The organism is Chryseobacterium amylolyticum, from assembly GCF_051011775.1.
Lineage (GTDB): Bacteria > Bacteroidota > Bacteroidia > Flavobacteriales > Weeksellaceae > Chryseobacterium.
This window is the reverse complement of record NZ_JBPCHX010000001.1, coordinates 288,358-403,700: the sequence shown is the minus strand read 5'-3', so window position 1 is coordinate 403,700 and position 115,343 is coordinate 288,358. Positions and strand designations below refer to the sequence as shown.

Here is a 115,343-nt window from a genome sequence, read left to right as displayed (position 1 = left end):
ATCCGTGCAGGAAATGCCAACATGTTTTTAAGTTCAATTTTTCGCCAGTCGCTATCCAGTGTGAGCAATGCGGTCATTGAACTTTATGATACCGATGGAGCGGTAGGAGCAGCAAGAGCTGCCGGAATGGGAATAGGATTTTATTCAGATTCCAGAGAAGCATTTTCTTCACTTGAACAGATAGCGGTGATAGAGCCTGAACACGAAAAACGGGAACAATATTTAGAAGCTTATGGCAGATGGAAACATCATCTTAACGAAATAATCTAGGACCATTACAACAGTATTTTTCATCCTCTTACTGACTCTTAAGAACCAGTGAGAAGGGGATCTCTACGCAAAAAATTAAAAATAAATAAAAAATAATCAAATAAATATGAACACTTTAACAGGTACAAAAGAGTTTTTTACGGGTATTGAAAAAATTAAGTTTGAAGGGAAGGAGAGTAAGAACCCGTTGGCATTCCGCTATTATGATGCGGAAAAGATCGTGATGGGAAAACCTATGAAAGACTGGACCAGATTTGCGATGGCATGGTGGCACACCCTGTGTGCAAACGGAAGTGATCCGTTCGGGGGACCTACCATCCACCACCCATGGGATATCGGAAATGATCCGGTAACAAGAGCAATGCACAAAATGGATGCAGGTTTTGAATTCATGTCTAAAATGGGCTTCAGCTATTACTGCTTCCATGATATTGATCTGGTAGACCCAGCGAATAACTGGAAAGACTACGAGAAGAATATGCAGACTATTGTGGAATACGCCAAACAAAAGCAGCAGGAAACAGGAATTAAGCTTTTATGGGGAACAGCGAATGTTTTCACCCATGAAAGATACATGAACGGAGCCTCTACAAACCCGAATTTTGATGTAGTGGCATGCGCAGGAACGCAGGTTAAAAATTCAATAGATGCAACGATAGCGCTTGGTGGTGAAAATTATGTTTTCTGGGGCGGAAGAGAAGGATATATGAGTCTTTTGAATACTGATATGAAGCGTGAAAAAGATCATCTTGCACGTTTCCTTTCCATGTCGAGAGACTATGCACGTCAGCAGGGCTTTAAAGGGACTTTCCTGATTGAACCAAAACCAATGGAGCCTACCAAACATCAGTACGATTATGATTCTGAAACCGTAATCGGATTCCTGAGACATTACGGATTAGACAAAGACTTTAAGCTGAATATCGAAGTGAATCATGCTACATTGGCAGGACATACATTCGAGCATGAGCTTCAGGTAGCTGTTGATGCAGGACTTTTAGGAAGTATTGATGCCAACAGAGGAGACTACCAGAACGGCTGGGATACGGATCAGTTCCCGATCGATTATTATGATATGGTTCAGGCATGGCTGGTACTGCTTCCGGCAGGAGGTCTGGGAACTGGAGGAGTAAACTTCGACGCTAAAATCAGAAGAAATTCTATTGATGCTGAAGACCTATTCATTTCTCACATTTCAGGAATGGATGTATTTGCAAAAGGTCTTCTTGCAGCAGCTGATATTCTTGAAAATTCGGATTACAAAAAACTGAGAACAGACCGCTATGCTTCTTTTGATAACGGAAACGGAAAAGCATTTGAAGAAGGCTCGCTTACCTTGGAAGATCTGCAGAGAATCGCTCACGAAATCGGCGAACCACAGCCAAAAAGCGGAAAACAGGAATTGTTTGAGGCTATCGTGAATATGTATATATAATAAAAAAATAAAAGGCTTATAAACACTAAGGATTTTTATACACTATAATTATTAAACAGCCTTTTATTCAACAACTAATACTAAAATAATAATTATGAACCGATTTTATTTCAATAAAAGCAATAGAGCCGCATTATTCTTTGCAATGACTTTATTGCCTTCCGGCATAGCATATTCACAGGTTAAGAAAGATACAGTAGCTAAAGAAAATAAAATAGATGAAGTTGTTGTGATAGGATATGGAACCCAGAGAAAAGAAGCTGTAACAGGTTCTGTAGCCACTGTAAAAGGAGATGCCCTGCGTGAAGTACCCTCTGCCAACATTACCCAGGCATTACAGGGAAGAACGGCAGGGGTAGATATCTCGCAAAGTTCCACTAAGCCGGGTGCTGCCATGCAGATCCGTATCAGGGGAACAAGATCCCTGACAGGGGATAATAACCCGTTGATCGTACTGGATGGTATTCCTTTTGTGGGATCGCTGGGAGACATAAGCTCAAGTGATATCAAAAGTATTGACATCCTGAAAGATGCCTCCGCTACAGCCATTTACGGGTCAAGAGGAGCAAACGGTGTTATTCTCGTTACCACCAACAGAGGAGCAAAAGGGCAGAGACCTAAATTCACCTATAACACCTTTACAGGAGTTCAGACTTTGTTTTCAAAATATCCGATGATGGATGGCCCTCAGTTTGCAAAGCTGCGTGCTTATGCCATTCCTGCAGGAAATACAACACCGTTGTATTCAAACGGGGCTGATGAAAACAACAGCGTCAATACGGACTGGCAAAGCCTGTTTTATAAGCCGGCGATGATGACCAGCCACGACATCGGGGTTTCAGGAGGAACAGAAGGCGGAAATTATAATGTGGGATTATCCTATTTTAAACAAAATGCGTTAATTCCTGTTCAGAGTTACGAAAGATTTGCCCTGAGAATGGCGATTGACCAGCAGGTAGGATCTGTCTTTAAGTTTGGTTTTACAACCAATACAAACTATTCCGTTTCGGAAGGAAACGGAGTAAATCCGGGGGCGGTTCTGGGATATTCTCCTATTGCCGATCCTTACAATGCGGACGGAAGCCCGAAAAGAGTAATGAGCACCGCAGGAGGTATCGATCAGACATGGATTTATACCAGAAGAAGCCTGGAGAGCCTGGCAGACAAATATATTGATGAAACCAAAGCTTTTGCATCCTATAATAACCTTTACGGAGAAGCCAGCCTTCCCATCAAAGGATTGAAATACAGGTTAAATGTAGGGTTGGATTTCCGTACCTCAAACAGCGGAAACTACAGTGGTGTGGGAGTATTCAATACAAACCCTCTGGGGCCGTCAGCGGCAGGAAAAGGGAATAACCAGACTTATCACTGGGTATTGGAAAACCTCCTGACGTACGACCGTACATTCGGAAAACATAAGATCAACGCTGTAGCATTATACTCTGCGGAACAGAATAAATATACAAGCTCATACATGAGTGCAAAAAATGTCCCTGCAGACTTTTTCCAGTATTATAACCTGGGACAGTCGCCTCAGGCAGACATTACGGTAAGACCTGACGACCAGGTGTATTCGAAAACCGGTTTGCTTTCTGCCATGGGAAGAATCATGTATACCTATGATAACAAGTATATGCTTACAGCAACACTCCGTGCCGACGGATCTTCCAGGCTGGCACCGGGTAACAAATGGCATACATATCCCGCATTATCATTAGGATGGAATGTTACCAACGAATCTTTCATGCAGAATATCAAAGCAATTAATCTCCTTAAATTCAGAGCAGGATGGGGGCAGACTTCCAATCAGGCAGTAGATCCATACACTACGATGGGAAGATTTAATGTTGCTCCTTATAATTATGGGCTTGCAGGAAGTACAGGGATTTACGGAAGCCAGCCGCCAAACCCGAATTTAGGATGGGAATATTCAAAAACACAAAACTACGGGGTAGATTTCGGAATACTGAACAACCGCCTTACGGGAAGTGTGGAATATTACAAAACCCATACCTATGACCTGCTGACACAGAAAAGTCTTCCGGCATCAAGCGGTTGGTCATCCATTGTTTCCAATGTGGCAGAAACAGAAAATAAAGGATTGGAAGTTTCCTTAAACGGGGTAATTTTTGATAATCCTGATGGATTTACGTGGGAAGCAGGAGTTAATTTTTATACCAATAAAAATAAAATTTTATCACTTGCTTCCGGAACACAACGTGATATCAATAACTTATGGTTTGTAGGACATAATATTAATTCATTGTATGACTATCAATACATCGGTCTTTGGCAGGCTGGTGACCCGTATCAGAGCATTCTGGAGCCGGGAACTGCTGCTGATGTGGTAGGATCTATCAAGGTTCTTTACACCGGAGGCTATAATGCCGACGGAACTCCGGTAAGGGCAATAGGACCTGATGACAGACAGATTTTTGATACCGCTCCGAAATTCCAGGGAGGATTTAATATGCGCTTTGCCTACAAGAATTTTGAGCTAAGTACAGTAGGAGCTTTCCAGCACGGAGGAATCCTGGTGAGTACTATTTACGGATCTGCAGGCTATCTTAACAGATTAACGGGAAGAGGAAATAACGTGGATGTGGATTACTGGACAGAAGATAATACCGGTGCCTATTTTCCGCGTCCGGGACGTCATTTGAGTGGTGACAATCCGAAGTATTCTTCTACTTTAGCAATGTTTGATGCTTCTTACCTTAAACTTCGTACCATTACATTAGGCTATAATGTCAATAAAGACTTTTTAAAAGATTTGAAAATCAACAGCTTAAGAATTTACTTCACCGTAACCAATCCTGTAGTATTATTCTCTCCTTATCATAAGTTCTCAGGAATGGATCCGGAACCAAACTCTTTTGGAAATGAAAACCAGGCAGTAAGCGGATATCCAAACCGCCAGCTTGTTATAGGAGCCAACAACCCTTCCACAAGAAATTACTTAATGGGACTTAACTTAACCTTTTAAAACTGTACTGTCATGATAAATTTTAACAAAAAACTGCTATTAGGAGCAATCTTTTTATCCTTAACATTTACAGGTTGTAATGAAATTCTTGATGAACAGCCAAGAGCAATCTATACAGCTGACTATTTTAATACACCGGACGGGGTTAATCAGGGATTTACAGCTTTATACAGACAGATGAGATTACTGTATGGCAATGGCTACTTTATGAGCAATTGTCAGAACGGAACTGACGAATCTACCTGGGCACAAAGTGCGGATGGTAACTTTAAAGAATTGGATATGTCCGGAAACGGGATTATCAATTCCAATACTTTTCCTACAAGTATGGTCTGGAACTCTGTGTTCCCGTATATCAATACTGCCAACGGAATTATTGAAAAAGGACCAGGATTCGGAATTGCAGAATCTATGATCTCTGAAGCCCGTTTCTTCCGTGGATTTTACTACTTCATGCTCGTACAGACCTATGGAGGAGTTCCTCTGGATTTAGGGGCAGGAGAATTGAAATATAACACTTTACCTTCCACCTCTTCCGCAAGAAATACCGTGCCGGAAGTATATACAAAAACTGTTTTTGCGGATCTTAAAAAAGCAATAGAAAACCTGCCTGCCTCACCAAGAGTAACCGGAGGGGTAACCAAAAATGTAGCAAGATTGATGCTTGCCAAAGCTTACCTTACTTATGGATGGTGGCTGCAGAATCCAAACGGCATTCCAACTTACCCTGAAGTGGCAAGAACTGATCCTGACGGGCACAATGCCCAGTGGTATTTTCAGCAGGCTTATGATATCGCCTTGGAAGGAATCAACAATCCCGGACCTTACGCGCTTCAGCCTACCTTCTATGATGTCAATGTAGGTTCAAATGACAGGAATACCGAATCGATGCTTTATGCAGACCATACACAATCAAGTACTTATTATAACGAAAGCGACCCTGTAGGATTTGGATCAGGCTGGGCTCCGGACAATTTTGCAGCATGGATGCAGACCTGGAACTATACTGCCATCAAAAGTAGTAAAACAACAGCATGGGCTGGCGCAGACGTTGTAAGTTCAGTACAGAGAGAAGCGGCACAGTCACTGGGACGTCCTTGGGTTCGTATGTGTCCTACGTTGGGAGTTATTAAAAATACTTTTGCAGATAAAACCAACGATTCCCGTTATGATGGAACTTTTGTAACCACCTACAGAGGAAACTGGAACAAAAATGGAACAGGCCTTACAACGGTTCCTGTACTTTATAACGCGAATAATTTACCTGTACAGCCGGGAGGAGCTATCTTAAGCTTCCTGAATGATGACAGCCAGATGCCTTTTTATCCTACAGGATCCGGACAAAGCGGTGTAGGAGCAGGAACCCTTCCGGGGAGAGCAGACTGGGTCATTGCACCGAACGGAATCAGCAGAATTGTATACCCTGGTTTATGGAAAATAGGAACTTACCGTACCGATGATCCGAACGGTTTAGGATATCCGAATGCAGGATTAACCCGCCCTTTCAGTGTCGCTAAGTTTTCAGAATTCTATTTTATCGCAGCGGAAGCAGCCGTAAAAGGAGCTGCAGGATCTATGACAGCCAGAGACCTTATCAACGTAATCCGTGCCCGTGCCGGAAAATGGAAGTTCAATAATGCCCAGAATACCGCTTATGTAGCAGATAACAGCGCTGCAATGACAGCGGCCACACCAGCCGTAATTACCATTGATTATATCCTTGCAGAAAGATCCCGTGAATATTACGGAGAATTCTACAGATGGTATGACTTGGTACGTACACAGAAATGGGGAGATTATGCGGCAAGTTATCAGATCGGAGGTGCTTCTTATGGAGACCACAGCCCGCAGACGGTTACAAGAACCATCAAACCTTTTCACTATCTGAGACCTATTCCTCAGAGTCAGATTGATGCGATGGAAGTATCAGCAGATATTAAGGCAAAATACCAGAACCCCGGATACAACTAATTTCATTCTACATTCATATCAGCAACAGAGTAGGTGTGAAAACACCTGCTTTGTTTATCTGAATTAAAACTTTACATTATGGAAAAAACCTGGCGTTGGTTTGGAAAAAAAGACAAAATACAGCTGAACACGCTTCGTCAAATAGGAGTAGAAGGAATTGTTTCTGCGCTGCATGATATCCCAAACGGAGAAATCTGGAATTTAGAGGCCGTCAATGATTATAAAAACTATATAGAAAGCCACGGACTTCGCTGGTCTGTTGTGGAGAGTCTTCCCGTAAGTGAAGCTATCAAATACGGAGGTGAAGACCGTGACTCTTTAATAGAAAATTATATTACAAGCCTTGAAAATCTGGGTAAAGCAGGAGTTACAACAGTTTGCTACAACTTTATGCCCGTTCTCGACTGGGCACGCACCGACCTCTTTCATGAATGGGAAGACGGTTCGTCATCACTTTATTTTGACAAAGCCAAGTTTGCCTACTTTGAAATTCATATCCTTCAAAGAGAAGGAGCCGAAAACGATTATACTTCAGAAATCCTTCAAAAAGTAGAAGAATTAAAAAATAGCTTAACGGAAAAAGATAACAATGACCTGATAGATTCAGTCATTGTAAAAACACAGGGATTCGTGAACGGAAATATCAGAGAAGGTGAATTGAATCCTGTAGAAAAGTTCAAAAGTTTACTGGCATTGTATGAGGGTATAGATAAACATCAGCTTCGCCGGAATATGAAATATTTCCTTGAAAAAATAATGCCTGTCTGTGAAAAGTGGAATATCCAGATGTGTGTACATCCTGATGATCCGCCGTTTTCACTATTAGGCTTACCAAGAATAGTGACCAATGAAGAAGATATTGACTGGTTTCTGAAAGCTGTTGATAACCCTCACAACGGGTTAACATTCTGTGCCGGATCTCTAAGCGCTAACCTTCAGAATGATGTTCCCAAGCTGGCGCAGAAGTTTGCCCACAGGACCAGATTCGTTCACCTGAGAAGCACGAATGTCTTTGAGAACGGTGATTTTATCGAGGCTCATCATCTGGGAGGAAGAGGAAAGCTCATTGAAGTGATCCGTGTATTCGAAAAAGAGAATCCTGATCTTCCGATGAGAATTGACCACGGAAGACTTTTAACAGAAGATTTTGACAAAGGATATAATCCCGGCTATTCATTTTTAGGAAGAATGCTGGCATTGGGCCAGATCGAAGGAGTAATGGCTGCCGTTCAGTCAGAATTACAGAAAAATTAATCTGCGTTTGTAATAAAATAGTAAAAAGTAAAATGAAAGACCTGTTTAGTATTAAAAACAAAGTAGCAGTCATCACAGGGGCTTCAGGCGTTTTGGGAGGCAGCCTTGCCAAAAGTTTTATAGAGGCCGGAGCAAAAGTTGTTGCATTGGGAAGAAACCAGGAAACATTGGATGCCCGGGTAAAAGAGCTTACAGATCTGGGAGGGGAAGCACTTGCTGTAGAAGCCAATGTGATGGATATTGAAAGCCTTGAAGCTGCTTCTGTGAAAATAAAAGAAAAGTATGGACGTATTGACATTCTGCTCAATATAGCTGGTGGAAATATTCCGGCAGCCACTTTAACTCCCGAACAGTCATTTTTTGATATGAATATGAAGGGATGGGCAGAGGTTACCGATCTTAATATCAATGGAACCGTTTACCCGAGTTATGTTTTCGGAAAAGTAATGGCGGAGCAGGGGAGCGGCAACATTATTAATATTTCTTCAATGGCTGCTTACTCAGCGATTACAAGGGTAGCCGGATATTCTGCCGCCAAATCGGCAATCACCAATTTTACCCAATGGCTGGCCTCTGATCTGGCATTGAAATTCGGAGATAAGATACGGGTAAATGCTGTGGCTCCAGGTTTTTTCATTGGAGATCAGAACCGTGCTATTCTGTTGAATCCGGACGGAAGCTTAACCGAGAGAAGTAAAAAAGTGATGGCGAAAACCCCCATGCAGCGATTTGGGGAAGTAGAAGAACTGAACGGGGTTGTGCAGTTTCTGTGTTCCGATGCCGCAAGTTTTATCACAGGAGCACTGATTCCTGTTGACGGAGGTTTCAGCGCATTCAGTGGAGTATAAAAAATTAATTTCTTCATATATAAATTGGAACAGGACCTTAATGGTTTCATTCAAGGTCTTGTTTTTAAGATCCAGACTCACCTAAAGTCTGACTATGTAAAGAGAAAATCCTTGATTTTCATCTTATGTGAACTATGCTGCAGAATCATTTTAAACTTTCTTAAGTGAGCTAAAGTGTTTTAAAAATAAAGCTTTTGTGACTTTTGTGGTTTTGCAAAGGTTAAACAAATTTAGAATTAAAATTCAGGATTATAACAATAAATCATGAGTCATTCCATTAAAAATAAAGAAGTTTTCGGAGAATTGTTTTTGCTTGAATCGGCAAAGGCAGAGAATCTGTATTTCGGTTATGCTAAAGATATGCCGGTTATAGATTACCACAATCATTTGGAGCCGGACGTTATTGCGGCCAATCAGAATTTCCTTTCTCCAACCGCTATCTGGCTGGATGGTGACCATTACAAATGGAGAGCCATGAGAAATTTTGGCATTGATGAACAGTTTATTTCCGGAAATGCTTCAGATCACGAAAAATTTATGAAATGGGCAGAAGTGGTGCCGTATACCCTTCGGAACCCACTGTTTCACTGGAGCCATCTGGAACTCAAAAATCCTTTTGGGATCAGTGAATATTTATCATCCGATAATGCAGATACTGTCTATCATCAGATGAATGAAAGCCTGCAGACATCCGTTTTTTTGCCACAATCCATTATTGAAAATTTTAAGGTAGAAGCGTTGTGTACTACGGATGATCCTGCTGATGATCTGGCTCATCACAAAGCATTAAAAAACAGTGGATTTAAAACAGCTGTTCTTCCGGCTTTCCGCCCCGATAGCTATATTAATATCATTAATCCTGAACAATATCTTTCAGGAATCAAAAAGCTTGAAAAAGTCTGTGGGTTTTCAATCACATCAGCTTCTGATCTGTTGGATGCACTTCAGGGCAGAATCAATTATTTTGCGGAAGCAGGAGCAAAAGTAGCCGACCACGGCTTTGAATATTTTCCGGATACCACAAAATGGAACCATAACCTTGAAAAAGAGCTTTCCGGATTTCTGAAGGGTAATCTGCCAACATTTTCCGATCCGGATGCATTATGCGGCTATTTGCTGAAAGAGCTTTGCAAAATGTACGCAGAAAAAGGCTGGGTACAGCAGTTTCATGTAGGGGCAACCCGAAACAACAATTCAGAAATGTTCAGAAAAATGGGGGCCAATGCAGGATATGATGCCATTGGCGAACTGTATTATGCCCAGAGGCTGAGTGTTTTGCTGGACAAGTTGAATACAGAAGGAAAACTTGCCAAAACCATTATATACAATCTGAACCCGGCATTTAACGAAGTTCTGGCATCCCTTGCCGGAAACTTCAATGAAGGAGGCATCAAATCCAAAGTACAGTTTGGAGCAGCATGGTGGTTTCTCGATCAGCTGGACGGGATGACGAAACAGATGAATACGCTTTCCAATATCGGTCTGATCAGCACTTTTGTCGGCATGTTGACCGATTCCCGAAGCTTACTGTCATTCTCAAGACACGATTATTTCAGAAGGCTTTTATGCAACCTGTTCGGAAGTGAAATGGAAAGAGGGCTTCTTCCCGATGACGAAAAATGGGTAGGAAAAATCATTCAGGATATCTGTTATCACAATACAAAAAATTATTTTGAAATATAAAACCATGCAGGATTCAGCAAAAATACTATGTTTCGGGGAACTGCTTCTTCACTTTGCCCCGGATTCCGAAGGGAACTGGCTCAATGAGCAGTCTCTGAAGATCTACGTGGGCGGTGCTGAATACAATGTAGCGTCAGCGCTTTCCCAGTGGAAGAATCCTGTGAAATTATTATCAGCTTTACCGGAGAATTTCGTAGGGAACCAATTGGAATATCAGCTTAAAAATAAAGGAATAGAAGTCCTTGCAGAAAAGACCAAGGGAAGAATAGGAACATTTTATCTTTCTTCCGATGGCGATATGCAGAATGCTTCAGTGGTTTACGACCGCTTTCCGTCTGTTTTTACCCAATCGGATTTTGAAACTTTCAGTGATGAAGAAATATTTTCAGGAGTAAAATGGCTGCATATCAGTACCATCACACCTGCTTTGAGTGACCATGCATTCCGCACATGTCTGCATATCATGAAAGAAGCCGGAACAAGAAATATTACGGTTTCCCTGGACCTGAATTACAGAGCGTTGCTTTGGCAAAACCAGCATCCTTATAAAATTAAGGAACTGATGCCTTTTGTCAACGTTCTCATGGGAAATATCTGGTCTGTAGAGCAGTTTCTGGAAATTCCTGTTGGGTACGAGCTTAACGGGAAATTTGATGATGAAAACCTTCTGAAACAGGCTGAAAAAACAGCGTTGGAAATCCGGAAACAATTCCCGGCTGTGGAAAAAATTGCGAATACTTTCCGTTTTACAAACGGCGAACAGGTCAATTATTTTGCCACCTTATTTACTGATGGGAAACTTTTGATTTCAGAAAAGTATAATGCAGAAAAAATTGAAGAAAGGGTAGGAAGCGGTGATTCCTTTATGGCCGCCTTAATTCATGGAATTTTAAGAGGAAATCCTGATCAGCAGATCCTTGAGGATGCGACAAAAGTTGCTTTTAAAAAGCTTTTTGTAAAGGGAGATACCATTGATGAAAGCATTAATATCGAAACATTATGAGTGAAATAGTACAAAAAATAAAAGACCAGAAAATAGTTCCGCTTTTCTATAACGAATCGTTTGAAGTCTCAAAAAATATTATAAAAGCTTTATACGAAGCGGGAATCCGTGTGATAGAATATACCAGCCGCGGGCATCAGGCATTGGAAAATTTCACCAGACTGAAAGAAATTTCCCATACAGAATTTCCAGGCCTTCTGTTAGGAATAGGGACGGTAAAAAACGTACAGGAAATGGATGATTATATTCATGCAAAAGCAGATTTCATCATTACACCGGTCATCAGTGAAGCATTGGTGAAACATGCGCTTGAAAGAAATATCCTTTTGATTCCGGGCTGTTTTACCCCTTCCGATATCAATATTGCCTATCAGAATGGCTTAACACTCGTTAAAATATTCCCGGCTGATGCTTTAGGGAAGAACTATATCAGATCGGTACAGCCTGTTTTCCCGGGAATGAATTTTATGCCCACCGGAGGGATCCATGCTGAATTTGAAGATATTATGGAATGGCTCAATGGCGGAGCTGCAGCAGCAGGCTTGGGAAGCTCTCTTATCGGAAAAGATGTTAATGAAGAAGAACTGACTCATAAAACAAAGAATTTATTACAACAACTTAATCCATAATTAAATGCAGGCTCCTCAAAACCGCAATATAAGATGGTGGATGCTGTCCCTTGTCTTTCTCGCCACTACGATCAATTACCTTGACCGTCAGGTAATGGGTTTGCTGAAACCTGTACTGGAAAAAGAATTCAGCTGGGACGAAAAAGATTACAGCTATATCGTTATGGCCTTTACCACGACTTATGCCATCGGCTATATGGCGATGGGAAGGTTTATAGACAAGGTGGGAACCAAAATCGGGTATGCCGTTTCCCTTATTGTATGGAGCCTGGCCTCTATAGGACATGGTTTTGTGAAAAGTACCATCGGGTTTATCATTGCGAGAAGTACTTTGGGAATCAGTGAGGCAGGAAACTTTCCTGCTGCCATCAAATCTGTAGCTGAATGGTTTCCGAAAAAAGAAAGAGCACTGGCAACGGGAATTTTTAACTCAGGAGCAACGGTGGGAGCTATTTTAGCACCGCTGCTGGTTCCGTTCATTCTCGGACATTACGGCTGGAGGCAGACTTTTGTATGGATCGGAGCTTTGGGTATGGTTTGGATTATCCTTTGGTGGAAATTCTATGCCGTTCCGGAAAAAGCCAAAAATCTCAGTAAGGAAGAACTGCAGTACATAAAAAGCGATCAGGCCGAAAAAACAGAGGAAAAAACCAAAATTCCTTTATCGGAATTACTCAAATATAAAGTAACATGGTCATTTGCCATCGGTAAAATGTTAACCGATCCTATCTGGTATTTCTTTATGTTCTGGCTGCCGGCCTATTTCTCGGATGTCTTCAAAATGGATTTAACAAAACCATCCCTTCCGTTGATTATTATTTACAGCGGAACTACGATCGGAAGTATCGGCGGAGGATATCTCTCATCGTTTCTGATCAAAAAAGGCTGGGCCATTGGAAGAGCCAGAAGCATTACGATGTTACTGTTTGCATTGATGGTAGTTCCGGTCATGTTCTCAAAATATGTAGATAATATGTGGATGATCACGATCATCATTGCCTTTGCAACAGCCGCGCATCAAGGTTGGGGAGCCAATCTTATGACAACGGTTGGAGATCAGTTGCCTAACAGCTACGTCAGTTCTGTCATTGGTTTTGGAGGAATGCTCGGTTCAGCGGCAGGAATTATTTTTCCTTTGTTCATCGGAATCGTTTTAGACACCTTCAAAAAGGCAGGAAACGTCAATGGCGGTTACAATATTATTTTCTTTATTGCAGGAATTTCATATGTTGCCGCGTGGGGACTCATTTCGGTGATTAACAGAAAGAAAACAGTGTAACAATAATACAGTTTGAAATTTAAAAAGTAAAAATGAAATCCGGGCTTTACATGACCATAGGTCTTCTGATCAGTATATTTTCCTTTGCCCAGAAAGGAGGAAAGTATAAGCTGTGGTATGACAAGCCCGCAAAACAATGGGTGGAAGCTTTGCCGGTAGGAAACGGAAACATTGCAGCGATGGTGTATGGAGATCCTTACCAGGAAAAACTTCAGCTGAATGAAGGGACATTCTGGTCCGGGGGGCCTTCCCGCAACGATAATCCGGATGCACCAAAAGTCCTGGATTCCATCCGCTATTATTTATTTAACGGAAACTATAAAAGAGCCCGGATCCTGGCGGATAAAGGACTAACAGCAAAAACAGTTCACGGTTCGGCATTTCAGAATATGGGTGATTTTACGCTGGATCTGAATCATCTTAAAGATATCAGTAATTATTACAGAGAACTGGATATTGAAAAAGCGATCGCAACCACTACATTTACTTCTGGTGGCATTAATTTTAAAAGAGAAGTTTTCGCCTCGGTTCCTGATCATGTGATTGTCATTAAATTGAGCTCAGACCACAAAAATGCATTGAATTTTACAGCGAAATTCAATAGCGAGCTTAAAAAGAACGTTAAGGCTATTGATGCCAATACCTTACAGATGGATGGAATTTCTTCCACATTGGACGGCATCCAGGGTCAGGTGAAATTCAATGCGCTGGCGAAATTCATTACCAAAGGCGGGAAAACTCAGACCTCAGAGGCCGGAATTTCAGTAAGCAATGCTCATGAGGTCATGATTCTTATTTCCATGGCCACTAATTTTACAGACTACAAAAATTTAAATACAGACGAAGCTGCAAAAGCCGGAAAGTATATTGAAACAGCAGCAAATAAAAGTTTCAAAACTTTAGTTCAAAACCACCTGAATGCTTACCAGAACTATTTTAAAAGAGTAAATCTGGATTTAGGAACTTCTGAAGCTTCGAAAAATCCAACGGATATCAGAATTAAAAATTTTGCCAATGGTTATGATCCTGAACTCATTTCATTGTATTATCAGTTCGGACGCTATCTCCTGATTTCCTCCTCTCAGCCGGGTGGCCAGCCTGCCAATCTGCAGGGGATCTGGAATAATTCCAACAAACCGGCCTGGGACAGCAAATATACCATCAACATCAATACGGAAATGAATTACTGGCCGGCAGAGAAGACCAACCTTCCTGAAATGCATGAACCATTGATCCAGATGATAAAAGATTTGAGCGAAACAGGAAAGGAAACAGCAAAAACAATGTACAGCAGCCGTGGCTGGGTAGCACATCATAACACCGATATCTGGAGAATAACAGGGGTAGTGGATTTTGCCAATGCCGGAATGTGGCCCATGGGCGGAGCCTGGCTTTCACAGCATTTATGGGAAAAATATTTATACAGCGGAGACAAAAATTACCTGAGAACAATTTATCCTGTTCTGAAATCTGCAGCACAGTTCTATGAAGATTTCCTGATGGAAGAACCTGCACATCACTGGCTGGTAGTAAGCCCGTCAATGTCTCCCGAAAATATTCCGCAGGGACACCAGGGAAGTGCTCTGGCAGCAGGAAATACAATGGACAATCAATTGATGTTCGACCTTTTCACCAAGACTAAAAAGGCGGCACAGATTCTCAATACAGATGCAGATAAAATTCAGGTCTGGAACACGATTATTTCAAAATTACCGCCGATGAAAATTGGAAGCTACGGACAATTGCAGGAATGGATGGAAGACCTGGACGATCCTAAAGACAACCACAGACATGTTTCCCATTTGTACGGATTATTTCCTTCCAACCAGATCAGTCCGTTTACCACACCGGAATTGCTGGAGGCTTCCAGAACCGTACTCATTCATCGCGGAGACGTATCCACAGGCTGGTCAATGGGCTGGAAAGTCAATCTCTGGGCTAAATTGCTGGATGGAAACCATGCCGGCAAATTAATCAGAGACCAGCTGACGCTCGTAGAAAAAGACGGTTGGGGCAGCAAAGGCGGAACATATCCGAATCTTTTCGATGCACATCCTCCATTCCAGATTGATGGAAATTTCGGCTGCACTTCCGGGATTACCGAAATGCTTCTGCAGACTCAGAATGGATTTATAGACATCCTTCCCGCACTTCCGGAAACGTGGAAAAGCGGCAGCATTTCCGGGCTGAAAACGTATGGAGGATTCGAAGTCAAAGTGATCTGGGAAAATAATAAAGCTAAAGAAATTACCATAAAATCCGGATTGGGAGGAAACTGCAGAGTCAGGCTTCCAAACGAAATGCAGCTTTCCGCAAACACAAAACTGAAAAAAGCAGAAGGTAAAAACCCGAACTCCTTTTTTGAAATTCCGGAAATTCCTAAGCCGTTGATATCCGGCAAAGCAACATTGAATCCTGTTGAAGTTAAAACTGATCTTATCTATGATTTCCCTACTGAAGCAGGAAAGGTGTATACATTAACATGGAGTGATAAAAGCTCTGAAGGACAATCTGAAACTAAATCTATCTACAATAAAAACTAAAAAATCTATATATGAAAAAGAGTCTAATGAATCCTGTTTTTTTAAGAAATAAAACCCATGTTATTGCAGTGGCTGCCTTACTTTCCATCAGTAATCTCTCTGCACAGACTTTTTCCGACTTCAGCTACCGTGGAAACGATAAAATATATAATGACAACCCTCTTAAACCGGACGAGTTTTATTCTCCGATTTTACAGGGCTGTTACCCCGATCCCAGCATTACCAGAAAAGGCGAAGATTATTATCTTGTGAATTCCTCATTTTCAATGTTTCCGGGAGTCCCGATTTTTACCTCTAAAGATCTGGTAAACTGGAAGCAGGTGGGACACGTTTTGGACAGGCCTTCACAGCTTAAAGTTGAAAAATCAGGCGTTTCCCATGGAATTTATGCACCGGATATCAAATACAATAAGCACAACGATACTTTTTATATGATCACTACCCAGTTTGCAGGTGGTATCGGAAATATGGTCGTAAAAACAAAAGATCCGGCAAAAGGATGGAGCGAAGTTCAGAAACTGAATTTTGAAGGTATTGATCCTTCTATTTTCTTTGATGATGACGGAAAAGCATATATTGTTCATAACGATGCCCCGCCACAAGGTACCGAACAGTACAGCGGGCATCGTGTTATCAAGATGTGGGACTATGATCTCGAAAAAGATCAGGTAGTTGCGGGCTCGGACAAGATTATTGTAAACGGCGGCGTGGATCTTTCCCAAAAGCCCATCTGGATTGAAGGTCCCCATATTTACAAAAAGAACGGTAAATATTATCTGATGTGTGCAGAAGGAGGAACCGGCGGTAATCACAGTGAAGTTATTTTTATGTCCGATTCTCCGAAAGGACCTTACGTTCCGGCTGGAAACAACCCGATTCTGACACAGCGCTATTTCCCGAAAGACAGAAAAGAAAAAGTAGACTGGGCAGGCCATGCAGACCTGGTAGAAACGCCGGACGGCCAATATTACGGAGTATTTCTGGCGATACGCCCGAATGAGAAAAACAGAGTCAACAAAGGCCGTGAAACATTCATCCTTCCGGTTGACTGGAGCGGAAAATACCCGGTTTTCCAAAATGGACTGGTTCCGATGAAACCCAAACTGAAATTACCTGCAGGTGTTCAGAATCAAACCGGGCAAAACGGATTTTTACCCAACGGAAACTTTACCTATACTGATAAACTGACCGATAAAAACCTTGACTTCCGATGGATTGCCATGCGTGGACCTCGTGAAAGCTTTATTACGGTTACAAAAAACGGTGTAAAAGTAAACCCTTTTGCAACCAATATCAAGGCATTGGCTCCGGTTTCGGCCCTGTTCCACAGATTGCAGCATGAATCATTTGAAACTTCTGTAACCCTGGATTTTAAACCTAAATCAGAAAAAGAACTGGCAGGAATTACCTGTTATCAAAGTGAAACATTCAATTATGTTTTCGGAATCACGAAAAAAGATAAAGATTTCTACATCGTATTGGAAAGAACAGAAAAAGGACAATCAAAGCTGATTGCCAGCGAGAAGATTTCATTATCCAAACCGGTTAAACTGCAGGTGGTTGCCGATAAAGATGAGCATAGCTTTAATTATTCTCTGGATGGCAAGAGCTATAAAAATCTTGGCGGGCCGGTTTCAGGAGATATACTTTCTACGGATGTTGCGGGAGGTTTTACAGGAAGTCTTATCGGGCTGTACAGTACTTCTTCCAACGATATTGTACTGCAATAGTATGAAAGATCTGTCATTCCGAATGAAACGAAGTGAATGAATAATCTCGTCTTTTACTGACAGCAGAGAAAAAATACTTAGTGACAGCAATTAAGTATTTTAAATTGAAAAACTAAGCGTAAAACCAAACACAGTAGTATATTTTGAAAATCAAAAAATCTTATATAGTTTCTTTATTGGGATTTATCGGGCTGAATCTTCTTTCAGCCCAGGTAAATCCTTCCGGAAAACAGGGGACAGCATTTACCAATCCCATCATCTGGGCAGATGCACCGGATTTATCCATTACCAGAAACGGAAATGATTTTTACCTGATCAGTACCACCATGCATCTGATGCCGGGAGCTCCGGTAATGCATTCCAGGGATCTGGTACATTGGGAAATGTCCGGGTATGTTTTCGATACTTTGAATGATAATTCAAAATATGATTTATTGAACGGAACCGTTTACGGCAGAGGCCAATGGGCTTCTTCAATCCGTTATCATAAAGGGAAATATTACGTTTTATTCTCTCCGAATGATGAACCTTTCAAATCTTATTTCTATGTGACTGATCATCCCGAAAAAGGAAAATGGAAACTCATCACCAGAACACGGCATTTTCATGATGCTTCACTGTTTTTCGATGATGATGACAAAGTATATGTTTTCACTTCCAACAAAGTTTTTGAACTGAGTCCTGATTTTAAAGAGGTTATCGGAAATCCGGATGGAACTGAGGTATTTCAGAAAGATGCTTCGGAGACCGGACTTCTGGAAGGAAACCAGATCATCAAAAGAAACGGGAAATATTATATGATGATGATATCCTGGCCCAAAAACGGAAAACGCCGTCAGGTAGTCTACAGAGCAGATAAAGTGACAGGTCCTTACGAGAAAAAAGTAATTCTGGAAGACGATTTTTTAGGATTTTTCTATGCAGGGCAGGGCGCTTTGATTGATGATAAAAACGGAAACTGGTATTCTCTTATTTTCCAGGACAGAAACGGAGTGGGACGCGTTCCGCTGCTGCTTCCCGTACAATGGGAAAATGACTGGCCGGTATTGGGAGATAAAGGAAAAGTTCCTTTGAAAGGAGAAGTTCCGCTTCCGCCATTCAAACCCAAAAATCATCTGGTGGAAAGCGATGAATTCTCTGAAAAAAAAATGAAAATTCAATGGCAATGGAATCATAACCCTGTGAATGAAGCATGGTCTTTATCCGAAAGAAAAGGCTTTCTGAGATTGAAAACCAGCAGGGTAGTAGATAATCTGTACGCTGCACCCAATACTTTGACCCAGAGAATGGAAGGCCCTACTTCTTCAGCAGTTGTTGCCATGGATCTCAAAGAAATGAAAGATGGGGACGTTGCAGGTTTCAGTGCTTTCAACGGGGATTCCGGGATTTTATCAATAATAAAGGAAGGTAAAGAAAAATTCATTGTTTTTTCAACCAGCGAAGTGAGCCTGGACAATAAAACGAAAGCCATTACTGGAGTTAAAAAAGAAGAAAAAAAACGGATTCCCCTCAATTCGGATAAGGTTTTCCTCCGTATTGATGCCGATTTTAACCTCGGGAAAGATCTTGCAGACTTTTATTACAGTACGGATCAGAAGAACTGGACGGAAATGGCAAAAGACTACAAAATGATCTTTGATTACCGGAGATTTTTTATGGGATCAAAATTCGCAGTTTTTAATTATGCGACTAAAAATACCGGAGGTTTCGTAGACGTGGATTTTTTCAGAGTCAATAAAGCCGGGAATGAAAAATAATAAAATTAACAGTGAAAAGTCTGCTGTAAACAGATAAATAAAATAAGTATTCAGATGTTTAAACTTTATTAACCACAAAAGTCAAAGGGTTTCATTCTAAAACACTTGAGTTCACTTAAGTAAGTTTAAAGTGATATCGCAGAAAAGTTCACATAAGATGAAAATCAAAGATTTTCCCAAAACCTAGGTGTACTTATTACACATGAAGTTTGGCTCTGAAAAGATTAAAGTGTTTAAAACTTTTGTGTCTTTTGCGGTTAAAAAATAATCAATTATAAAACTTTAAAACAGCGTTGCTATTATTTTTTTATCTGAAATAATAAGTGTAAAAAATACAAATAAAAATCATGAATAAATCCGTTGTATGGGCTTTAGGACTTGTTTTGTCGGGAATGTTTGTTTCCGCACAAACTCTTGATAAACAGGCGCCGCAGGGTTTCGATGTGGAAAATACTGCTATTTCCCACGGGAAAATTGACACGATTCAATACCAGTCAAAAACTGTTGGAACAACAAGGAAAGCTTTGGTTTACACACCGCCGGGATTCAAAAAAGGGGTAAAATATCCCGTTCTTTATCTTCTTCACGGCATTGGCGGAGATGAAAAAGAATGGTTCAGCCAGGGAAAGCCCAATATTATTCTGGACAATCTGTATGCACAGGGAAAACTGCAGCCGATGATTGTTGTGCTGCCTAACGGTCGTGCAATGAAGGATGACAGGGCGACGGGAAATATCATGGCTCCGGATAAAGTTGAAGCTTTTGCCACCTTTGAAAAAGATCTGCTGAATGATCTGATTCCGTTTGTAGAAAAAAAATATCCGGTTAAAAAAGACCGTGAAAACCGTGCATTGGCAGGACTGTCAATGGGAGGGGGGCAGACACAGAATTTTGCGTTTGGAAACATCGGTAAGTTTGCCTGGCTGGGTGCATTTTCTTCCGCACCCAATACGAAAGAACCCAATAAGCTTTTACCCAATCCGCAAGATGCGTTAAAGCTGAAGCTGATTTTTATTTCCTGCGGTGATGCGGATGGGCTGATGCCTTTCAGTAAAAGAACCAGCGATTATCTGAGAAAAAATAAAATCCCCCATATTTTTTATATAGAGCCGGGTGGCCACGATTTCAAAGTCTGGAAAAATGATTTGTACATTTTTTCACAGCTGTTGTTCAAGCCGGTTGATACAAATAAATTTGATGGATTTACCGTTTTGGGAACTCCTGCAGCAACCAATATCAGAAATGCCCAGTATCCTCAGATCTTTCCCGACGGAAGGGTGATGTTTAAAGTGAAAGCTCCGGAAGCGCAGAAAGTTCAGATCGATTTAGGAAAAAAATATGACCTGAAAAAAGATGCTGACGGCTTCTGGACAGGCATAACCGATCCTCAAAGCGGAAGTTTCCATTATTATTCTTTGCTGATTGACGGTGTTGCGGTTGCAGATCCGTCCAGCGAAACATTTTACGGAATGGGAAGGTATGCCAGCGGAATTGATATTCCTTTTGAAGGAGATGATTTTTATGCCTTAAAAGACGTTCCGCATGGTGATATCCGTATTAAAAATTTCTATTCTAAAATCACCAATTCCTGGAGAAGGGTTTTTATTTACACCCCGCCGGGTTACGACCAGAATCCTGCTGAATCTTATCCTGCACTGTATATTTTACATGGCGGAGGGGAAGATGAAAGCGGCTGGGCCAGCCAGGGTAAAACCAACCTGATCCTGGATAATCTGATCGCAGAAGGAAAAGCAGAAAAAATGGTCATCATTATGCCGGACGCCAATATCGGACAAGGAGGGATCCGGAATTTTGGTGAGCGCAATCTTCAGATGTTTGAAAAAGAACTGAAGGAATCCATCATTCCGTTTGCCGAATCTGATTACAGAATAAAAAAAGGTAAAGAAAACCGTGCATTGGCAGGACTTTCCTTGGGTGGAATTTATTCGCTGTATGCCGGAATTCAGAACTCTGATATGTTTTCCGGCCTGGGAGTTTTCAGTTCAGGATATATGCTGCCGATGCTCCAGGATGTTGCCGATAAACAGTATAAATTTTTAAATCAAAATAAATCTGCTTTTTCATCCAATGTCAGAAATTTCTGGATTTCAATGGGTGGAAAAGATGATATTGCTTATGAAAACGGTCAGAAAATGCTGAAAGAACTGGATAAAATAGGAATTACATATTCTTACACCGATTATCCGGGAGGTCATACATGGCCGGTTTGGAGAAACAGCCTGCATCAGTTTGCCCAGGTACTTTTTAAATAGTAAAGCTAGAATCACAAAAGTTACAAAAGCTTTCATTTAAAGCCACTTGAGTTCGCTTAAGTAAGTTTAAAATGAAACTGCAGAAAAGTTCATATAAGAAGGCATCAAAAAACTTAAGTGTTTAAAACTTTTGTGCCTTTTGTGGTTAAAAATAATAAATATAAAAGTTAAGACAACTTCAATATTTTAAGTTAATGGTATAAATAGAAATAATTCAAATCTGAAATGAAATGCGCTTTACAAAGATGAACATCAAAACTTCCATTATTACGGTCATCATGTTTTCCGGAATAGTAATAATCAATGCACAGTCTTATCAAAAAACAGATTCAGGATTGAAGTTTTCTGCTGATCACATGAATGTTGAAGTGAAATTGTATGGAGAAAATACGATTAGGATTATTAAATATCCTGCAGGCAGATCATTTGTCAAAAATAGTTTGTCAGTCATAAAGCAGGAGCAGAAAATTAAATTCTCAGTTTCAGAAAAAAATAATATTATTTCATTAAAAACAAATGCTCTGCTGCTTTTCATTAATAGTAAAAATGGAGTGATCACCTATACATTACCATCCGGAAAAGAGCTTTTGAAAGAAACCGCAAATGATTTTAAACCATTTAATGATGCCGGAACGCAGACTTATTCCGTAAGACAGGATTTTCAGCTTGAAAAGGATGAACCTATCTACGGTCTGGGAATCCTGCAAAATGAAAAAATGTCCCAGCGGAATACCGATGTAAAAATGATTCAGAATAATACCTGGGATTTTGTGCCTTTTTTTCAGTCTGTAAAGGGATACGGTATCTTTTGGGATAACTATTCGCCGACACAATTTACGGATACGCCTCAGAAAACATCCTTTTCATCAGAAGTGGGAGATGGTATAGATTATTATTTCATCTACGGAAAAAATGCCGATGGAGTCGTTTCCGGAATGCGTGATCTTACGGGAAAGGTACCTATGCTTCCTTTATGGACATATGGCTACTGGCAAAGCAAAGAACGTTACAAAAGTCAGGATGAACTGGTGGACGTTGTTAAAAAATACCGTGATCTGAAAGTTCCTCTGGACGGGATTATACAGGATTGGCAATACTGGGGAAATAATTACCAGTGGAACGCGATGGATTTCATAAGCCCCGATTTTCCGGATGCTAAAAAAATGGTACAGGATATCCATGGCATGAATGCCCGTCTTTCGGTTTCCATCTGGTCATCATTCGGGCCAATGACCAAACAGTACCGTGAAATGGATTCAAAGGACATGCTTTTCAATTTCAGCACGTGGCCGGAATCAGGCAGGGAAGTCTGGCCTCCGGACATGAATTATCCTTCCGGTGTACGCGTTTACGACGCTTATAATCCGGAAGCCAGAAATATATACTGGAAATATCTCAACAAAGGCGTGTTCAGTCTAGGTGTAGATTCCTGGTGGATGGATTCAACAGAACCCGATCATCTCAGCCAGAAAGCGGAAGATCTGGATACTAAAACTTACCTTGGCTCTTTCAGAAAAGTAAGAAATGCGTATCCGCTGATGACGGTAGGCGGTGTTTACGACCATCAGCGTGAAACCACCAGTGATAAAAGGGTTTTTATTTTAACAAGATCAGCGTTTGCAGGCCAGCAGAGATACGCCGCCAACACCTGGTCCGGTGATGTCAATTCCTCCTGGGAAACATTACGTAAACAGGTACCGGCAGGATTGAACTTCAGTCTTACCGGAAACCCGAATTTCAACTCCGATATCGGAGGTTTCTTCGCCGGTACTTACAAAAGAAATGGAGGTTCAAAAAATCCAATGTTCCAGGAACTGTATGTCCGGTGGCTGCAGTATGGAACCTTTACGCCGATGATGCGCTCGCACGGAACTGATGTTGCGAGAGAAATTTACCAGTTTGGGAATAAAGGAAACGTTGTTTATGATGCGATAGAAAAATTCATCAGACTGCGTTACAGTATGTTACCGTATATCTATTCTGTTTCCCATGATGTTTCAAAAAACGGGTCAAGCTTTATGAGAGCCCTTTCCATGGATTTTCCTTCAGACAGAAAAACATGGGATATGAATAATGAATATCTTTTTGGAAAATCATTGTTGGTAGCACCGGTTCTCAATGCCCAATATACCCCTGAAAAGGCCGTTAAAACTGATGAAAATGAAGGGTGGAATAAAACCGATGGCAACAAGGAAAATTCAGTTTCCAACATAGATTTTACCCAAAATAAAACCGTTAAAGTTTATCTCCCGGAAGGAACAGATTGGTTCGACTTCTGGACCAATGAAAAACACAGCGGAGGGAAGGAAATTCAGAAATCTGTCAATCTTCAAAGCATTCCTTTGTATGTAAAAGCAGGAAGCATTATTCCCTTTGGTCCTGATGTTCAATATGCCACTGAGAAAAAATGGGATCATCTTACGGTAAAAGTTTATCCGGGAGCAGATTCAGATTTTATTTTGTATGAAGATGAATTTGATAATTACAATTACGAAAAAGGCGATTATACTGAAATCCCTTTTCATTGGAACGAAAAATCAAAAACACTGACAATAGCTGCCCGAAAAGGAAAGTACAAAGGAATGATTGAGGCAAGAACTTTTATTGTAGTTCTTTCGAATGGTCAACAAAAACCAGTGAATTATTCCGGGAAAAAAGTGAGTATAGATTTTAAATGATAAACCTTATTCATGAAAAAGCGTCACAAAAATAATAAATTGTTAATCCTGTTTCTGTTTTTTGCAGCAAGATTTTTTGCCCAGCAAACCTCAGGAATTCCGGAAAATATCATTTCAGATGATAGAGGTTTTCCTATTGTTTCAAAAGAAGGAAAAGTTACCGGTTTATTTTATGACCAATCAGAAAATATTGCCGTCATTCGTGCTGCAAAAGACTTACAGACCGACATTCAGAAAGTGACAGGGAAACTGCCCAATTTGGGAACAACAGACACTTCCAACGAATTTGAAATCATCATCGGAACTGTTGGAACCAATAAACAGATTGATCAACTGATTTCCTCAAAAAAGATCAATACTAAAGATTTGAAAGGAAAATGGGAAAGTTTTGTAATAACGACCATAGAAAATTCAAAATTTCAAAAACAGCTCATCATCGCAGGAAGTGACAGACGGGGAACGATTTATGGAATTTATGAAATATCAAAACAGCTTGGTGTTTCGCCATGGCATTGGTGGAATGATGTTCCCATTCAGAAACGTCCTTCAGCATATGTTATTCCGGGATATTTTGCTTCGGGCGAGCCAAAAGTAAAGTACCGTGGAATTTTCATTAATGATGAAGAACCTGCTTTCGGAACCTGGGCTAGAACGAAATTCGGTGGCATCAATAACAAAATGTATGCGAATATGTTTGAGCTTCTGCTTCGTCTGAGAGCCAATTATCTGTGGCCTGCCATGTGGGGAAAAGCCTTCAACGAAGATGATCCGCTTAATCCGAAAGTAGCCGATGAATATGGAATCATAATGGGAACTTCACACCACGAACCGATGATGAGAGCCCAGAAAGAATGGGGAAATCACCGTAAAGAATACGGAAACGGAGAATGGAATTACCACACCAATAAAGAAGCACTCCTGAAGTTTTGGGAAGACGGATTCCGTCGTAACAAAAATTATGATAATCTCGTAACAATGGGAATGCGCGGTGACGGCGACGAACCGATGAGCGATTTGGGAAGTGCTGCAGCCAATTTCAAACAGTTGGAACAGATCATGAATGACCAGCGAAAAGTTATTGAAAAAGTAACAGGAAAGCCTGCGAAAAAGACCCCGCAGCTTTGGGCTTTGTACAGTGAAGTTTTGGAATATTACGACCAGGGAATGAAAGTTCCGGACGATGTCATTATTTTGCTTTGCGATGACAATTGGGGAAATGTGCGGCGCCTTCCGGAATTAAACGGTAAAAAACATCCAGGTGGTTATGGAATATATTACCACGTCGATTTGCACGGTGCTCCGAGAGCCTATCAATGGTTGAATATGACGCAGATTCCGCATATGTGGGAACAGTTGCAGTTAACGTACAGTTATGGCGTTGATAAAATCTGGATTTTGAATGTCGGGGATTTAAAACCCAATGAATATCCAATGGATTTCTTCCTGAATATGGCGTGGAATCCAACTTCCTTTACACAGGATAATCTCGAAAATTATTCGGTGAAATTTGCAGAAGAAAATTTTGGAAAGACCAATGCAAAGGAAATTGCAGAAATTATTAATCTTTACTGTAAATACAATTCAAGAGTTTCAGCAGAAATGCTGAATGATAAAACCTATAATCTTCAAAGCGGTGAATTTTTGCAGGTAAAAGATTCATATTTAGCTTTGGAAACAAGGGCTTTGAGACAATTCATCAATTTGGATGAGGCTTATAAAGATACCTACAAACAGATTGTTTTGCATCCTGTTCGTGCAATGGCAAATCTTTACGATATGTATTATGCTGTTGCAATGAATCATAAACTGGCAGCAGAAAAAGATTTAAAAGCCAATGGGTGGGCAGATTATGCCGATGAATGCTTTACCAGAGATGCCGATTATACAAAAGATTACAGCCTGAATATTTCCAACGGAAAATGGAATCATATGATGGATCAGACCCATATAGGCTACAAATCCTGGGACGAACCTAAAGAAGGAAATATTAAGCCAACTGTCTACAGAATAACAAAAGAAGAAGCCAAAACCGGCGGTTATATTTTTGAAGAAAAGAATGGTGTCATTGCAATGGATGCCGAACATTTCTTTGAGATTAAAGCTTCAAAAAATACAAAATGGACGATCATTCCTGATTTGGGAAGAACGCTTTCCGGAATTGCATTGATGCCTTACACGGAAAAAGCTACCGGTTCAGCAATAGCTTATCAATTTAATCTTAAAAATAAGCCTACCGAGATAAAAATTCATTTCATTTTTGATTCCACGCTTCCGTTTAAAAAAGGTGGACACAGTGTAAAGGCTTATCTCGATAAAAATAATTCAAAAATCATCCGCATCAATCAGGATTTAACTTGGGCAAATAATTACATCAAAATGTATCCTGCCGCAGCAGCAAGAATCGTGGAAAAACTTGAAACATTTGTTGTTCCACAAAATCAAAACGGTAATTATTCTTTAACAATAGAACCGCTGGATCCCGGGATTGTATTGCACAAAATTATTATAGACAATGGGGGCTATGAAGAAACGTATTTAAAAATGAATGAAAGTCCATATAAAAGGTAAATTATGAAAACAATTAAAAATAATCTTATAGTATTGTTTTTTATTTTTGCTGCAAATCTGAATTTTGCGCAGGCTGACAAGCAAAAAAATACTACTACAAAAGAATTTCGCTATACCAACCCGATTACCAGAGATTCTGCCATTTCTATGCGTGACCATTTCATCATTAAGGTCGATGATTTGTGGTATTGTGTGGGAACTTCCAATCCTGTTTGGGAAGGCAAAAATCCCGGAGTCCGGATGCTGGTCTCAAAAGATATGGTGAATTGGAAACAGCATTCCTTTTTAATAGATGCTAAAAAACTTCCCAAAGACTGCCCTTATGACGGTCGTTTCTGGGCTCCGGAAATTCATTTTATCAAGGGAAAATATTATCTAATTGTAAACAGCGGAAAGGTAACCAAAGAAGATCCGAAAGGAATGGCGACGCACAGCATTTGGCTGTTCTCTGCTGATAAAGTAACAGGCCCTTACAAACTGCTGAATGGTCCGCTTACTCAGCAATATAATAATGATGCCACTCTGTTTGAAGATGAAGATGGTCAGGTTTATTTGTATTGCAGCGGAAATGGACTGTTTCAGGCTAAAATTGATTTAAAAACAGGAAAATTAACTATACCTATTCAGAAATTCTTAGATAAAAGACAGTCAGGATGGCCGGAATGGATGGTTGGCGGAATTGAAGGCCCCTTCGTAACCAAGAAAGAAGGAATGTATTTTATGTTTTTTTCTACTTGGACAAGAGGCTATGAAGTGGGTTTGCTGAAATCAAAATCACCTCTGGGACCTTGGACACTCGCTTCGCAAGAACCGATTTTTGGAACCCGTAAAAAAGGTTACAGACAGCAAATGGCAAAAGATGGAGGCTATGAAAACCTGCAGTTTACAGATACTCAGGACCCTTATCAGGAAACGGGACACAACGCGTTATTCATCGGCCCGGACGGAAATCTCTGGAATTCCTGTCATTATTTTATGTATGAAAAACGACCATATCCATACAGTCAGACTTTTGAACCTTGGGAACTTGGTCCACAGATGGGAATTGAGCCGGTGCATTACAAAGACGGAACTTTTTATATCAATCCTCCGACCTGGACAGAACAAGTCATTAAATATTAATGAGAAAATAATAAGTAATGATAAAGAAATATATTTTGAATTTTGGTCTGTTGTTATTAGGAATATCTGTTCATTCCCAAAATCCGATCATCCAGACCAAATTCACAGCCGATCCGGCGCCAATGGTTTATAAAGACACCGTTTTTCTTTACACCAGCCATGATGAAGATGATGCGTTTGGTTTTAAAATGAAAAACTGGCTGCTTTATACTTCCGTTGATATGGTCAACTGGACTGATCATGGAATAGTAGCTTCTTTAAAAGATTTCAAATGGACCGATCCTGAAAACGGAGCCTGGGCCCCGCAGGTGACCGAAAGAAACGGTAAGTTTTATATGTATTGCCCGATGCCGGGACAAAGAGGAATAGGGGTTCTTGTGGCGGACAGTCCGTATGGTCCGTTCAAAGACCCGATTGGGAAACCCTTGGTAAAAAATTCCAGCGATGATATCGACCCGACCGTTTTCATTGACGATGACGGACAAGCCTATCTCTACTGGGGAAATCCAAATCTTTGGTATGTAAAGCTGAATAAAGATATGATTTCTGTCAATGGAGATATCGTAAAAGATCCTTCAATCGCTAAAGTGAAAGGTTCACCGGACCCTTTTCATTATCAGGAAGGACCTTGGGTTTGGAAAAGAAACAGCCATTATTATCTGGCTTATGCCTCTACTTGCTGCCCGGAAGGGATGGGCTATGCGATGAGCAAATCCGCCACCGGTCCCTGGGAATTTAAGGGAATGATTATGGACAGTGACAAACGTTCCAACGGAAACCATCCGGGAATTATTGATTATAAAGGGAAAACGTATGTTTTCGGATTCAATTATAATATCGGGAAACAGACAATGAGTAAACATTACGAACGCCGTTCGGTTTGTGTAAGCGAAATGAAATACAATGCTGACGGGACTATCCGGAAATTACCTTTCTGGAATCCTGAAGGCGTAAAAAGAATTGCGACACTTAACCCGTACACCAGAGTAGAAGCAGAAACCATCGCATTCAGTGAGGGTCTGAAAACAGAGAAAATGACCGAGTGGGAAAGAAATAATCCTTATGATACGGGTAAAAAAATCACCGATAGAATGGTCGTTTCATCCATCAATAATGGAGATTATCTAAAAGTTCAGGGTGTGGATTTTTCTAAAGGAGCTCAATCGATAGAAGTTTCAGTAGCAGCGTTGTACGGGGGAAATATAGAAATTCGTGCTGATGCGGTTGACGGGGAGGTTTTAGGAATTGTAAAAGTAACAGGAAAAGCCGAAGGTGATATTTTCAAAACCATTAAAACACCGGTGAAAACAGTTACAGGTATTCATGATCTGTACTTCGTATTTAAAGGAGATAGAGATCTTTTCTATTTCGATTGGTGGAAGTGTAATGAAAATTAAAGCTGAATTCAGGAATATCAATAGAAATGGGCTTTAGCCCATTTTATACAGAAGTAGGTGATTGGTTTTAACCAAAACGTATTATTATGAGTTACATTAATTATTAAAATTTTAAAAATGTTCAGATTTAAACTTTTTGTTCTCAGCTTTCTCATTGCCGGATGCTATTTAAATGCACAATCGACCGTTTGGTTAGATCAGTTGGATTTGAGTGTTGTAACACAGGGACACGGAAAACCCGGCATCAATACTTCGGTGGATGGAAAACCTATAACCATTGCCGGCGAAGTTTTCAAAAGAGGCTTCGGAACCCACGCTGAAAGTTCTTTACTGATTACATTAAACGGGAATGTCAAAAAATTATCAGCCTTAGTAGGAATAGATGATGAGATCAAAGGACAGAACCCTGCTGTGGAATTTGAAATTTACGGTGACAACAAAAAACTTTGGTCTAGCGGAGTAATGAAATTAGGCGATAAAGCAAAGCCTGTTTCCGTTTCGCTGCAAGGTGTAAAACAATTAGAATTAGTCGTAACAGACGGCGGAAACGGACCTTATTATGACCACGCCGATTGGGCAGATGCTAAGTTTGAAACAGCGGATGGTACAAAACTGATAACATTTAACCCGGTTTCGTCAGTACCTTATATTTTGACGCCAAAAGCTGCGGCAATTCCAAAAATTAATTCAGCAGGCATTTACGGAGTTCGTCCTGGCTCACCTTTTTTGTTCAGGGTTGCAGCAACGGGCGACAGACCGATGGCTTTTACGGCAAAAAATCTTCCCGAAGGTTTAAAAATCGATGCTCAAACCGGAATTATTACCGGGAAAATAGAAACAAAAGGAAATTACGAAGTTGTATTGACTGCTGAAAATGCAAAAGGTTCAGCTTCAAAAAAATTGAAGATAGAATGTGGAGACAGAATCGCCCTCACCCCTACAATGGGCTGGAATAGCTGGAACTGCTTCGGGCATGAAGTTTCTGCCGAGAAAGTGAAACGTGCAGCAGATGCCCTTATAAAGTCAGGACTGATCAATCACGGATGGAATTATATCAATATCGATGATTCCTGGCAGTTTAACAGGGAGGGGAAAGACCCTTCATTCCAGGGAAAAATGCGTGATGAAAACGGTTATATCCTGACCAATTCCAAATTTCCGGATATGAAAGGCCTTGCAGAGTACTTGCATAACAATGGACTGAAAATGGGAATTTATTCTTCCCCCGGTCCATGGACCTGTGGCGGATGTGCAGGAAGCTACGGTTACGAAAAACAGGATGCTGAAAGCTACACTAAATGGGGCGTTGATTACCTGAAATACGACTGGTGCAGCTATGGCGGTGTGATTGACGGGCTGCCGGATAATGATCCCAATAAAGTTCCTTCTCTTGCTTTTCAGGGCGGCGGGGATCCGGATAAAGGCGTGAAACCGTTCCAACTGATGGGAAGCCTTTTGAAACAGCAGCCCAGAGACATAGTCTACAACCTCTGCCAATATGGAATGGGCGATGTGTGGAAGTGGGGTGATGAGGTCGGTGCGCAATCCTGGCGTACCACCAATGATATTACAGACACCTGGTCAAGCGTAAAGAATATTGCCCTTGCTCAGGACAAAGCTGCTCCTTTTGCGAAACCCGGAAACCGGAACGATCCGGATATGCTGGTTGTTGGCGTTGTCGGTTGGGGAAATCCACATCAGAGCCGTTTGAAGCCGGATGAACAGTATCTCCATATGAGCTTATGGAGCATTTTTTCAGCCCCGTTGCTCATTGGCTGTGACCTTGAGAAACTGGATGATTTCACCCTAAACCTTCTGACCAATGATGAGGTTATCGCCGTCAATCAGGATGCTTTGGGAAAGCAGGGCGTTTGCTTGCAGACCATCGGCGAACTCAGGATGTATGTCAAAGAACTGCAGGACGGAAGCAAAGCAGTAGCTTTTGCCAATTTCGGAAGGAAAAAAGTAAAGCTGCCGTATAAAGATTTTAAAAAAATAGGAATTTACGGTGTTCAGACGGTTCGTGACCTTTGGAGGCAGAAGAATATTGCAGAAATCAATACGGACAAAAAAAGTCTTTCACTGGACATTCCGGCACATGGCGTTGCTTATTATCAATTCATTTCACTCAAATAATTAAAATATGAATCAGCGAAACCTAAAATATAGTATACTTTCTTTTCTGTTGGCAGGGATCGGTATTTCTGCGCAGAATCCGGTTATTCAGACCCACTTTACGCCAGATCCGGCTCCCATGGTCTATAAAGGAAAAATGTATGTTTATACAGGGAATGATCAGCCGGGATTTGATTTTTATACAATGACCAGATGGCGGGTGTATTCCACAGCAGATATGGTCAATTATACAGACCATGGTTCGCCTATTTCTTTAGAGTCTTTCAGCTGGGCACGGGACAGGGCCTGGGCAGCACAGTGTATTGAAAGAAACGGAAAATTCTACTGGTATATCTGTGCACAGACCGTTGACAACAATATGGCTATTGGGGTAGCGGTGTCTGACAGTCCTGCCGGGCCGTTTAAAGATGCTTTGGGAAAACCTCTGATTTCAACCGGAACCTGGGATAATATTGATCCTACGGTTTTTATAGACGATGACGGACAGGCTTATCTGTACTGGGGAAACAGTAAATTATTTTATGTGAAACTTAATAAAGACATGACTTCTTATCAGGGACAAATCACAGAAATTCCACAGTCTGCAGAAGCCTTCGGCGGGCTGAGACGTCCCGGGAAAAGTGATGAAGTTCTGCAAAAGCAGGAAAAATTTGATGATGTTTATGTAGAAGGGCCATGGCTTTACAAGCGTAACAATCAATATTATATGATGTATGCCGGAATGACCGGAATGACAGAATGTTTATCCTACTCAACCAGCCCTTCACCAACCGGGCCGTGGAAGTATCAGGGAAAAATAATGACCGACCAGCCGACCAACAGCTTTACCAATCACGGTGGAATTATTGATTTCAAAGGAAAGTCCTACCTGTTTTACCATACCGGATTATTGCCGGCTGGCGGAAGCTACGGACGTTCAACGGCTGTAGAAGAATTCAGATATAATGCTGACGGAACTATTCCGAAGATCACAATAACCAAAGAAGGCGTATCTCCGGCAGGAACCTTAAATCCATACCGGAGAACAGAAGCAGAGACCATGGCATGGTCGGAAAAATGCAGCACTTCCGAAAACAAAAAAACCGGAGTGTATGTCTCTGATGCCAGAACTGGAGGGTATATAAAAGTCCGTTCGGTGGATTTTGAAAAAGGAGCTTCCGGATTTTCAGCTTCCGTGGCCGCAGGAATTGATGGCGGTATTCTGGAAGTACATCTGGATGATGTTAAAGGACCGAAAATAGCTCAGATGGAGGTTCCAAGAACCGGTGGCTGGGAAGAATTTAAAACGCAGACAACAAAAATTTCAGAATCCGTTTCCGGTGTTCACGATCTGTATTTTGTGTTCCAGGGAAAAAATATTACGGCAGGAAGAAAGCTGTTTAATTTCGATTACTGGAGTTTTCAGAAAAAATAAGATAAAAATTCCCCTTCTTTGGAGGGGTGGCAAAAAACCGGAGATTTTTTGACGGATGGTTAAAATGGCTTGTGTAACAATCTGAGAAACCAGATTTCGAAAACCTTAACGCCCCTTAGTGTTCAAATAAAAGTTAAATATGAAAAAAACAATAAAAGCAATACTTTATCTCTGTTTAACAGGATATTCGGGAATATTATTTTCCCAGAACCCTATTATTCAGACTAATTACACTGCAGATCCTGCACCAATGGTCTACAATGACAGGCTGTATGTGTACACCACACACGATGAAGACGATTCTACCTGGTTTACCATGAACGACTGGAAAGTATATTCCACGAATGATATGGTGAACTGGACAGATCACGGGACAATCCTCTCATATAAAGATTTCGACTGGGCGAAACGCGATGCCTGGGCCGCACAATGCGTAGAAAGAAACGGAAAGTTTTTTTTATACGTTCCGATGTGGTCCAAAACCAATAACAAAGGCGCTATAGGGGTTGCCGTTGGCGATAGTCCGTTTGGACCTTTTCATGATCCGCTGGGAAAACCTCTTGTTCAGAGCGAATGGGGGGATATTGATCCCACGGTTTTTGTGGATGATGACGGACAGGCACACATGTACTGGGGAAATCCCAAGCTTAAATACGTAAAACTGAATGAAGATATGATCTCTTATTCCGGAAATATTACAGAAGTTCCGATGACTGAAGAATCATTTGGAAAAAGGGACGGAAAACCTAACCCGGAAAGACCCACAAAATACGAAGAAGGCCCGTGGCTGTACAAAAGGAAAAATCTGTATTATCTTTTCTGGCCGGGTGGCCCGCTTCCTGAATTCATAGGCTATTCTACAGGAAAAACAGCACAGGGACCCTGGAAATATGGAGGCATTGTGATGCCTACGGAAGGAAAATCATTCACCAATCATCCCGGTGTTATTGATTTCCGGGGGAAAACCTATTTCTTTTATCACAATGGTGCATTGCCGGGTGGCAGCGGGTTTACAAGATCGGTAAGCCTGGAAGAGCTTACATTCAATAAAGACGGTTCTGTTTCACCGTTTAAAATGACCAACGGAATTACAAAAGCTATCGCTGCAGTTAATCCTTATTCATTCAATCAGGCGGAAATGATTGCCTGGTCGGAAAATGTAAAATCCTATCAGAATAAAGAGGCTGGTGTTTTCATCAAAGCAAAGAAAAATGGGGCGTATACCAGTGTAAAGAATGTGAATTTCCGGAAAAAAGGAGCTGCTGCTTTCTCCGCAAGGGTAGGAACTACCCATAACAGTGATGTAACAATGAGTGTTCATCTGGATGCTGTGAACGGCCCGGTTGCTGCAACGGTAAAGATTCCGCTGACAGGTGGGGATGACCGCTGGGAAACCGTAAAAGTTCAGCTTACTGAAAAAATCACCGGTGTTCATGATCTCTATTTTGTATTCAATGGAAAAGCCTCAACAGATATTATGTATTTCGATTACTGGACCTTTCTTGAAAATAATGAGTTATGAGAAAAAAAGTTTTATATATCGTATTCAGCCTGTTTCTGATCTGCAAAAGCTTTGCGCAGGTAGCAGAAATTTCAAGTCCTGACGGACATCTGAAGATTCATGTTTTTTCAGAAGACGGAAAAGCCTTATATGATGTTATCCTTCAGGGAAAAACAATGCTTGAAAAATCCCCGCTGGGTTTGGTAACCAATGAGTCCGATTTTTCAAAGAATCTGAAATTTATCGGCAGTAAAAAAGATATCGTTTCTAAGAAATATACGAACGGAAAAATCAAAAAATCTGAGGTCAATTATAATGCGAATACTTTGACCGTTAATTTCACCAACGCAGACCAGCATCAGATAGGCATTGAATTTCAGGTCAGCAACAACAATATTGCTTTCCGCTACCATATTCCACCGGTGAAAGAACGGCTGAGTGTTGTGGTACAGTCAGAAACCACAGGGTACAGATTCCCGTCACAGTCCACTACTTTTCTTTCCCCTATGATGAAGCCGATGACGGGATTTGCCCGTACAGCGCCAAGTTATGAAAGTGGTTATAAAGCCGATGCTGAGCTGGGAATACCATCTGATTATGGGTACATTTTCCCTGGGCTGTTCCATATCGGAAATGAGGGCTGGGTATTACTTTCCGAGACAGGAGTGAACAGTACGTATTGTGCTTCACACCTTGAAACTACAGCAGAAAAAAGTCTTTATAAAGTAGCTTATCCGAATATTGCTGAAAATAACGGTTTCGGAAGTACCGGAGCAGCTGTTTCTCTTCCCGGAAAAACACCGTGGAGAACAATTACAGTGGGGAATTCTTTGAAACCCATCGTAGAGACTACGATTCCTTTTGATGTCGTGGATCCGATGTATGAGCCTTCACAGGATTATCAGTTCGGGAAATCTACCTGGAGCTGGATTCTGTGGCAGGATAACAGTATGAACTATGATGACCAGGTGAAATTCATCGATCTCGCTGCTGCGCTGAAATATCAGTTTATTCTTATTGATGCGCTTTGGGATAAAAATATTGGAAAAGAACGAATGAAAAGCCTCGTTCAATATGCAAAATCGAAGAATGTCGGGGTATTGCTTTGGTATAATTCCAACGGAGCAGCCAATGACGCACCGATGGGACCGAGAAACAAAATGAGTTCATCCGTTGAACGTAAAAAGGAAATGAAATGGCTGAAAGAAGCAGGGGTAAAAGGACTGAAAGTGGATTTCTTCGGAGGAGACAAACAGGAAACCATGCGTCTTTATGAAGATATTTTATCAGATGCCAATGATTATGGACTAACCATTATTTTTCACGGAGCCACTTTGCCGAGAGGCTGGGAAGTGATGTACCCGAATTATGCAGGAAGTGAAGCTGTTCTAGCCTCAGAAATGCTCTATTTCTCAGAAGATGTACGGAAACAGGAAGCTTTTTTTGCCACGCTTCATCCTTTTATCAGGAATACGGTGGGAAGTATGGAGTTTGGCGGGACTTTCCTCAACAAATATTTAACAAAATCCAACAGGGATAAAAATAAAAGACATACCACAGACGGCTTTCAGCTGGCTACGGCAGTGCTGTTTCAGAATCCCGTTCAGATGTTTGGTATCATGCCGAATAACCTGACCGATGCTCCGGAGTTTCAGCTCAGCTTTATGAAAGAAGTTCCGACCCTTTGGGATGAGACAGTTTTCATCGACGGTTATCCCGGAAAATATGCTGTGGTGGCGAGAAGACATCAGAATCAATGGTATGTGGCTGGTGTAAATGCTGAAAAACAATCCCGGAAACTGAAAATAAAACTTCCGATGTTTGCCGGGAAAACCGTAAAGCTTATCAATGATGATGCAAAAGGAAGCTCATCAGAGAAAGAAATAAAAGTAAATGTAAAAGGAGATTTCAGCATTGAAATTCAGTCGCAGGGTGGTTTTGTACTGAAAAATTAACAGAAGTAAACCTTATAGGTTTTTAAAACCTATAAGGTTTGAAGAGATTGGGCTTTGCCTGCAGATCTATGCTGCAGAACCGTTTATCAGTACTGAGAAAATCCCCCGACGGAGGATTTGTAGTAAGAAATTAAAGGCTTGATAAAACAAAAAACAGAAAAAATGCGCTTCAAAAACTTATACATCTTTATCATCTCGGGATTTTTGGTTTCCTGCTCTTCCTCACAAAGTCTGGAAAAGCAGTCATCCAAAGACCGCTGGCTTACCACCTGGGCAACAGCTCCCCAATTGGTGGAACCCAAAAATCTTCCACCGGAACCGGGGCTTTCGGGGAACACCCTGCGTCAGATTGTGCGTGTATCTGTAGGTGGAAAAAAACTGCGGTTACGTTTTTCCAACAAATATTCCATGGATAGCCTGGCGGTAAAAGCCGTTTCTATTGCCGTGCCATCCGATAGCAGCAATGTGGATGCAGCCACTATCAGATCATTAACGTTTGAGAAGAAAAACAATTTTAAAATTGCTCCCGGATCTGATATTTATTCTGATGAGGTGAACTTTAATCTGAAGCCTAATTCGCTGCTGGCCATTACCATTTCTTACACAAAAGTAACCCAATCCATTACCGGACATCCGGGTTCAAGAACAACTTCTTTTATTGTTAAAGGTGAGCAGACCAATGCTGCGGTATTTAAAAATCCTGTAAAAACAGATCATTGGTATTCGCTTTTTAACATTGATGTGAAGACCGTTGAACCTTCATATGCTGTGGCAGTCATGGGAAATTCTATTACCGACGGAAGAGGGTCGGGAACCAACAGACAGAATCGCTGGCCGGATATTTTTTCTCAGCGGTTACTGGCGAATCCTTCTACCCGGAATATAAGTGTCCTTAATTTCGGGATTGGGGGGAATTGTGTGGTCCGTGGCGGACTGGGCCCTACAGCATTAGACCGTTTTGATTATAACATTCTCAATCAGCAGGGCGTAAAATGGCTGATCATTCTGGAAGGAGTGAATGATCTGGGAGGAACAAGAGATCCTGATGATGCTTCCAAAAGAACAGAAGAGCTGATTGCCGCTTATCAGGTAATGATTGATAAGGCACATGCTAACGGAATTAAAGTATACGGAGCCACGATTCTTCCTTTCGCGAAGTCGTTTTATGACAAACCTTTCCGTATTGAGGCCTGGAAAAAAGTAAACAACTGGATCAGAAACAGCGGGAAGTTTGATGCCGTCATTGATTTTGCCAAACACATGCAGAGTGAAAATCCGGAGGTCATCTTAAACGATATGCACGATCATGATTTCCTTCATCCCAATGAAGCCGGCTACAGAAGAATGGGAGAATTTGTTGATCTGAACTTATTTAAAAATTAAAATCAAAAAGATATAGTATGAATTTTACAAAAAACATTTCGTTGTTTCTTACATTGTTGTTTATATTTTTTGTAAAAGCAGCCGAACCTTTTATTTCTTTTGCCAGGACAGAAAATTCGGTGGTATTGAAAGAAAACAATTCAGGGTTGATGCTGTTTTCAGATAACGATTCGGACAAAGGAATTCTGCGTGCCGTTACGAATCTTCAATCCGATTTTCAAAAAGTAACCGGTGTTCTGCCGCATCTTATTTCCCAAAATTCCGGTGTGACCGGAATGATCATTATTATTGGTGAAGCAGGTAAAAGCAAGGCCATTGATGGCTTAATAAGACAAAAAAAGCTGGATGGAAAGGCATTGGCAGGGAAAAGGGAAAAATATATCATTCAGAATGTCAGTAATCCTTTTCCGGGCGTTTCTGAGGCTATTGTGATTGCAGGAAGCGATAAAAGGGGAACTGTTTATGGGATCTATGAAATGTCTCAGCAGATAGGCGTTTCGCCCTGGTATTACTGGGCAGATGTTCCGGTTCCGGTAAAAGAAAATTTATATTTCAAAAAAGGAATCTATACCGATGGAGAGCCTGCGGTAGAGTATCGCGGTATTTTCCTTAACGATGAAGAACCTTCACTCGGAGGATGGGCGAGAGCAACTTTTGGAGGGGTAAACAGTAAATTTTATGAAAAAGTTTTTGAACTGATTCTGCGTCTTAAAGGAAACTATATCTGGCCTGCAATGTGGGGAAAGGCATTCTATGACGATGATGCTCTGAGCGGACCGTTAGCGAATGAAATGGGTGTTGTCATGGGAACTTCGCACCATGAGCCTATGGCTTTGGCACAAACCGACTGGCACAGGTATATCAAAAAAAATAACCTCCCGAATGTCTGGGACTACTCTAAAAACGCAGAAGTGCTGCAAAAATTCTGGAAATCCGGACTCGAAAGAAGCAAAAACTGGGAAAAGCTCGTTACAGTGGGAATGCGGGGTGACGGCGACGAAGCGATGGGAGAAGGAACCAATATTTCCCTGCTCGAGAAAATTGTAAAAGATCAGCGCAAAATCATTGCAGATGTTACGGGGAGAAAAGCAGAGAAAACACCTCAGGTCTGGGCACTGTATAAAGAAGTTCAGGACTATTATGATAAAGGAATGCGGGTTCCGGATGATGTGATCCTGCTGTTCTGTGATGATAACTGGGGAAATGTAAGAAAGCTTCCGGACCTTTCAAAACCTTTGCATAAAGGAGGCTATGGAATCTATTACCACTTCGATTATGTAGGAGGTCCGAGAAATTCCAAATGGATCAACATAAGCCCCATCCAGAGAGTCTGGGAACAGATGAATCTTTCTTATGAACATAAGGTAGATAAGCTTTGGGTAGTGAATGTGGGAGATTTAAAACCCATGGAGTTTCCGGTCAGTTTTTTTCTGGAAATGGCCTGGAATCCCAAACAGTTTAATGCTAAAAACCTTTTGGAATATACTGAAAAATGGGCTGCTCAGCAGTTTGGTGAAAAACACGCAAAAGAAATTGCGAAGATGATTAATTTGTATTCCAAATACAACAGAAGAGTAACTCCTGAAACCCTTGACAGCAAAACGTACAGCCTTGAGAACTACCATGAATTTGAAACGGTTTTAAATGATTACAGAGCATTAGCCGTAGAAGCTTTACGGTTAAAAGAGCAGATTCCGGCAGAATACCAAGATGCCTATTATCAGTTGGTTTTGTATCCAATAGATGCGTGCAGTAATTTATACGAAATGTACTACGCGGTAGCAAAAAACAGGGAACTGGCAGCGAAAAAAGATCCGGAAGCTAATTTCTACGCAGATAAAGTGAAGGCATGTTTTGAAAGAAACGCTTATCTGGACAATCAATACAATAATGTGATTGCCGGCGGGAAATGGAAGCATATGATGGATCAGATGAGGATAGGATATAAAAGCTGGGCAGACGGAAAAGAAAATATAATGCCTGAAGTGACCTATATTTCTGATGCTGAGATTCCCAAAGAAAAGATATTTCAGGAGAAAAACGGGTATGTTTCCATTGAGGCAGAAAATTTTGCAAGAATGAGCAATTCTGACCGGATCCATTGGGAAGTGATTCCTGATTTCGGAAAAACAAAGTCGGGAGTGACAACGTTTCCACAGAATGCCTATCCAAAAGCTGATGAAAATATCTGGCTTGAATATGATATAAACTTTGAATCCAAAGGAGAATTTGAGGTTGAGCTTCTTTTAGCACCGACTTTAAATTTTAACCACAACAAGGGACTCCGTTACGAAATTTCATTGGATGATCAGCCTGCACAGGTTGTGAATTTCAACGGCCATTACAAAGGAGAATTGGGAAGATGGCAGTCAGAACATATTATTAAATCCGTTACAAAACATTCGGTTCAGCAGGCTGGAAAACATACCTTACGTTTCAGAGTGCTGGAACCCGGCATTGTCCTTGAAAAACTCCTGATCAACACCGGAGGATTAAAACCTTCTTACCTGGGCGCTCCAGAAAGTGAAATGCTTCACTGAGTGACCAATACTCATCACAAACAATACTTTAATTATGAAACACTAATCTTAATTCACATTCCAATCTGAAATACAGTTCCCTGACAGAGAATGAAGAGAAAAAACAGCGGATGATTTTGTAAACAGCTTTATTTAACAGATCGCTGCCTGATCTATTTCAGGGTATTTTCCTGACGGTTTCTGAAAATGAACTGTCTTGATAGGGAATCTATTGCCCTTACTTTAATTGTTAACAGTCAAAATCACGAATATTTAAAACTAAACCATTATGAAAAAACTTTTAAATCTTGTCAGCATTCATTCTGTATGCTTGTTTTTCAGCTGTCTGGTGCATGGGCAGCTTACCACTGTAAAAATTGATAAGAACACATCTTATCAGAAAATAAAAGGGTTCGGGGGATTTGTATGCAGTCCCCAGTTTGCGTATAACCATATGTCTACCTCAGAAATTCAGACGCTTTGGGGCGCTTCCAGTGAAGGCGGATATAATATTATGAGATTATATATCCCTGAAAACAGCAGCAACTGGAGTTCCGTACTGGCTACAGCACAGCTGGCCAAATCTATGGGACTTACCATTTTTGCTTCGCCCTGGACCATGCCTGCAGCCTGGAAAACCAATAACCATGTCAATGCTGTTTACACTGATGCTAACGGAGTACAGCAGATCGGATATTTAAAACCGGAAAATTATCAGGACTATGCCCTTTATCTTAACAGTTTTGTTACCTATCTTCAGAACAACGGAGTTGATCTCGATTATATCTCCATTCAAAATGAACCGGATGAAATGGCCCAGTATCAGGGATGTATATGGACGCCTGCACAGATTACCACTTTTATCAAGAATTACGGGCAGCTCATCAATTGTAAAGTGATTGCCCCGGAAAGTGTGGGATTTACGGATAATTTTGCCAGTGCGTTGCTGGATCCTGCGGCAATGGCTAATTTTGAAGTGTATGGCGGGCATCAATATGGGCTTATGCAGTCTACCTACAAACAATTTCAGAATTATAACAAAGAAATCTGGCAGACAGAATATCTGATCAACTGGAACTCTTCATCTACCCAGCCGGCCCGTGACTTCAGCTGGAATACAGATGCGTTTACTTTCGCCGGCAGTGTCAACAATGCATTATTGGGTAATGTCAATGCCTGGATCCATTACTCTGCCAAACGTTATTATGGCTTAATGGGGGACGGAACTTACGGAACTCCTGCAGGTGTAATGACCAAAAGAGGCTATATTCTTTCACATTATGCCAAATACACAACAGGAAAGACGAGAATAGAAGCCAAATGGGATGACAAAACCGGAGTATTACAGGGATCTTCCTATATTTCCCAGGATGGTAATCAGGTCGTTCTTATGGTCATCAATCCTTCTCAGAACACGTATAGTTTGAAGGTTGACCTGCCTTTTTACACAACTTCAGGAACAAAAGTACTGACCAATACACAATCCAATATGGTGAGTACACCTATTTCTTTGAGTACGGCAACATTCCGGCCTACTGCTGATATCAGCCCTTCCAGTGTCATGACATTTGTTTTTAACAAAAGCGGCGACAGGCCTGCTTCTCTCATGACAGGCGGAGATATTCATTATAATAAAATCGAAACACAAACGGCTACCAGTACATCTTTTGGAACAGGATTCAATATCAGCAATACAACGGTGACATTCTCCAATCCAAGTCCTCTTATCAGCAATAATATGACTGCGGCTAACGGATATCTTCAGCTTAATGACCGGTATAATAAGCTGATCCTGCATGTAAACAGCTATACAACGGCGGGACAAAGCTATTCGGACAATACTACTTTATACTATATCAACAGCCAGGGGGTAACGAAATCATATAATTACGGAAAGATTAATTTTCCGCAGGGAGGAAATTTCGATATCACATTCGATATTTCAAGACAGGTGCTTACAGACGGATGCAAAGGAATTTTAGGACTGAGAAATTCCAATTACAGCTCTGTCCTTACGCTTAATCTGGGCGATGTTTATTTCAATGTGGGTAATGAAATTGCTTCAAAATTCGGAGGTACCTATTCTGCAAGCGACAGCTATCTGATGGATGCCCTGGAAAATGGCTACTACACTTCTGTAGACTTCAGAAATACAGCAGGAATTACTTCCTCCAATAACTGGCAGCCTATGAGTGCTAACACTAACAGCATTTATTATGTGAATTCAAACGTAAGTTCATCTGCCGATAATGTGATCTCCGGTACTACATGTTCAAATCTTGTCCTTTCCGGTCAGGGTATGGATTTTCAGGTACCATTTAACTTTACAGCCAATACAGCTTCTTACAGCCGTACATTTAATGGTTACGATGTGCTGATCCTGCCGTTCCAGGCTAATGTGCCGTCCGGAATTACTGCCTATACGATGTCACCGGGAGCAAGCAATATCAACTGTACCGCAATTTCAAACGGAATCATTCCTGCAAACACTCCGGTAATCATCAACGCGACAGGAAATATTACTTTCAGCGGTACAGGAAACGTCTCCACTCCTAAAGCAATTACTGTTAACCAGATGAACGGAGTTTATCAGAGCATTAAAGTTCCTGCCAACGCTTATGTGCTGAAAACAGAAAACGGAGTAACAGGCTTCTATAAAGTAACAGCCGGAAGTGAACCTGTAATAGGATCTTTCAAAGCCTATCTTACAGAAGAAAATGCCTATTCTGCCAACCTTCTTCCTTTAAATTTCGGATCGTTAAATGCCAGAAACATTCCTGATGAAGCTAAAAAAGAAGTTGTGAAAATATATCCTAATCCGGCAAAAGCAGACCTTTTCATTGATTCTGATCTTTCAGAAGCTGCTGCCACCATTTTTGATGCAAAAGGAAGTGTCATCAGAGCCGGATTGAAAATAAGTTCAGGGAAAAACCAAATTAATGTGGGAGATTTCCCCGCGGGTATTTACTTTATTGAGGTTGCTCAAAAAAATAATACAGTAGTAAAACAAAAATTTGTCAAAGAATAAACTGAATCCAAAGCCATCATGAGCATTGCTTATGGTGGCTTTATTTCCACAATTTGGTAGATGAAAACCAAAAGTAAGCAGGATTTACCATTAATTTAAGTGTATTATTTACATTTATTTAAAATAGAACGTTATATTTGTTTTTTAGTGCATTTCTGCTCAGTGACAGGGGCAATTTGTATAAAATAATAATGAAAACATAATTATCGGTGAAGATCTGTGAAATCAGTGGTTTGAAAAATATTAATCACAAAATTCACAGCCTTTTTCCGGATTTTATTGAAACCATACTACCTATGAAAAGCATTGTATCAATCCTATGTGTAACCCTGGCAGCACCTTTATTTTTTGCCCAGAGCCATTATAAATACCCATTCAGAAACCCGGAGCTTCCGGTTAATGAAAGAATAGAAAATCTTATCAGCTTACTCACAACAGAAGAAAAGATAGGGATGATGATGGATAACTCCCAGGCAGTTCCCCGTCTGGAAATTCCTGCCTACGGATGGTGGAATGAAGCACTGCATGGGGTGGCAAGAGCAGGAACAGCTACTGTTTTTCCCCAGGCAATAGGAATGGCAGCTACATGGGATGTTCCGGAACATTTTAAAACGTTTGAAATGATTTCTGATGAAGCACGGGCAAAATACAACAGGTCTTTTGATGAAGCCCAAAAAACAGGGCGGTACGAAGGACTTACCTTCTGGACCCCCAATATCAACATTTTCCGTGACCCAAGATGGGGAAGAGGCCAGGAAACTTATGGTGAAGACCCTTATCTTACCTCTGTTCTGGGTGTTGCAGCGGTAAAAGGCTTACAGGGAAACGACCCCAGATTTTTTAAAACCCATGCCTGCGCCAAACATTTTGCGGTACACAGCGGACCGGAATGGAACCGCCATTCTTACAACGCAGAAATCTCAAAAAGAGATCTGTATGAAACGTATCTTCCTGCTTTCAAAGCATTGGTTCAGGAAGGAAATGTAAGAGAAGTGATGTGCGCCTACAATGCCTTTGACGGACAACCGTGTTGTGCCAATAATACGTTGCTTACTGAAATTCTCCGTGGAAAATGGAAGTATGACGGAATGGTGGTCTCAGATTGCTGGGCACTGGCCGATTTCTTTCAGAAAAAATACCATGGCACCCATCCTGACGAGAAAACAACCGCAGCAGATGCTTTGAAACATTCTACAGATCTGGAATGCGGAGATACCTATAACAATCTGAATAAATCCCTTGCAAGCGGGCTGATTACCGAAAAGGATATCGATGTATCGATGCGCCGAATCCTGAAAGGCTGGTTTGAGCTGGGAATGCTTGATCCGAAATCTTCCGTTCACTGGAATACCATTCCATATTCTGTAGTCGATTCTGAAGAACATAAAAAGCAGGCACTGAAAATGGCACAAAAATCAATTGTGCTGATGAAAAACGAAAAGAATATTTTACCTCTCAGCAGAAGTATTAAAAAAATTGCAGTTGTGGGACCAAACGCCAACGACGGATTGATGCAGTTAGGAAACTATAACGGAACTCCTTCTTCCATTGTAACGATTTTAGACGGAATCAAAACCAAATTCCCGAATGCTGAAATTATTTACGAAAAGGGAAGTGAAGTCACAGATCCTTCGTCCAGAACGTCACTCTATCAGAATTTTATCAGTCAGAAAAACGGCGCGAAAGGAATGAAAGTAGAGTTCTTCAATAATAATGAATTCAAAGGGCAGCCGGCCAATACTTCCGTAAACTCAACTGCCGTCAGTTACAACAGTTTTGGCGGGACTCAGCTTGCTCCCAATGTAGGAAGAGAAAATACCTCAGCTGTTATTTCAGGCATTTTCAAAAGTACTTATACAGGAGATGTTATATTTTCTGCGTCTACCTCTGATATCTATACACTTTTCGTGGATGGAAAAGAAATCGCAACAAGGAAAGGACCTGACGCAAGACATCCTTCAGAGTTTCCTGTAAAAATGGAAAAAGGAAAAGAATATCAGATAGAACTGCGTCATACACAAAAAGGAAAATATGTGAGCATCACCTTTGAAGTGTACAGAAAAGACCCTGTTAATTTTGCTTCGGTCAGAGAAAAGGTGAAAAGTGCGGACGTCATTGTCTTTGCAGGCGGACTTTCTCCAAGCCTGGAAGGTGAAGAGATGATGGTAAATGCAGAAGGTTTCAGAGGAGGTGATAAAACCTCCATTGCTCTTCCTGAAGTCCAGCGGGAACTGCTGGCGGAGCTGAGAAAAACGGGAAAACCTGTTGTCTTTGTTCTTTGCACCGGAAGTGCCCTGGGATTGGAACAGGATGAGAAAAATTATGATGCTTTACTAAATGCCTGGTATGGCGGACAATCCGGAGGAACGGCCGTTGCAGATGTTTTGGCAGGGGATTATAATCCTTCGGGAAAGTTACCCGTTACTTTTTATAAAAACCTTGAACAGCTGGACAACGCTCTTTCAAAGACAAGCAGGCACGAGGGATTTGAAAATTATGATATGCAGGGGAGGACGTACCGTTATATGACGGAAAAACCTCTTTATCCGTTCGGGCACGGCCTGAGCTATTCAAAATTTGTTTACGGAGATTCCAAGCTGAGCAAAAATATGATCGGTACCGACGAGAATGTGACAATCATAATTCCGGTAACCAATATTTCAGAAAGAGATGGAGAAGAAGTGGTTCAGGCCTACATCAAAAGAAACAATGATGCCCAGGCGCCGGTAAAAACGTTAAGGGCTTTTGAAAGGACTTTAATCAGATCTAAAGAAACAAAAAACATTCAGCTGACCCTCTCTAAAGATTCATTTGCGTTCTACGATGAAAAAACAGATGATCTGGTTTCAAAACCCGGCGATTATACCATTTTTTACGGTGGAACTTCTGATAATGCCGGATTGAAAACGATTCCGTTAAAAGTAAAATAAAAAATGATTAGGAAGACTTGTAAACATTGCAAATCCTGATGCAACTTTCAAAATATACGATCTATGACAACCAAAAATAAAATATTTTCCATCGCAATTTCCCTCAGTGCTGCTTTTTTTTCGGCTCAGAATAATACGGTCCGTACTTTTAACCTGGATCTGAAAGAAACCTCTGCTCCTGTTAAAATACAGCCCACCATGTACGGGATTTTCTTTGAAGACATCAATTTTGCAGCAGATGGCGGATTGTATGCGGAACTGATTAAAAACCGGAGCTTTGAATTTGACGAACCTTTCACAGGATGGAAACAGCCTAACACAAAAACACTTTCTCCTAATCTGGATTCCGGGTTTCTGACCATTTATTCCAACCCAGCAAAAACCAATAAAAATTACGCGAGAATTACCGTTCTGAACGATAAAAATTATATTCTGGAAAATGAAGGATTCAGAGGAATGGGTCTTCATCAGGGAGAACAATATGATTTCAGTTTTGATCTGGAGAATGTTTCAGGAAATATTGCTGCAGTAAATGCAAGTCTTGTTGATGAAAACGGGAAGGAAATTTCTTCAGCTTCCACGCTCATTAAAGGAAAGGGGTGGCAGAAGTATACAGCCGTTTTCAAAGCACCGAAAACCGTTGAAAAAGCAAAACTGCGGATTACATTTACCGGAAACGGTATTGTCAACATGGATATGATCTCACTTTTCCCTCAGAATACCTGGAAAGGGAGAAAAGGAGGCTTACGAAAAGATCTCGTTCAGAAACTATACGATTTGCAGCCCGGATTTTTAAGGTTTCCTGGAGGCTGTATTGTAGAAGGAAGAACTTTGGCAGAACGCTATCAGTGGAAAAAAACAATTGGAAATGTTGCAGACCGCGAACACCTCATCAATAAATGGAGCACAGGATTTCCGCATCGGCTTACACCGGATTACGGACAGTCTTTCGGACTGGGATTTTATGAATATTTCCAGCTTTCCGAAGATCTGGGTGCAGAACCTGTTCCTATTCTGAGCTGTGGAATGGCCTGCCAGTTCAATACGGCAGAGCTGGTGAAAATGGAAGACCTCGATCCTTACGTTCAGGATGCCCTTGACCTTATTGAATTTGCCAACGGAGATTCCGGAACAAAATGGGGAAGAATCCGTACTGAAATGGGACATCCAAAGCCTTTTAATCTAAAATTTATCGGAGTAGGAAATGAACAGTGGGGAGCAGATTATATTGAACGTTATAAAGTATTTGAAAAAGCCATTCACACAAAATATCCTGATATGAAGATCATCTCCGGAAGCGGGCCGTCACCCGATGGCGAATTCTTCGAATATGGCTGGAAAGAGCTGAAGCAGCTTAACGCACAGATGGTAGATGAGCATTACTACAATTCTCCCGAATGGTTTATGAAAAATGCAGGCAGATACGACCAGTACGACCGTTCCGGACCAAAAGTCTTTGCCGGAGAATATGCAGCCCAGTCTGTAGGAGTAGTAAAGCCTGATAATAAAAATAACTGGCTGACGGCCCTTTCAGAAGCTGCTTTTATGACAGGTCTTGAAAGAAACGCAGATGTTGTCTATATGACTTCCTATGCACCGCTTTTTGCCCATGCTGACGGCTGGCAGTGGACACCTGACCTTATCTGGTTCAATAACCTGAAATCCTATGCAACCCCGAATTATTATGTTCAGAAATTATTTTCCAACAATAAAGGAACGGATGTACTGAAAATAGAAAGCAACGGAAAAGCAGTATCCGGTCAGGAAAAGTTATACGCTGCAGCAGTGAAGGACACTAAAAATAAGGAGATTATTATTAAAATCGTCAATACTGATACTCAGGCTAAAACGGTTACTATCAAACCAGGAACTCTGAAAACGGTTAAGAAAATAACCAAAATCCTCCTGTCTGCCCCACAGCTTTCTACTGAAAATAATTTCGATGCTGAGCCCATAAAACCTGAAGAAGAGATTTCTGAAGTCAAAAATGGTGAAATTTCAACGGAAATTCCCGCCAGTTCTTTAGTTGTTTTAAAGCTAGAAATAAATTAATTAACTGATATACAGTTCTTTATTAAAAATAAGTGTATTTTCTACATTTATTTAAAATAGAATCTTATATTTGTTTTTATCTCATCAGGAGAATTTAAATCTCAATAATCAAAAACGTTTCACCACCATGAAAAAATATGTTATCGGGCTGGACTACGGTACAGATTCCGTACGGGCCGTCCTTATTGATACTGAAAACGGTTCTGAAATAACTTCTTCAGTCAGCTATTACCAGAGATGGAAAGAAGGTAAATTTTGTAATCCCGCAGCCAACAGTTTCAGACAGCACCCTTCAGATCATATTGAAGGCCTGGAAAAGACTATTTCAGAAGTAGTAAAAGAAAGCGGGATACCGGCAGAGCAGATCGTCAGTATTTGTATTGATACTACAGGTTCTTCACCGCTTCCTGTAACCAACGATGGAACAGCTCTGGCACTGGTTCCGGGATTTGAAGAAAATCCCAATGCCATGATGGTTTTATGGAAAGACCACACTGCCATTCGTGAAGCCGAAGAAATCAATACCCTTGCGAGAACCTGGGGTGGTGAAGATTATACAAAATATGAAGGCGGTATTTACTCTTCAGAATGGTTCTGGGCCAAAATACTGCACATCAGCAGAGCTGATGCAGAAGTAAAAAATGCAGCTTATAGCTGGATGGAACACTGTGATTATCTGACTTTCCTTTTATCAGATCATAAAGACCTGGCCACGTTTAAAAGAAGCCGTTGTGCTGCCGGCCACAAAGCCATGTGGCATGACTCGTGGGACGGTCTGCCTTCCGAAGAATTCCTCAACAGGCTTGATCCATCTCTGGGAGCGCTCAGAGCAAGACTATACCGTGAAACCTATACTTCAGATGAAATTGCCGGCTACCTGAATGAAGAATGGGCTGCAAAAACCGGTCTTACCACCAAAACCATCATTACCGTAGGAACCTTTGATGCCCATTCAGGAGCTGTAGGAGCCAGAGTGGAAGAAAATACACTGATCAGAATCATGGGAACTTCTACCTGTGATATTATGGTAGCCTCACAGGAAGCTATCGGGGATACAACTGTAAAAGGAATATGCGGACAGGTTGAGGGCTCCGTAATTCCCGGACTGATAGGGCTTGAAGCAGGGCAGTCCGCCTTTGGAGATGTGCTCGCATGGTATAAAGATATCCTGATGTGGCCGGTTCACCAGGTGATGGTGCATTCCGAAAGTATTTCAGACGAGCAGAAGATAAAGCTTGCTGAAGAAATGGAGGCAGGGCTTATCAGAAAATTAACCCTTGAAGCAGAAAAAATTTCTCTTTCAGATACCGTTCCGGTTGCATTGGACTGGGTCAACGGAAGAAGAACACCGGATGCAGACCAGGAACTTAAGGCAGCCATCAGCCAGCTTTCTCTGGGAACAAAAGCACCCCATATTTTCAAAGCTTTGGTGAATGCCATTTGTTTCGGAGCTAAAAAGATCGTTGACCGTTTTGAAGAGGAAGGGGTGAAAATCAATAAAGTGATCGGAATCGGAGGAGTAGCAAGGAAATCACCGTTCATCATGCAGACACTTGCTAATGTTCTGGATATGCCGATTGTGGTTGCCGCTTCGGACCAGACTCCTGCGTTAGGGGCTGCTGTTTATGCGGCAGTATCAGCAGGAATTTATCCTACCGTACAGGAAGCAAGCATGAAAATGGGCTCCGGATTTGAAGCGGAGTACCAACCCAAAGCTGAAGAAGTGCTGCACTACAGAGAATTAATGCAGCAATACCAGAAACTCGCTGATTTTGTAGAATACAATACCAGGTTGAAAAACAACAGAAAAGAACTTCAGAACTCCTGAATATTAACCTTTTGAATGATACCCAAAATGAATACTTATAAAGAACTCCAAAGAGAATGCTATGAAGCGAATATGCAGCTGGATGCGCTGAAGCTGGTGGTCTATACCTTCGGGAATGTGAGTGCTGTAGACCGTGATAAAGGTGTTTTTGCCATTAAACCAAGCGGTGTTCCCTACGACATTTTAAAGCCGGAAGATATGGTGATTCTGGACTTTGATGCGAATATCATTGAAGGCAGGCTCAGACCCTCTTCCGATACCAAGACCCATGCTTATCTGTATAAAAACTGGGAAAATATCGGTGGAATTTCCCACACACACGCCATCTATTCCGTGGCATGGGCACAGGCACAAATGGATATCCCTGTTTTCGGGACCACCCATGCGGACCATCTTACGACAGATATTCCCTGCGCTCCGCCTATGCCGGATGAACTGATTGAAGGAAACTACGAATACAATACAGGAATACAGATTCTGGAATGCTTTAAAGAAAAACAGCTCTCTCCGGAAGAAGTAGAAATGGTCCTGATCGGCAATCACGGTCCCTTTACCTGGGGAAAAAATGCGGAGAAAGCAGTCTACAACAGCAAAGTGCTGGAAACCATTGCCGAAATGGCTTATCTCACCAGGCAGATCAATCCTGATGCAGAACGTCTGAAAGATTCTCTCATCAAAAAACACTATGAACGTAAGCATGGCAAGAACGCCTACTACGGACAGGAATTTAAACACTAAACACTTCAACATAAACAACTATTAACGATCAACAAAATTATGTTAACACCTCTCAATACCAAAGAAGTATGGTTCATCACAGGAAGTCAGCATCTATACGGACCCGAAACACTTGCCCAGGTGGCAGAACACTCACAGAAAATAGTGGCAGAACTTGAAAAATCTTCTTTCATTCCGGTAAAAGTCATTGTAAAGCCAACGGTAAAAACTACCGAAGAGATATTTGAAACCATTGCAGCAGCCAATCAGGCAGAAAACTGTATAGGAATTATTACCTGGATGCATACCTTTTCACCCGCCAAAATGTGGATCAGAGGGCTGAAAATTTTACAGAAACCTCTTCTGCATCTGCATACCCAGTTCAACAGAGATATTCCGTGGTCTACCATGGATATGGATTTTATGAATCTTAACCAGGCAGCTCACGGAGACCGTGAATTCGGTTTCATGGTAAGCAGACTCCGAAAAAACAGAAAAGTAGTGGTAGGACACTGGTCAGAAGAAAGAGTTCAGAAGCAGATTGGTGACTGGAGCCGTGTTGCTGCAGGTTGGGACGACTGGCAGGGAGCTAAATTTGCACGTTTTGGAGATAATATGCGGTTTGTAGCCGTTACAGATGGAGATAAAGTGGAAGCTGAAACTCAGTTCGGTTTTTCAGTCAATACCTGGGGAATCGGTGATCTTGTAGGCGTTATCAATTCTGTAAGCGAAGGAGAAATTAAAAACCTTATGGAAGAATATGAATCTTCTTATCACATGGCAGCATCCCTTTTAGAAGGAGGAGCCAACAGAAGTTCATTGCACACCGCAGCAAAAATTGAGTTGGGACTTGAAAAATTTTTAAAAGACGGAGGATTTAAAGGATTTTCAGATACCTTTGAAGACCTTCACGGACTGGAACAGCTGCCGGGAATTGCCGTACAGCGCCTGATGCAGAAAGGATACGGATTTGCAGGTGAAGGAGACTGGAAAACAGCAGCGCTGGTACGTGCCATGAAAACAATGGGGCAGGGTCTGGAAGGAGGAAATGCTTTCATGGAAGATTATACCTATCATTTGGATCCTTCCAATCCTTCTATTTTAGGTTCCCATATGCTGGAAGTAGACCCGGTTCTGGCATCCGGAAAACCTTCATGTGAGATCCATCCGCTGGGAATAGGGGGAAAAGCAGATCCGGTTCGTCTTGTCTTTAACTCCAGGGGAAATATTGATTCCCTGAACGCTGCACTGATGGATTTTGGAAACCATTTCAGGCTGCTGATCAATAAAACCAGGGCATTGGAAATTACAGAAGAGCTGCCAAAACTTCCGGTAGCAAGAGTCTTATGGAAACCTCTTCCTGATTTATATACCGCTGCAGAAGCCTGGATACTGGCTGGAGGGGCACACCATACATGTTACAGTGAAAATATTTCAGCAGAACAGCTGGAGGATTTTGCTGAGATAGCGGGGATTGAATCATTAGTCATTGATGAAGATACCAAAATGCGTGACTTTAAAAATACACTTCGTTGGAATGAAATGTATTATCGTTAATTAATTTTAAAAAATATGTAAATAATTATGAAAAAAGCAACACATAATGGCATTTTTATTTTATTATTTTTAATTATTTTCGGCTGCAGAAAAGAAAATAACAAACAGGATATTTCAGGAAAAATGGAGAATGTGCATACTTCAGACTATGGAGTGACGCCAAAAGGCGATTCTATTAAAAAATACACGCTGACCAATAAAAACGGGATGAAAATTGAGGTCATCAACTTCGGGGGAATTATCACTTCTTTAACCGCCCCGGACAGGAAAGGAAAATATGAGGATATAGTCCTTGGCTTTACAAAACCTGAAGGATATTTTGATGGCAATCCTTATTATTTCGGAGCATTGATCGGAAGATATGGCAACAGGATTGCCAACGCTAAATTCACACTGGAAGGTAAAGCATACGAAATCGATAAAAATGATGGTCCCAACAGCCTTCACGGAGGAAAAGAAGGATTTCACACCAGATTCTGGAATATTGAAGTCGTAAAGGATGCAAAATTTCCGACATTGAAGTTATCCTATACCAGTGCAGACGGTGAACAAGGATATCCGGGAAAACTGACAGCAACTGTTTTTTATACCCTTACAGACGACAATGCTTTGGAAATTTCCTATGAAGCAGAAACCGATAAACCTACCGTGGTGAATCTTACCCAGCATTCTTATTTTAACCTGTCCGGAAATTTCACTAAAACGATTACCGATCATGAACTGCAGATTAATGCAGATCATTTTCTTCCGGTGAACGAAACCTTAATTCCTACCGGTGAGCAGAAAGCCGTAAAAGGAACTCCTTTTGACTTCACGGTTTCAAAACCGATTGGAAAAGATATCAGTGCAGAAGACGATCAGCTGAAAAAAGGAAAAGGATATGACCACAACTGGATCCTGAATGGAAAAGGCCTGAGAAGCATCGCTAAAGTGTATCACCAGGGAACTGGAAGGCTGATGGAAGTCTTCACGGATGAACCCGGTGTGCAGTTTTATTCAGGTAATTTTCTTGACGGAAAGTTTGATACCAAAACTGGCGGTAAAAATGAATTCAGGACAGGATTCTGCCTGGAAACACAGCATTTTCCGGATTCACCTAACCAGCCTTCTTTTCCTTCCACAGAGTTGAAGCCCGGACAGAAGTATCAGTCGAAAACCATCTATAAATTCTCCGTTAAAAACTAAACTATGGGAAAATTAGCAACTATTGATATTATCATATTCCTGATCTATTTCGTAGTGGTGGCTTCCTACGGACTATGGATCTATAAAAAGAAAAAATCTGAATCTACAGGAAGTAAGGACTATTTCCTGGCAGAAGGATCTTTGACCTGGTGGGCGATCGGAGCCAGCTTAATCGCTTCCAATATTTCTGCTGAACAGTTTATCGGAATGAGCGGTGAAGGTTTCTTTGTCGGAATTGCTGTTGCCGCTTACGAATGGATCGCTGCCGTTGCGCTGATCATCATTGCGGTCTGGTTTATTCCGATCTATCTTAAAAATAAGATTTATACCATGCCTCAGTTCCTTGAGAGAAGGTATAACAAATCTGTTTCATTGATCATGGCAGTCTTCTGGCTGTTTCTGTATGTCATCGTGAATCTTACTTCCATTCTTTACCTTGGTGCTCTTGCCATTGATACTTTATTAGGAGGAGAACATCTTCACGGTATTATGATCGCTCTTTTGCTTATGGCCCTTCTGATCGGTCTGGGTGGTATGAAAGTGATTGGATATACAGACGTTATACAGGTGGCTGTCCTGATTATCGGAGGTTTTGCAACGGTGTATATGGCGTTGCAGATTGTAGACCAGAGAATCAATGGCGCGGCTGTAGGAAATGCGCTGGCAGGATTCAATACCCTGATCAATGAGGCTCCGCAGCACTTTAAGCTGATTCTTCAAAAACCAACAACTACTACCACCACTTTGGCAATGCCTCAGAACCTTGATGTACAGAAGTATGTTGTGCTACCAGGTTTGGCCATGTATTTTGCAGGTCAGTGGATTGTTAACCTGAACTATTGGGGCTGTAATCAGTACATCACCCAGAGAGCTTTGGGGGCAGATCTGAAAACGGCAAGAACAGGGATTCTGTTTGCTGGTTTTCTGAAATTATTCATGCCTGTCATTGTAATGCTTCCGGGAATTGCGGCTTACGTTTTATATTCCAAAGGACATCTTCCGGGTTTCAACGGAGTGAAAGACGGAGCCTACTCTGCAATATTGGGATTCTTACCTGTAGGATTGAAAGGGTTGGCTATTGCAGCGTTAACAGCAGCAATTGTAGCTTCACTGGCAGGAAAAGTGAACAGTATCTCAACCATTTTTACACTGGATATCTATAAAAAATACCTTAAAACAGATGCCACTGAAATTCAGATGGTGAGAACAGGCCGCTGGGTCATTATTATCGCGATGATGGCTGCATTGGCTTTTACCTGGACAGACGTTCTGGGAATTGGTGGTGAAGGAGGCTTCACGTTCATTCAGAAATATACGGGCTTTATCAGTCCGGGAGTTTTTGCCATGTTCCTTCTGGGAATGTTCTGGAAAAGAACAACGGGTACAGCGGCTTTGGTAGGAGTAATTTTAGGCTTTGTTCTTGCGATTTTCTTCAACAGCTTTGCCGTAGGAATTTTCGGGAAAGAAACCTGGATGTATACCGCATTCACTTATGAAAAACTGGAGAACGGGGTAGTGCATACCATTACCGAGATTCCTTTCCTGATCAATATGGGATGGTCATTCTTTATCACCATAATCGCCATGATCCTGATCAGTCTTGCAGGTCCGAAAATTAACCCTAAAGCCTTCGCCATTGATGTAACAATGTTTAAAGTAGACAACAGAACTTTGGTATTGATCGTGATGACACTGCTTTTACTGACTGCCTTGTATGTAAGGTTCTGGTAAAAGTGAATAGTCAATAGTGAATTCGTTTCACTTGTCAATTTTTTTAAAACTCATTATTGACTTGCGAAGCAAATTGACTTTTCATATAATAAAAAACAGGATGCTTAAAAAGCATCCTGTTTTTTATTATATTTTAAACATAAATCCCTGCGAGATTTTTTTGTTATATTTTTTTTCGTCAAAGCGGTAGAGGAAAGATCCTTTTCTGGACGAGGTCATATCCTTTTTGTTGGTATTCACAAGGATATCCATACTGTTGATCTTGCTGGTAAAATTCCGCTTGTCAAATTTTTCATCAAAAATAGCTTCATAAAGATTCTGAAGATCCTTCATCGTAAATTTTTCAGGAAGAAGCTCAAAACCTATAGGCCCTGTAGAAGCTCTTCTCCTCAGCCTGGCTACGGCATCCTTTACCATTTCATTATGATCGAAAATAAGGTCAGGCGCTTTCTGCAGTTCAACCCATTTTGCACTGTACTGCTCATTGATCTGAATATCTTTCTCAATATTGATCAGTGCATAATAGGAGATAGACATGATTCTGGCTGTTGGCTCACGCTTGATTTCCGTATAACATTTCAGCTGCTCAAGATAGATGTTTTCAAGACCGGTCAGCGTATACAAAACCCTGTTGGCCGCCTCATCAGAAGTCTCATCACTGCCAATGAAGCCACCCATGAGCGACCATTCACCCATCTGAGGTTCAAAATTTCTTTTTACCAGAAGGATTTTAAGATTTTCGCCATCAAAACCGAAAATGATACAGTCAACGGCAACAAGGTGTTTGGGATATTGGGAGTAATCCTCAGTCATCTTTTATAGTTTACTGCAAATGTAAAGCTTTTATAGATACGATATTATATAAATGTAATTCTTACACTTTTAAATCCGGATGATTTATTTCATTAAAATTATTTTTAAAGGATATTTTGGGAGCTAAAACAGTCAGTAAAACCGGAAAATATCACTGAAATCAGGTTAATCATACATGAATTGAATGTTAAAATTGTGTTAAAATTAAAATAAGGATTGATAATAATCAAGAAAAGAGACTTAATGTTAAAAATACGATAAGGTATTTGCTGTATCGTTGAAATTTTTACCAAAACATATCCTGAATTCATTTTCATAGGGAATCATATGATTTTAAGGTTTTGTTTCTCTGTTAATTAATTATCTTATTTTTTATGATAAGCTAATGTGTTTTTTGTTGTTTTTAGGGCTTTATAGAAAGTTTTAAATGAAAAAATAAGTCAAATAGGCTCAGGAAATGTTTCGTATATTGAATCTTTCCAGTATTTTAGAAATGTTGAATTAACATTTATAATGGCCCCGAAACTTTCTGCTTTTTTATTGTGTTTTGCTTCATTTGCCTCAGCTCAGATGAAGGAGAAAATCCATTATTTTCCTTTGGAAACTGTAAAATTATCAGAGAGCGTTTTCAGCAAAGCGATGGCGGCAGACCATAAATACCTGATGGCTTTGGAACCGGATAGGTTGCTGGCTCCTTATCTTAAAGAAGCCGGATTGAAACCCAAAGCAAATAATTATCCCAATTGGGAAAATACAGGGTTGGACGGCCACATAGGAGGACATTACATTTCAGCATTATCCCTGATGTATGCTTCTACAGGAGATCCTGCAATACAACAGAGAATTGATTATATGATCAGTGAACTGGCACGCTGTCAGAATACCTCTCCGGACGGATACATTTCAGGAATTCCCGACGGAAAAAAAATCTGGAAAGAAATTAAACAGGGAAACATTCGTGCTTCAGGCTTCGGTTTGAATGACCGGTGGGTACCTTTATATAATATTCATAAACTGTACTCAGGATTACGCGATGCCTATTGGTATGCGAAAAGTGAAAAAGCAAAAACAATGCTGATCAGACTCACGGATTGGATGATGAATGAAGTATCCGGCCTTTCCGATGAGCAGATACAGGATATGCTGCGCAGTGAACATGGAGGGCTTAACGAAGTTTTTGCAGATGTTTATGAGATCAGTCATGACCGGAAATATCTGAAACTGGCCCACCGTTTTTCCCATCAGGCTATCCTTACGCCACTTTTATCAGGGGAAGATAAGCTTACAGGACTTCATGCCAATACACAGATTCCAAAAGTAATCGGATACAAACGTATTGCCGATCTTGAAAATAATGCATCCTGGAATAATGCCGCTGATTTTTTCTGGCATACCGTTACTGAGAAAAGATCTTCAGTTATTGGAGGTAACAGTGTGAGCGAGCATTTTAACCCTGTCAATGATTTCAGCAGCATGATAAAAAGTATTGAAGGTCCGGAAACCTGCAATACCTATAATATGCTGAAGCTGACCAAAGAGCTTTATGCAACGCTGCCTGAATCTTACTACATCGATTATTACGAAAAAGCATTATATAATCATATTCTTTCCACAGAAAATCATGATCAGGGAGGATTCGTGTACTTTACCCCTATGCGTCCCGGGCACTATCGTGTGTATTCACAGCCACAGACCAGCTTCTGGTGCTGTGTAGGATCCGGAATGGAAAACCATGCCAAATATGGGGAAATGATTTACGCCCGGTCGGATAAGGATTTATATGTAAACCTGTTTATCCCTTCCACGCTGACATGGAAACAGCAAAAAATAGTGCTCCGTCAGGTCAATAACTTCCCGGAAATTCCTGAAACAACATTGATTTTCGATGCTGCAGGAAAGTCAGAATTTGATTTAAAACTGAGATGTCCGGAATGGACCACACCTTCAGAAGTACAAATTCTGATCAACGGAAAACAGGAAAAAGTACAGCGTGGTTCTGACGGCTATTTTACCCTGACTAAAAAATGGAAAAAAGGTGATGTTGTGAAAATGATTTTACCGATGCATCTTTCTGCAGAACAGCTGCCTGACCATTCCAATTATTATGCATTTAAATACGGTCCTGTAGTGCTTGCCGCAACATACGGAACCGAAAACCAACAGGGACTTCTTGCGGACGATAGCAGAGGCGGCCATATTGCTCATGGTCCGCAGATTCCTTTAAATGAAATTCCTGTTATCCTTGGAAATCCTTCCGAGGTGGTCAATCATGTTACGCCTTTGAACAATAAACCTCTAAACTTTGCCGTTAAGGGGCTTTATCCGGCTGAAAAATTCGGCAAAGGCCTAAGTCTTGTGCCATTTTACAGTATTCAGGCAGAAAGATATATTCTGTACTGGCCACAGGCGGACAAAAGCGGAATAGAAAATATACTGAAGCAAAGAGCAAAAGAAGAAGCAGAAATCAGAAAGCTGGATATGATCACTGCAGATAAAATCCAGCTGGGTGAACAGCAGCCGGAATCAGATCATTTTATAGAAAGCAAAGACTCCGGTACAGGATATATGGAAGACCGTCATTTCCGTGATGCCAAAGGCTGGTTCAGTTACCAGATGAAAAATAACGGAAAAAATGCTTCATACCTTTACCTGCTTTATTTTGATGCCAATAACAGCCGTACGTTGAATATTGAGATCAACGGTAAAAAAATTACTGCTCAAAACCTGGAAGGAAAGTCCGGAGCTTCACCTCAATATCTGGTCATTCCGATACCGGATTCAGAAAAGAATAAAGAAACTCTTACGGTGAAATTTCTGGCAGAAGAAAAATTGATGACCGCTAAAGCCATTGAATTGCGGTTACTGACAGAAAATTACGAAAAGAAATAAAGCTGAACCAATTTTAAAAACAGATTTTTTCCCATGAAAAACAGAATCCTATGCGTATTATTTTTTCTTGCAGCCATTTGCAGTTTTCATGCAAAAGTAAGGCTGCCTGCTTTGGTTTCAGATGGAATGATCCTTCAGAGAAATCAGGATCTGAAGATCTGGGGGTATGCAGATGCAGGAGAAAAAATTACGGTTAATTTTATCAATAAAGCGTATCATACAACAGCTGACCAAAATGGAAACTGGTCTCTTATGCTTCCAAAGCTTAATGCCGGCGGGCCATATACCATGTCAATTAATGAGATCACTCTTAAAGATATTCTTATTGGTGATGTGTGGGTAGCTTCAGGACAATCCAATATGGAACTTCCGATGCGGAGGCTCACACCTCTTTATGAAAGCGAAATTAAAAACGCCAATAATCAGAATATAAGATTCTTCACAGTTCCGCAGAAATACAATTTTAAAGCGCCACAAAATGATCTTGACGGTGGGAAATGGGAAAGTACCAATCCTCAGACTATTCTTGATTTTTCAGGAGTTGCCTATTTCTTTGCCAAAGAACTGAATGAAAAAAATAAAGTCCCTGTAGGAATTATTCATACCAGTCTGGGAGGCTCTCCGGTTCAGGCCTGGATGGATGAAAAATCACTGAAAAAGTATCCGGGATATCTTGCGGAAGCAGAAAAATGGAAAAATGATGACCTCATACAATCTACAGAATCCCAGGAAATATCATTGAGCAAAGCATGGTATGCAGAGCTGGATCAGAGTGATATTGGGTTCAATCAGCACTGGGAAAAAGATAACGCCAATGATTCCGGATGGAAGACCATGATGGTTCCGGGATCATGGGAAGATCAGGAAGGTTCGTTTGACGGTTCGGTATGGTTCCGTAAAGAAATTATCCTGCCAAAAGGAGTGGATCAGAAAACAGCATTTCTCAATCTGGGAAGAATAAAAGATGCTGATATTACCTACATCAATGGAGTAAAAGTAGGCAATGTAACCTACGAATATCCGCCACGCTGGTACGACATTCCGAAGGGTGTTTTAAAAGAAGGAAAGAATATCATTACGGTAAGAGTCATCAATGGCAGCGGAAAAGGACAGTTTATAGCTGATAAACCGTATTATTTAGAAATTGACGGACAAAAAACAGACCTTAAAGGCGAGTGGAAATATAAAACAGGAGCAAAAATGGAGAAAATGGCTCCCGGACAAACATTTATCCGCTGGAAACCGGTAGGACTTTACAATGCCATGATTAACCCGCTGATCAATTATAAAATCAAAGGATTTATCTGGTACCAGGGTGAAAGCAATACCGGGGTCCCAAAAGAATACGGTGATTTGCTGTCAACCATGATCTCAGACTGGCGTTCAAAATGGAACAAAAAAGATATGCCGTTCCTGATTGTACAGCTGGCCAATTTTATGGAAAAAAAGGATGAACCCATTGAAAGTAACTGGGCTGAGCTGAGAGAACAGCAGAGACAGGTTTCTCTGAATGTTCCTTATTCAGGACTTGCGGTAACAATAGATGTGGGAGAATGGAATGATATTCATCCCTTAAATAAAAAAACAGTGGGTGACAGGCTTGCTTTACAGGCTCTGAAAGTTGGTGAAGGCAAAAAAATCATAGCTGACGGACCCGTTTATCAGTCGATGAAAACAGAAGGAAATACCATGATACTATCCTTTAAGCCCGGAACAGATGATCTGGTACAGGGAAGCCTTAAAGGTTTTGCCATACAGCAGAAAGACGGCAGCTATGAATGGGCAAAAGCAGAAGCAAAAGGAAATAAAGTGATGGTATGGAATGATCAGGTCTCAAACCCTGTCAATGTACGCTACGACTGGGCAGACAACCCGGACGGCAATCTTAAAAACAAAAGCGGGCTTCCTGCTTCACCTTTTACAACAGAAAAAAATTAATTTAACATAGAAAACCTTATCAAAATCAATGGATAATCAGCCACAAAAAATATCGGTAGTAGAGAAAGTAGGGTATAGCCTGGGAGATCTGGCGGCCAACCTTGTTTTTCAGACCTTAGTAACTTACCTGACTTATTTTTATACGGATATTTACGGACTCAAAGCGGAAGATGCTTCTGTCATTACCCTTACCGTAGGTTTAATTGCCGGATTTGGTTTTAACCCGCTTATCGGAGCACTGGCAGACCGAACAAACTCACGATGGGGGAAATTCCGTCCATGGATTTTATTTACCGCTGTACCGCTTGGTATTGCAGCACTTTTAGCCTTCAGCACACCTCACTTTTCTTACCAGGGTAAAATGATTTATGCTGCAGTTACCTATTCATTATTATTGTTATTATATGCTTCCAATAACTTACCGTATGCTGCTCTGAGCGGTGTTATCACGGGAGATATGGGAGAGAGGAACAGTATTTCTTCATACCGTTTTGTAGCAGTGATGTTTGCACAGTTCTTTGTACAGGTATTTATGCTGCCTATCATTCTATATGTTGGACACGGAGACAAAGCACAGGGGATCGAGACTGTTATGACATGGCTGGCTGTGATCGGATCCCTCATGTTACTGATTACCTTTTTTACGACTAAAGAAAGAATCATTCCCAAGCCGGAGCAGAAATCAAGTCTGAAAGAAGATTTAAAAGATTTATTCCAGAACAGGCCATGGATTATTATGCTTACCGTGACCGCATTTATATTCATCACGCTGGCCATGAAAGGAGGATCTTATGTATATTATTTTAACAACTATGTGGATGAAAATGCCCTGAAGAACTTTATTTCACCCATTACAGCATTCTTTAATTCTGCAGGGATGAATTTCTTCGGGGAAGACCCGAAGTCTGCAGGGTTCGGATTGTTTAATGCAGGAGGAATTGTAATGATGATTATAGGAATTACCTTCTCTAAAAAACTGGCAGACCGGTTTGGAAAACGGGATACTTTTATCGCTTCATTATTTATCTCTACACTTTTCATTCTGTTCTTTATATTTTATCCTCCGAAAGCAGTGGGAATTATGTTCCTGTCGCAGATTTTACACGGATTCTTTTACGGGATCAGCACGCCGCTTTTGTGGGCTATGATTGCTGATGTGGCCGACTATTCGGAATGGAAAAATAACCGCAGGGCTACCGCTATTATCTTTTCTGCCATGATGGTAGGACTGAAAGTTGGTCTCAGCATCGGAAGCTCTCTGGTAGCTTTGATTATAGGAAAATACGGATACATCTCCGTACACGGAAGCGAACAGGTGATTCAGCCTGAAACAGTGGCGGCAGGAGCCCAAATGCTTGTGAGTATTTTCCCGTCCATACCGTTTTTCATTGCCTGCGGACTGCTTTTATTCTACAAAATCAACAAAAAAATGGAAGTTCAGATTGAAAAAGATCTGGCTGAAAGAAGAAAATAAAACGATTACTATGAAACGTATTTTAATTGGTTGGGCGGTTATTACCGCTTCCGGGCTGTCGGCGCAGAAATCTGGCAGTACATTAAAAAAAGCATTTCAGGATAAATTCTATATCGGAACTGCCATGAGCCTTCCACAGATTGACGGAACAGATCAGAAAGCTGCAGCGATTATCAAAAAACAATTCAGCTCTGTTGTTGCTGAAAATTGCATGAAATCGATGTTTCTGCAGCCTCAGGAAGGAAAGTTCTTCTTTGATGATGCCGATAAATTTGTTGATTTCGGGATGCAAAACAATATGTTCATCATCGGACATACGTTAATCTGGCATTCCCAGCTTCCAAAATGGTTTTTTGTGGACAGCAACGGAAAAGATGTTTCTCCGGAAGTATTGAAGCAGCGCATGAAAAACCACATTACAACCGTAGTTTCCCGTTACAAAGGAAAAGTAAAAGGATGGGATGTGGTCAATGAGGCTATTCTTGAAGACGGATCCTACAGAAAAAGTAAATTTTATGAAATCCTGGGTGAAGATTTTATTCCTTTGGCGTTTCAGTATGCACAGGAAGCCGATCCCAATGCAGAATTATATTACAACGATTATAATGAATGGTACCCTGAAAAGGTAAAAACAGTCATTACAATGGTTGAAAAACTTAAGTCAAGAGGAATCCGTATTGATGGAGTAGGAATGCAGGCCCATGTCGGGATGGATAACCCTTCCATCGATGAATATGAAAAAGCAATTCTGGCATATTCCAATGCCGGAGTTAAGGTCAATATCACAGAACTGGAAATCAGTGCACTGCCTTCTCCATGGGGAAGCTCTGCCAATGTTTCGGATACTGTTGCCTATCAGAAAGAAATGAATCCTTACACCACAGGACTTCCCAAAGAAGTAGAAATGAAATGGGAAAAACGTTACCTCGATTTCTTTGGTTTATTTTTGAAACATAAAGATAGAATAAGAAGGGTCACCTTATGGGGGGTAACCGACAAGCAGTCCTGGAAAAATGATTTTCCGGTAAAAGGAAGAACAGATTATCCGTTACTGTTTGACAGAAAAGACCAGGATAAACCTGTAGTACAAAAAATAATAAAGCTGGCAGAGAAAAATTAAATCAATAGAATTTTTACTTAATGAAAAAATCAAAATATTTATTCCCGGAAGATTATATGGCAGACCCTTCCGTTCACGTTTTTGAAGATAAAATCTATATCTATCCTTCTCACGACCGCGAAAGCGGAATTGAAGAAAATGATAACGGAGACCATTTTGACATGAATGATTACCATGTCTTCTCAATGGATGATGTGGACAGCGGAGAAATTAAAGACCATGGCGTAGTTCTTTCGGTAAAAGATATTCCTTGGGCGGGGAGACAGCTTTGGGATTGCGATGTTGCCTTCAAAGACGGCAAATATTATATGTACTTTCCTCTGAAGGATCAGAATGACATTTTCAGAATCGGTGTTGCTGTGAGCGACAAACCTTACGGTCCTTTCGTTCCTGAGAAACATCCGATGATGGGAAGCTACAGCATCGATCCCTGCATTTTTGAAGATAAAGGAAAATATTATATGTATTTCGGAGGAATCTGGGGTGGACAATTGCAGCGCTACAGAGATAATAAAGCACTTGAATCTGCTGTAATTCCCGAAAATAATGAACCTGCAATCCACTCAAAGGTGGCTCTACTAAGCGATGATATGCTTGAATTTGCGGAAGCTCCTAAAGACGTCGTGATCACCGATGAAAACGGAAAACCACTGCTTCATGGTGATAAGCACCGCTTTTTTGAAGCATCATGGATGCATCAGTACAATGGTACATATTATTTCTCTTATTCTACAGGAGACACCCACCTGATTTGCTATGCAACCGGGGATAACCCTTACGGACCGTTTACTTTTCAGGGGGAAATTCTTACTCCGGTGGTAGGATGGACAACCCATCACAGCATCGTGGAGTTTAAAGGAAAATGGTACCTGTTTTTCCATGATTCTGTTCCGAGTGGCGGTAAAACATGGCTGAGAAGTATGAAAGTAATTGAACTGGAATACGATCAGGAGGGCAAAATCAAGACGATTGAAGGTCTGGAAGACCGGTCATAGTCATCTTTAATAACTTAAAATTTTTCAATGCGATATCTGAGATTCAACATTCTATTTTTTCTGATCATTCCGTTACTGGTTTTTGCGGAGGACGGAAGTCAGCTCTGGCTTCGGTTTCCTGCAAAGAACGGAATATCGGCAGATCAAATTATTGCCAAAGGCAGCAGTCCAACCCTGAATATTGCCAGAAAAGAGCTGGGCAGCCACTGGCAGGGACAGGCGGTGGAACTTCGTACAGAAAAAAAAGACAAAAACCTGAAAGACGGTTACAGGATTGTTTCCACGCCTGAAAAAATCGTTATTTCTGCAGGAAAAGAAATAGGATTGTTGTACGGGGTCTATCATATCTTACGATTGCAGCAGACAAAAGCAGATCTGTCTCATTTAAATACTGTTGAAAAACCATCATACGATGTAAGAGTTCTGGATCATTGGGATAATCTCGACGGAAGTATTGAAAGAGGATATGCCGGAAGATCACTCTGGAAATGGGAAGATTTACCGGGTAAAATTTCTCCGCGCTATGAAGAATATGCAAGAGCGAATGCTTCAATAGGAATCAATTCCGTTGTTTTGAATAACGTGAACGCATCACCCAATATGCTTAGGGAAGATTATCTTAAAAAAGTAAAGGTTCTGGCTGATATTTTCAGGCCTTATGGCATTAAAGTATATCTTTCCGTCAATTTTTCTTCACCTAAAGTGCTGGGCGGATTACAAAATTCAGATCCGTTGAATAAAGACGTACAAAAATGGTGGAAAGATAAAGCTGCTGAAATTTACAGGTTAATTCCCGATTTCGGCGGATTTTTGGTGAAAGCCAACTCCGAAGGGCAGCCCGGACCTCAGGATTACGGAAGAACCCATGCAGACGGAGCCAATATGATGGCAGATGCCCTGAAACCTTACAATGGGATCGTCATGTGGAGAGCCTTTGTCTACAGCCCGAGCAAAGACGACAGAGCCAAACAGGCTTACCTTGAGTTTGTTCCTCTGGACGGTAAATTCAAAGATAATGTGATTATTCAGATCAAAAATGGTCCGGTTGATTTTCAGCCGCGTGAAGCATTTAATCCTCTTTTCGGTGCCTTAAGAAAGACTTCCGAAATGGTAGAATTTCAGATCACCCAGGAATATCTGGGCTTTTCAAATCATCTCGTTTATCTGGCCCCTTTATTCAAGGAAACACTGGATAGCGACACTTATTCTGACGGCCAGGGTTCTACGATTGCTAAAATCACAGACGGTACTTTAAGACCCGCAAAAATTACAGCTATCTCTGCCGTTGCCAATATCGGGGAGGATACCAACTGGACGGGACATCATTTTGCTCAGGCCAACTGGTATGCATTCGGGAGATTAGCATGGAATCATCAGCTGAGTTCAGAGCAGATTGCCGATGAATGGATCAAAATGACCTTCACAGACGATCAGAACTTCCTGAATCCGGTAAAAGAAATCATGCTTTCATCCAGAGAAACTGCTGTAGATTATATGATGCCGTTAGGGTTACACCATATCTTTGCGGGAGGACATCACTATGGACCTGAACCATGGGGTGACTATAAAGGCGGAAGACCGGACTGGTCACCTGTCTACTACCATCAGGCTGATGCCCAGGGATTGGGTTTTAACAGGACAAAAACAGGAAGCAATGCGGTTTCACAGTATTTTCCACCGCTTAATGAAAGATACGGGAATATCTCAACCTGCCCGGAAAATCTTATTCTGTGGTTTCATCATGTTCCTTGGGAGTATACGATGAAAGATGGAAAATCGCTGTGGGATAAACTGTGCTATACGTATGATTCCGGGGTGAAAAAGGTAAGGGATTATCAGAAAACCTGGGATAGAATGGAACCTTATATAGATAAACAAAGGTTTGCTGATGTTCAGTCAAAGCTTAAAATTCAATCTAAGGATGCGGTATGGTGGAAAGATGCCTGTCTACTTTACTTTCAGACTTTTTCCAAAAAACCGATTCCTTATGACATAGAGCGTCCTGTTCATGAACTGGAAGATCTGAAAAAGATTAAACTGAGCATGGGTCACCACAATTAAAAAATGAGGCAGCTCTTTTTCCTGATTGGAAATGAGCTGCCTCAAAACAATAAACTGTAAGTAAAATTTTAATCCAAAAATAATTTGGAATGATCGATAGGTCAATCTATCTGTATATTCCGTTTTATCGGAGAGAAATTATCTTATTAAAAACATTTCCGTTTTCTTCAACCTGGATGATGTATTGGTCTGCGGTTTTAGGATCAAGATCAAAAGTGATATCCACTTTGCCGTCAGCATATTTTTTATTTGAAGTATAGTACGTTGTATTGGAAAGATCATATACTGAAATGCTTACAGGTCCTTTTACATCAGACATGTGAAGTTTGGCCATATGCCCGGAAATCGTATATTCAGGCTTATGCACAGCGCTTACAGGTGTTTTTTCCACCTCCATTACATTATCAGCATTGATTTTGATTTTGTATTTCTCTATCTTCGTTTCTGATTCTGCTACCAGATAATACGTCCCCGGTGTAAAACTTTGAAAATCATACGTTTTGATCACATGGTCTCCATCTGCAAGATTTTCTGAAAACAGCTCGTCATGGGCAGTGTTATAGACAAAAACAGAAACACTTTTAGCATTTGAAAGCTCAAAGTTTAACGTTTTGGCCTCTACGTTTCCAAAGGAAAGGGAAAAATCTCTGTCCTTGCTCATTACATTTGCTGAGAACAATAAGGTTCCTGCAAAAAATACGGCTTTTAATAATGTGCTCATGGGTTAAGGCTTTTAGGATTACTATTGCAAAGCTATGGCAGCAATAATTCCCAGGCTATAATTAAATTTTCATATTGATGTACTATATTAACCTTGTTGATTGATATAAATGTATTATTTGTTAATTTTGCATATGAAATCATTTGTTTTGCACTATGAAACATGTAAATCCTTCTTTTGAGGCGATAAGGCCCACCATAGGAAGCAGTTTTACCAGCCTGAAATTTCTCACCAATGAGAATATAAAATCCCATGTCTGGCATTACCATCCTGAGATTGAGCTGATCTTTGTATGCAAAGGTTCCGGGAAAAGGCAGATCGGAAGCAGTATTTCCTATTTTTCAGAGGGAGACCTTGTGCTGATAGGAAGCAATCTTCCGCATTGCGGACTGACCAATGAAAGTACGCATAATGAGTATGAAATGGTGATCCAGTTTAAACCTGATTTTTTAGGAGAACCTATCTGGGATATACCGGAGATGCAAAGGATTTCTGCTCTGCTTGAAAAATCAAAGGCAGGAATCGTCTTCGGGGAAGAGGTGAAGAAAAAAATAGGAAAAGAGATTACTGAGATGCATGAAACCTCCTCACTGGACAAGCTGTGCAGATTTCTGAAAATATTGGACGAACTTTCTGTGACTCAGGATTACAGGATTTTAAATGCGGGAAAATATTACCTTCAGACCCAGGTGGAAGACAATGAAAGGATCAATCTTATATTCAATTATGTTAAAGATCACTTCAAAGAAGCCATAACCCTCGAAGAAATGGCTGATCTTGCCAATATGAAAGTACCGTCTTTTTGTCGCTACTTTAAAAAAATTACCAATAAAACTTTTACGCAGTTTGTTAATGAATACAGAATTACCCATGCCCTCAAACTTCTGGCAGAACAGCCTTTAAGCATCACGGAAGTCTGCTTTCAATCGGGGTTCAACAACTTCAGTTATTTTAACAGGACTTTTAAAGAATACATCCAGAAAAGTCCTTCACAATACCGTAAAGAATTTAATTATTTTATGGAGTAATTCACAGTTGGATTTAAAAATAAGGCACTGTTTTGGAATGTATTGAAATATAAGTGTATATTTAACACTTATAAACAATATTTGTAAAGTATAATTTCTCTGTTATAAATTCAGTAGTTTTATACTTGAGATCCCCAGGATCTGTTTGATCAGATAAGATTGATATGCATGAACAGTTAATCAACCCAACCCTACAAAAGTTTAGGACCGAATTCAAAGAAGAGGCTGAACATATTTTCCTTTCTCCCGGTAGAATAAATATTATCGGTGAGCATGTAGACTATAGCGATGGCTTCGTATTGCCTGCTGCCATAGACAAATACATCTGTTTTGCTGTCCGCAGACGGCCAGAGACCAATTTCTGCAGGATCATTGCCAAAGATCTGGGAGAAGAATATACATTTGATGTCACAAAGAAGGTAAAGCCGGTACAGCAGATGTGGATGAACTATATTCTGGGCGTTTTCAGCCAGCTGCAGCAACAGGAAAATCAATTTTGCGGAATGGAAATTGTTTTCAGCAGCACCATTCCGATGGGATCAGGACTTTCTTCCTCGGCTGCTCTTGAATGCGGTTTTGCCTATATCCTCAATGAACTTTTTGATCTTCATCTCACCAGAAAAGAAATCGCAGTGATCGGACAAAAATCAGAACATACTTTTGCAGGAGTTCAGTGCGGAATTATGGATCAGTTTGCCTCCGTTTTCGGGAAGGAAAATAAGGTCATTATGCTCGACTGTAATTCCCTGGAACATCAATATTTTGATGCTGACCTTAAAGGATACAGCTTATTGCTTTTTGACAGCTGTGTAAAACATAGTCATCTGACATCCGGATATAATGAGAGGCGTAAAGATGTAGAACACGGTAAAAAAGTCTTATGGAAAAAATTCCCTGAAGTAAAGAAGTTCCGGGATTTTACCGCAACTATGCTTGGCACTGTTAAAGAGGAAATGGGAAGTATTTCACACAAAAGATGCCTCTACTTACTGAAAGAAATTAAGAGGGTAGAAATGGCGGCAAAAGCTATTTCAGAAGGAAATATTGAATATCTGGGAAGACTTCTCACGGAAACCCATGCCGGGCTGTCCACTGAATTTGAAGTCAGCTGTAATGAGCTGGATTTTTTGGTTGAAAACACATTGCAGCAGGAAGGTGTACTGGGAGCAAGAATGATGGGAGGAGGTTTCGGAGGGTGCAGCATCAACCTGATTCAGGAAGATAAAGCTGAAAAAGTAATGCAGGCTATCAGTGAAAAATATCTTGAACATTTTAATATCCAGATGAAAGTTTACCAGGTTAAAATTTCAGACGGGATAAAAGAATACACCAATGAATACATCATTTGACCCTAAAAAACATCCCCACAGAAGATACAATCCTCTTTTGGATGAATGGTTACTGGTTTCTCCACAGCGGGCAAACCGTCCATGGCAGGGGCAGAGAGAAGAATCGGCAGAAGAAAACCGTCCCGAATATGATCCGCAATGCTATCTCTGTTCAGGAAATATCCGTGCTAACGGAGACCGCAACCCTGAGTACAAGGGAACTTACGTCTTTAACAATGACTTTGGAGCATTGCTGAATGAAGAAGTTGAGTTTTCTGAAAATCATTCCGGATTTTTTACCCTTCTTCCGGAACGCGGGATCAACAGGGTGGTTTGTTTTTCCGAAAATCACAGTCTTACCTTGCCCGAAATGCCTGTGGAACACATCAAAAATGTGGTGGATGTATGGCAGGAGCAGTTCAATGAACTGGCTGCTCTGGACCATATCAATTATGTGCAGATTTTTGAAAATAAAGGAAGCATTATGGGCTGCAGCAACCCACATCCGCACGGCCAGATATGGGCACAGTCGTCCATTCCGGCAATGGTTCAGAAAACCCAGAATCAGCTGAAATCTTATTTTGAAAAAAATAAAAGAACATTACTGGAAGATTATCTTGAGCAGGAAATCACCGCTGGTGAGCGCATCGTGACAGAAAATGAACACTTTGCCGCATTGGTACCGTTTTGGGCATCGTGGCCATACGAAACAATGATGATCAGCAAACAGAAAAGAGAAAATATTGCGGCATTTTCTGAAGCAGAAAAAGAATCTTTTGCAGCCATACTCAAGGATCTGACCACAATATATGACAACCTTTTTGAAACGTCATTTCCTTATTCTGCAGGAATTCACCAGTCTCCTACAGATGGCAAAGAACATCCGGAATGGCATTTTCATATGCACTTTTATCCTCCGCTGCTCAGAAGTGCGGAAGTTAAAAAGTTTATGGTAGGATACGAAATGCTGGCTGAGCCTCAACGGGATATCACCCCGGAACAAAGTGCCACAATATTAAGAAACCTTTCCACCATTCATTACAAGAAAAAATAATAAATCAATATCTTTGAAAAGAATAAGCAAATTATGATGCTGCCAGGTACAGAATTTCGCTTTTCCCAATAAAATTATGGAACAGATTAAATTAATTGTGACGGACATGGATGGAACGTTTCTCAACTCCAGCCATGAAATGAGCCCTGAGTTTTCAGAAGTTTATAAAGAACTGAAAAAAAGAAATATTGTATTTGTGCCCGCAAGCGGAAGACAGATGCCGGGTATTACCCATTATTTCGGAGAGATAGAAAGTGAGATCGGTTTTATTGCTGAAAACGGAGGGTACGTGATCTATAAAGACCAGGAGCTTTTCGCCGATACGCTGGAATACAAATATATTGTTGACATCATTAAAGCTGTCCGTGAAATACCGGGTGCCAAAGCCGTATTGTCAGCTAAAAAAATGGCGTATTACGAAACCGAAGATCAGCAGTTTGTAGACTTTTTCTCAAAATACTATACTGAAAACATGAAGAAGGATGACCTGACGGAAAAAATTGATGATACCGCCTTTAAGATAGCAGTTTATCATCCTGAAGGTTCTGAAAAGTATTTGTATCCGGCGCTGAAAAGATTTGAAGAATTCGGTCTGGAAGTAGTGGTTTCAGGAGCATATTGGCTGGATGTTATGAATAAGGATATCAATAAAGGAAATGCCCTGAAAATTCTCCAGAAATCGCTGGGCATCTCTCCTGAAAATACGATGGCTTTCGGGGATTATATGAACGATATAGAAATGCTGAAGAATGCCAAATATTCATACGCCATGCAAAATGCCCATCCGAATGTAAAGCAGGTGGCTAATTTTGAAGCATGTACCAATGACAGCTTCGGAGTTTTAAAAACGATTAAGGATTATCTGCATTTGAATTAATGCAACCAAATAATACCAATTAAACTAATAATTATGAATACATCAACCGGCAGAAAACCCGCTAAGACCTGCTATGAGCATATCGGCGGAAAATTAGGGCAGCTTCTTTTAGAACAATTTGTTGAGAAAGGCTGGATTGCCAAGGAAAATCCTGCAGACCGTCATTATTATATTACCGAAAAAGGGCAGGAAGAATTTACAAAACTGGGTCTTGACCTGTCACAAATAAAGGAAGAATAATAGCTACCATAGCAGCTTTCCGGTATACAAACTATTAATACTATTATTAAAAAAATCAGACATATGTCTGATTTTTTTGTTTTTAAGCATGCAGCCATTAATGCATGGCTGCATGCTTTTCATATAAATTACAATAGATGAATCATAAAACTACGATATTTCGTAGTGTAATTTACTGACTGTTTTTATTAATGTGCTGAAAGCCAATTTCTTTATTGTTTTGGGTTGTTTTTTGGCATTATGCTCATAAGTTTAATTCAAAAAATAGTACAACAATGAGCACATTAACATTAAAAGACGGAACAGAAATTTTTTACAAAGATCAGGGGCAGGGACCTGTATTAATGTTTCACCACGGCTGGCCTTTATCATCAGACGATTGGGATGCACAGGTGATCTTCTTTTTACAGAAAGGCTACAGAGTGGTTACCCATGACAGAAGAGGCCACGGACGCTCCAGCCAGAACATCTACAATCACACTATTGAACAATACGCTTCTGATGCCGCAGAACTGGTTGAATTCTTAGATCTGAAAGATGTTGTACACATCGGACACTCAACAGGTGGTGGTGAAGTAATCCGTTATGTCAACAAATATTCCAATGGAAGAGCTAAGAAAGCAGTTCTTATCAGTGCCATTCCACCGGTAATGGTGAAGAGTGAGACGAATCCTGACGGTGTTCCTATGGAAGTTTTTGACAACATCAGGGAACAGACGATGAACAACAGAAACCAGTTTTATTACGACCTTACTATTCCTTTCTACGGTTACAACAGAGAAGGTGCTGATGTAAAGGACGGAGTACAGAGAAACTGGTGGAGACAGGGACTGATGGGTGGCATTGTTGCTCATTATGACGGGATCAAAGCCTTTTCAGAAACCGATTTAACCGAAGATTTAAAAGCTGTGGATATTCCGGTATTGGTTCTTCATGGTGAAGATGACCAGATCGTACCGATTGAAAATTCAGCAATAAAATCAGCCAAATTACTGAAGAATGGAAAGCTGATCACCTATCCTGGTTTCCCTCACGGTATGCCGACGACAGAGCATCCTACCATCAACAAAGATATTTTAGCTTTTATCACAGAATAATCAGCATTCTTTACAAATGAATACGATACAGCCAGCTTTTGATACGTTGACTGAGGCCGTTCAGTGGCTTAATCAAAACGGATATACAGAAGATTTTAACCTTAAAAATGATTGCATCAGGCTCAATAACTTTCTTGATGTCTCTCCGGAAGATTTTAAAATACGATACACATTCCGCTTTGAAGGAGATACCGATCAGGGAGATGAAGAAGTAGTCTACGGCATCGCTTCCGACAAGTATTCTGTGAAAGGCATCCTGACGAGCGCTTACGGAATCTATGCTGATACTGTAAGTACAGAACTCATCAGAAAACTATCATCCCATTAATTTAACCCCAATTATTTAAATAAAATAAACTTTATGAAACCATCATCAAAACTACTTTCTCCTGAAAATCATGCACTGGTACTGATTGATTTCGAAGGACAAATGGCATTTGCAACCAAAAGTATCTCTATGAACGAACTGCGTAATAATGTTGCGGTACTGTGTGGGGCATCCAAAATATTCAATGTTCCTACCATCGTTACTACGGTTGCAGAACAAAGCTTTTCAGGTCCTGTTTTCCCGGAAATCGAGGAAGCATATCCTATGGCAACCTCAGGGTATATCGACAGAACTACTATGAATACATGGGAAGATGAAGCTGCTTATAAAGCAATTGTAGGAACACAGAAACAGAAGCTGGTTTTCGCAGGATTATGGACAGGCGTTTGTATTGTGGGTCCTGCATTATCTGCACTTGAGGAGGGCTATGACGTGTATGTCATTACCGATGCCTGTGGCGATGTGAGTGATGAGGCGCATGAAAGGGCTGTGCAGAGAATGATCCATTCAGGAGTAAAGCCTATGACTTCCATTCAGTATATCCTGGAACTTCAGAGAGACTGGGCACGTCAGGAAACCTATGGTCCTGTAACTGACCTTATGAAAAAATATGGGGCTTCTTACGGATTAGGAATCCATTATGCTCATCATATGCTGAATCATTAATATAATATACCATTTTCAATGTTGAAATCTGCACCTTCAATACTGTTTTTAAAAGCTTTTATCATGACCGTTCTTGTATGTTCTGAAACTTTATCGTCCCAGAGCTTTAAACTTCTGCGGTATGATGAAAATTATGAATATCTGAAAGATTCCACAAAGAGCTTTTATGATAACATTAAATATCTTCCTCTCAATAAAAAGAAAGATATCTATCTCTCATTGGGTGGCGAAGCAAGGTATGAATATGTGGATTTCAGCAATGAAGATTGGGGCAGGCTTAACATAGGGCACAACGACTTTTTTCTTCAGCGCTATGACCTTCATGCAGACTGGCATTTCGGGAAAAACTTCAGAATATTTTCACAGATCAGAAGCGCTTTGCAAAACGGAAGAAAAAACGGTTCAAGAGGCATTGATGAAGACCAGCTGAGTATTCAGAATCTCTTTCTGGATGCAGGTTTGGTGAACAGGGGAGATCAGAAGCTGATAGTGAGACTGGGAAGACAGGAGCTGGACTACGGTTCCGGCAGATTAATTTCTGTAAGGGAAGGGCCGAATGCAAGGCTGTCTTTTACAGGAGCCAAAATCATGTATTCCTATAAAAATGTTTCTTTAGATGCTTTTGCGATGATGGCAGACTCTGTCAATACCGGAGTTTTTGATAATACCATTTCAAAGCAGCTTAACCTTTGGGGACTTTATTCCAAAATTATTATTCCTGAAGCCGGAAATCTGGATCTCTATTACCTCGGCATCCGAAGAGACGAATCTGTTTTTGAAGCAGGAACAGCCAGAGAAAAAAGGCATACGGTCGGCGGAAGACTCTGGAAATATGGCGGCGGATTTATCTATAACCTGGAAGCTGCCTATCAGTTTGGACGTTTTGGAAACGAAAAGATCAGTGCCTGGACGGGCTCTGTGGATGTAGGGTACCTCTTTGAAAACCTTACATTCAAGCCAAGCATCAATCTGAGAAACGATTATATATCAGGAGATCATTCTAAAAATGACGGAAAGCTCAATACCTTTAATCCTTTATATCCGAAAGGAGGGTATTTCGGCTTCAGCCCGCAGGTGGGACCTGTCAATTTAATTGATATTCATCCGTATATGACCCTTGATCTGACTTCCAAACTCAAAATGCAGCTGGATGTTGTCTTCAACTGGCGATATTCCCTGAATGACGGAGTTTACCGGCCAAGCGGCGCATTGAACCGGCCCGGAAGCAGCTCAGATAAAAGGTATATCGGAACGGCTTATTTAACCAGCTTTACCTATAATTTCAACAAGCATTTCTCTCTGGTGAGCGGACTTCAGTATTTCCACAAAGGGCCTTTTATTGAAGATATCATTCAGGATGCAAAAAGCGGTGTTTTCTGGAATATCAGGCTGGGATTCAAATTTTAATCATTACTAAATCATTTATTATGCAAAATTCAATTTCAAAATACATCAATTGGTCAAAAGCATTCTTTACAGCATTGATGTTGGCAACTGCGGGAACCCACTTCGTTTCAGCACAGGCTGCCGCAGAAAAAACAGCTATTGGAACCTCAAAAACATGGGGAACCGTTGACGGTATTTCTGTTGTAGGACTGGTTCAGGGTCCTTCTGCCGCCAAAGCAGATTTACAGATCGCCTGTGTTTTCGAGTATACGGAAGGCGATATTTTCAATCCGCCGGCGCTTCCCAAAGAACTGAACGGAATGGTTCATCTGGATGAAGCACTCAAAGGAATAATTACAGAAGTCCGTAAAAAAGGACAGTTCAAAGGACACGCTTTGGAAACCTTATTAATTAATCCTCCGAAAAGAAGCCTTGCCTCAGGGAAATTATTGCTGATCGGGCTGGGAAACAGAAATTCTTTCGATGCCGAACTCATGAAAGAAGTAGGAAGTGTTGCCATGAGAGAAGCTTTGAAACTGCAGGTACATACCGTATCATTTGCCAGCGATATCAAAGATGCCGGAATTGATTCTCCAACCGCTTTAGTGGCAGAAAATGTGGTTTTGGGCGCTTTTGATGCCTACCGTACACAGTCTTATTTAAATAGTCAGCATTTATCCGATACAATAAAACTAAAAAAACTGATTCTGCTGGCCGGGCCGTCATTTTTCACCGTTGCCGGAGGAGGAATTCAGGATGCTATTTCAACGTTGAACACCAAATAATTAAAGATGAAAGCAGATCTTATTGTATACAACGGAAAAATACACACTTTCAATAAAGAAACTCCGGAAGTTTCTGCAGTAGCCATTAAAGACGGGAAAATTATTGCGGTTGGAAATGACGGACTGGCAGACCAGTTCGCAGATGAATCCACGGAACTGATTGATCTTAAGAAGAAAAGAGTGGTGCCGGGAATCAATGATTCTCACATCCATCTGATTCGTGGCGGATTGAATTACAATCTGGAATTAAGATGGGATGGCGTTCCTTCACTGGCTGATGCGCTCAGAATGTTAAAAGACCAGGTAGACCGTACACCTTCCCCGCAATGGGTTCGTGTGGTAGGAGGATGGTCCGAATTCCAGTTTGCAGAAAGAAGGATGCCAACCCTGGAGGAAATTAATGCTATCGCTCCCGAAACACCTGTTTTTATCCTGCATTTATACGACAGGGCTTTAATGAACAGAGCTGCATTAAAAGCAGTAGGATTTACCAGGGATACCCCGGCTCCGGCAGGCGGACATATTGAAAGAGATGCTAACGGAGAACCCACAGGGTTGATTATTGCCACACCCAACGCCATGATCTTATATTCAACACTGGCAAAAGGCCCGAAGCTTTCTTACGAACACCAGCTGAATTCTACCCGACATTTTATGACAGAACTGAACCGGTTCGGAATTACCAGCCTCATTGATGCCGGCGGAGGATTTCAGAATTTCCCGGACGACTATCAGGTGGTTAATGAGCTGAATGAGAAAAAACAGCTTACCGTAAGGATCGCCTATAATCTTTTTACCCAGAAACCTAAACATGAATTTGAAGATTTCAGTGATTGGATCGACACCGTAAAATTATATCAGGGCGATGACATGTACCGTCACAACGGGGCAGGAGAGATGCTGGTATTTTCGGCAGCAGATTTTGAAGACTTTCTGCAGCCAAGACCCGATCTGCCTGAAAATATGGAAGCAGATCTTGAAAAAGTAGTCCGCTTACTGGTAGAAAACCGCTGGCCATTCAGGCTTCACGCCACCTATAATGAAAGCATCACCCGTTTTTTAAATGTTTTTGAAAAAGTAAACCGGGATATTCCTTTCAATGGTCTTCCATGGATTTTTGATCATGCAGAAACCATTGATGAAAAAAATATCGAACGGGTGAAAATGCTTGGCGGCGGAATCGCTATCCAGAGCAGAATGGCTTACCAGGGAGAATATTTTGCAGACCGTTATGGTTCCCCGGCAGCAGAAAGTACACCACCCGTGAAAAAAATGCTGGAAATGGGAGTTCCTGTAGGAGGAGGCTCGGATGCCACGAGAGTAAGCAGTTACAATCCTTGGGTTTCCATGTATTGGCTGACCGCAGGAAAAACTGTTGGCGGACTTCAACTGTATCATGAAACAAAGCTGGACAGGTCAACTGCACTGGAACTGTATACAAAAGGCAGTGCATGGTTCTCTCAGGAACAGCAGAAAAAAGGCGATATCAGAGTGGGAATGTTTGCCGATCTGGCAGTTCTTGATCAGGATTATTTCACGGTTGATGATGAAGAGATCAAAAATATTGAAGCGGAAATGACCATTGTAGACGGGAAAATTGTCTATGCAAAAGGAACCTTTTCATCCTATGCACCGCCATCTATTCCTGTGCTTCCGGATTGGTCTCCAACGAATCTTTATAACGGATATTACCCTACCGGAGGACATTTTCAGAAAGAAATCGAAAAAAATGCGAAACAGGATTTAAAAGCTCCGTTAGCTTCGCAGATTCACAGCTGTGCAGGAAGCTGCGATATTCACCATCATAACCATAACCAGGCAAGAATGAGCAATGTGCCCGTTAATAATTACCATACATTCTGGGGAGCCTTAGGCTGTTCGTGTTTTGCTTTTTAAATATCAGTATATATGGAAATTTTAAAACAGATCCTTTCATCGGATTTAGGCTCATCATTCAATGATGCTTCATTTCTGGTTTTCCGGGTACTCCTTGCCATTCAGCTGTTCAGAGTGCATGGTTTAAAGAAATTCAGGCTGGAAAACGGACAGAGGGAAGTGATTCCAAATCCTCTGGGATTGCCTGATCAACTCAATGCCATCGTTGCATCATTGGCCGATCTGGTGGTTCCGTTTCTGATCATTTTAGGATTGGGAACCAGGCTTGCGGTTTTACCGACAATCGGGGTGACGGCTATCGGATATTTTGTGGTTCACAGAAAAGATTCACCGGAAGTGCGGGACGTTCCTTTCATGTACACCCTTTCCCTGTTACTGGTTCTTGCATTGGGAGCAGGAAGATATTCACTAGATTATTACTTATTAAATACATTATAAAATGAAAACTTCAATCGGAATTAAAAACGAAAATTTAGCAAAAGTTGCTGAAGTATTGATTACCACTTTAGCAGATGAATTTGTATTGTATACCAAAACAAAAAAAGCGCACTGGAATGTGGAAGGACCGGACTTTTACAATAAACACCTGTTTTTCGAGGCACAATACGGACAGCTGGACGACATCATCGATGATCTGGCAGAAAGAATCAGGACACTGGGACATTACGCACCGGCCACTTTAAGAGAATATCTTGCATTAACGCATTTGTCTGAGCATCATCTGGAATCGAATGACAGCCTGACTTACATCAGGGCACTTCTTTCCGACCATGAAAGTATCATCATTCATCTTCGTGAAAATATTGAAAACTTCGCTGTCGAATTCCGTGATTCAGGGACAAGTGACTACATCACAGGATTACTGGAAACTCATGAGAAAATGGCCTGGATGCTCCGTTCACATTTACAATAAAAAAATGGAAGTAAAACATAATATCGGTTTTGTCACCTTATTGTTAACCATGATTGCCGGATATTGCGATACCGTGACTTTTGTATCGGCAGATGCCCTTTTTTCGGCCCATGTTACGGGAAACTTTATTGTCTTTGCCTATCAGTTTGTGAAAGGATCGGATATTCATGCCTGGGTAAAGCTGCTTACTTTTCCGGTCTTTATTCTTGCGGTTATGGCAGGAGGAAGAATCGCCGGAAAAGTCATCAACCATTATACCCTGTTGTTCTGGGAAGGAGCATTGCTTTTGTCGGCCGGAATTATTGTTGCCGTTTTCAGTTACTATGGAACATTTTCAGAAACCGTGATGTATACTGTGGCTATGATTACCGTTTTTGCAATGGGACTTCAGAATGCTTTCGGAAAACTCTATGCAAAGGAAACCCATGGCCCGACTACGATGATGACAGGAAATGTAACCCAGGCCTCCCTGGATTTCGGAACGCTGTTGTCAAACGGTTTTCACCACCCTGATGCATGGGCAAGCCTGAAGAAGCAGCTGGTTACCATACTTGGATTTCTGGTAGGCTGTTTTTTAGGGGCTTATGCAGGAAAACAATATGGGTTGGTAACATTGGTTTTACCCGGACTGGCAATGATCATCTGCTATTTTTACCACCGTAAAAACTAGCACAGGACTATGGCAGATTACAGGATAATAGATTACCTTTAAAAAATGAATTTCAGTCTTTATTTTTTATCTAAAAATCTACTTAAAATAGTATGTTTTTCGTTGATTTTGATGTTTTCATGCAATATAAAAGCACAGACTCAAGAAAATCCTGCACTGTTGAGAAAACAGATTTCCTCTTCCGCCAATACCGCTCAGAAAATCACTTTATTGCTGCGCCTGAGTGACTATTACATTACCAAAAAAGGAGAGTTGAAAACTGATCTCGACAGTGCCGCTATTCTGAACAGACAGGCAAAAGCACTCAATATGAAATCCGGGGATCCGATGTCTGCCGGAAAAATCATCTTTCTGGAGGCTAAAATAGATAAAGAAAGAGGCCGCAAAACGATTGCTTTTTCCAACATGAAACAGGCGCTTTCTTATTTTGAAAACCATCATTTTAAGGAGCAGGCCGGAGAAGCATACAATGAATTATCATATATGTATGACAATAAACCTGAATACTTTGATACTAAAATCAAACTGAAAGAAAAAGCATTGGAACGTTTTAAGAATTCAGGATCAAAACTGAATCAGGCAGGCGTTTTAAAAGATCTTGGTGAGCTTTACTACATCAAAGAAAATTCTGATAAGGCACTGGGCTTGCTCAGGCAGTCCCTGTCTGTTTATCAGTCCGTTAAATTCAAAGAATTGCAGAGTGTTTATAATCTTATCTCCCAGGTCGAAATTCAGAAGGCAGATTATGAGGAAGCACTCCGTTATGGTCTTCTGGCAGAAAAAACAGCCGAAAGTGTGAATGATTATTCTTTGCAGATGTGCTCTATTTACAGCAATATAGGAATGGTGTATTATTATCTCCGTAAGAATGACGATGCCATGAAGTATTGGGAAAAATCACTGGCCACGGCAAAGAAAAACAAAGATAACAGCTACATCAGAACGGTGGCCAATAATATTTCTACCATGCTGATCAGGCAGAAAAAGTTTAAGCAGGCCATTACCATGATTCAGGAGTACAGAGAAAAGTATCCCATTGTAGACAAGGATTTTGAAATGTCAGAAAACTATATCCTGTTCAGTACCTACACTATTTTAAAGCAGTTTAACCAAGCTGAGGTCTACTACAAAAAACTGGTAGCCTATTACGGTGAAAATGCGGAAAAAAATAACCAGCAGGCCTCATTGCTGCGAAGCTTTGTTTTCTATCATTACCAGACCCGGAACTTTGATAAAATGTACCGTGAAGCCAGACTTTTTGATTCAATTGCTAAAAATAACGGAAATGATATGCTTCGTTCGGAAAATCATTTAATGTGGTTCAAAGCAGATTCCATACAGGGAAAATACCTTGATGCCATACAGCATTATCAGCTGTACAAGAAACTTTCCGATTCTGTTTTTAACGGTGAAAAAAGCAAGCAGATCAACAGTCTTAAAATTCAGTTTGAGACGGAACAGAAAGATAAAAACATTCAGCTGCTGACCCAGAAAGCCAAACTTCAGGATATTAAGATTGCCAATGACACCTTTATCAGATATGTTTTCATCGGGAGTATTCTGGCGCTGATCCTTTTTGCTGCTTTGCTGTATAACCGTTCAAGGTTAAAAAGCAATGCCAATAAAAACCTGGAACTGAAACGTAAGCAGATTGATGAACAGAACGAACAGCTGAAAAAATTACTTTCCGAGAAAGAATGGCTTTTAAAGGAAATCCATCACAGGGTTAAAAATAACCTGCAGATTGTGATCAGCCTGCTGAATACACAGTCCGCTTATCTCGACAATGAAGATGCCCTGATGGCTATCCAGAACAGCCAGCACAGAATGCATGCGATGTCCCTGATCCATCAGAAGCTTTATCAGTCTGACAATCTTTCAATGATTGACATGTCATGGTATATTTATGAGCTGATTACCTATATCAAAGAATGTTATTCATCTGACAGGAAAATTAATTTTACAGTGGATACCGATAAAGTGTTTCTTGATGTGGCACAGGCCGTTCCGATGGGATTGATCGTCAATGAAGCAGTCAATAATACCGTAAAATATGCGTTTCCGGATGACCGCAAAGGTGAAGTTTCTGTTTCATTTAAAAATACCGGTGAAAACCTTTGTGAACTGAAGATTTCAGATAATGGAGTAGGACTTCCGGAAGATTTTAATATCGAAGAAACAGAATCTTTGGGGATGAATCTGATGCGCGGGCTTACCGATCAGCTGGACGGAACCTTCCATCTCGAAAACAAAGGTGGCTTAAAAGTCACCATTACCTTCAGAAAAAATACAGAAATAACTCCTTCAAATTAAAGGCTGATTATTATGAAAGAAAAAATATTAATTGTAGAAGATGAATTTATTGTAGCCAATGATCTGAAACTGATGCTGATGAAAGCAGGTTACCAGGTTACGGGCATTGCATCTTCAGTGGTTCAGGCCAGAAAACTGATTGCAGACAACAAGCCGGATTGGGTACTTCTTGATATCATTTTAAAAGGTGACCTCACAGGAATTGATCTTGCCTGGGAACTGCGTGAGATGAACCTGCCTTTTCTTTATATTTCAGCCAATACCAACCAGTCTACCCTGGAAGCAGTGAAGGAGACACAGCCCTACGGGTTTATGGTAAAGCCTTTCCGGGAGCGTGATATGATTGTTATGCTTGACATTGCCAGATACCGCTATGATATGGAAAGAGGCTGTGAATTGTGTACTGATACCGGAAATAACGAAGTGATTGAAGGAATTATCGGGAAAAGCAAGGTACTTCTGGATGTTGTTGAAAAAATAAGAATAGTCGCTCCTACAGATACCTCTGTTCTGGTGGTCGGGGAAAGCGGAACAGGTAAGGAAAAAGTGGCTCATTCCGTTCATGAGCTTTCAGACCGCAGCGCTCATCCTATTGTTGTAGTCAACTGTGCTGCACTGCCGCATGCGCTTATCGAATCCGAGCTTTTCGGGCATGAAAAAGGAAGCTTTACCGGAGCCAATACATTGAGGATCGGAAAATTTGAACAGGCTAATGGAGGAACCGTCTTCCTGGATGAAATAGGAGAGCTGCCATTGGATTCGCAGGTTAAACTGCTGAGGGTTTTACAGGAAAAAGAAATTGAACGGCTGGGAGGAAATAATACGATTAAAGTAAACGTAAGAATTGTTGCAGCAACCAACCGTTCCCTGGAAAAAGAAGTGGCGGAAGGAAGATTCAGGCTGGATTTGTATTACCGTTTGAATGTATTTCCTATTGAGCTGCCTCCGTTGAGAGAACGAAAGGAAGATATCGTATTGCTGGCTCATTTTTTCCTGAATAAATATGCGGCTTCCTCAAGAAGGAATATCACATCCATCAGTGAAAAAGCGCTGGAGCAGCTGCTGAATTATCACTGGCCCGGAAATATCCGTGAGCTGGAACATCTTATTGAAAGAAGTGTTCTTCTGGCTAAAACTACGGAAATAGAAAACTTTGATCTGCCTCAGATTATTGAAAAACCTACAGAAACACAGAGTCCGCTGAAATCATTGGAAGATATGGAAAGAGATCATATAATGAGTGCGCTTCAGACTTCCAACGGAAAAGTTTCCGGACCCGGCGGTGCTGCAGAGCTGCTGAAAATACAAGCTCAGACTTTATATTCCAAAATGAAAAAACTGGGAATTGATAAAGGGTATAAATAATCCCGGGCAAAGCTAGCCGTAGACCATATTTTCTTTCAATTTTCAATAATTACTCTTCAAATAATTGAAGATACCATCATTATGTCTTTACACAAAATATCAAATCATAAATCAATCAGGTAATTATGGAAAAAGAAACGCTCAGAATAGAAGGATTCAGCGATGGTGTTTTTGCAATAGCCGTTACGCTTTTGGTGCTGGATCTTCATTTTCCTGAAGAACATTCAATACAGAACGGGAATGATCTGCTGGTCTTTCTGAAGAATCAATGGCCGGCATTTCTGGCATTTATCCTTTCATTTTTCAGCATTTTCATCATGTGGGTGAATCATCATAAGATTTTCAAACAGATCTACAGCCGGAATTCCGCAATTATGTTTGCCAACGGGCTGATCCTTTTCCTGGTTTCGGCAGTTTCTTATCCTACCGCTTTGCTGGCAAGGTATTTTGATGGTGAAGCCTCTTCTGTTGTTGTGGCACTTTATACCGGTATTTTTGTTCTGATCAATCTTGCTTACAATTTATTATGGTTTCTGGCCACCCGGAATAAAAAACTTTTACGCCCAGGCATTACCGATGCTGCCATAAAAAAGATCCGTAATAATTACTTATACGGGCTTCCTATTTATATTATTGCATTAATCCTGTCATTCTGGATCCCGGCAGTTTCCCTGATGATCATTTTAGGACTTTGGATTTTCTGGGCGTTGTCTTCAGGGAAAATAGAAATGGGGCTTGACAAACATTATTCAGATTCCCTGAAATAGTGCTTTTTCTCTATTCCAAGTTTCTGCATTTTTGATACCAGCGTTGTTGGTGGTAATCCCAGCAGTTTCGCAGCACCTGTTTCCCCGAAAATACGGCCGTTACATATTTTGATTATTTTTAAAATATATTCCTTTTCAAATTCCTGCAGCGTTTTAACCTGAAAATCCTGATCCGTATTTTGATAATTGATAATTGTTGGAAAATCCATTTCCCTGATCATATCTCCTTTTGAAGTCAGCATGCTTCTTTCAATCATATTTTCCAGCTCGCGGATATTACCAGGCCATGGATTGGCGGTCATCATTTTTATGACTTTCTGAGAAAAACCTGTAATCTTTTTGCCTGTCTTTGAATATAATTTTTCAAGGAAATAATCTGCCAGCAAAGGGATATCTTCTTTTCTTTCCCGCAAGGCAGGAAGATGGATAGGAAATACATTCAGCCTGTAAAAAAGATCACTTCTGAACCGTCCTTCCGCCACTTCTTTTTCAAGTTTCCTGTTGGTAGCCGTAATGATCCGTACATTTACTTTTATTCTTTTGTTTCCACCGATTCTTTCAATTTCTTTTTCCTGGAGAACTCTCAGAAGCCTTGCTTGTAATTCCAGGGGAAGTTCACCAATTTCATCCAGAAAAATAGTGCTGTTATGGGCCTGTTCAAACTTCCCTTTCCGCTGCTCAGTTGCTCCCGTGAAGCTTCCTTTTTCATGCCCGAAAAGTTCGGATTCTATTAAATTGGCAGGAATAGCCGCACAGTTTATCCTGATCATCTTCTTCCCCGAAAATTCTGAAAGCTCGTGAATTGCCTGTGCTATAAGTTCTTTTCCCGTACCCGTTTCTCCAAAGATAATCACATTGGATTGTGATGGAGCTGCCTGCGAGATCTGTTCGAAAATAAGCTGCATGGCTTCACTTTGCCCCACAATTCCCTGAAAGCCGTGTCTGCTTTTCTTTTCTTCTTCAGTTTCTTTCGGAAAATTCCGGATATTTCCCTGAAATGTTTTCAATTGCTCCTGAACATCAATATTATGAAGGGTAATGGAAAGCTGGGTAGAAATGCCGTTTAAAATCCTTTCCGGAATACTGTCTCTTGACATAAAGCTTCTGTAGAAAAGGAAAAGTACATTTTTACTTTCACTGACAGCCGGAAGTCCCAATCCGACAGCCATCCGCATTCCCGAATTTTTAGCTTCAGTAAAACAGGAAGGAAGAGGTGACCCTTCTTTAAGATCAAAAAGCAGCGGTTCTGCGGAATCAAGACAGTTTTTTAAATACCTGTCAAGCTGTTGATCTGTGGTATGGTTCTGATTTTCAATCCGGCCGCCGAGTATTTCAATAGTTCCTTTTACATCCCTGATAATCATACAATCATTGAATCCCAGTTCAGTTTTGAAAGATTTATGGATAACAAACTGAAGCTGTTTCTTATCTAAAATGGTAGAAAACTCTTTGGTTAAACGGGAAATCATAAGCTGTTCTTTCTGCATGTCCTGCAGGCGTTTCATCATTTCTGCATTGGGATCAGAAGGCTTACTCATAGAAATTCTTACTTGAAAGTTTAAAGATAGGAAAAATTGAAAAGATTTATATATGAGTGATTACAATCCCTGAAATAAAAGTTTAACCTTTATTTGTTGAAACATTAAGTGTATGGTAAGGCATTAAGAATAGTAAGATGATCTCTGTTTTAATCATAAGAAACCGAAGGCCTGAAGCTAAAATGGACATCTTTACCCATTCTTTACACTTACAATAACTAAAGTGTCTGAACTTTTGTGCCTTTTGTGGATGAAAATGATTGAAATAAAAAAGATGAACTTTAAAGGTTCATCTTCAGTATATTGAGAAAAGATCTGTTTTTAAGATATGATAAATTCCAAGAGGTCTTTATTGATAGTCGGATGCTCTGTCGTCGGCATACCGTGAGGGAAACCTGGATAGGTGATCAGCTTTCCGTTCTTTAATAATTTAATGGATTTTAATGCTGCATTGGCAATGGGAACAATCTGGTCATCTTCACCATGCATCACCAAAACAGGAATATCCACAGCTTTTAAATCTTCGGTTAAATCGGTTTCTGAAAAGGCTTTGATCCCGTCATAATGAGCAACAATGCCACCCATCAGTCCCTGTCTCCACCAGTTTCTCTGAATTCCGTCTTTTACATCCGCTCCTTCTCTGTTGTACCCATAGAAAGGAAAAGTCAGGTCAAAATAAAACTGGTTTCTGTTGTTCATCGTCTGTTCCCTGATGTTGTCAAAAACTTCCATAGGAACACCGTCAGGATTCGTCTCACTCTTCACCATTACCGGTGGAATGGCACTGATAAGAACCGCTTTCTTAGCTCTTCCATTGGAATATTTGTTGACATAACGGATTACTTCACCACCACCTGTTGAGTGTCCGATGTGTACAACATCTTTCAGATCTAAGAATTCAACCAGTTCTGCGGCATCAGAAGCGTATTGTTCAATAGTGTGATTGTAGATGTTCTGGCTGGAGCGTCCGTGGCCTCTTCTGTCGTGGGTAACCACTCTGTAGCCTTTCTGCAGGAAAAAGATCACCTGTGCATCCCAATCGTCTGATGATAAAGGCCAGCCGTGGTGAAACATTAATACAGGTCCCTGCCCCTGATCTTTGTAAAAAATTTCTGTTCCGTCTTTTAATGTTAATGTGCTCATGTTGTTTATTTTTAATGTTATGAATTGATTTTGTTTAAATATTTTTCTGATTAATAGGCAGTATTTTCACGTACCAGCTGAAAAAGGTCTTCAGCACCGCCATTGAATTTATTTCCGTTAATGAAAAAAGAAGGCGTTCCGTTTACGCCGCTGATGATACCGCTTTCAAAGTCTGTATCTACTTTTTCTGCCAGTTCCTGCTTATGGATATCCGCTTTGAACTGGGGAATGTTGAGTCCCAGTTTTTCTGCAAGTCTTAGCGGGAGACTGTCATCCAGAAGAGCCTGGTTTTCATAAATAGCATCATGCATTTCCCAGAATTTTCCCTGCAAAGCTGCCGCTTCTGCTGCCAGCGCTGCCGTTCTTGCATACTGATGCATTTCTGACAGCGGAAAATTTCTGAATATAAATCTGATCTGATCTCCGAATTCCTTCATTAATTCTTTAAGAACCGGATAGGCTGCTCCGCAGTAAGGACACTGATAATCCCCGTATTCTACAATGACTAAGCCGGCATCTGAGTTGCCCTGAGTGTGGTCAGCACTGCTGACTGATGGTTTAAGTGACATAATTATTTCGTGTTAAGGTTTTCTAATGCTTCTAAAATTCCGTCTGCGCCAGGATTGATGGCGGTGGGAGAGAGGTAGCTCCATTCGATGATGCCGTCTTTATTGATGACAAAAAGGGCTCTGTTGCATTCTCCTTCTTCGTCATTGTAAACACCATATTTCCTGGCTGTTTCTCCCTTGGCTTCAAAATCTGCAAGCAGTGGAAAGTGCAGGTTTCTTGATTGTGAAAATGCCAGGTGGCACCATTTGCTGTCTACGGAGATTCCGAAAATCTCCGCATCATATTTTTTGAAATACTTCAGCATTTCGTTGTATAATGCCATCTGGTCACTACACACCGGGCTCCAGTCTGCCGGGTAAAATGCAAGGATAACATTTCGTCCTCTGAATTCGGATAAGGTAATTTTCTGGTCCGGGGTTGCAAATAATGTAAAATCAGGGGCAACCGTATTTTTTTCTAGCATAGGATTAGTTTTTTAATGGTTGGAATTGGTTTTGGAATTATTTTCCAGGTTTGATGAATACTTTCGTTTGCGGAAACTTCTCTATTTTTCCTTCTTTCAGTCCAAAATTGGTGATGACCACATCTTTCGGGTTTCCTGCCAGCCACTCGCTGATATCAATGGATTCGTAGGTGCCGCTGTTAAATCCGATTAAGACTTTACAGACCGTATCTCCTGTATTTTTGATATAATGCCCGGCTCCCATAGGTACATAGCCAACATCACCTGCATTGAACTGCTCCGTCACAGAAACTCCTTCTGCCAGGAACACCGACATTTCTGCCTGTCCGGAGATAAAATACTGCCATTCGTCCGCATTGGGATGCCAGTGCATTTCTCTTAAAGCACCGGGCTGCAGTTCCAATATAGAACCCGCCATTGTGGTGCTGATCGGAAATTCCTTACGGGTAACCAATCTTTGCAGACCACCACCGGGAATGATTCTTGGCTGCTGGGAATGCAGAGGATAGCGGTGCAGGCTAGTCAGTTCAATATCTGATTCCTCGGGACGGGCTGCAGCATTCACGGACAGTTCATCCGGAACAACTCCTGCTGCGAAGTAAACCTCTTTCTGCGGAAGTTCTGCCACTTCTTCAAGGCTCAGACCTAAATTCTGTGCAACGATTTCAGGAGGCATACTTGAAACAAAATCTGTAACGCTGAAGGTATGGTCTTCTGAAAAATTACCGTTGTCAAAAATCAGGATAAAATGACATTCTTCTGTTCCTGTAGCCTGAATGGAGTGTCCGTAACCTTTTGGAAAATACCAGACATCACCCGGCTCAAAATTATCGGTATAACTTCGTCCGTCCGGATGGATAATGGTGGTACGTACCGTTCCTGAAATCACATACGCCCATTCTGCGGCATTGGCATGCCAGTGAAGTTCTCTCATGCTTCCGGGCTGTAATCTCATGGAAACTCCGGCAATACCTACAGAAGCAGGGAATTCTTTTACGGAAGCACCTCTTGTTGTTCCACCGTCACTGGTACGCGGTTCTTTTTTTTCTAATTCGTATCTGAAACTTAATGATGATGGATTCATAGTATTGTTTTTTGTGATTAATTCTTTTTGCTATTGTAAAGCTACTCCTGAATTTTACTTTTACCTGATGTCATTCGGTGAAAAGGCAAAATGAGTCGTTGAGGATATAGAGGTTCTGCCATTTTTTAAAAAGGCTGGTTATATTGACCTGTCAGTGCTTTATTTTCAATGCTTTTTGCAAAATTCGGGGTTTCCTCATGATTATGGGCGTCAGAAGCTGCCTGTCTGGATGCAGCGGCATCTGCAAGGTTGATTCCGTGTTCTTTCAGATATTCAAACATTTCGGGAGTGGCTGTCGCATGAATTTCATTGGTGTAAAGACAGGTCTTTTCATCAGTCTTTGTTACTTTCAGTTCCCATAAGACCTGAACTTTTGTACGTCCGTTTTTTGTAATTGAATCAGAGATGGAAAGCATGCGGCAGTAATCGGGACGGTGAACATCTGCAACATAATGCTGAACCATCAGTGCATCTCCGATCGTTTCTACATTTAAAGACACTGGCTTACCGTCAAAAGTAACTGAAATAGCAGCTCCGATATGCTGGGTAGAGCAGCGTTGGTATTCCGCGTCCGGCAGATTAAGCAGCCAGTCTGCGATATTCACTTTTTCAATGGGTGCATTGATGATGGCGTTTACACTTGAATGCGATAAGGTATTTTCGGGAGTTTGTAAGATTTCCATAATAATTGATTTTGATTGTTTATCTTATTGATGATGTAAAGCTACAACCCGGTCATTTTAATTTTGCCTGCTGTTCGGTAAACAGGCGGAAAGTGTCGTTGAATAAACTGGTGATGTTCAAATGGTAACAGGGCGAACGTTTCTGAAAACAAAAAAATCACTGTGGGTTACAGTGATTGATATGAATAATTTTTAAATGGGGCTATTGATACAGCCATTTTTTGATCAGTCTGGTATAATTGGGCATCACGGCAAATACCATCAGAAAAACAATAATTCCGGAATTGATGAATCCGTCAGAATAATGATTGGCTGGAATATGTAAATACCGTAAAACAGGAATTATTAAAGCAGGAATAAGTACAGACAGCGGGTAAATAGCTGACCAGGTTGCCAGAAACTGTTTCCAGCGTACCGGAACCTTATTGCCTTCATTTTCTGCAGTAAAAAGAAAATCCAGCCCGGATCTGATCTGGTAATGATCATTTTTTCTGAACAGCGGACTGGCTTTCTCAATGAGTTGTTTCCGGTCCTCTGATTCTATCCACATTTTAAGATGGTTTATCGTATCAAAACGGATAATGACGGTGTATACGAAAGTCAGATCAGGAATCGGACGAACGATCTGAAGATCAATAAAACCTTCAGAATGTTTGGTAACAGGAACAATTTCGTCCAGCCATTTTTCATACTGTGATTGTTTACCATCCAGAATATGATGGGTAATCACTACGGAGGCGCCTTGATTTTCCATAACTGATTTTTTAAGGTTTTATTTAATACGCTCTTTTATACTGCCAGGGAATTTCTGTTTCAGTACCTAATGCTTTAGCAGAATGGATGGCAAAATAAGGATCTCTCAGATGTTCCCGGGCGATGATCACCAGGTCAGCATCCCCGTTGGCAATAATATCATTGGCCTGTTCTGCTTCTGTAATCATTCCGACAGCTCCTGCCAGAATCCCGGTCTGCTCTTTAATGGCTTTTGCAAAAGGAACCTGATATCCCGGAAACACTTTATCCTTGCTTACATTGGTAAATCCTCCGCCGGATGCCGTAATGAAATCTACACCATTTTCTTTAAGAATTTCCGAAAGTCTGATACTGTCTTCCAGAGTCCAGGCTTCATCCGATTCTATATAGTCAACGGCAGAAATTCTTACAAAAAGAGGCATTTCAGCAGGAATAACTTTTCTGATTTCCTGAACGGTTTCTACAAGAAAACGGATCCTGTTCTCAAAACTTCCGCCATATTCATCCTGTCTTTTATTGATTACTGCAGAATAAAACTGATGAAATAAATAACCATGGCCTGCATGAAGCTCAATGGTATCAAAGCCTGCTTCAATGGCACGAAGGGCTGCCTTAACAAACTTCGTCTTCAGTTCCTGGATCTCATCAATCGTGAGTTCTTCTGCAAAAACTCCGTTGAATTCGTGGGCAGAAGAAGATTTCACCGTCCAGCCTCCTTCTTCCGGAGTAAGCGGTTTCATTCTGTCATTGGGATGCTTCAGGCTTCCTTTTCCTCCGGCGTGCCAGAGTTGAACTCCTATCTTTGCGTCCTGCTCGTGGATGAAATTCACAATGTTTTTCCATGCATTTTCCTGTTCATCGTTCCAGATTCCTACATCAGATAATGTAGCCAGACCTTCTTGTGAAACGGCGGTACATTCTGTAAGAATTAATCCCGCTCCGCCCACTGCACGGCTTCCGAGGTGGACAAGGTGCCAGTTGCCGGGAACTCCGTTTTTTGCACTGTATTGCTGCATGGGAGATAATGCAATCCTGTTTTTTAAGGTAAGGTTGCGAATGTGTATGGGTGAAAATAAATTCATTTTTTTCTTTTTTAAATTGTTTTTGAAAATGCTTCAGCTTCAGAAACCGCCTCTGATAAAATTTTCTGTACTTCTTCAAGTATTTTTTGCAGATCAGAGCTTTCTGCTGAAGCTGTTTCAAGAATATCGAGTTTTTCCTTTAAAAGAGGATGTAATCCCATGATGGCAATGCTGGATTTCAGATCATGAGCCCACAGTTTAACACCGGCAAAATCCAGATTTTCATAGGCCGTTGTCAGTTTCTGTACATGGTTGGGAATGTTTTCAATAAACTGTTGGGTAACCATTTGTTCGAAACTTCTATCACCACCGCTTACGGTCTGCATATAAGTGAGATCAATATACTGAAAGCCGGATAATGGATTTTCAATTTTCTTTTCGTTTTTATTCTTTTCTTTAAACCCGAATTTGGAAATCAGCATAAACAGTTCTTCTTCATTAACAGGTTTGGAAATGTATTCGTTCATCCCGCGGCTCAGGCATCTTTCTCTTTCGCCTGCCAGCGCATGGGCGGTCATTGCAATGATCGGAATATCCAACCTGAGTTCTTCCCGGATTTTCTGGGTAGCTGTATACCCGTCCATGTGCGGCATCTGTATATCCATTAAAACCAGGTCGCATGCATTGCTTTTGAGATAACTTACTGCTTCAAGACCGTTCGATGCCATATGAAAATCAATATTCCATTGGGAAAGCAGATGCTTCATCAGGCTTTGATTAATGACATTATCATCAACCACCAGAACTTTCAGGGGGGTGTTGGATTTATCTTTAAAATAATGCGGATCAGCGGCTGGCAGCACGGTAAGCTGCTCTTCAGCAATTCCGTAAGGAATATAGAAATGAAAGGTAGTTCCTTTCCCTTGTTCACTGCTTACTTCTATATTTCCGTTCTGCAGGAGAATTAAGCTTTTCACGATGGATAAGCCTAGCCCTGTTCCTCCATAATTTCTTGTCGTCGAATCTTCTCCCTGGTTGAATCTTTCGAAGATTTCAGTAAGCTTTTCTTTGTCGATTCCAATTCCCGTATCTGAAATTTTAAATCCGAGAACTGCGTCTTTCTCCGTCTGCTGTTTACTGTAGATTTTAACAAAGATATTTCCCTGATGGGTAAATTTTATGGCGTTTCCGATGAGGTTTACCAAAATCTGCGTCAGTCTTGTGGCATCTCCTACCAAAGTATCAGGAATGGAAGGGTCAATGGTACTTGAGAGGGTAAGTCCTTTCTCTCTGGCCCGTTCTGTAAAAAATGTTTCTACGGAATTGACCAGTCCGTTGATGCTGAAAATTCCGGGGGTAATGCGCATCATTCCTGCCTCTATTTTGGATAGATCAAGAATGTCATTGATGATGGCCATCAGGTTTTCCCCGGAACGTTGTATGGAAGAGACAAACTCTGCTGAAGTTTCATCCAGAGGACGTTTTTGCAGTAAATTGGTGAAGCCAAGAATCCCGCTTAAAGGAGTCCTGATTTCGTGGCTCATATTGGCAAGGAAATTTTCCTTGGTTTGTGCTGCTACCAATGCTTTTTTCTCGGCAATATCAAGTTCGTTTATGAGTAATCTCTGACGTTTAAACTGTCTGAGGATGTGATAACCTACGACAGAACCGCTCAAAATCAGTAAGATCAATATTGAAATATCATAAAATCTTGCTTTTTGTCCCATTTCTTCACTTTTCTGGCTGAGTTCAACCATATTCAGCTTTCTGCTTTCATATATTTTAGCCGTGATGCTGGTGATTTCATTGGAGATCTTCCTGGCACGCGGGTTGGCAATGGAGGTATTGTCGTCCATATTTCCAACGGACAGATAACGGTGCAGAAGCTTGTCTTTGGTTGTCTTCTTTTCCATGGCAAGAACGCTTAACCGGTGGATCAGCTTTTCTTCTTCAGCATTTACATTGTCTTTGGACAGAGAATCCAGAAAATTTTCAATCTGACTGATTTTTTGATCGATGCCTTCGAGATGCGTGGTGTCATTCGTTGCAATGGAAGCTCTGATTCTGCTTTCCACGCCCAGAATATCACGGTCAATCTCCCGTAAATGATTGCTGGAACGTAATTCGCTCAGCAAGGTATTGTTATTCTGAATCAGCGCCTTGGTATTGCCTGCAGAATTGAGCTGAACAGCTATCAACAGGAGTGAGCCTGCAATAAATGTCAGGATAATAAAATAGCTGAATCGCTTGTTATCCATTACTGAAGATATATTTTTCATAATAACGGTCTGATTTAAAATAAAATACCGGTAAAATTCGGTCAGCCCTAAAATGTTCAGGGATTAAGATCAAAAACGAAGTTAAATTTCTGATGGCCGGCAACGTCTAAAAGACATTCATTCGTGTATTGAGTGCTTTCCTGTAGGCATCTGCCACGGGAATGAATTTACCGTTGATCATAATACCGCCGTCCTGAAGGGTGTCAATTTTACCTACAGAAACAATGTAGGAACGGTGGACTCTTATAAAATGATCCTTAGGAAGACGTTCTTCAGCAGTTTTCATTTTACCGTGAATGGCAAACATCTTTTCTTTGGTGTAAAACTTTACATAATCACCCATGGCTTCTGCATAGAAAATATCATCCAGCTTTAAGCGCCTTGTAATATTGGAATCCCTCACGAAAAGGAATTCATCCCTTGTGATTTCCACATTTTCTTTTCTGCTTTCAAGAATCGTCTGCGCTTTGCTTACTGCCTGCAGAAATCTTACCGGCATAATGGGCTTCAGAAGATAATCTGCAATATTAAGCTCAAAGGCTTCCAGTGCATATTCCTTTTTTGAGGTCGTGAAAATAATGATGGTCTCTTTACCGGAAAGGGTTTTCGTGAGCTCAATCCCTGTCATTTCCGGCATTTCTATATCGAGAAATATCAGATCGACTGAATGGGCCTGAAGATAATGGTAAGCATCTATGGCACTGGAAAACTCGCTGACAATGGAAAGATCCGGAACCTGTTTCGCGAGGTGGGCTAATGTTGTTCTTGCAATATCATTATCATCCACGATTAAGGCTTTCATAGGTATAGTTGTTTATGATTTACACAAAGATAATTATAACTTTTTTATTTTGTGTTATCTGAAATAGGAACGGATCATCCATGCCATTTCTTCATGGGTTTCCATCAGGCCTGTAATAAAATCGCTGGTACCGTAATCTTTATAGGTTTCTGCAAATGGAGTGATATTTCCGCGAAGAAATTCGATGATGCTTTCATGATCGCTTAACAGATCTTTCATGTATCCGAGACCGTCATTTGTTCTTTCGCTGTATTCCGTTAAATGGGTCAGTTCCAGATAGATTTTCATAGTCGCCGGTGCATAATGCCCGATTTTACGCATCCGTTCTGCAACGCTGTCCATCAGTTCATCCAGCTGTTTGTACTGTTCTTCAAAGAAAATGTGGTTGGCATGGAAGTTATCTCCGGTTACATTCCAGTGGGCATTTCTTGTTTTGATGTAAAGAATCGTTTCGTCTGCCAGTAATTTTGCTAATTGCTCTGCAACGGCTTCAGTGTTTTTTTCTGTAATTCCGATTTTTGTTTTCATAATAATAAGATTTTAGTTGAACATTATTGCCTTTTTCTGATGTAAAGGTCAGTCATAATCCTATAAAATGATCTGTATTTTCGGCGAACGGGCAGAATCAATCGGTGAAAAGCGGACAATTTCCGCTTTCCATAAGTTTCAGAATAATATAACAGATAATTTTATCAGCTAAGATGCTTCTTTAAAAAAGCAAGGCTTCCTTCTGCCAGTGTTTGAGCATCATAAGGTGATTGCTGCCATAAAGAAACCTTTTCCTGCATTCCCGGAATTGAGGAACTGAAATTTTCAAGAACCAGGTTCCCTTCAAAATTGATTTTTTTCAATGCCGAGAAGAATTCTTCCCAATTGATAGTGCCTTCTCCCGGCATCCCCCGGTGAGACTCTGTAATATGGATGTGCTTCAGCATTTTTCCGGAATTGATGATCGGGTCATAGAAATTCTTTTCCTCGATATTCATATGGAAGGTATCAAGGTGAAGGAAGAGATTATTTCTGCCCGTTTTCTTAATAAGTTCCAGGACATTTTCTGCTGTATTGCAGACATAGGATTCATAACGGTTAATAGGCTCTATGGCAATATCTATATTTTTTGTTTGGGCATAATCTGCCACATCGTACCATACTTCAGCAATGATTTCTTTTTCGTTTTCTGTGAGTGGTTTTCCTGTAAAAACACCGATTCCGCTATGCAGGACACCAGCCAGCAGATGGGTTTCCAGTTCATCAACTTTATCAATTGCTTTTTTGATAAGTTTTTCCGCAGCTTCAGGATAGAACGCAATATGAGCATCTTTGGGAAGATTCAGTGAACAGACGGCTTCCAGATGGTTGTCTTTTAGCTGTCTTTTTACGGTGGCCGCATCAAAATCCATTGATCCGGGCAGCAGTATTTCGATCAGATCAAACCCGGCCTGTGCCGTTTTTTCTATCGCATATTTTCCTGATGCTGCATTCCATAACGGAGTCATCCAGGAGAGCAGAGAAGCTCCTAATTTTATATTCATTATTTTATTTATTTTAATTTAAAAAATCCACCATTCTGTGCGTATTCCGAAATAAGTCCCGAATCTTTTGGCCCCTGACTGCTGTAAAAACGGTGAGTAAAGACTGTTCATAGCCTGATCATTATACCTTGATACTTCTGCAATAAAACGGATGTGAGGTCTTGCCCAGACACTTCTTTCCGCCGTAGGAACAATGGTGGGAGCCAGAACAAATTTCATCATCGATGCTGCATCCTGCGTTCCGTTTTTACGGGTTGCATAGTGAAACTCGGAGAGAATATGGAACCAGTTGTTATAATAATAAGTGGCCCTGATTCCTGTATTAAATTCTGTTTTCCTGTTGAAAATTTCACGGCTATAATAATCCGGAGCTTTATCAGTACTGCCTGATCCTCCTTTACTTTTGGTAAAAACAGCATAGGGATTAAGCGACCAGCGATTAGAGATGTTCCAGAGGAAATGTTCAACAACCGTAAAAGAGTAAGCTCCTTTGTACGTTTTTGTCACCTCATCAGGAGCTCCGTAGGTGCGCCAGGTCTGTGTATTTCCATTATCGCCTCCATTGGCGATTCCGGTCCCGTATCTTACAGAAAGCTGATTGAATGAATCCGGAATTTTTGTTGCAATGTCTGAATTTAATTTAGCTCCAAAAACCCAACCCTGATCCGAAGGGTATTGCTCCACGGAATTTTCCCCTGATTTTTCTACATGATGAAATTCCGCCAGTAATTTGAGCTTGTGCCTTGTATTTTTAAATGGCAGCGTCTGTTCCAGGACAAAAACTTCCCTTTGCCTGTAGATCAGGTTTTTTGACCCGCTGATCACATTGGTGTAGGAATAGGGAGTGGAGTTGCTGGCCGCAGTGTCAATAGCTGCCGGAAAGAACATGGAAAACCTGGTGTTTTTATGCCGCAGCCCCCAACCCGTTGCCGAATGGTCATCAAAATAAAAGTAATCTGCAATGTGAATGTCATCATATCTCAGCCATCTTGATCCGGCCCAGATATCCCAGTCACTTCCCATAATGTTTCTAGCTTCTACAAAGGCTTCAGGTAAGGCCACAATCATCCCCTGATTGGATTTTGAATCTACATTTCCCAGAAAAGTTCCCCCTGAATAAAAACTCAGCCTCGCCTGCATATCGATCTTTGTACTTTTTGTACTGTCACCGTTTACCACCGGACTAAAATGGAAAGCAGGTAAAAAATCTACATAATCTCCCTGATCCATTCTGCCTCCTAAAGATCCCTGGTTGTTCAGATTCAGTTGTCTTCCTGTCTTTCCATCGGCATTTGGAGAATAACCTGCTCCGATTCTCCCGGTTGTACCAAAGGAAAATTTCTTATTGGTTATTGTGATCTGGGCATTAATTCCCCTGCCGGCGCATACAAGTAAAATGCACCAGACTAATAAAAGCTTTATTTTCATAGGGATTATTTAAGTGTTTTGGGCTTGTAGAATTTTAATGCAAATAATAAAATAACAACATAGCAGAGAATAGGAAGGAGGTAGGCATGTGCAATATCTTTTTCTGCAATTCTACCCATTATCGGAGGAAAAACAGCACCTCCAAACATCGCCATAACCAGGAATGATGAAGCCTGCTGAACTTTTGAACCTAATCTTTTAAGCCCAAGACTGAAAATAGTAGGATACATTACACTCAGGAACAGGTTGAGCAAAATAAGGCTGATAAATGATACCCATCCGAAACTCTGTGAAATAATAACGCACAGAACGATATTACAGGCTGTAAAGATAGCCAGCAGTTTGTTGGGTGCAATGAATCTCATCAGAAAGGTTCCGATAAATCTTCCGATCATCATCATCGCCATACTTAAAGAAAAATAATAAGAAGCCTGTATTTCCGGAAGGTGCATTTTTTCGACACCGTAATTGATAAAATAAGCCCATGTTCCACCCTGTGCGGCAATATTGAAAAACTGGGCAATGACTGCAAATATAAAATGCCTCTGCTTATAAAGCGGTGCATGAGGATCTGATACGGAAACATCTTCCCCTTTTTCATTTTCTGAAATGATGATATCTTCCGCATGAGGATCTTTAAGGTCCGGCACTCTGATAAAGCTGAAAATAATGGTAATCGCGAGAATGACAATCCCAATCCATGTATAAAGATTTTTTACTGAATCCAAAGATCCTGATCCGGAATCAGGCGTCCCGAAAATGAAATATCCTCCCAACAAAGGGCCGATAATGGCTCCCAAACCATTAAAAGACTGGGCGAAATTAACTCTCTGATCACTTGTTCTTTCATCCCCCAAAGCGGCTACAAAAGGGTGGGCTACCGTTTCAAGGGTTGCCATTCCCATTGCAAGAACAAAAAGAGCCAATCTGAAAAAGTTAAATGAAGAGGTATCTGCTGCAGGGATAAACAAAAAAGATCCCAAAGCGAACAGTGACAGCCCTAAAATAACTCCCAGCTTATACCCGAACTTTTTCATAAATAATCCTGCCGGAATGCCCATAAGCGCATAAGCCCCAAAAATGGAAAGCTGCACCAGCCCTGATTTGGACTTCGAAATGTGAAGCACATTCTGGAAATGTTTGTTCAGGACATCGCCCATGGTAAGGGCAATGGCCCAGAAAAAGAACAGAGAGGTAACAAAAGAAAGGATGATATAGTATTTCTTATCTGTAAATTTTGGAGTATTCATATCGTATGTTTTTAAGAGGTTTTACAGCTGTTTTTTTCTCTGAATGCCTTGAATTCTTCATAAGTATAATCAGGGCATGCCCCTGGTTTCGAAGTGATAAAAGCACCCAGTGATGTGGCCTGTTTCATGATCTCTTCCGGGGATCTTCCCTGAATTCTTTTAGACAGGAACCCGGCCAGAAAAGAATCTCCGCTGCCCACGGTATCTGCAATTTCAATATGAACTGCCGGAAAATTATAGGTAGTATTCCCCACAAAATATCGGGCGCCTTTACTTCCTTTGGTAAGGACAATTTCATTGAGGGTAAAATAGTCCTGAAGATGTCTGATGCTCGTATCTTCGTCAATATACTCTTCACCCAGGTATTCAAGGATGGTTCTGAGTTCTGCCTTATTCATTTTAACAAGGTCAGCTTTATGCAATAATTTTTTAATGAATTCAAAATCAATAAAAGGAGGGCGGAAATTAACATCAAATACCTTGAATTTTGAGTATTCCAAAAGCTCGAGCAGGGTATTTTGGGAAGCTTCACTTCTAGTGATCAGACTTCCAAAAACAAAAGCTTCTGAGTTCTGTATCAGTTCCTTATGTTCCGGCAAAGGCTGGATATAGTCCCAGGCAACATCCTGCACAATATCATATGCTGCCTCTCCATGCTCATCAAAATCGGCAATGACAGTTCCTGTGGCTTTTTCCTGGTCTACCTGTATGAAATCTGTTGTTATTCCCCAATCCTGAATCTGATGAAGAAGGCGGTGCCCTAATTCATCATTTCCTATACGGCTTAGCATTTTGGTATCAATTCCCATTTTGAAAAGATTATAAGCAACGTTAAATGGTGCTCCGCCAGCTCTGGATCCGGTAGGGAAGATGTCCCACAAAACCTCTCCAAAGCAAACTACATGGTTGAATTTATTTGTTATCATATTAGGTTAAACGTTTAAGTTGTTATTTAAAAAAAAGTTTTTATATCAGATTAATTATTTTAAAGATGCTTTAGCCACCAGTTTTGCGGATAATGTTACTCTTTTTCCGGTTGCCGTATAATCCGTGATTTGCCCGTCCAGAAGCTTAATAGCCTCTTCTGCCATTTCTTCAATTGGCTGCTGGATGTAGGTAATCTCCGTAGGAAAAAGGTCATAGGCATCCGTTTCATCAAATGCGATTACAGATACCTGCTCAGGAACTTTTATATTGTTTTTCACGAGGTAGGAAAGCCCCGCTACCGCAAGTTTATTACTGGAAAAATAGAGTGCTGTATTTTCAGGTTTTTTTCCCAGGCTTTTTTCAAGCTGCACATGTACCTCCTGGGCAATATTTTCCAGTCCTACCAGGAGATATTGTATTTCAGCTGATTTTTTGGAAGAGCTTACCGCTTTTTCAAAACCATGCCGGCGGTCAAGCAGATGCGGGAGTTCAGTTTCATAGCCCACGTAGATCATTTTGTCAAAATCCTTATTAAGGAGCAGGCTGGCTGTATGCTCTGCGATCTCCTGATTATCAATGGTAATTCCGGGAACAGAAATACCTTTAAGGTACCTGTCAATCGTTACAACAGGGTATTTAAGCTGAATAAGGTTTTCAAGTGTTTTTTCTGATCCTGCTACAGGCGCAACGATCATTCCATCCACCTGCTGCTGTGAAAAGAGCCCAGTAAGCTTTTCAAATTTTTCTGCATTTTCATCAGAACTGCCGATGATGAGGGTATAGCCCAGCTTTAACGCTTTATCTTCAAGATTCCTTGCCATATGCGAGTAGAAATCGTTGGAGATATCTGCAACGATGAGCCCCAGCAGCTTTGTCTTATTGGTTTTAAGGCTTTTTGCGATCTTATTGGGAGTATAGTTAATCGTTTCAGCAATTTCAAAAATTTTTTTCCGGGTCTCCTCGCTGATGCGCTGTCCTTCCTTTCGGTTGAGAACATAAGATACTGTGGCTACGGAAACTCCTGCCAGCTTAGCTATATCTTTTATGGAAGACCTTTTCATTTTAATTTTTAATGCACAAAAATATTTCAGAAAATAGTAAAAAAACAATAGCTGTGTTTTTTTGGTGGTTTCAGAAAAAAGTGTAATTTAGCGCAATTTTTTTAAATGATTTAATTATTTGTATGTCAGATAGTTAGGTGTTTTAGGTTGTTTTTAATGTGAACAAATTGTTAACTGATTCATTCAGGCTGGTTAAATTTGGTTAAACGTTTATCCTTAAAATTTTTAAATTAAAATTATAAGCTGCTAAAGATGTAAAATTTTCAACCGGATTTCGCCACAGTTTGATTATAGGTCAGTATATCTTTGAGACTGTCTTCTGAAACTGAAACTGCAGAAACAGGAAAACAGCCTCCTGTAAATTAATCTTAAAGATCAATTTATTTCTTTGCTTTTAAAGTCAGATTATCCATATAAACGGCCTGATGTACTCCATTCAGTAAAACTTTCAACCCCAGATGGGAATCTTTTTTTAATGAAATGGTATATGTTTTTTTCTCTCCGGTTATTTTTGAAGGTTTGGTGATTGAAGCATATGACTTGGCATCTGAAGGACTGCCTACTGAAAAAAGTTCCAATGTTGTGTCCCCTCCATTATCTGAAAGGTCAAGAGAGAGGGTATAGGTACCTGCTTTAATTTCCGGGGTTACCAGGTACATATTTTCTCCGGGATTGTTCATGGAATAAAATATAATCCTTTTATCACTTGCGTACAGCATAGCTTTCCCGGATTGTACAGTCCAGCATTTATTGATATCTTTCCAGGTATCAAAGTTTTCTGTAAGATCAGATACCGGTTTACACTGTGCGTTTGCCGTCAGAAATCCTCCGGCAACAGCTATTCCCATCAGTACGATTTTTTTCATGTATTATTTTTATTTATAATGAGTAAAAATAAAGAAAAAAGGGATACGGAATGGTGATATTTTTATGATTTAAATTAGCTGCTGAAGATGATTAATCAATAAAGCTTAACTGATTTTGGTTAAGAAAAAAGTTGTTTAAACTTTACAAAACCATACAAGTCACAAAAGGTTTCATTGTAAAACACTTGAGTTCACTAAAGTAAGTTTAAAATGATACCGCAGAAAAGTTCACACAAGATGAAATCAAAGATTTTCACAAAACTGAAGTGCACTCATTATGTATAAAGCTTGGCTCTAAAAACTTAAGTGTTTAAACTTAAGTGTTTAAAAATAATGAATATAAAAACTTTAAACGGTTCCAAACATAAAATAAGCTTCCTGTTAAAGAAAGCTTATCTGATTTCAAGTAAGATGTAATTATAAACAAAACTCAAAAATAAGATTAATAGGATCAGATCATTATGAGTGTGATCATATTCACTAATGATCGTTGAAATTATGGTAATATTATTTTCATTGTCCTTACTGATTTATTAATGTCATTGAGAAAAATCAGAATAAGAATCTTAACTTAGATTTAATCTTAAATAAAACATGAAAAACATGAAAAAAATACTATTTTTTATCATCACAATAACAAGCATAACCTTTACAAAAGGACAAACTATTGAATCAGGCAGCCGAAGTACCATCGGATACATTAAAAGTGACGGCACAATCGAAAATAGCAGTCATGCGGCCACAGGTTATATCAGAAACGACGGAACGATTGAAAACAGCAGCCATTCAACGATTGGATATATCAGAAATGATGGGACCATTGAAAACAGCAGCCGTTCTACAGTAGGTTATGTGAGGGAAGACGGAACCGTAGAAAACAGCAGTCGTGCTACTTTGGGATATATTAAAGATGATGGAACAGTTGAAAATGCAAGCCGAAGTACGATAGGATATGCCCGCGGGATAAAAAAAGAATGGGTGGCTGTAGTCTATTTCTTTTTTAAGCTCTAGAAGAAAATTTTATTGCCGGACAGCTTTATTGTTTCTGATATTTTTTGCTTTTTATATGCTTAAAGCCTTTTGTTGGCTTGCAAATTGATACTACAAACTGAATTGAATTTTTGATGACTAATGGCTAGAACGACTGTAACTCTGATTTTCCTTTTAAGTGGTTTTTTCTTTTTAAATGCACAGGAGAAGAAAGACTCGCTTTATTATAAAATAGAAAAATTTTCGGACAAAAGAAAGGTTACCAAATTCATTCACCGGTTTATATTTCGTAGAGAACCGGATTCTACTTCTGTAAAGTCCAACACTGAAAAGCTTTCGCAGAAGACTTATGACAAAAAAGTCATCAGAAATATCAGGATAGAAACCATTGACCCTTTCGGTTACAATTCCAAAGACAGTAAAGAAGTAGGCAGATGGTATGACTGGATAAAAGATCATCTTCATTCCAGTACCAGAAGATCAACGGTCAATAATTTTTTGCTTTTTGAAGAAGGAGAAGAGTATAATGCCCAAAAGCTCTATGAATCTGAACGTTTGCTGAGAGCAATGCCTTTTATAAACAGGGTTAATATCAGTGTTTCCGACAGTACTTCGAGTAAAGATTCTATAGATGTTGTGGTAAAGGTACTTGATTCCTGGAGTCTGAAGCCGAGAATCAGCTATTCCGGAAGCAAGATTGGTCTCGGGGTTACGGAAGAGAATGTCCTGGGTCTGGGTCACACGCTGGACTTCCTTTACAGAAACGATTCCAAAGAAAAGCAGGACTATTTTTTAGGCAGCTATACCACCCATAATCTTTTTGGGACCTATATCAATGCCCAGATTCTTGGAGAACGGGACTTTTCAAAAAATGAAAGAATTAATTTCAGCCTCACAAGAGACTTTTTCTCCCCTTTAACGAAGTGGGCAGGAGGTTTTACATTTGAATATTTTATGCGGAAGGTTTTACTTCCGACAGAAACGGATACTGCTTTTCCTGAAGTTCAGATTAAAGTGTACAGTCAGGATTTATGGGGAGGGTACCAGATTCCGGTTTCGGCTGAACCCCGGGAAAAAGTTTCCAGTAACATTGCTATAATAGGAAGATTTCAGAATTATCAATATAAAGACAGCCCGGGAATAGACCGGTACAAATATTTCAGTTCTTACAACAGTTTTCTGATGTCCGTTGGGTTTATTCAGAGAAACTTCTCGGTCCAGAAAAATATTTTCCAGTATGATTTGCCGGAGGATATTGCTTATGGTAATTCTGTGAACATTATTGCCGGTGGCTTATCCAGAAATAAAGAAGTGAATCCGTATGTGGGAGTTTCTGCCTCTTACGGCCGTTTTACGAAGTTGGGATATTTCACAGTGAAAGCACAGTTTGGAAGATTCTTTAATGAAGACAGCCAAAACAGGGAGTCTTTCCGCTTTGACGGAACGTATTTTACTAATCTTATGGACTGGAAATTTGCCAAAGCAAGACATTTCTTTTCCCCGACTTTAGCACTGGGAAATCCGCAGCATAATTACTCTTATAAGGATAGAATAAATCTTTCATCCCCGGACGAATTTCCGGTTTACAATTCAGATTACATCGGAACAAAAAAACTGGTTTTAAGATATCAGCTCCAATTGTTTATAAATAAAACCTGGAAGAATTTCCATTTCAGTCCTTATTTAACCACGGCGGTGGGGTGGCTGGGAATGCCTGATGATAAGCTGTTTAAAACAAAAGCCAATGCAAAAATCGGAATCGGTGTTTTAATTAATAATCCGTATCTGGTGTTCAACAGGATTCAGATTTCTTTCATGTATTATCCACGGGTTCCATTTGATAATAACTCTGTTTTTGATTTTAACAGTAACAGAAATAACCTGTTACCAATGAACAGCTTTGCCACGGAGGTTCCTCATTTTGTCAATTTTGGAAATTAATAACAGATAATCTATCCGGCACATACCCCCGAAAACAATCGCTTTTAAGGGGTATATTTTGACCGGGCCTGACATAATAGTACCCTAATGGGTAATTGACAGGTTATGGTATAATTACAAAATTTGTGATAAACATAACCCAAAGCTAATACTATGAAACCATTGAATTTTTTTCTATTATTGACGGCACTTTTTACATCTGTGGGTTTTTATGCACAGCAAACTGGTACAACACAGCCTGTACCAAAGCTAATTCCGATAACAGATGCTGAAAAGTGGATTGCATTTTCTCCCATTTTGCTCTTTCTTTTAATTACATGTATTGTATTTTTTAAACTGAAAAAAGACAAGGTATCTTTAAAAGACCTTCTTTTGGATAAGGATGCGAATGTTCAGCTGGAAGAAGAAAAAACAAAACAAACGGTAGCTTTTTTAGCCGCTTCTTCTGAAAGCCGGCAGGCAATGAAGGAAGCTGCAGCAACAGTTGATAACACAGCAGATTCCAATTCCGAAAAACCTAACACCAGTGTTAGCCGTTTTCTTGCGTTTATAAGCGGGCTTGTTTCTGTAGGTCTGGCTTGTGTCCTTACCACTTTTGCCATCTGGAACTATTTTGATGTCAATAATTTTCCGGATCTGAATAACCTTGTCGGTGTTTTACTTACACTGGGAATTGGAGTAGTGCCTTATGCATTTAATAAAATCACTACGGCAGCCAAATAGACAGGCTTTTTATATCCGGATTATCTTTTTCAGACAGATTTCAGCAAATAGAAACCTTCCTGCCAAAAGCCAGGAAGGTTTTATTCAAAATGAGATAAACATTCTGAAAACTACACAACTACATCGATCTTTACATTAATATTTCCGCGGGTTGCTTTTGAATAAGGACATGTTGCATGGGCTGTTTCCACCACTTTTCTGGCTTCATTTACCAGCAGACCCGGTAAAACGACCTGTAAATGGGCCTGCAGAAAAAATCCGTCATCATTGGTTGCCAGATCAATTGAGGTGTTGACAGACAAATCCTGAGGAAGATTAACCCCAATTTTAACAGCCCCCAAATGCATAGCTCCGATAAAGCAGGCTGACCAACCAGCTGCCAATAGCTGTTCCGGATTGGTTCCGTTTCCTTTTGAACCTGGAGGCGTCAGTTCAATATCTAACTTTCCATCGCTGCTTTTTGCTTGTCCGTTACGGCCTCCGGTTACGATAACATTACCGGAATACAACACTTTACTGATATTGATTACTGTTGTATTTTCTACTTCCTGAATGGTATTTAATTCCATATTTTTATTATTTAGAGTAAACGATATTGTTGATTGATATTTTTAAAGTTTTTTTCTTAAATCTTTGAAAGCGGCTCTAAGTTCTTCCGTAAAGATCTGTGGCTGCTCCCACGCGGCAAAATGTCCTCCTTTCGGTGCTTTATGGTAATAATATAAAGTAGGGTAGGCACTTTTTGACCAGCTTTCCGGTGCCTGATAGATCTCGTGAGGAAATACCGAAATGGCCACAGGAATCTTAATGTCTTTTGTTTTCTGTGCTTCAGCACTGAAATTATTCTTGTTATTTTCCCAATAAAAACGGGAAGAAGATGCTCCTGTATTGGTAAGCCAGTAAAGGGTAATATCATCCAGGATCGCATCGCGGCCTATTACATTTTCAGGATGAAGATCGCTTTCGCTCCATTCAGCAATCTTTTCATAAAGGAATGCTGCTAAAGCAACCGGGGAATCAGAAAGTAAATACCCTGTTGTTTGCGGACGTGTTACCATCATTCCTCCATAGGCTGCATTTCTTCCAAAAAAAGTACTCATTGCATTATAGGCTTTTGCTTCTGAAGCAGAAAGTCCTGATGGAACAGGATCCCCTGCATTGATAGGTTTTACAAGCTCAGAAGGAATGGTAGCCGGCATTGTCAGGTGAATTCCCAAAAGACCTGAAGGAGCCTGTTTGGCCAATGCATCGGATATTACTGAGCCGTGGTCACCGCCTTCGGAAACATATTTTGTATATCCAAGACGCTTCATCAGCACATCCCAGGCACGGGCAACGCGATCAGGGTTCCAGCCCAGTTCAGAAGGTATTTCTGAAAAACCGTATCCCGGAATAGCCGGAATGATTACATCAAATGCATCACTTGCCTTCCCTCCGTATTTTACTGGATCGGTCAGAGGACCTATCGCATTAATAAACTCCAGCGGAGAACCTGGCCAGCCATGGGTAAGGATTACTGGCATTGCATTAGATTCTTTAGAACGTACATGGATAAACTGGATATCAAGCCCGTCAATTGTGGTTACAAACTGCGGAAGTGCATTCAGTTTATTTTCCACCTTTCTCCAGTCGTATCCGTTACCCCAGTACGTAATCAGTTCTTTTAGCTGTTCAAGCTGAATTCCCTGTGAAGCATCATTCACCGTTTCTTTATCCGGAAAACGGGTTTCAGCGATACGTTTTTTAAGATCGTCCAATTGAGATTGCGGGATACTGATGTGAAAAGGACGGATACTGGTATCAGATTTTGCTGATAGAGTAGAAGTCTGATTAACTTGTGCTTTAGCAACAGTAGGTGTACTTAAGATAAAAGTGGCTGCGAAAAGGATTGTTGAAATTGTTGTTTTCATTGTTTTGCTGTATTAGATTTTAAATCTGTTTTCTTTTTTGATGAGACAAAATTATGCTCCGGTGAGCAGCTGTTAAACGGGTAACTTGTTCAGGTGGCCATATTTGATTGTGAAGCAGACATTAGGAAAGGTGAAGAGGATCGTTAATTATAAATGATGAATGATGAATGATGAATGATGAATGATGAATGATGAATGGTGAGTGGTGAGCGAGTGAAAAAAACTGTGGAAATTAAACTGTTACTTGGCAAAGAACAAAAATTAGCTCCGTTTAATCAAAAACGGAGCTAATTTTTCGGCTGTATTTTTTAATGATTATCCGTGAGCTTCAACAGATACGTCGTTCCATTCTTCCCACACTTTCAATCGCTGTTCATAATTGTGTTTTACAAAGGGCAGCGCCACTTTCCCAAGCAACAGACGCAATGGAGGATTTTCAGTTTCGGCCAGTTTTATAAGTGCCGGAGCTGTAGCTTCTACACTTCCGAAAGATGTTTCTGCTTCTGAAAAGGCTTTTTTGACATCATCATAAACAGGATTACTTTGCGTATTAATTCCTGTATGCCAGATATTGGAAGCATATCCGTTTGGTTCTACCAAAGTGACATTGATGCCGAATCCTTTTACTTCTGTTGCTAAAGTTTCACTCAAGCCTTCCAATGCAAACTTAGAAGCATTATAAAGCCCCATAGTTGGTAAAGTAGCCAGACCTAAAATAGAAGAAACCTGAATGATATGACCGCTTTTCTGATTTCTCATTACAGGAAGCACTGCCTGTGTAAGCCATAAAGTTCCAAAGAAATTTGTTTCAAACTGTGCTCTGGCTTCCTGCTCGCTTGTTTCCTCTATGGCACCTGTTAATGCATACCCCGCATTATTGATCAGGATATCAATGCTGCCAAAGTGCTGTTGTACCTTCTGAACTACCGCTAACGATTCTTCTCTTTTGTCTACATCTAAAGATAGTGGTAATACGGAATCTCCATATTTCTCTTTCAGATCATGAAGTGTTTCCACATTTCTGGCTGTTGCCGCTACTTTGTATCCTTTTGCTAAAAAAGCTTCTGCCCATGCCTTTCCGAAACCTTTTGACGCCCCTGTAATTAAAACTGTTTTTGACATTGTTTTGTTTTTTAAATTGTTATGATTGTATTTTTAAAAAGAATTATTTTAAATGACCGATCGGTCATATTTTGAGTAAAAAAAATTACACTGTATTTTCTTCAATCATTTTTTTAAGACTGTTGACAATAGTTATCATTTTATCATTATTTCCAGCCATTCTTGACATTAAGTGTCCCCCTTCAAGCATTGCAAACACAACTGTGGCAAAGTCCGATGCATTCCAGTCTGCCCTGAATTCTTTGTTGGCAATTCCTTTTTCTATAATACCGGAAAGAAGTTTTTCTCCCTGCTTAATTCCACGGTTTACTTTTTCTTTTACAACAGGATTGGTATCATCAGCTTCTGTTCCAAAGTTTAACAAAGGACATCCTCCAACAACCGGTGGATGATTGGGATCACTGAAAAAATCAATATATGCCAATAATTGTTCCCTGGAAGTTTTGAATCTGCTTAAAGCTTTTTGAAGTTGGTCACTCAGCATTTGCATATTATGCTCAACAGCGGCGCAGGCCAGCACTTCTTTATTTTCAAAATGGACATACATACTGCCCTTGGACAGCTTGGTGGCTTCCATAATGTCACTCATAGAAGTAGCTGCAATTCCTTTTGTGTTAAAAATAGGAGCTGCCTTTTCTATGATGAACTGTCTGGTTGCTTCACCTTTTGCCATGATGATAATAAATAATGATGCAAATATATGACCGATTGGTCATAAAAACAAATTTTATTTGATTCAATTTTGAAAAAAATATAAATATTGTTATAAATTCCAGGTAACAGGGTTTTATTTTCTGTTGTAAGATGTTGTATTGTTAATCAGCTTGATATGTTTTAATTGGAAAAATCTAATAGCTATGAATCTGAAACGACTTATTTCCAATAGAATTTTTTATGAAAAATCAATTCAATTGAATCCTCATAATGATCATACAGTGAAAATTTTGCAGACATTAAAAAAGGAATAATGTACATAGGTTTAATATAAAAAGCAGAAACTACCCGGAGTTTCTGCTTTTTTATTTATTCATTTATTTAAAGATCTTAATGTTTTCCCTACGGTCATTTTCATACAGAATACTGATTATGTACCCCCCTTTGCCATACGTTGATAAATCTAATTTTATATCACGGGAATGCATGTGTTTCCATTCGGAAAGTTTTCTTTGAGCCATGTCATAAACAATAATGTCCTTTATTTTTTCTTTACTCTTAAGATAACAGAAATCCTTAACAGGATTAGGATAAAATGTAAGCTCAGACTGTACTTCAATATCCATAGTTCCAAGAGAACCGACATTAATTATTTTACTGAAGGTTTCTAAACAGGAGTTTTTATTAACAGTAAGATAAACCGTATAGCTTCCGGGAGAGATATATTGATGAATCGGATTCAATGATGAATCAGTGGTACCATCTCCGAAATTCCACAATACTGAATTGTAATTCGCTGATTGATTGGTAAAACTCACAGTCATTCCATTGATTCCCGCTATAAAATCCGAATGAAGGTGAAACACATTACTGTTCCATTGCGCCGGATTATTAAAAAAGACCTGATCAGCAATGTTCTGAAAATTTTCAGCAGTATTTTGAGAAAGTCCGTTATAAAAATTGGATGGAAAGACATGGTCCTGGAAAATAGCGGAATATATAGAAGCTGCTACAAGATAACTTCCTTTGGGCCCCGGATGAATATCATTATAAGAGCCGTGAAGTGCCAGGTCCTGTGAAGAACTGTAGTAATGCCTTGCAGATTCACCGGCAGGTATTATTTCCACCTGCATGAGATTAGACATCTTTGTGATGGAATCCTTTATTTTCTGCTGGAAATTGAAATAAACATTGTATTCATTCGCAGATGGTACTCCGTAAGGAATTTCATACAGAAATATTTTGGAACACGGGCTGTACTTCCGGATAGAATCCCTTATTTTGCGTCCGCGCTCAGCTGTTATAGAAACAGGGTAAGAATGACCGGCAGATTCAGCCGTTCCGGGCTGCATGATAACATATTTATAGTTTTTAGATCTTATTTTCTGATACAGCGACGGATCATCTACGTGATTGACAAAACCGGTTCCCCCCGGCGTATGCGTCGTTATCGAAACATTTTTCCCCTTTGAAGCCGCTATATTTTTGAAAATTTCAGGCATGTCATTAAAATAAGTGACGCTGTTTCCTATAAACAGAACCTCATCAGACTGACAGAATGATAACACTGAAAAACAAGTACATATAAGAAAGAGTAGTTTTTTTATCATATTATAGCTTTTTAAGTTCTTAATTAAAAAAGGTACCTGCAAAAAACCACTTATGATGCAGGTACACAATACAAACGGTGATTAAAAATGTGTTTTTATCAATATAGAGCTATATACTTCTCTTTATTCGTTTTTTATTATTAAACCTTTTAAAAAGCACCTGCAGGAAACCCAATCTATACTGCAGGTACTGCATTAAAAGGTGTTTAATGAAAATGTTAGTTTATTTACTTTGTTAGAGATTTTGATTTACTATGATTTATTGATTGGGCTGGATTGTTCTAAAAAGAAGCTTGGAAAAGTACCTGCAGGTATTACAGATGATCTGCAGGTACACGGTACATCAATTATTACAACTATTTCTTGATTAATTTTGTATGATAAGTCGTCTTATCGTCTTTTATCGTAATCACATAGACTCCTTTGATCAATGAAGCAACACTGATTCTTTGTCCCTCCGCTTTTCCTTCCTGAACAAGTCTTCCGTCTGCACTGTAGATTTTGTAATCTGCTTTACCTTTCAGGTTTTTCACTTCTACAAAAGTATCCGCAGGATTAGGATATATGTTAATATCAGATGATGACTGAACTGATTCTTTAACACCAAGTGCCGCATTGATCTTTACAGAAAAATCCCATACTGAGCCTCTTGAGAAAAGTTCTCCGTTAGCATCTACAGAAGGACTTGAGCAGGCATCAGCTGAAGCGTTAAAAAATCCACTCGCTACTCTCATTCTTAATGTTTTATCGCCGTTATAAGCATCAGCCGGAACTATAAATGCAAAACTTCCCTGATGTCTTTGGTTGGCATTAGGAATCGCTCCGTTAATACCGATTCTTTCGGAAGCCTCAAACACTCCGTTTCTGTTGTAATCAATCCATGCCTGTACCCAATCCTGAAAGTTTCCGCCTGCACGGTTGGCATACACAATATAGTTCAGGTTGTACTGGGCTCCCTGGGTAAGCTGAATCAGTTTTGCAGGATCTTCCGAATAGTCCTTATAGGCATGCTGAACGGTTGTCCCGTTGCCTGCTAAATCCACATTGGCTAAAGTTATTCTCAATATCCCACTGAAATACGGACTGTTTGTAGTGTTTCCTCCTGTAGTCATCAGACAGTAATCATATCCTGTACGTAATCCTTTGGTTTTAAAATTATAAACAGGAGAAAACCCTCCGGGAACATTATTGATCACAGATGCAACACGAACTTCATAAGAAGTTTCATCTTCAAGATTATTCAGGAACACTGAATTAACCGGGCTAACGGCATTGGTCCAGTTTCCGGCTCCTGTTTTTCTGTAATTCACAGAATAGGTTGCTCCCGGTACATGGTTCCATGAAACGGTTGCTGAGGTTTTTAATATATCATTATCGAATGCAGCAAGTCCTGTTGGAGAATTATTTAAAGAAGCGGGAGCATTTCCTACAGCCAAGGTAGGAGAGACCGCATAAAATATATTTCCTACCGCTGAAATTCTCAGTTTAATATTTCCCTGAAGCGCGGCCGGCATCTGTATATCAAAACTTCCGTCATTAGGAGTTGAAGCCACCAGTTCTGTCCATGCTGATCCGTTAATCAGATCGGTTGTATATTCAATCTTTACATTGGCAACATTATAGGGAGCCTGGTTGGTATTGGCAACATCCCATGAAATGGTATTGGAAGCATTATTATACAGGGTAGTAGAAGGAGTTAATCCTTTGAATTTAAAAGGTCCGTCATTTCCAACGGTTACTGTATTTTCTGCAGAAATCGTTAAAGGTCTGTTCGGGTTATTATCACGTACCGTTACAGCATAATGTAAAACTCTGGGAATGTATGAAACTGTTTCCCATGTATCTTTATTAGTCAGTTTACCGCTCATCACAATAGGCAGGCTTGGAAAATATCTTCTTCCTGAAGCCACTGCAGGAAAAGAACGGGTAAGAGAACCTTCAGGATTGAAGCCCCAGCCACTGTCTCCTGAGATGGAACTGGTAGAGCCTACACTGTCATACTGTTCCCAGTTATAGGTAAACTGATCTCCGTTGGCATCTACTGCATTAGCATCCAGATAGTAGGCTGTGCCTTTAGGAATAGTATAGGAAATAAGCGGAGTAATGACAGGTGCATTATTATTGGCAATATTTTCAGCTATGCCGCATCCCACTTTACCTTCAAGGTTGGTAAGGATTTGATTGATGGATGAATAGTGGAAATACGCATCACTGTTCATCTGAACATTATTGGCAGTGATCCCTGCATAGGCCATAATGGTTGTACCTCCTCCCGGTTCTATATTGATATCTGAACTTTCAGTCACGGTAGAAAATGTGTGATTCCCTCCAAGCTGATGTCCCATTTCATGAGCTACATAATCAATATCAAATGTATCTCCTACGGGGTTCTGATTTTGCGTAAATGCAGAACCTTTACCCAATGGCTCTGCTGCGGTAGGGTTGGTACATATACATCCTATACATCCTGCATTTCCATTTCCTCCGGCAGCATTAAAGACGTGTCCTATATCATAATTGGCATCACCTACCTGAGTACTTAAGGTTTGTTGCAACTGGCCGTTTAAATCATTGGTATAAGGATCATTAGCCGGATTGGCATAGATAATATTGGGAAGATTCTGTATATTCAGATGAATGGCAAATTCTTTTTCAAAAACACCATTTACACGGGTCATCGTATTATTCATCTGGGCAAGTGCACCTGCAACCCCTCCAAAAAGGGTTGTATATTCACCCGTTGCAGACAAGGCAAGTCTGTACGTTCTGTATCTTGAAGCGGCAGGTCTTCCGGTAATATTGATTCCGGCAAGTTTATTTTTTCCGGAATTTTTCAACGATTTGATGTCCAGTTCTTTTTTGCCTTCCATATTACAGCTAAAGCCATGCTCAGAGTCTGTTCTTTCGGTTTTATAGAATACTCCGTAGGTCTTTTTATCCGCTGTAATAGGTTCTATAAACTGAAAAATACCGTCTTTAATGATCATTGACTGTATTTCTGTAGGGGACGTGCTGAACCTTATATATTTGGAAGGGTCATCAATTCCCACTCCTATATAAGATCCTAATCCGTATTTTTCAGCCAGTGATTTTTCCATTACTGGATTGCTGTACACAGCAAACTTTTCTATGGTTCCTTCTGCAGTTGGTAATTGAATCGTTACTGCTTTTGCATGAGCGCCGGTTTCTTCAGCGTTTTTTAATAACTGTATCAATGCATTAATATCAGTTTTGTAAGCATACTTGATTTTTACCTCTCTTCTGATCTCTGACACTTTCTGTGAAGAGGGATCCCATCTTTGGGCATTGGAAAGACAGAAGCCTGAAACCAAAAATAATGATAATAGAGTTTTTCTCATTTTAAAAATTAGGTTTTAAATAGTGGTATTGTGAAGAATGAATATAATATTCGACTATTCAAAAGTAATTGCTAATTTTGTATTATAAGCAGTATTATATTGTGATTTTCGCAGATTGTGTATGTGATACGTATGTATTTCGGGCTAGGTAGAAACGATGTAGTATTAAGATTGCATTTTTATTTTTGATAGATTATGATGAAAAAACTAATTATTTTATTCTTTTTTATTTCTTCCTTCTTCTATGCACAGCACACGGAACAACAAATAAAGAATATTGTTTTTGATATAGACTTTTCGACCGCCGGCCCTAAAGAGATCAAACAGATTGACAGTCTTATTGCAGTTTGTAAAAAAAAATCATACAATGATTGTGTAGCACTGGGGTATCTTAAGATTGCGAATATCTATGATAAAATGAATGACACCAGGAAGTCATTTTATTATATCAATAAAGTAGAAAACGAAAACCTCATCAATTCTGATACCGATTTTGAAGTTATCTTTTATGTTCATTTGCAGAAGTCTTTTTTATACCGGAAATTAGGTGAAAGGGTTGCTTCTTTTAAGGAACTGGATGAAATCTATGATAAGGCAATGAAGACTGGGAATGCTTATTTTATTTATCTGATCAACAGACAATATGCTGATAAATATATCGAAACCAATAAGCAGCTCGCATTAAAATATAGTAAAATTGCGTATAAATTTTCAAAAATATACAGAGAAAATAAAGGTAACCGTTACCGGATTGATAAAAACAGATTGGGTAACAGTTATAAAACCTCAGCTTATCTCGGAGGAATATATACTGATCTTAATAAATTGGACTCTGCCAAAATCTATATTGAAGAAGCGATTCAGGATGAAAAAAAAGTAAATGATATTAGTCTGAAATATATAACTTCACTGTATGCCGGAAGATATTTTAGTACGATCAAAAATGTTGAACAGGCACAGCACCATTTATGGATTGCCAAAAATATTGCTAAAAACTACCTTAAAAGTGAAAACTATCAAATTGCGGTAGGGGATGAGCTTAATGCTTTATATGAAAGTACTGGTCAGAAAGATAGTATTGGTTACTATTCCAAATGGCTGGTAAGTATTGAAGAGGTAAACCGTGAGCAAAATCAAACACTGAATGACACTGTAGACAAGCAGAATGAATTAGAAAATACTAACAGAAAAAAGGAAACAAAAGAGCTTTTTTTCATTTTATCATTAAGTATTGCAGTATGTATTCTCTTTATTTTCCTTTTTCTGTATTATTATAGAAAACATAAAAGTAAAAACCTGGATAAAATAGATATCCCTCATCAGTTACCGGTACAGGAGAGCATTTTTAAAGAAGTGATACAGCTTGCCAAAGAAAATAATCCTGAGTTTTTAACCCGTTTTAATGAGTACTGTCCTCGTTTTTCAGAAGAGCTGCTGAAAGTCTCTCCTTTAAAAATATCAGAAATAAGGTTCTGTGCCTATATCTACCTGAATTTTTCAACAAAGGAAATAGCAGAATATACATTTACTTCAGTGAGGACGGT

Annotated in this window: 84 protein-coding genes (2 of these 84 only partly in view); 59 read left to right on the top strand and 25 right to left on the bottom strand. The window is 40.4% G+C overall.

The genetic code is table 11. The annotated features are described in order from the left end of the window. The 32 genes from ACR1PO_RS01790 to ACR1PO_RS01635 all read left to right on the top strand — a co-directional run. Positions 1 to 270: the end of a xylulokinase gene (locus ACR1PO_RS01790; protein ID WP_332386382.1), read on the top strand. The gene continues 1,215 nt to the left of window position 1, outside the view; only the last 270 of its 1,485 coding nucleotides appear in the window; its start codon lies off the left edge, out of view; it ends in the stop codon at positions 268 to 270. A 106-nt stretch (positions 271 to 376) separates the two neighbouring features. Then, positions 377 to 1,705, top strand: a complete 1,329-nt coding sequence (gene xylA, locus ACR1PO_RS01785) for a xylose isomerase (protein ID WP_433985616.1) — start codon at positions 377 to 379, stop codon at positions 1,703 to 1,705. 94 nt (positions 1,706 to 1,799) lie between these two features. Continuing rightward, positions 1,800 to 4,694, top strand: coding sequence for a SusC/RagA family TonB-linked outer membrane protein (locus tag ACR1PO_RS01780; protein WP_433985615.1), 2,895 nt, complete (start codon positions 1,800 to 1,802; stop codon positions 4,692 to 4,694). Positions 4,695 to 4,706: 12 nt separating this feature from the next. Continuing rightward, positions 4,707 to 6,665, top strand: a complete 1,959-nt coding sequence (locus ACR1PO_RS01775) for a RagB/SusD family nutrient uptake outer membrane protein (protein WP_433985614.1) — start codon at positions 4,707 to 4,709, stop codon at positions 6,663 to 6,665. A 78-nt stretch (positions 6,666 to 6,743) separates the two neighbouring features. Continuing rightward, positions 6,744 to 7,919 (top strand): mannonate dehydratase, encoded by a 1,176-nt coding sequence (gene uxuA, locus ACR1PO_RS01770; RefSeq protein ID WP_433985613.1) that lies wholly within the window; start codon positions 6,744 to 6,746, stop codon positions 7,917 to 7,919. 32 nt (positions 7,920 to 7,951) lie between these two features. Then, entirely contained in the window at positions 7,952 to 8,767 is an 816-nt protein-coding gene (locus tag ACR1PO_RS01765) for an SDR family oxidoreductase (RefSeq protein ID WP_433985612.1), read from the top strand. A 264-nt stretch (positions 8,768 to 9,031) separates the two neighbouring features. Beyond that, the gene (uxaC, locus tag ACR1PO_RS01760) at positions 9,032 to 10,450 is read left to right on the top strand and encodes a glucuronate isomerase (RefSeq protein ID WP_433985611.1); all 1,419 of its coding nucleotides are present in this window, start codon (positions 9,032 to 9,034) and stop codon (positions 10,448 to 10,450) included. A 4-nt stretch (positions 10,451 to 10,454) separates the two neighbouring features. Beyond that, positions 10,455 to 11,453 (top strand): sugar kinase, encoded by a 999-nt coding sequence (locus tag ACR1PO_RS01755; protein WP_433985610.1) that lies wholly within the window; start codon positions 10,455 to 10,457, stop codon positions 11,451 to 11,453. Continuing rightward, positions 11,450 to 12,082 carry a bifunctional 4-hydroxy-2-oxoglutarate aldolase/2-dehydro-3-deoxy-phosphogluconate aldolase gene (locus ACR1PO_RS01750; RefSeq protein ID WP_433985609.1) on the top strand — a complete coding sequence of 211 codons (633 nt, stop codon included), beginning with the start codon at positions 11,450 to 11,452 and terminating at the stop codon, positions 12,080 to 12,082. The genes ACR1PO_RS01755 and ACR1PO_RS01750 overlap by 4 nt, the downstream gene beginning before the upstream one ends. A gap of 4 nt (positions 12,083 to 12,086) precedes the next feature. After that, positions 12,087 to 13,361, top strand: coding sequence for an MFS transporter (locus ACR1PO_RS01745; RefSeq protein WP_433985608.1), 1,275 nt, complete (start codon positions 12,087 to 12,089; stop codon positions 13,359 to 13,361). Between the two features lie 32 nt (positions 13,362 to 13,393). Then, positions 13,394 to 15,904 carry a glycoside hydrolase family 95 protein gene (locus tag ACR1PO_RS01740; RefSeq protein WP_433985607.1) on the top strand — a complete coding sequence of 837 codons (2,511 nt, stop codon included), beginning with the start codon at positions 13,394 to 13,396 and terminating at the stop codon, positions 15,902 to 15,904. Between the two features lie 11 nt (positions 15,905 to 15,915). Then, positions 15,916 to 17,634: a glycoside hydrolase family 43 protein gene (locus ACR1PO_RS01735; protein WP_433985606.1), complete on the top strand. Its 1,719-nt coding sequence runs from the start codon at positions 15,916 to 15,918 to the stop codon at positions 17,632 to 17,634. 143 nt (positions 17,635 to 17,777) lie between these two features. Next, positions 17,778 to 19,391, top strand: a complete 1,614-nt coding sequence (locus tag ACR1PO_RS01730; RefSeq protein WP_433985605.1) for a glycoside hydrolase family 43 protein — start codon at positions 17,778 to 17,780, stop codon at positions 19,389 to 19,391. 347 nt (positions 19,392 to 19,738) lie between these two features. Next, positions 19,739 to 21,664: an alpha/beta hydrolase-fold protein gene (locus tag ACR1PO_RS01725; protein ID WP_433985604.1), complete on the top strand. Its 1,926-nt coding sequence runs from the start codon at positions 19,739 to 19,741 to the stop codon at positions 21,662 to 21,664. Between the two features lie 230 nt (positions 21,665 to 21,894). Next, positions 21,895 to 24,342, top strand: a complete 2,448-nt coding sequence (locus tag ACR1PO_RS01720) for a glycoside hydrolase family 31 protein (RefSeq protein ID WP_433985603.1) — start codon at positions 21,895 to 21,897, stop codon at positions 24,340 to 24,342. 12 nt (positions 24,343 to 24,354) lie between these two features. Then, a complete protein-coding gene (locus tag ACR1PO_RS01715) occupies positions 24,355 to 26,910 on the top strand; it encodes a glycosyl hydrolase 115 family protein (RefSeq protein ID WP_433985602.1) in 2,556 nt (851 codons plus the stop codon). A 3-nt stretch (positions 26,911 to 26,913) separates the two neighbouring features. Then, positions 26,914 to 28,032, top strand: coding sequence for a glycoside hydrolase family 43 protein (locus ACR1PO_RS01710; RefSeq protein ID WP_433985601.1), 1,119 nt, complete (start codon positions 26,914 to 26,916; stop codon positions 28,030 to 28,032). A 17-nt stretch (positions 28,033 to 28,049) separates the two neighbouring features. Then, a complete protein-coding gene (locus ACR1PO_RS01705) occupies positions 28,050 to 29,429 on the top strand; it encodes a glycoside hydrolase family 43 protein (protein WP_433985600.1) in 1,380 nt (459 codons plus the stop codon). 117 nt (positions 29,430 to 29,546) lie between these two features. Next, positions 29,547 to 31,565, top strand: a complete 2,019-nt coding sequence (locus ACR1PO_RS01700) for an NPCBM/NEW2 domain-containing protein (RefSeq protein ID WP_433985599.1) — start codon at positions 29,547 to 29,549, stop codon at positions 31,563 to 31,565. A gap of 7 nt (positions 31,566 to 31,572) precedes the next feature. Further along, a complete protein-coding gene (locus ACR1PO_RS01695) occupies positions 31,573 to 32,979 on the top strand; it encodes a glycoside hydrolase family 43 protein (RefSeq protein ID WP_433985598.1) in 1,407 nt (468 codons plus the stop codon). A gap of 139 nt (positions 32,980 to 33,118) precedes the next feature. After that, complete coding sequence (locus ACR1PO_RS01690) at positions 33,119 to 34,501, top strand: glycoside hydrolase family 43 protein (protein ID WP_433985597.1); 1,383 nt, start codon at positions 33,119 to 33,121, stop codon at positions 34,499 to 34,501. Further along, on the top strand, positions 34,498 to 36,435 hold the full coding sequence (locus tag ACR1PO_RS01685; protein WP_433985596.1) for a glycoside hydrolase family 97 protein: 1,938 nt from the start codon (positions 34,498 to 34,500) through the stop codon (positions 36,433 to 36,435). The genes ACR1PO_RS01690 and ACR1PO_RS01685 overlap by 4 nt, the downstream gene beginning before the upstream one ends. Before the next feature lie 162 nt (positions 36,436 to 36,597). Then, on the top strand, positions 36,598 to 37,818 hold the full coding sequence (locus ACR1PO_RS01680; protein ID WP_433985595.1) for an SGNH/GDSL hydrolase family protein: 1,221 nt from the start codon (positions 36,598 to 36,600) through the stop codon (positions 37,816 to 37,818). 17 nt (positions 37,819 to 37,835) lie between these two features. Continuing rightward, positions 37,836 to 40,358 carry a glycosyl hydrolase 115 family protein gene (locus ACR1PO_RS01675; protein WP_433985594.1) on the top strand — a complete coding sequence of 841 codons (2,523 nt, stop codon included), beginning with the start codon at positions 37,836 to 37,838 and terminating at the stop codon, positions 40,356 to 40,358. Between the two features lie 268 nt (positions 40,359 to 40,626). Next, entirely contained in the window at positions 40,627 to 43,365 is a 2,739-nt protein-coding gene (locus tag ACR1PO_RS01670) for a T9SS type A sorting domain-containing protein (RefSeq protein ID WP_332386415.1), read from the top strand. 296 nt (positions 43,366 to 43,661) lie between these two features. After that, positions 43,662 to 46,295, top strand: a complete 2,634-nt coding sequence (locus ACR1PO_RS01665; RefSeq protein ID WP_433985593.1) for a beta-glucosidase — start codon at positions 43,662 to 43,664, stop codon at positions 46,293 to 46,295. A gap of 63 nt (positions 46,296 to 46,358) precedes the next feature. Continuing rightward, positions 46,359 to 48,347, top strand: a complete 1,989-nt coding sequence (locus tag ACR1PO_RS01660) for an alpha-L-arabinofuranosidase family protein (RefSeq protein WP_433985592.1) — start codon at positions 46,359 to 46,361, stop codon at positions 48,345 to 48,347. Between the two features lie 127 nt (positions 48,348 to 48,474). Further along, positions 48,475 to 50,175, top strand: a complete 1,701-nt coding sequence (locus ACR1PO_RS01655) for a ribulokinase (protein WP_332386417.1) — start codon at positions 48,475 to 48,477, stop codon at positions 50,173 to 50,175. Between the two features lie 27 nt (positions 50,176 to 50,202). Next, positions 50,203 to 50,913, top strand: a complete 711-nt coding sequence (locus ACR1PO_RS01650) for an L-ribulose-5-phosphate 4-epimerase (protein ID WP_433985591.1) — start codon at positions 50,203 to 50,205, stop codon at positions 50,911 to 50,913. 39 nt (positions 50,914 to 50,952) lie between these two features. Continuing rightward, positions 50,953 to 52,449 carry an L-arabinose isomerase gene (gene araA, locus ACR1PO_RS01645; protein ID WP_433985590.1) on the top strand — a complete coding sequence of 499 codons (1,497 nt, stop codon included), beginning with the start codon at positions 50,953 to 50,955 and terminating at the stop codon, positions 52,447 to 52,449. A gap of 27 nt (positions 52,450 to 52,476) precedes the next feature. Continuing rightward, positions 52,477 to 53,634, top strand: coding sequence for an aldose epimerase family protein (locus ACR1PO_RS01640; RefSeq protein ID WP_433985589.1), 1,158 nt, complete (start codon positions 52,477 to 52,479; stop codon positions 53,632 to 53,634). A 3-nt stretch (positions 53,635 to 53,637) separates the two neighbouring features. Next, entirely contained in the window at positions 53,638 to 55,365 is a 1,728-nt protein-coding gene (locus tag ACR1PO_RS01635) for a sodium:solute symporter family transporter (protein WP_332386420.1), read from the top strand. A gap of 126 nt (positions 55,366 to 55,491) precedes the next feature. On the opposite strand, the gene ACR1PO_RS01630 is transcribed toward ACR1PO_RS01635, so the two are convergent. Next, entirely contained in the window at positions 55,492 to 56,178 is a 687-nt protein-coding gene (locus ACR1PO_RS01630; RefSeq protein ID WP_209912389.1) for an NUDIX hydrolase, read from the bottom strand. A gap of 513 nt (positions 56,179 to 56,691) precedes the next feature. On the opposite strand from ACR1PO_RS01630, the gene ACR1PO_RS01625 reads away from it, so the two are divergent. Genes ACR1PO_RS01625 through ACR1PO_RS01600 form a run of 6 tightly spaced genes read left to right on the top strand, consistent with a single transcriptional unit; the run spans position 56,692 to position 66,655 of the window. Continuing rightward, the gene (locus ACR1PO_RS01625; RefSeq protein ID WP_433985588.1) at positions 56,692 to 59,067 is read left to right on the top strand and encodes a beta-L-arabinofuranosidase domain-containing protein; all 2,376 of its coding nucleotides are present in this window, start codon (positions 56,692 to 56,694) and stop codon (positions 59,065 to 59,067) included. A 33-nt stretch (positions 59,068 to 59,100) separates the two neighbouring features. Continuing rightward, on the top strand, positions 59,101 to 61,005 hold the full coding sequence (locus tag ACR1PO_RS01620; RefSeq protein ID WP_433985587.1) for a sialate O-acetylesterase: 1,905 nt from the start codon (positions 59,101 to 59,103) through the stop codon (positions 61,003 to 61,005). Between the two features lie 28 nt (positions 61,006 to 61,033). Then, positions 61,034 to 62,479 (top strand): MFS transporter, encoded by a 1,446-nt coding sequence (locus tag ACR1PO_RS01615; protein WP_433985586.1) that lies wholly within the window; start codon positions 61,034 to 61,036, stop codon positions 62,477 to 62,479. A 10-nt stretch (positions 62,480 to 62,489) separates the two neighbouring features. Next, positions 62,490 to 63,599, top strand: coding sequence for an endo-1,4-beta-xylanase (locus ACR1PO_RS01610; RefSeq protein ID WP_433985585.1), 1,110 nt, complete (start codon positions 62,490 to 62,492; stop codon positions 63,597 to 63,599). A 20-nt stretch (positions 63,600 to 63,619) separates the two neighbouring features. After that, complete coding sequence (locus ACR1PO_RS01605; RefSeq protein ID WP_433985584.1) at positions 63,620 to 64,594, top strand: glycoside hydrolase family 43 protein; 975 nt, start codon at positions 63,620 to 63,622, stop codon at positions 64,592 to 64,594. A gap of 27 nt (positions 64,595 to 64,621) precedes the next feature. Then, positions 64,622 to 66,655 carry an alpha-glucuronidase gene (locus tag ACR1PO_RS01600; protein WP_433985583.1) on the top strand — a complete coding sequence of 678 codons (2,034 nt, stop codon included), beginning with the start codon at positions 64,622 to 64,624 and terminating at the stop codon, positions 66,653 to 66,655. Positions 66,656 to 66,779: 124 nt separating this feature from the next. Here the strand turns inward: ACR1PO_RS01600 and ACR1PO_RS01595 are convergent, their stop codons facing one another. Further along, entirely contained in the window at positions 66,780 to 67,376 is a 597-nt protein-coding gene (locus tag ACR1PO_RS01595) for a hypothetical protein (protein ID WP_433985582.1), read from the bottom strand. A 155-nt stretch (positions 67,377 to 67,531) separates the two neighbouring features. On the opposite strand from ACR1PO_RS01595, the gene ACR1PO_RS01590 reads away from it, so the two are divergent. From ACR1PO_RS01590 to ACR1PO_RS01510, 17 genes are all read left to right on the top strand, one after another. Then, positions 67,532 to 68,404, top strand: coding sequence for an AraC family transcriptional regulator (locus ACR1PO_RS01590; RefSeq protein WP_433985581.1), 873 nt, complete (start codon positions 67,532 to 67,534; stop codon positions 68,402 to 68,404). 164 nt (positions 68,405 to 68,568) lie between these two features. Further along, positions 68,569 to 69,753 (top strand): galactokinase, encoded by a 1,185-nt coding sequence (gene galK / locus ACR1PO_RS01585; RefSeq protein WP_433985580.1) that lies wholly within the window; start codon positions 68,569 to 68,571, stop codon positions 69,751 to 69,753. Next, positions 69,737 to 70,786, top strand: coding sequence for a UDP-glucose--hexose-1-phosphate uridylyltransferase (locus ACR1PO_RS01580; RefSeq protein WP_433985579.1), 1,050 nt, complete (start codon positions 69,737 to 69,739; stop codon positions 70,784 to 70,786). The genes galK and ACR1PO_RS01580 overlap by 17 nt, the downstream gene beginning before the upstream one ends. Positions 70,787 to 70,862: 76 nt before the next feature. Beyond that, a complete protein-coding gene (locus ACR1PO_RS01575; protein ID WP_433985578.1) occupies positions 70,863 to 71,663 on the top strand; it encodes an HAD family hydrolase in 801 nt (266 codons plus the stop codon). Positions 71,664 to 71,696: 33 nt separating this feature from the next. Further along, a complete protein-coding gene (locus ACR1PO_RS01570) occupies positions 71,697 to 71,903 on the top strand; it encodes an ArsR family transcriptional regulator (protein WP_332386434.1) in 207 nt (68 codons plus the stop codon). Positions 71,904 to 72,178: 275 nt separating this feature from the next. Continuing rightward, on the top strand, positions 72,179 to 73,000 hold the full coding sequence (locus ACR1PO_RS01565; protein WP_433985577.1) for an alpha/beta fold hydrolase: 822 nt from the start codon (positions 72,179 to 72,181) through the stop codon (positions 72,998 to 73,000). Positions 73,001 to 73,016: 16 nt separating this feature from the next. Next, complete coding sequence (locus ACR1PO_RS01560) at positions 73,017 to 73,328, top strand: phosphoribosylpyrophosphate synthetase (protein ID WP_202842857.1); 312 nt, start codon at positions 73,017 to 73,019, stop codon at positions 73,326 to 73,328. Between the two features lie 33 nt (positions 73,329 to 73,361). Then, positions 73,362 to 73,994 carry a hydrolase gene (locus tag ACR1PO_RS01555; RefSeq protein ID WP_227941491.1) on the top strand — a complete coding sequence of 211 codons (633 nt, stop codon included), beginning with the start codon at positions 73,362 to 73,364 and terminating at the stop codon, positions 73,992 to 73,994. 63 nt (positions 73,995 to 74,057) lie between these two features. Beyond that, complete coding sequence (locus tag ACR1PO_RS01550; RefSeq protein WP_433985576.1) at positions 74,058 to 75,401, top strand: alginate export family protein; 1,344 nt, start codon at positions 74,058 to 74,060, stop codon at positions 75,399 to 75,401. Positions 75,402 to 75,421: 20 nt separating this feature from the next. Next, positions 75,422 to 76,165, top strand: a complete 744-nt coding sequence (locus ACR1PO_RS01545) for a M17 family peptidase N-terminal domain-containing protein (RefSeq protein ID WP_332386441.1) — start codon at positions 75,422 to 75,424, stop codon at positions 76,163 to 76,165. Positions 76,166 to 76,171: 6 nt separating this feature from the next. Then, positions 76,172 to 78,061 (top strand): amidohydrolase, encoded by a 1,890-nt coding sequence (locus ACR1PO_RS01540; protein ID WP_433985575.1) that lies wholly within the window; start codon positions 76,172 to 76,174, stop codon positions 78,059 to 78,061. A 12-nt stretch (positions 78,062 to 78,073) separates the two neighbouring features. Then, positions 78,074 to 78,499: a DoxX family protein gene (locus tag ACR1PO_RS01535; protein ID WP_433985574.1), complete on the top strand. Its 426-nt coding sequence runs from the start codon at positions 78,074 to 78,076 to the stop codon at positions 78,497 to 78,499. A 1-nt stretch (position 78,500) separates the two neighbouring features. Then, on the top strand, positions 78,501 to 78,974 hold the full coding sequence (locus ACR1PO_RS01530; RefSeq protein ID WP_123899386.1) for a Dps family protein: 474 nt from the start codon (positions 78,501 to 78,503) through the stop codon (positions 78,972 to 78,974). 4 nt (positions 78,975 to 78,978) lie between these two features. Beyond that, positions 78,979 to 79,644: a YoaK family protein gene (locus ACR1PO_RS01525; RefSeq protein WP_332386444.1), complete on the top strand. Its 666-nt coding sequence runs from the start codon at positions 78,979 to 78,981 to the stop codon at positions 79,642 to 79,644. Positions 79,645 to 79,803: 159 nt separating this feature from the next. Beyond that, positions 79,804 to 81,957, top strand: a complete 2,154-nt coding sequence (locus tag ACR1PO_RS01520; protein ID WP_433985573.1) for a tetratricopeptide repeat-containing sensor histidine kinase — start codon at positions 79,804 to 79,806, stop codon at positions 81,955 to 81,957. 12 nt (positions 81,958 to 81,969) lie between these two features. Beyond that, positions 81,970 to 83,322 (top strand): sigma-54-dependent transcriptional regulator, encoded by a 1,353-nt coding sequence (locus tag ACR1PO_RS01515; protein ID WP_433985572.1) that lies wholly within the window; start codon positions 81,970 to 81,972, stop codon positions 83,320 to 83,322. A gap of 125 nt (positions 83,323 to 83,447) precedes the next feature. Further along, the gene (locus tag ACR1PO_RS01510; protein WP_332386447.1) at positions 83,448 to 84,089 is read left to right on the top strand and encodes a TMEM175 family protein; all 642 of its coding nucleotides are present in this window, start codon (positions 83,448 to 83,450) and stop codon (positions 84,087 to 84,089) included. Here the strand turns inward: ACR1PO_RS01510 and ACR1PO_RS01505 are convergent. The 17 genes from ACR1PO_RS01505 to ACR1PO_RS01425 form a co-directional block, all read right to left on the bottom strand. Next, complete coding sequence (locus ACR1PO_RS01505) at positions 84,068 to 85,627, bottom strand: sigma-54 interaction domain-containing protein (protein WP_433985571.1); 1,560 nt, start codon at positions 85,625 to 85,627, stop codon at positions 84,068 to 84,070. The genes ACR1PO_RS01510 and ACR1PO_RS01505 overlap by 22 nt on opposite strands. A 321-nt stretch (positions 85,628 to 85,948) precedes the next feature. After that, positions 85,949 to 86,770 carry an alpha/beta fold hydrolase gene (locus tag ACR1PO_RS01500; RefSeq protein WP_433985570.1) on the bottom strand — a complete coding sequence of 274 codons (822 nt, stop codon included), beginning with the start codon at positions 86,768 to 86,770 and terminating at the stop codon, positions 85,949 to 85,951. Positions 86,771 to 86,820: 50 nt separating this feature from the next. Further along, positions 86,821 to 87,339, bottom strand: coding sequence for a DsbA family protein (locus tag ACR1PO_RS01495; protein WP_433985569.1), 519 nt, complete (start codon positions 87,337 to 87,339; stop codon positions 86,821 to 86,823). Positions 87,340 to 87,341: 2 nt separating this feature from the next. Further along, entirely contained in the window at positions 87,342 to 87,803 is a 462-nt protein-coding gene (locus ACR1PO_RS01490) for a redoxin domain-containing protein (protein WP_123899497.1), read from the bottom strand. Between the two features lie 37 nt (positions 87,804 to 87,840). Next, positions 87,841 to 88,887 carry a cupin domain-containing protein gene (locus ACR1PO_RS01485; protein ID WP_433985568.1) on the bottom strand — a complete coding sequence of 349 codons (1,047 nt, stop codon included), beginning with the start codon at positions 88,885 to 88,887 and terminating at the stop codon, positions 87,841 to 87,843. A 125-nt stretch (positions 88,888 to 89,012) separates the two neighbouring features. Next, the gene (locus tag ACR1PO_RS01480; RefSeq protein ID WP_332386452.1) at positions 89,013 to 89,570 is read right to left on the bottom strand and encodes a hypothetical protein; all 558 of its coding nucleotides are present in this window, start codon (positions 89,568 to 89,570) and stop codon (positions 89,013 to 89,015) included. A gap of 202 nt (positions 89,571 to 89,772) precedes the next feature. After that, positions 89,773 to 90,324, bottom strand: a complete 552-nt coding sequence (locus ACR1PO_RS01475; protein ID WP_332386453.1) for a putative antibiotic biosynthesis monooxygenase — start codon at positions 90,322 to 90,324, stop codon at positions 89,773 to 89,775. A gap of 22 nt (positions 90,325 to 90,346) precedes the next feature. Then, the gene (locus ACR1PO_RS01470) at positions 90,347 to 91,405 is read right to left on the bottom strand and encodes an NADH:flavin oxidoreductase/NADH oxidase (protein ID WP_433985567.1); all 1,059 of its coding nucleotides are present in this window, start codon (positions 91,403 to 91,405) and stop codon (positions 90,347 to 90,349) included. An 11-nt stretch (positions 91,406 to 91,416) separates the two neighbouring features. Then, positions 91,417 to 93,624, bottom strand: coding sequence for a hybrid sensor histidine kinase/response regulator (locus ACR1PO_RS01465; protein WP_433985566.1), 2,208 nt, complete (start codon positions 93,622 to 93,624; stop codon positions 91,417 to 91,419). Positions 93,625 to 93,730: 106 nt separating this feature from the next. Beyond that, positions 93,731 to 94,426 (bottom strand): LytR/AlgR family response regulator transcription factor, encoded by a 696-nt coding sequence (locus tag ACR1PO_RS01460; protein ID WP_332386456.1) that lies wholly within the window; start codon positions 94,424 to 94,426, stop codon positions 93,731 to 93,733. A gap of 54 nt (positions 94,427 to 94,480) precedes the next feature. Continuing rightward, positions 94,481 to 94,954, bottom strand: a complete 474-nt coding sequence (locus ACR1PO_RS01455; protein WP_332386457.1) for a Dps family protein — start codon at positions 94,952 to 94,954, stop codon at positions 94,481 to 94,483. A 164-nt stretch (positions 94,955 to 95,118) separates the two neighbouring features. Beyond that, the gene (locus ACR1PO_RS01450) at positions 95,119 to 95,958 is read right to left on the bottom strand and encodes a sugar phosphate isomerase/epimerase family protein (RefSeq protein WP_433985565.1); all 840 of its coding nucleotides are present in this window, start codon (positions 95,956 to 95,958) and stop codon (positions 95,119 to 95,121) included. An 18-nt stretch (positions 95,959 to 95,976) separates the two neighbouring features. Further along, complete coding sequence (locus ACR1PO_RS01445; protein WP_433985564.1) at positions 95,977 to 97,386, bottom strand: carbohydrate porin; 1,410 nt, start codon at positions 97,384 to 97,386, stop codon at positions 95,977 to 95,979. A gap of 5 nt (positions 97,387 to 97,391) precedes the next feature. Then, positions 97,392 to 98,636: a sugar MFS transporter gene (locus ACR1PO_RS01440; RefSeq protein WP_433985563.1), complete on the bottom strand. Its 1,245-nt coding sequence runs from the start codon at positions 98,634 to 98,636 to the stop codon at positions 97,392 to 97,394. 11 nt (positions 98,637 to 98,647) lie between these two features. Then, positions 98,648 to 99,562, bottom strand: coding sequence for a carbohydrate kinase family protein (locus ACR1PO_RS01435; protein WP_433985562.1), 915 nt, complete (start codon positions 99,560 to 99,562; stop codon positions 98,648 to 98,650). A gap of 54 nt (positions 99,563 to 99,616) precedes the next feature. After that, the gene (locus ACR1PO_RS01430) at positions 99,617 to 100,624 is read right to left on the bottom strand and encodes a LacI family DNA-binding transcriptional regulator (RefSeq protein ID WP_433985561.1); all 1,008 of its coding nucleotides are present in this window, start codon (positions 100,622 to 100,624) and stop codon (positions 99,617 to 99,619) included. Positions 100,625 to 101,004: 380 nt separating this feature from the next. Continuing rightward, a complete protein-coding gene (locus ACR1PO_RS01425) occupies positions 101,005 to 101,490 on the bottom strand; it encodes a hypothetical protein (RefSeq protein ID WP_433985560.1) in 486 nt (161 codons plus the stop codon). A 603-nt stretch (positions 101,491 to 102,093) separates the two neighbouring features. On the opposite strand from ACR1PO_RS01425, the gene ACR1PO_RS01420 reads away from it, so the two are divergent. The 3 genes from ACR1PO_RS01420 (at position 102,094) to ACR1PO_RS01410 (ending at position 105,144) form a co-directional block, all read left to right on the top strand. After that, positions 102,094 to 102,501 carry a 5-fold beta-flower protein gene (locus ACR1PO_RS01420; RefSeq protein ID WP_433985559.1) on the top strand — a complete coding sequence of 136 codons (408 nt, stop codon included), beginning with the start codon at positions 102,094 to 102,096 and terminating at the stop codon, positions 102,499 to 102,501. 120 nt (positions 102,502 to 102,621) lie between these two features. Continuing rightward, positions 102,622 to 104,421, top strand: coding sequence for a BamA/TamA family outer membrane protein (locus tag ACR1PO_RS01415; RefSeq protein ID WP_433985558.1), 1,800 nt, complete (start codon positions 102,622 to 102,624; stop codon positions 104,419 to 104,421). A 153-nt stretch (positions 104,422 to 104,574) separates the two neighbouring features. Beyond that, entirely contained in the window at positions 104,575 to 105,144 is a 570-nt protein-coding gene (locus ACR1PO_RS01410; RefSeq protein ID WP_433985557.1) for a hypothetical protein, read from the top strand. A 110-nt stretch (positions 105,145 to 105,254) separates the two neighbouring features. Here ACR1PO_RS01410 and ACR1PO_RS01405 read toward each other — a convergent pair whose 3' ends face one another. The 6 genes from ACR1PO_RS01405 to ACR1PO_RS01380 form a co-directional block, all read right to left on the bottom strand. After that, positions 105,255 to 105,713, bottom strand: coding sequence for an organic hydroperoxide resistance protein (locus ACR1PO_RS01405; protein WP_332386470.1), 459 nt, complete (start codon positions 105,711 to 105,713; stop codon positions 105,255 to 105,257). Positions 105,714 to 105,755: 42 nt separating this feature from the next. Beyond that, positions 105,756 to 107,054, bottom strand: a complete 1,299-nt coding sequence (locus tag ACR1PO_RS01400) for an epoxide hydrolase family protein (protein WP_433985556.1) — start codon at positions 107,052 to 107,054, stop codon at positions 105,756 to 105,758. A 315-nt stretch (positions 107,055 to 107,369) separates the two neighbouring features. Then, a complete protein-coding gene (locus tag ACR1PO_RS01395) occupies positions 107,370 to 108,176 on the bottom strand; it encodes an SDR family NAD(P)-dependent oxidoreductase (protein ID WP_332386472.1) in 807 nt (268 codons plus the stop codon). Between the two features lie 85 nt (positions 108,177 to 108,261). Next, positions 108,262 to 108,849, bottom strand: a complete 588-nt coding sequence (locus ACR1PO_RS01390) for a TetR/AcrR family transcriptional regulator (protein ID WP_332386473.1) — start codon at positions 108,847 to 108,849, stop codon at positions 108,262 to 108,264. Positions 108,850 to 109,207: 358 nt separating this feature from the next. After that, positions 109,208 to 110,440 carry a PKD domain-containing protein gene (locus ACR1PO_RS01385; RefSeq protein WP_433985555.1) on the bottom strand — a complete coding sequence of 411 codons (1,233 nt, stop codon included), beginning with the start codon at positions 110,438 to 110,440 and terminating at the stop codon, positions 109,208 to 109,210. A 356-nt stretch (positions 110,441 to 110,796) separates the two neighbouring features. Next, positions 110,797 to 113,799 (bottom strand): reprolysin-like metallopeptidase, encoded by a 3,003-nt coding sequence (locus ACR1PO_RS01380; protein WP_433985554.1) that lies wholly within the window; start codon positions 113,797 to 113,799, stop codon positions 110,797 to 110,799. 195 nt (positions 113,800 to 113,994) lie between these two features. Here ACR1PO_RS01380 and ACR1PO_RS01375 point away from each other — a divergent pair, with 195 nt between their 5' ends. After that, positions 113,995 to 115,343: the 5' portion of a helix-turn-helix transcriptional regulator gene (locus ACR1PO_RS01375; RefSeq protein WP_433985553.1), read on the top strand. 88 nt of this gene lie beyond the right edge of the window; the window shows 1,349 of its 1,437 coding nt (coding positions 1-1,349); it begins with the start codon at positions 113,995 to 113,997; the stop codon falls past the right edge of the window.

What these genes read in the sequence shown, in the direction of transcription:
- ACR1PO_RS01385 (WP_433985555.1), bottom strand. Translation starts at nt 110,440, where the DNA reads ATGATAAAAAAACTACTCTTTCTTATATGTACTTGTTTTTCAGTGTTA.
- ACR1PO_RS01715 (WP_433985602.1), top strand. Translation starts at nt 24,355, where the DNA reads ATGAAAAAGCGTCACAAAAATAATAAATTGTTAATCCTGTTTCTGTTT.
- ACR1PO_RS01475 (WP_332386453.1), bottom strand. Translation starts at nt 90,324, where the DNA reads ATGGAAAATCAAGGCGCCTCCGTAGTGATTACCCATCATATTCTGGAT.
- ACR1PO_RS01480 (WP_332386452.1), bottom strand. Translation starts at nt 89,570, where the DNA reads ATGGAAATCTTACAAACTCCCGAAAATACCTTATCGCATTCAAGTGTA.
- ACR1PO_RS01530 (WP_123899386.1), top strand. Translation starts at nt 78,501, where the DNA reads ATGAAAACTTCAATCGGAATTAAAAACGAAAATTTAGCAAAAGTTGCT.
- ACR1PO_RS01425 (WP_433985560.1), bottom strand. Translation starts at nt 101,490, where the DNA reads ATGAAAAAAATCGTACTGATGGGAATAGCTGTTGCCGGAGGATTTCTG.
- ACR1PO_RS01470 (WP_433985567.1), bottom strand. Translation starts at nt 91,405, where the DNA reads ATGAATTTATTTTCACCCATACACATTCGCAACCTTACCTTAAAAAAC.
- ACR1PO_RS01540 (WP_433985575.1), top strand. Translation starts at nt 76,172, where the DNA reads ATGAAAGCAGATCTTATTGTATACAACGGAAAAATACACACTTTCAAT.
- ACR1PO_RS01685 (WP_433985596.1), top strand. Translation starts at nt 34,498, where the DNA reads ATGAGAAAAAAAGTTTTATATATCGTATTCAGCCTGTTTCTGATCTGC.
- galK (WP_433985580.1), top strand. Translation starts at nt 68,569, where the DNA reads ATGCATGAACAGTTAATCAACCCAACCCTACAAAAGTTTAGGACCGAA.
- ACR1PO_RS01655 (WP_332386417.1), top strand. Translation starts at nt 48,475, where the DNA reads ATGAAAAAATATGTTATCGGGCTGGACTACGGTACAGATTCCGTACGG.
- ACR1PO_RS01550 (WP_433985576.1), top strand. Translation starts at nt 74,058, where the DNA reads ATGACCGTTCTTGTATGTTCTGAAACTTTATCGTCCCAGAGCTTTAAA.
- ACR1PO_RS01535 (WP_433985574.1), top strand. Translation starts at nt 78,074, where the DNA reads ATGGAAATTTTAAAACAGATCCTTTCATCGGATTTAGGCTCATCATTC.
- ACR1PO_RS01725 (WP_433985604.1), top strand. Translation starts at nt 19,739, where the DNA reads ATGAATAAATCCGTTGTATGGGCTTTAGGACTTGTTTTGTCGGGAATG.
- ACR1PO_RS01625 (WP_433985588.1), top strand. Translation starts at nt 56,692, where the DNA reads ATGGCCCCGAAACTTTCTGCTTTTTTATTGTGTTTTGCTTCATTTGCC.
- ACR1PO_RS01405 (WP_332386470.1), bottom strand. Translation starts at nt 105,713, where the DNA reads ATGGAATTAAATACCATTCAGGAAGTAGAAAATACAACAGTAATCAAT.
- ACR1PO_RS01575 (WP_433985578.1), top strand. Translation starts at nt 70,863, where the DNA reads ATGGAACAGATTAAATTAATTGTGACGGACATGGATGGAACGTTTCTC.
- ACR1PO_RS01740 (WP_433985607.1), top strand. Translation starts at nt 13,394, where the DNA reads ATGAAATCCGGGCTTTACATGACCATAGGTCTTCTGATCAGTATATTT.
- ACR1PO_RS01635 (WP_332386420.1), top strand. Translation starts at nt 53,638, where the DNA reads ATGGGAAAATTAGCAACTATTGATATTATCATATTCCTGATCTATTTC.
- ACR1PO_RS01415 (WP_433985558.1), top strand. Translation starts at nt 102,622, where the DNA reads ATGGCTAGAACGACTGTAACTCTGATTTTCCTTTTAAGTGGTTTTTTC.
- ACR1PO_RS01450 (WP_433985565.1), bottom strand. Translation starts at nt 95,958, where the DNA reads ATGAATATAAAATTAGGAGCTTCTCTGCTCTCCTGGATGACTCCGTTA.
- ACR1PO_RS01495 (WP_433985569.1), bottom strand. Translation starts at nt 87,339, where the DNA reads ATGTCACTTAAACCATCAGTCAGCAGTGCTGACCACACTCAGGGCAAC.
- araA (WP_433985590.1), top strand. Translation starts at nt 50,953, where the DNA reads ATGTTAACACCTCTCAATACCAAAGAAGTATGGTTCATCACAGGAAGT.
- ACR1PO_RS01555 (WP_227941491.1), top strand. Translation starts at nt 73,362, where the DNA reads ATGAAACCATCATCAAAACTACTTTCTCCTGAAAATCATGCACTGGTA.
- ACR1PO_RS01615 (WP_433985586.1), top strand. Translation starts at nt 61,034, where the DNA reads ATGGATAATCAGCCACAAAAAATATCGGTAGTAGAGAAAGTAGGGTAT.
- ACR1PO_RS01675 (WP_433985594.1), top strand. Translation starts at nt 37,836, where the DNA reads ATGAATTTTACAAAAAACATTTCGTTGTTTCTTACATTGTTGTTTATA.
- ACR1PO_RS01505 (WP_433985571.1), bottom strand. Translation starts at nt 85,627, where the DNA reads ATGAGTAAGCCTTCTGATCCCAATGCAGAAATGATGAAACGCCTGCAG.
- ACR1PO_RS01430 (WP_433985561.1), bottom strand. Translation starts at nt 100,624, where the DNA reads ATGAAAAGGTCTTCCATAAAAGATATAGCTAAGCTGGCAGGAGTTTCC.
- ACR1PO_RS01410 (WP_433985557.1), top strand. Translation starts at nt 104,575, where the DNA reads ATGAAACCATTGAATTTTTTTCTATTATTGACGGCACTTTTTACATCT.
- ACR1PO_RS01670 (WP_332386415.1), top strand. Translation starts at nt 40,627, where the DNA reads ATGAAAAAACTTTTAAATCTTGTCAGCATTCATTCTGTATGCTTGTTT.
- ACR1PO_RS01560 (WP_202842857.1), top strand. Translation starts at nt 73,017, where the DNA reads ATGAATACGATACAGCCAGCTTTTGATACGTTGACTGAGGCCGTTCAG.
- ACR1PO_RS01510 (WP_332386447.1), top strand. Translation starts at nt 83,448, where the DNA reads ATGGAAAAAGAAACGCTCAGAATAGAAGGATTCAGCGATGGTGTTTTT.
- ACR1PO_RS01500 (WP_433985570.1), bottom strand. Translation starts at nt 86,770, where the DNA reads ATGAGCACATTAACATTAAAAGACGGAACAGAAATTTTTTACAAAGAT.
- ACR1PO_RS01590 (WP_433985581.1), top strand. Translation starts at nt 67,532, where the DNA reads ATGAAACATGTAAATCCTTCTTTTGAGGCGATAAGGCCCACCATAGGA.
- ACR1PO_RS01710 (WP_433985601.1), top strand. Translation starts at nt 26,914, where the DNA reads ATGAAAACAATTAAAAATAATCTTATAGTATTGTTTTTTATTTTTGCT.
- ACR1PO_RS01630 (WP_209912389.1), bottom strand. Translation starts at nt 56,178, where the DNA reads ATGACTGAGGATTACTCCCAATATCCCAAACACCTTGTTGCCGTTGAC.
- ACR1PO_RS01580 (WP_433985579.1), top strand. Translation starts at nt 69,737, where the DNA reads ATGAATACATCATTTGACCCTAAAAAACATCCCCACAGAAGATACAAT.
- ACR1PO_RS01390 (WP_332386473.1), bottom strand. Translation starts at nt 108,849, where the DNA reads ATGGCAAAAGGTGAAGCAACCAGACAGTTCATCATAGAAAAGGCAGCT.
- ACR1PO_RS01570 (WP_332386434.1), top strand. Translation starts at nt 71,697, where the DNA reads ATGAATACATCAACCGGCAGAAAACCCGCTAAGACCTGCTATGAGCAT.
- ACR1PO_RS01545 (WP_332386441.1), top strand. Translation starts at nt 75,422, where the DNA reads ATGCAAAATTCAATTTCAAAATACATCAATTGGTCAAAAGCATTCTTT.
- ACR1PO_RS01620 (WP_433985587.1), top strand. Translation starts at nt 59,101, where the DNA reads ATGAAAAACAGAATCCTATGCGTATTATTTTTTCTTGCAGCCATTTGC.
- uxaC (WP_433985611.1), top strand. Translation starts at nt 9,032, where the DNA reads ATGAGTCATTCCATTAAAAATAAAGAAGTTTTCGGAGAATTGTTTTTG.
- ACR1PO_RS01420 (WP_433985559.1), top strand. Translation starts at nt 102,094, where the DNA reads ATGAAAAAAATACTATTTTTTATCATCACAATAACAAGCATAACCTTT.
- ACR1PO_RS01565 (WP_433985577.1), top strand. Translation starts at nt 72,179, where the DNA reads ATGAGCACATTAACATTAAAAGACGGAACAGAAATTTTTTACAAAGAT.
- ACR1PO_RS01515 (WP_433985572.1), top strand. Translation starts at nt 81,970, where the DNA reads ATGAAAGAAAAAATATTAATTGTAGAAGATGAATTTATTGTAGCCAAT.
- ACR1PO_RS01680 (WP_433985595.1), top strand. Translation starts at nt 36,598, where the DNA reads ATGCGCTTCAAAAACTTATACATCTTTATCATCTCGGGATTTTTGGTT.
- ACR1PO_RS01445 (WP_433985564.1), bottom strand. Translation starts at nt 97,386, where the DNA reads ATGAAAATAAAGCTTTTATTAGTCTGGTGCATTTTACTTGTATGCGCC.
- ACR1PO_RS01735 (WP_433985606.1), top strand. Translation starts at nt 15,916, where the DNA reads ATGAAAAAGAGTCTAATGAATCCTGTTTTTTTAAGAAATAAAACCCAT.
- ACR1PO_RS01775 (WP_433985614.1), top strand. Translation starts at nt 4,707, where the DNA reads ATGATAAATTTTAACAAAAAACTGCTATTAGGAGCAATCTTTTTATCC.
- ACR1PO_RS01605 (WP_433985584.1), top strand. Translation starts at nt 63,620, where the DNA reads ATGAAAAAATCAAAATATTTATTCCCGGAAGATTATATGGCAGACCCT.
- ACR1PO_RS01595 (WP_433985582.1), bottom strand. Translation starts at nt 67,376, where the DNA reads ATGAGCACATTATTAAAAGCCGTATTTTTTGCAGGAACCTTATTGTTC.
- ACR1PO_RS01440 (WP_433985563.1), bottom strand. Translation starts at nt 98,636, where the DNA reads ATGAATACTCCAAAATTTACAGATAAGAAATACTATATCATCCTTTCT.
- ACR1PO_RS01690 (WP_433985597.1), top strand. Translation starts at nt 33,119, where the DNA reads ATGAAAAAAACAATAAAAGCAATACTTTATCTCTGTTTAACAGGATAT.
- ACR1PO_RS01455 (WP_332386457.1), bottom strand. Translation starts at nt 94,954, where the DNA reads ATGAAAACAAAAATCGGAATTACAGAAAAAAACACTGAAGCCGTTGCA.
- ACR1PO_RS01485 (WP_433985568.1), bottom strand. Translation starts at nt 88,887, where the DNA reads ATGAATCCATCATCATTAAGTTTCAGATACGAATTAGAAAAAAAAGAA.
- ACR1PO_RS01435 (WP_433985562.1), bottom strand. Translation starts at nt 99,562, where the DNA reads ATGATAACAAATAAATTCAACCATGTAGTTTGCTTTGGAGAGGTTTTG.
- ACR1PO_RS01750 (WP_433985609.1), top strand. Translation starts at nt 11,450, where the DNA reads ATGAGTGAAATAGTACAAAAAATAAAAGACCAGAAAATAGTTCCGCTT.
- xylA (WP_433985616.1), top strand. Translation starts at nt 377, where the DNA reads ATGAACACTTTAACAGGTACAAAAGAGTTTTTTACGGGTATTGAAAAA.
- ACR1PO_RS01650 (WP_433985591.1), top strand. Translation starts at nt 50,203, where the DNA reads ATGAATACTTATAAAGAACTCCAAAGAGAATGCTATGAAGCGAATATG.
- ACR1PO_RS01640 (WP_433985589.1), top strand. Translation starts at nt 52,477, where the DNA reads ATGAAAAAAGCAACACATAATGGCATTTTTATTTTATTATTTTTAATT.
- ACR1PO_RS01665 (WP_433985593.1), top strand. Translation starts at nt 43,662, where the DNA reads ATGAAAAGCATTGTATCAATCCTATGTGTAACCCTGGCAGCACCTTTA.
- ACR1PO_RS01600 (WP_433985583.1), top strand. Translation starts at nt 64,622, where the DNA reads ATGCGATATCTGAGATTCAACATTCTATTTTTTCTGATCATTCCGTTA.
- ACR1PO_RS01765 (WP_433985612.1), top strand. Translation starts at nt 7,952, where the DNA reads ATGAAAGACCTGTTTAGTATTAAAAACAAAGTAGCAGTCATCACAGGG.
- ACR1PO_RS01695 (WP_433985598.1), top strand. Translation starts at nt 31,573, where the DNA reads ATGAATCAGCGAAACCTAAAATATAGTATACTTTCTTTTCTGTTGGCA.
- ACR1PO_RS01380 (WP_433985554.1), bottom strand. Translation starts at nt 113,799, where the DNA reads ATGAGAAAAACTCTATTATCATTATTTTTGGTTTCAGGCTTCTGTCTT.
- ACR1PO_RS01465 (WP_433985566.1), bottom strand. Translation starts at nt 93,624, where the DNA reads ATGAAAAATATATCTTCAGTAATGGATAACAAGCGATTCAGCTATTTT.
- ACR1PO_RS01720 (WP_433985603.1), top strand. Translation starts at nt 21,895, where the DNA reads ATGCGCTTTACAAAGATGAACATCAAAACTTCCATTATTACGGTCATC.
- ACR1PO_RS01705 (WP_433985600.1), top strand. Translation starts at nt 28,050, where the DNA reads ATGATAAAGAAATATATTTTGAATTTTGGTCTGTTGTTATTAGGAATA.
- ACR1PO_RS01660 (WP_433985592.1), top strand. Translation starts at nt 46,359, where the DNA reads ATGACAACCAAAAATAAAATATTTTCCATCGCAATTTCCCTCAGTGCT.
- ACR1PO_RS01525 (WP_332386444.1), top strand. Translation starts at nt 78,979, where the DNA reads ATGGAAGTAAAACATAATATCGGTTTTGTCACCTTATTGTTAACCATG.
- ACR1PO_RS01400 (WP_433985556.1), bottom strand. Translation starts at nt 107,054, where the DNA reads ATGAAAACAACAATTTCAACAATCCTTTTCGCAGCCACTTTTATCTTA.
- ACR1PO_RS01780 (WP_433985615.1), top strand. Translation starts at nt 1,800, where the DNA reads ATGAACCGATTTTATTTCAATAAAAGCAATAGAGCCGCATTATTCTTT.
- ACR1PO_RS01745 (WP_433985608.1), top strand. Translation starts at nt 12,087, where the DNA reads ATGCAGGCTCCTCAAAACCGCAATATAAGATGGTGGATGCTGTCCCTT.
- ACR1PO_RS01610 (WP_433985585.1), top strand. Translation starts at nt 62,490, where the DNA reads ATGAAACGTATTTTAATTGGTTGGGCGGTTATTACCGCTTCCGGGCTG.
- ACR1PO_RS01460 (WP_332386456.1), bottom strand. Translation starts at nt 94,426, where the DNA reads ATGAAAGCCTTAATCGTGGATGATAATGATATTGCAAGAACAACATTA.
- ACR1PO_RS01755 (WP_433985610.1), top strand. Translation starts at nt 10,455, where the DNA reads ATGCAGGATTCAGCAAAAATACTATGTTTCGGGGAACTGCTTCTTCAC.
- uxuA (WP_433985613.1), top strand. Translation starts at nt 6,744, where the DNA reads ATGGAAAAAACCTGGCGTTGGTTTGGAAAAAAAGACAAAATACAGCTG.
- ACR1PO_RS01700 (WP_433985599.1), top strand. Translation starts at nt 29,547, where the DNA reads ATGTTCAGATTTAAACTTTTTGTTCTCAGCTTTCTCATTGCCGGATGC.
- ACR1PO_RS01395 (WP_332386472.1), bottom strand. Translation starts at nt 108,176, where the DNA reads ATGTCAAAAACAGTTTTAATTACAGGGGCGTCAAAAGGTTTCGGAAAG.
- ACR1PO_RS01490 (WP_123899497.1), bottom strand. Translation starts at nt 87,803, where the DNA reads ATGCTAGAAAAAAATACGGTTGCCCCTGATTTTACATTATTTGCAACC.